This is a genomic window from Lentzea sp. NPDC054927, from assembly GCF_053610285.1.
On sequence record NZ_JBSGXZ010000001.1, the window covers coordinates 560,685 to 676,027 of the forward strand.

Genomic DNA, 115,343 nt, shown 5'->3' on the forward strand with positions numbered 1-115,343 from the left:
AAGGACATCTTCGAGGGCACGATCAACGTGCACTGGAAGGCCGGCGCGAAGGTCAAGACCGCCGCGAAGGCCGGTGACCGCACGGTCCAGGTCCAGTCCGCGAGCACGATCAAGGCCGGCATGCTGGTCAACGTCCGTGCCGCGAACTCGGTGAAGTTCTACGAGCAGCAGTTCGCGAACGGCACGGCGTTTCCGTACCTGAACATGCACATGCGCCAGCAGATCTTCACCGTCACGTCGGTCTCCGGCACCACGGTGACGCTCGACAAACCCCTGGAGTACGACGTTCCGGTCAACTCCACCTCGGACGGTTCACCGGCGATAGACGGGGCGACATACGACTCCAAGGTGTCGCCGCTGGTGGACCCGGTCCTCGGCGTCGGGTTCGAGAACTTCGGCTTCACGCAGTCGATGCCGAACCTCGACCCCGCCGAGGCCGTCAACAACTACGGCAACATGTCGCCGGCCGACGAGATGCACGGCATCGTCTTCAAGTGGGCCGCGAACTCGTGGGTGAAGGGCATCCGCGCGGAGATGACCGGGTCGCACCCGATCGTCACCGAGGAAGCCAAGAACCTGCAGATCGTCGACAACCACCTCGACGGTTCGTGGAACAAGGGCAAGGGCGGCAACGGTTACTTCCGCGGTTCACGCGTGTGGGACTCGCTCTACTCCGGCAACACCTCGCGCAACCTGCGGCACTTCACGTTCCAGTGGTCCGCGTCGGGCAACGTCGTGGTGGGCAACGACTTCGACTCCGATCTGAACCTGCACGGCGGCTGGGAGCGCAACAACCTGTTCGAGCTCAACACCGTGAAGGTCTCGTACGGGCACCGCTCCGGCAACTGCCGCGCGAACTGCGGTGAGGAAGGCGGCGGCGGTCCCGACAACTCCAACTGGTTCCCGATCTGGTGGGGCGCCGGCAAGAAGGCCGTGAAGTGGTCGGGTGCGTCCGGGCCGCGCAACGTCTTCTTCAACAACGAGATGACCAAGCAGCTCTCCACCGGTGGCCCGTACCAGCCGTTCTACGACGACCGGCAGCGCGTCTACCAGTTCGGCTGGAACGGCACCGCCTACAAGCACCTCGACGTCGGCGGCACCGCGATCGCGGACTGGGCGAAGAACGAGCAGCGCGACTACACCGGCGGCCACGGCGTGGACGTGTCCAAATCGGACCCGGCGAAGTCGTTGTTCCTCAAGAACATCCCTGCTCGTTTCGCCGCCGGGTCTGCCGAGGACGACTTCGGCGCACAAGCCACGATCCCGGTGTCCACCGCGGACCAGCTCAAGACCGCACTGGCCAACGCCAAGCCGGGCGACACCATCTCGCTCGCGTCGGGCACCTACCGCGGTGCGTTCGCCACGCAGAAGGCTGGCACGTCGAGCAACCCGATCACCCTGACCGGCCCGTCGTCCGCGGTGCTGATCAACGACGGCCCGTCCGGCACCGCACCCTCCTGCCCGGTGCCGACCGCGGGCTGGGACGCGGGCTACGGCCTGTGGCTGTACAACGCGCCGTACTGGAACATCAAGGGAATCACCGTCGCGGAGTCCAAGAAGGGCATCATCCTCGACAACTCCCACCACGTCACGATCGACGGCGTCACCGTGCGCAAGACCGACGAGGAAGGCGTGCACTTCCGGCGTTCCTCCGCGGACGGCGTGATCAGGAACTCGACGATCACCGACGCGGGCGTCGTGACGAAGGACTACGGCGAGGGCGTCTACATCGGCTCCGCGAACTCCAACTGGAAGTGCCACGGCAACACCGGCGGCGTCGACAGGTCCGACCGCGTCCAGGTGCTCAACAACAAGATCGGCCCGAACGTCTCCGCTGAGCACATCGACGTCAAGGAAGGCACGTCCGGCGGCCTGATCAGCGGCAACACGTTCAACGGCACCGGCATCAGCGGCGCGAACTCCGCCGACTCGTGGATCGACGTGAAGGGCTTCAACTACCGGATCGAGAACAACACCGGCACCTTCGCCTCGCCCGGCACGTTCAAGAACGGCTACGAGACCCACAACCCCAGCACGACGCCGACGTTCAGCAACGGCTGCGGCAACGTGTGGCGCGACAACAAATCCGATCTGGGCAACGTCGGCGAGTACGCGGTCTACGTGTCGTCCACGTCGAAGTGCAAAGCCAACCCGAATGTCGTCCACGCCTCGAACACGGCCACCAAGGCCAAGAAGGGCGTGTCGAACATCCCGGTCACCCCGTAGAAGGCGGGGGTTGCAGGGGTCCCGATCGGTGTACGGCGGCGTCGCCGATCGGGACCCCTGGCTATCAGGCGTTCTGACGCATCGCCCGCACTTCCTCCCGCAGCGCCCGGACCTCCAGGAGCAGCAGGTCGTCGTGCGTCGCGGCACGGGGTGCGGGCAGTTGCTGCACGTCCGACTCCATCGCACTGCACACGACGGCGATGAACAGGTTCAGCATCGTGAAGGTGCCGACCATCAGGTAGCAGAGGAAGAAGATCCACGCGAGCGGCTGGTGCACCATCAGGTCGCGCATCACGTCCGACCAGCCGTCGCCGGTGGTGATCTGGAACAGCGTCAGCAGCGTCGAGCCGAGATCACCGAAGCGCGGGTCGCCGGAGTCGCCGAACAGGTTGCTCGCGATCACGCCGCCGATGTAGAGCAGCAGCATCAGCAGACCGGTCAGCGAGATCAGGCCGGGCACCGACTTCACCAGCGCGGTCACCACCCTGCGCATGCTCGGCACCATCGCCACCAGCCGCAACGCCCGCAGGATCCGCAACGACCGCAGCACGGACAGCGGACCCGCCGCCGGCAGCAGCGCCACGGCGACGATGACGAAGTCGAAGACATTCCACGGGTCGCGGAAGAACCGCCAGCCGAACGCGTACAACCGCGCGGCCAGCTCGGCGACGAAGATGGCCAGCGCCAGGTGGTCGATCGAGCTGAGCAGGTCACCATGCCTCGCGACGATCGCCGGCGAGGTCTCGGCCCCCAGCGTGATCGCGTTGACGACGATCACGCCGATGATCATCCACTGGAACCGTGTGCTCTCGACGACCTCGCCGATGCGGACGCGCAACGTCATGCCTGACTACTCCTTGCCGGGGGGGACAAGGGCTCTATCGGCCGACCAGGCGCCGAGCTGATCACCCGGTCGTGTTGATCAGCTCCAACCGGCTGGCGGTACGGGCGAGGTCTCGTGCGCTGCCGCCGACGATCTCCGGGAGCCGGTGATCACTCACCAGGGTCAGCCGGACGTCCTTGTCCACCAACACGTCCACGACGTTCGCGAACCGTTGCCGGGCCTCGCGATCGCACGTCTCCAGCCTCGGCACGGCGGTGATCACCCAGTCGTCGTAGCACTCGGCCAGCACCAGGTAGTCCTGCGTCGAGGTCGGCTTCTCGCACAGGTCGCCGAAGTGGAACCAGACGCGGTTCCGCTCGATGCCGAGCGCGGTGATGTCGCGGCCGATGACGGTGAGAGTGATCGGCGTGGCCGGCAATGGGACGTCGGTGACGATCTCGCCGGTCTCGAACCGCGATCGCGGCCGGCCGTGCAGGTGCCGGTAGTCGGTGCCGCCGTCCAGTTCCACGGGGTCCATCAGTTCCTTGACCAGCGCGATGCCCGGCAGGAAGTGGTCGTGGTAGAGCGGGTTGGGCAGCAGTCCGTCCGGCGGGTAGTTGGACGTCGCGATGATCATCACGCCGCGTGCTTGGAGCGCCTCCAACAGCCGGATCATCAGCATCGCGTCGCCGATGTCGTGCAGGTGGAACTCGTCGAACGCCAGCACCTGGGTCCGGCCGATCAGCTCACGCACGGCCTTGGCAACGGCACCGCGCTCGTGCAGCCGTTCGGAGATCCGCGTGTGCAGCTCCTGGAAGAACGCGTGGAAATGCACGCGACGTTTGTGCTTCACGGGGAGCGAGTCGAAGAACGCGTCCGCCAGGAAGCTCTTGCCTCGCCCGACCGGTCCGTGCAGGTAGACACCCCGGCGCCGCTCCCCCAGCTCTTCGAGCCGCGCGATCGCGTGCAGTTGTGCCTCGTCGAGCTCGTATCCGCTGCTCGACACGCGTGCGAGCAGACCGCAGCGAAGATCCACTGTTACCCCCGCGCCAGCTTACGATCGACCCCGTGAGCAATGTCGAGGCCGAACCGGCAGAAGTGACGTGCACCTCCGCCCCCGGCGGCGTCGAGGTGCTGGACCCGCGCGAGGTGCCGTTGGGCGGACCGCGGGCGATGTCGGTGCGCCGCACGTTGCCCCAGAAGCAGCGCTCACTGATCGGCGCGTGGTGCTTCTGCGACCACTACGGCCCCGACGACGTGAAGATGGACGTCGCCCCGCACCCGCACACCGGACTGCAGACCGTCAGCTGGCTCTTCACCGGCGAGATCGAGCACCGCGACAGCCACGGCGTGCACGCGTTCGTCCGCCCCGGCGAGCTGAACCTGATGACCGGCGGCCGCGGCATCTGCCACTCCGAGGTGTCCACCACCTCGTCGTCGGTGCTGCACGGTGTGCAGCTGTGGCTGGCCCTGCCCGACGCGCACCGCGACGCCCCGCGCGACTTCCAGCACTACGCCCCGCCGACCGTCGTTCTCGACGATGTCTCGCTCCGCGTCTTCCTCGGTTCGCTGGCCGGATCGACGTCACCTGTGACCACGTTCACACCGCTGCTCGGCGCCGAGATCGTTCTGCCCGCAGGGGCAACGATCACGCTCGACGTGGCCCCCGAATTCGAGCACGGCGTCCTGCTCGACACCGGCGACGTGATCGCCGGCGAGACCGCTCTCGCCCCCGGCGCACTCGGCTACCTCGGCACCGGCCGCACCACGCTGACCCTCTCAACCCGAGACGGCGCACGGGTTGTGCTGCTGGGCGGCGAGCCGTTCGGCGAGGAAATCGTCATGTGGTGGAACTTCGTGGGCCGCACCCACGACGAGATCGCGGCCTATCGAGACGAATGGCAGGCCGAGACCGACAGGTTCGGCCGCGTGGAGGGTTACGACGGAGCGCGCCTACCTGCGCCGCCGCTGCCTGGTGGCCGTCTGCGTCCGCGCGGCAACCCCGCGTGACTGTTGTCAAAAGTCATACTCCGGGACCATTGAAAATCACGTTCTGATCGCTTTTCCTGATCGAGGCATCCACGGAGGTTGCCGGACGTCTAAGGGGGCATGAAGAACGTGACTCGAGTGGGCGCCGACTCTGTCTTTGCGTTCATCGCTCCTTCCGGGCGGCCCATGCCCGTCGAGGTCGAGCTCGGCTACCGCGCCGACGACCCGCACGCCGTGACCATGACGTTCCGGATGGGACGCCAGGAGACGGTGTGGCTGGTCAGCCGCGACCTGCTCGCCGACGGACTCATCACCACCAGCGGCGCCGGCGACGTGCGCCTGCGTCCCCACAACTCCACGACCGCGGTGCTCGAGCTGCAGTCCGACATCTCGCGCGCGGTGTTCCACGTGCGCTCGTCCGAGCTGCAGGAGTTCCTGAACTCCACCTACGACGTGGTCGCCCCCGGTTGCGAGAACGACCACGTCGACTTCGACGCCGAACTGCGCAAGCTGCTCGACTGACCGGCCTCGACCTGCTGGGCTCGGCTAGCTGACGCCGTCGCGGATCGCGCGCGTACGCCGCCGAGCACCCCGAGCTACTGGCCGATTCCCACCGCGAACACGTGCATCGCCGGGTTGTTGGGCACTTGGCTCGGCGCGATGTCCGGCAGGATCACGTACATCACCGTCCTGGCCGGGTCGAGCGGCGCCGTGGCCAGGTACACGTGCACCCGCTGGTCCTGGCGCGAGCTGTTCGGGCCGACGTTGATGTACGGGGTGGCGGCCGCGATCGACGTGCCCGGCGACGGGTTCTGCGACCACCAGTCTGCGAACGAGAGCGAGTAGCTCTGCGTGGTGCCGTCGGTGTAGACGATCGTGCCGGGGGCCGAGGTGCTGCCGAACGCGCTGGAGCCGAGGAAGCCTAGGGAGCGGCCGGAACCGCTGACCGGAATCACTTGGCCGCCGGCGACCACGTTGTTCGGCACGTTCGCCGCGGGCCAGGTGAAGCCGATGCCGCCGACGTTCACCGGTCCGGCGGGCAGGCCCGCCGCGGCCAGGGCTTGAGCCGAGTAGTTCAGGCCGCTGCCGTCGAACGCGCCGGCGGCCGGTTGGTTGTCGTTGCTGGTGCCGATGTTGTTGAACGCGGCCGCTACCGAGCTGTACGGCACCTTGACCGTGCCCTCCGACGTGAACGTGCCGAACGCGGAGGTCGCGGTGAAGCCGAGCGTGTACGGACCTGGCGTCGCGCTGCCCGTGACGTTCCAACGCACGGTGACCGACGAACGCGCCGGGACGCGGTCGAAAGTCGTCGGTGTCGTTGGCGTCGCGGTCCAGCCGTTCGGAGTGGTGATCGTGACCGACAGGCCGCGCACGTCCTCCGCGCTGCCGTTGGTGAACGTCGTCGAGGCAGCACCTGATGTCCCAGGCGCCAGGATCGACGGCACGGTGCTGGTCAGCGTTCCGGTCACGACAATCGGTGCGGAGCCGGCGACGCCGTTCACGGTCGCGGTGATCGTCGCGACGCCGTCCTTCACAGCCCGCACCACACCGTTGGCGTCGACCGAGGCCACGGACGGATTGCTGCTCCGATAAACCACCTGAGCGCGGCTCAGGTCCACAAAGGTCTGATCGTCGTTGACCGCCTCGACGACGCGATCCGCGGTCACGTTGGTGTCCGTTGCCAGCCAACGGTTCTTGCCCCTCAGATCAAAGCTCTCCCCCGGCCGGTACACGACGGCCTCGGGCTTGACCGTCACGTGCTTCACCCGAGGAGTCAGAGCGCCACTCACTCGAACGTCGTTGCGCGCCACGATGTTCGACGCACTCATGCCCACGCGGAGCTGGTAGGTGCCCGCGGCGACCGCCTCGCGCTTGTTCGCGGTGTCCCACTGGGCCAGGTCGCGGACCCGGACAGGCAAGGCGAGGCGCTGGGTCTCGCCGGGGTTGAGCAGGCGGGTCTTCTGGAAGGCCGCGAGCCGTTGCAGTGGAACGTCACCGGTACCCGCACCCGGAGTCGCCGCGTAGAGCTGGGCGACGGTGGTTCCCGCGCGCTGGCCGGTGTTGGTGACGTCGAGGCTCACGGTCACTGTGTCGTTGGGAGACGCGGAAGTGCGGTCCGCCAGCACGTTCGAGAAGCGGAACGTGCTGTAGCTCAGGCCGTGGCCGAACGGGTAGGTCGGCGTGCCGGTGAAGTACTGGTAGGTGCGGCCGAGGCCGCCGGTGCCAGAGGCGTTGAGCCGGTAGTTCTGCATCGGCGGCAACTGCGAGTCGTCGCGGTACCAGGTGAAGTTGAGGTGCCCGTCCGGATTCTGCTTGCCGAACAACACGTTCGCCAGCGCGGCGCCCTGCGATTGGCCGTTGTAGCCGCTGAACAGGATCGAGGGCACCTTCGACTGGTCGAACGTCACCGGGCCCATCGCCTGCACGGCCAACGCCGTGCGAGGGTTGCCCAGAGCCGCGACCTGGTCGATCAGCGAGGTGTAGTTCCCGGGCATGGCGATGTTCGGCCGGTCCTTGCCCTCGCGCGCCACCTCCATGTCCGTGCCGGCGACGATCACGACCAGATCAGCGGCACGGACGGCGGCCTTGGTCGCCTCGCTCAGCACGGCAGGGCCGGTGGCGGTGGTCGAGGTGCCGGCCGCGTCGAAGACGACCGAGGCGCCGGGGAGCGCCGCCTGGATGCCCTGCACGGCGTTGACCGTATGGGTCGGCTTGCCGCTGTACCCGCCGAGCGTGACCTTGCCCGCCAGGTCGCCCAGCACGACCACGCGCGAGGTCCGCGCCGGGTCAGCCGGCAGCACGTTGTTCTGGTTCTTCAGCAGCACCAACGAGTTGTCGGCGACGCGGGTGGCGAGCGCCTGGTTGGCGGAGCTCTCGATCACCGACTTGGTGATCTTCGTGTAGGCGACCCGGTCCGCCGGGTCGAACTCGCCGGTGGCCATGCGCATCGTGAACACGCGGACGAGCGAGGCGTCGAGCACGCCCTCGGACAGGATGCCCGCGTCGATCGCCGCCTGGACGTTGGTGAGCGTCGCGTTGGCGCCCTCGCAGTTCAGCTGCGTCCCGGCGCGCAGCCCGAACGCCAGCGCACCCGCGGCGGCCGGAATCCTGCGGCCAGAAGACGCCTGAGTCCACACGACCTGGCCGCCCTCAACGGAAGACGTCCAGCCCGGCGCCGCCCACAGGTGCCCGGTCGGCGGCGGCTGCCACACCGTCGCGATCGCGTCGCAGTCGGACACCGAGTAGCCGTCGAACCCGTAGGTGCGCTGGGCGAGCTGGTTCACCAGGTAGCCGTGGACCGCGCCGGGTGTGCCGTTGATCGAGTTGTACGACGTCATCAGGCCGCTGGCGTGGTCGTGCTCGATCAGGTTCTGGAACTGCTTGAGGTAGTACTGGCGCAGGTCGGCCTCGGTCGTGGCCGAGTTGCCGGACAGCCGGTCGTTCTCGACGTTGTTCAACGCGTAGTGCTTCAGCGTCGCGGACACCTTGAGGTACGGCGTCATCGCGGTGCCGTCGATCGTGTTGCCCTGGTAGCCGTTGACGAACGCGCCCGCCATCTTCGTGACCAGGTGCGGGTCCTCGCCGAACCCCTCGTCGGTGCGGCCCCAGCGCGGGTCGCGATCCATGTTGACCGTCGGCGCCCAGTAGGTCAGGTCGCCGTACTCGTTGACGTCGGGACCGATGTTGTTCTGGGCGTTGCCGAACAACGACTTGTCGAGGAACCCTCTTGCCTCGTCGGAGATCGCGGTCGTCTCGGCGTGGATCAGGCCGGGATCCCACGACATCGACGCGGCGAAGTTCACCGGGAAGCTCGTCGCCTTCACGTTGTCCACGGAACCCTGGCCACCGCCCAGCGCGTCGCCGCCGAGCCGGTTGATGCCGTGCTGGCCCTCGCTCCAGTACGTGTACTGCTGCACGCCGAGCCGCGGGATGGCCGGGGCGTTGTTGGTGTGCAGCTGGCGCACCTTCTCCGCCAACGTCATGCGCGACACCAGATCCGCCGCGCGTTCGGCGAACGTGTAGCGCGTGTCGCGGTAGATCGGCGTGGCAGCGACGGCGACCGCGGGGGCCGAAGCGACAACACCACCGGCCCCGACCAACGCGGCAACGGCAACAGCCAGGAAGCGACGAGACATGAGGACCTCCGCCAGGACCGAAGGCGAGCCTTGTAACAGCGACGGTTCCGCTGGTTACGGACAGAAGTCAAGAATTTGCGCGAGTTCCGGTACAAACTTTCGCTCAGGTGCTGAGGGACGGCGGAACGCTCACCTTCGACCTGTCCGCCAATCCGAACAGGTCGTGGGCGGCCAACGCCGCGCCACCGTCCTATTCGGAGGGTAAGGCCGGGGCGATCGGGTACACCAGCCCGACCGGACAGGTGATCGCCCGTCAGGGCACGTCGTTCCCCGCCACCGTCGGCACGGTCGACACCGACGGCCGGGCCGATGTCGTGCGCTGGACCGCCAAGCCACCCGCGAGCATCACGGTGACTCCGTCGTCCGGGATCCTGCGCGGGCGGAACACCCAGGCGATCACGGTCGCCGTCGCGGGCGACACGCCCTCCGGCTACCACCCGGTGCCCGTGACCTTCAACGACGGCGCCCTGCCCGGCGGCACGATCACCGTGACGGTGGCCGCGGCCGACGGCAGAGCGACCGTGTGCACGACGCTGGCCGCGACCGACACCGAGTGCGGGTTGCAGCGGCGGGACAACGACGACGGGCGCAGCGAGCCCGTCACCGGTGGCCGGAAGACGCTGAACGACTACCTCTACTTCGCGGTCACGGACGACCTGGTGCCACCTGGTTCGGCGCACACCGCGACGATCACCGTGGACTACCTCGACCAGGGCACCGGGACGTGGAACGTGCAGTACGACGCCACCGGCGAGCCGTACAAGGGCAGCCCGCCGGTGACCGGTACGGGGACCGGGACGTGGAAGACGGTGACGTTCGCGCTGCCGGACGCCGGGTTCGGCAACCGCCAGAACGCCGCCTCGGACTTCCGGCTCTCCACCGGCCCCGGCTTCGTGATCGGCAAGGTCCACGTGGCGATCTCCGGCGGGAACGTCCTGCCCCTACACCTTTGTCCAGGTGACTAAAGTTCCGGTTCGTCAAGTTCTTGCGTGAAACTGTTCACATCTTGCACTCTGGAGTCGGATCGCCGACAAAGGAGTTCGCGATGTCCCTGTCCCGCCGAACACTGCTCAGCACCGCGCTCGCCGCCCCCGCGCTGGGGCTCCTGCCCGCCCCAGCGCGCGCGGCAAGCCCACCCGGCGACGTCGTCGGCAAGATCACCGTCGGATACCAGGGCTGGTTCGCCTGCCGGGGAGACAACTCCCCCATCGACGGCTGGTGGCACTGGAACGACAACTGGAGCCAGCCACCCGCACCGCCGACCAGTTCCGTCGTCGCGTGGCCGGACGTCCGCGACTACACGCGCACGTACCAGACCGCGTTCGCCAACCTCGGCGACGGCCGCCCCGCCACGTTGTTCTCCAACTACGACCGGCAGACCGTCGACGTCCACTTCCAGTGGATGCGCGACAACAACATCGACACCGCCGCCCTGCAACGCTTCAACCCGACCGGCGGCGAGGGCCCGATCCGCGACGCCGTGACCGCGCACGTCCGGCCCGCCGCCGAGGCGACCGGGCGGAAGTTCTACATCATGTACGACGTCACGAACTGGACGAACATGCAGTCGGAGATCAAGACCGACTGGCTGAACAAGATGTCCGCCTACACGTCGTCGCCCGCGTACGCCCGGCAGAACGGCAAGCCCGTCGTCTGCATCTGGGGGTTCGGGTTCAACGACCCCGGCCGTCCGTTCGGGCCGGAGGCCTGCCAGGACGTGGTCAACTGGTTCAAGGCGCGCGGCTGTTACGTGATCGGCGGCGTCCCGACCCATTGGCGGCTGGAGATCGAGGACTCGCGGCAGGGTTTCGCGGGCGTCTACCGGTCGTTCGACATGATCTCGCCCTGGATGGTCGGCCGGATCAGCAACCCTGCGGACACGGATCGCTTCTACACCAACGTGAACACGCCCGACCAGGCCGAGTGCAACGCTCGCGGGATCGACTACCAGCCGTGCGTGCTGCCGGGCGATGTGGGGTCGCGGCAACGACTGCACGGCGACTTCATGTGGCGGCAGTTCTACAACATGGTCCGCCTGGGCGCACAGGGTATCTACATCTCGATGTTCGACGAGTTCAACGAGGGCAACCAGATCTGCAAGACCGCGGAGACCCAGGCCGACGTGCCGGTCGGCTCCGGTTACCTGGCGCTCGACGAGGACGGCACCCGCTGTTCCGCCGACTACTACCTGCGCCTGACCGGGGACGGCGGCCGGATGCTCAAGGGCCAGCTCGCGCTCACCGCGATCAGGCCCACCCAGCCGTGGCTCGGCGGTCCGCCCGCGCCCGACGTCGACCTGGCCGCCGGTCGCCCGACGTCCCAGAGTTCGCAGACCCAGCACTACGGGAGCGGTTTCATCGTCGACAGCGATCCGCACTCCTACTGGGAGAGCGCGAACAACGCCTTCCCGCAATGGGTTCAGGTCGACCTCGGCGCGTCCCAGGCTGTGCGCCGGGCCGTGCTCGCGCTCCCACCGAACCCCGCCTGGAGCCGTCGTACCCAGACCGTGGCGGTGGAGGGCAGCACCGACGGTCAGTCGTTCAGCACGCTGCTTCCCGCGGCCGGGCACGTCTTCGATCCCGCGAGCGGCAACACGGTCGCGCTCTCACTGCCCGGCACGCAGGTCCGCTACCTGCGGCTCTCGTTCACCGGCAACACGGGATGGCCGGCGGGACAGCTGTCCGGGCTGCGGGTGTACACCTGACGGACCCTTGTAAACTGAAACGTGTTCTAGTTATTCTACCCGCATGATCGCCACAGTGGTGTGGGGCACCGGAAACGTCGGCCGTGCCGCGATTCGCGCCGTCGAGGCCCATCCGGGACTGAAACTGACGGCCGTGGTCGTCCACAACCCGGAGAAGGTTAGCCGGGACGCGGGTGACCTCGCCGGACTGGAGCACGAGCTCGGAGTCGCGGCCACCACCGACATCGAGGCGGTGCTGGCCGCGAGCCCGCGCGCCGTCGTCTACGCGGCGTCCGGCGACATCCGCCCGGACGACGCGCTCGCCGACATCACGAGGGCGATCAGGGCGGGCGCGGTCGTCGTCACGCCCTCGCTGTACGCGCTGTACGACCATCGCAGCGCGCCGCCCGAGTTGCGAGAACCGGTTCTAGCCGCCATCAAGGAGGGCGGCGGGTCGCTGTTCGTCTCCGGCGTCGATCCCGGCTGGGGCAACGACGTGCTGCCGTTGATGATCAGCGGGCTGGGCAGCCAGATCGACGCGGTGCGCTGCCAGGAGATCTTCGACTACTCCACCTACGACCAGCCCGACGCGGTGCGGTGGCTGATCGGGTTCGGGCAGCCGCTCGACTACCAGGCACCGATGCTCATGCCGACCGTGCCGACCATGGTGTGGGGCGGGCAGATCCGGCTGATGGCCAGGGCGCTCGGCGTCGAGATCGACGAGATCCGCGAGACCGTCGACCGGCGCGCGCTCGACACCACGGTGACGACCAGGACCATGGGCGAGTTCGAGGCCGGCACACAGGGCGCGATCCGGTTCGAGGTGCAGGGCGTCGTCGGCGGCGAACCGCTCATCGTCATCGAGCACGTCACCCGCATCCACGCCTCCTGCGCGACGGACTGGCCGATGCCGCCGTCGGGCGACGGCGCGCACAAGGTGATCATCGAGGGCAGGCCGCGCATCGAGGTGTCGGTCGAGGCCGTCGACGAGGGCGAGAACCGCTCCGCGGGCGGCAATGCGACCGCGGTCGGCCGGATCGTCAACGCCATCGACTGGCTGGCCAACGCGGAACCCGGACTGTACGACGCGCTCGACGTCCCGTTGCGGCCCGTGGCCGGCAAGCTCGGAAGGAGCAAGGGATGAACATCGACATCCCCGAGGGCAAGGACCCCATCGGGTACGTGTGGGGCGAAATGGTGCCCGGCATCGGCATCTCCGCCGCGAACCTCTCATTGGCCGTGTACCAGCACACGACGCTGGGGCTGCGCGAGTTCGAGGCCGCCCGGCTGCGGATCGCACAGATCAACGGGTGCATGTTCTGCCTCGACTGGCGGACCGAACGCGAGGGCGTGAAGGTCGAGGACGACTTCATCGACGCGGTGACCCAGTGGCGCACCACCGACGCTTTCGACGACCGCGCGCGGCTGGCCGCGGAGTACGCCGAGCGGTACGCACTGGATCACCACGGTCTCGACGAGGAGTTCTGGTCCCGCATGACCGAGCACTACAGCCAGGTCGAGATCGTCGAACTGACCATGAGCATCGGGGCCTGGCTCGTGTTCGGCAGGTTGAACCGGGTGTTCGGCCTCGACGCCATGTGCGTGCTGCCGAAGTTCTGAACCACGACGGGCAGCACAGTCCACATCGGACCGTCAGAGATCGGTAGCGATGATCTTCTCGATGTTCCTCTCGGCCAGCGCCGTGATCGTGACGAACGGGTTCACGACGGTGCTGCCGGGAATCAACGACCCGTCGATCACGTACAGGCCCGGATGTCCGTGCAGGCGACCGTAGTTGTCGGTGGCCTTGTTCAGGATCGCGCCGCCGAGCGGGTGGTAGGTCAGGTGGTCGCCCCAGATCTTGTACACGCCGAAGAGGTCGGTCCGGTAGATCGTCCCCTCCTTTGAGTTGATCTTGTCGAAGATGCTCTTGGCGGCGTTGATCGACACCTCCTTCCACGCGGTCTGCCAGTTGAGGTCGACCTTGCCCGCGGCGGCGTTCCAGGAGAACTGGGCGCGGTTCGGGGTCTTGGTGATCGACAGGTAGAACGACGCGTAGGTCTCGATCCCGGTCGGCAGCGGGGCCACCTCGGCGAACGCGCCGCCGGCCGCCCAGTTGTCGATGCCGAGCGTGGGGATGGACGACTGGAGCTTGCCCGTCGGGTCCCACAGGTGGTTGGCGCGGCCGCACATGACGTTGCCGTTGTCGCCCCAGCCCTTGCCGACCTCGCCGTTCAAGTTCGGCAGCGCGCCGGTGGCCTTGAACTTGACCAGCAGCTTGCTGGTGCCGACGCTGCCCGCCGCGAAGAACACCTTGGCCGCGGTGACCTCCTTGACGGCGATCGGGTCGCCGTTGGTGTTGAGCTGTTCGATGGTGACCTTGTAGCCACCCGTCGCGGGCCTCACGTCGACGACACGGTGCAGCGGCGAGATGGTGACCCGGCCGGTCGCCCGCACCTTGCTCAGATAGGTCTTCTGCAGCGACTTCTTGCCGTAGTTGTTGCCGTAGAGGATCTCCCCCACCAGCGCCGACTTCGGGACGGTCCCCGCAGCCTCCTGCTCCATGTAGTTCCAGTCGTACACGGTCGGCACGAACACGTACGGGAAGTTCGACCGCTGGGCGTGCTTCCGGCCCACTCGTGCGTACTGGTAGGCCTCGGTGCTCTCGAACCACGCCGACCTGATCAGGCTGGCGCCGAGCTCGGCGTTGGCGCGCGGGTAGTAGGTGTTGTACATCTCGTCGGGGTTCACCGTCGGGAGCACGTCGCCGAAGTACTCACGTTTCGGCGTGACCGCCATGCCGCCGTTGACGAGCGAGCCGCCACCGACGCCACGGCCCTGATAGACGGTGATGCCGGCGAACTCCTCGGCGTCCAGGACGCCGGTGTAGCGCGGGATCGCCTTGTCGATCGGGAAACCCAGGAAGTTGCTCAGCGGTTGTTTGGTCTTGGTGCGCAGCCAGAACGACCGCTGGTCCGGCGTCGTGGTGTTCGCGAAGATCTTGCCGTCCGCACCGGGCGTGTCCCAGGCCATCCCCATCTCGACCATGTGGACGTCGACACCGGCCTGGGCGAGACGCAGCGCCGCCACGCTGCCGCCGTACCCGGAGCCGATCACCAACGCGGGGATGACCGCGGCATCGGCGATCGAAGTGGACGCCCGTGCCGCCGCCGAGCCGAGGCCACCGAGTGCCACGGCACCAAGAATAGAACCTGTTCCTGCAATGAAACTACGGCGTGAAGGACCCTCGAAACCGTTGTCACACGTCATTGTGTGGGTCATGTGATCTTCCTCACTGTGGGTACATGAGAACAAGTTATACCTGTGGTTGTGGGACAAGTCACTACCTGGTAGTCCCGGTTCATTCGGGGAGCCCAGTGCTGGTAGTGGACTTGAAGTCCCGGTCCGGGGAGCGCGCGGACAACCCGGACGGCGCGGCGCGAACACACGATCCGGGAATGTTCGGACACGCACGGTCGCCCGGCAATCGAGCGATGCCCGAGGTATCTCAAGGTGCGGACGCGAGATCGAGCGTCCTGGTGATGGGTGCGGGAATGGCCGGCCTGGTCGCGGCGCGCGTTGCGGTTGGCCGGCCATCCGGTGACCGTGCTGGAAGCCCGTGACCGGGTCGGCGGTCGGACCCCGCCGCGCGGTGAACCATCGCCACAAGAGCAGCACTCTCGCACTGGCCGACGGCGTGCTGCACGAACTGGAAGAGCGCGCCGCGCTGGCGCGCAAGGACTCGTCGCCGGACATCTCGCTGGGCGAGGCGTTGCGGGAGATCCTGGCTTCACGCGAGTTGTCCCACGAGGACGAACAGGCGATGCGCTACCGCGATCAGTCCGTTTTGGACGCTCTCGCTGAGGGACTCGACATCCGGCTCGGACACGTAGTCACGCGGATCGAGGACGGTCGCGTGACCACGGACCAGGGCGTGTTCTGCGCGGACAAGGTGCTCGTGACGTTGCCCATCGGCGTACTCAAGGCCGGGTCGGTGGAGTTCGACCCACCGTTGGCTGAAGCCAAGCAGTCGGCGATCGCCCGCCTCGGGTTCGGCACGCTCAACAAGATCGCGCTGCACTACCCCGAAGCGTTCTGGCCCCAGGACCAGTACGTCTTCGGCTACCTGTGCCGGGACACCGACCGCCATCCCACCGTCGTCATCAGCATGTGGAAGTCGCACGGCAAACCGATCCTGGTGATGCAGCTCGGCGCCTCGCTCGGCCGCGAGGTGAAGACCTGGTCCTCAGACGACGTGTCGACCTACGCCACATCGGTCGTCCAGGATCTCTTCGGTGCCCAGGTTCCGGAGCCGTTGAGCGTCTCGCGCACCTCGTGGTCCGCCGATCCCTACGCCCTCGGTTCGTACGCCCTCGGTTCGTACACCCTCGGTTCGTACACCCTCGGTTCGTACACCCTCGGTTCGTACACCCTCGGTTCGTACACCCTCGGTTCGTACACCTGCATCGGCGTCGACCCGTCGTCCAAGGACAGGATCAGCGGCGACTCGGCCCTCTACACCCCGCCGAGCGCTGGCAAGTCCCGCCGCCCAACCCGCAACACCGACCGGATGCTGCGGTTCGTGCGCATGCGGATGTCGCACATCACCTCGGCAGACCTCATCGAACGGTCGCGTGCCTGCGCGAGAGCGTTGATCCGCACGGCGTCCGGATGTTCAGTGCGCTGGTCGACTCCGAACTGGAGACGCTCGCGTCCATGTTCGACGAGATCCCATACAGCGCGGGCGATTCGCTGTTCCACGAGGACGACGCGGCGCACGGCGTGTTCCTGGTCGCCCGTGGCGAGGTCGACTTCGGCGGCATCTACGAACGCGCGGTGCTGGGTCGCGGTGCCCTGCTCGGGCACTACGACATATTCTTCAACGCCCGCACCACGTCGGTGACCGCCATCAGCGACGACGTCGTGGTCTTCTACCTGGACCACTACCGGTACCAGAGTTTTCTCTACGCGTTCCCCGACGTCATGATGCTGATGATCTCGGACCTGGTGACGCGGCGGGAGTAGCTCGAGACCGTGCTGGGTTCGGCGACCCCGCCGCTGGCGCGGAGGGAGACGGCCTAGTGGTCTGGCGAACACCATCGGACCAGCGAAAACCAGGCGCCGGACGGGTGCGGTCGCGGCTAGACTCCCGGCGTCCGAGTGGCCGCGCCCCGCGCACACCCATGATCAGCGGCCGGTTAGGATGAAACTGTGAACATCCGTCCCTTGCCGCTCACCGCCGGGTCGCCGAGGACGTGGTCGAGCCCGCGGAGGCGATCTCGTTGGTGAACCGCGGGCCGGATCTGCTGTCGAACCAGCTCGACCTCACCCCGTTCTCGCTGTCCGAGCTGCGGTCCCTGCACGAGCGGGAGCTGAACGCCGCGATCCGCCGGACCGCCGAGCAGGCCCAGCACGCTGAATCGGGAGACGGCGTCCAAGAACAACGGGCGTGACGGTGGGAAACAGGCGTGAACTCCGCAGGCTCCGCGTACCGGAGCACGTCTTCAACCGAATCTGCGCAGGCCCTGTCGACGCCGAGAGTATGGCGCTGCTGCGACGGGGCCAGTACGGAATTCGCCTGCTGAGGCTCAGAACGCTGCTCGAATCGATCCAGGACAGGATTTCCTGGGCGGACGACGCCGAACTGGCGTGGTCGATACTCGCCGACGCCGAGAGCGCGGCGCCCGCAGAGGTTGAGGATCTGCTGATGCACCCCGCCGTGGGAATCTGGCTGGCACGCACCCTGCAGGCCGTCTGCGCTACGCCCCCCGAGCCGGCGGAAGTCGGTGCGCTGCACGCCGTCGCAGCCGCCGCTGCTGTCCGAAGTGGACTTTCCGGTGCCATCTCGGTGCCCGTGGTGGACGGTGCCGTCACCCTGCCGACGGTCGGACGGTGGAAGCTGGACGGTTCCGCTGGTGATCGGGTCGAACTGCGGTTCCACGCGGGTGAGGTCGCGGTCGGTTCCAGTGCCTCGTTCGCCACCGCGAAGCGCCACCGCACGGAGGCGGCCGGCCTGTCGCTGGACGTCGGGTTCGACGATGTAGACAGGCACCGGGAGTTCCTGTCACCGGTGGCTCCGAACCCGCTCGACGAGGCCACCTTCGGCACCTGGTGCGGGCAACTCGACCAGGCCTGGGACCTCCTGGCGCGCTGGCACGGCGGCTACGCGTCCGAACTCGCGGCCGGACTGACCACCCTGATCCCGCTGGACGCCAGGACGCCCGTGTTCGCCGCATCGTCGACCAACGCGTTCGGTGGCGTCGCCCTGTCCCCCAAGAAGTCCGCGGTCGACCTCGCGGAAGCGATCGTGCACGAGCTTCAGCACTCGAAGCTCAACGCGCTGATGGACCTCCTCCCCCTGCATCAGGCCGACAACGCCTGGTTCTACGCGCCCTGGCGGGACGATCCGCGGCCGCTGGGCGGACTTCTGCACGGGATCTACGCCTTCACCAGCGTGGTCGAGTTCTGGCACGTGCAGCGTGAACTCCTGCCACCAGCGCAGTCCCGGCGAGGTCATTTCACCTTCGCGTACCGCCATCGCCAAGTGCGTCAGGCGATCGACGCAATCGGGGACACTGACGAACTCACCGACCTCGGCAAGCGGTTCCTGGCGGCGTCCTCCGCCAGGCTCGCGATGCTCGATCCCGCCGACGTGCCTGCCGATCTCACCGATGCGATCACCACGCTGCTGGCCGACCACCGCACGACCTGGCGAATCCACCACGTTCACCCGAACCCCGCGGACGTCGCGGAGATCGCGGACGCCTGGACGGCAGGCCGCCCGTGCCCTCACGCCGCGCGCAGCGAGGTGGTGCCGGATCAGCAGGCGGCGGAGTCGCCACGCACGGCGCTGGTCAAACAGCGAGCCCTGGACCCCGATTCGGTCGACGACGACGGGTCCGCGCACGCACTGTTCGCTCGCGGCGACCATGAAGCTGCCGCGCTCGCTTACGAGAGCCGCGTCCAGCTGGACCCGCGGGACCGCGACGCGTGGGTCGGTCTCGGCCTGGCGACAGGCGCCGAGGTTCTTCTCGCGCAACCGGAAACGGTCCAGGCCGTGCACCTGCAGGTGTGCGCACGCACTGGCACCGCCCCTGCACCCGGTGACCTCGCGGCCTGGCTGACCCTGACCTGAGCTCACAGCTCCATGGTGTCGGTGTCGCAGACGGCCCTGGCGTGCTGCCCTGCCAGGACCGTCGCGGGGTGGTCCTCGCCTAGAACCCTGCGGAAACTCGCCATGGTCCGAGTGTGAAGGGCATCAGCCTCGACAGCCGTCCGAGCCTGTCGAAGATCGAGCGACAGGTTCAGCGCGATGGCCAGGGTCGACGGGTGCTCCTCGCCGAGCACGCTCGCCGACCGCTCCACCAGTTCCTCGTCGAGCAGCCTTGATCCGACGTGGTCACCCAGCCCGGCGAGGTCACTTGCGAGGTTAGTGGCCGCCACCAGGGCGAACGGATGATCCCTGCTGAACGTCCCGCGAAGTCCGTACACCGCTAGCTCGTCGAGTTCGCGCGCTCGCTCCACCTGGCGCCGCAGCCGGAGCACCGAAGCCAGGTTCACCGCCGCGATCAGCGTGTACGGGTGGCCGGGCCCGCGAATCTCCTGGAACAGGTCGTAGCCGGTCGAGGCCGCTTCCAGCGCCCCGTCCAGGTCACCCACGTGCCGGAGATCGACGGACAGGCTCGACAACGAGGTCACCGTGTCGATGTGCAGGTTGCCGTGCCGTCGACGATACTTCGCGACGCACTCCCTGGACAGCTCCAATGCGCTGGCGTGCTCGCCGAGCTTGCGCAACGTCACCGCGAGGTTCCGGGCCGCGCCGATCGTGTACGGGTGATCCGCACCGAAAAGCTCCTGCTGACGAGGCAACGTCGTCTGCTGCATACGGCCGGCGGCTTGATGGTCACCGCACTCGCGGAGATCCATGGCGAGCGCGTTCATCGAACGATAGGTCAACAGGTGGTCGTCACCCAGTACGACGGTCCTGCGCTGCAGCGTCTCTGTGTCGAGGGCCTTAGCCTTGAAGAAATCGCCCATCAGCCGGTAGCAGCTCGCGAGGTTGTTCGCGTACCGCAGCGTGGCGGGGTCGTCCGGGCCCAGAATCTCCCGCGACCTGTCGTAGACGGTTTGCTGCAGTGCGAGTTCCTCCGCGAACTTTCCCTGCGTACGCCGGTCCGCAGCCACGGTGTCCAGCATGCTCAGCACGTTCTCGTGGTCCTCGCCGACCGCCTCGCGCAGGACTTCGAGGTTCCGCTCGTTGAGCCGCATGGCTTCATCGATCTTGCCGAGCCTGCGTAGCGCGATCGCGTACAGACGGGTCACCTCGACCGTGTCGAGACTGCTCTCGCCGAGGTTCTGCTGCCACACCTGCACCGCGTACTCGGAGAAGTCCAGCGCGCCGCCATAGTCACCGCTCGCGAGCAGGTAGCGGACCAGGTTGATCGACAGCGCCCGCACCCAGCGGTCTTCGCACTCCACCGCTCGCGACGCCGCCGCGTGTGGTAGCAGTTCGGAGTATCTCGACCAGTTCGTCGAGACCTCGGGGTCGTCGGGATCGCCGTAGGCCAGCAACACGTGCACCGCGTGCCGCAGGTCGTCCTGCTCGGCGGCCTCTAACCGGCTTTTCAGCACCGCCTGCACCAACCGGTGCAACTGCAGGGTGTTGTTCCGATGGTCGATCTTGGCGAGGCTGTACCGGTTGATCTCCCGCACCGCCCGGTTGAGCTTGATCGGGTCCCGGAACGCCTCCGCCAGCGCGTCGGGCACCGGAGCGTTGCGCACACCGCTGAACCAGCGACGCGAGATCGGCTCCGGGCCGAAGAACGCGCAGACCTGGAGCAGCTGCAGCGCTGCCGGATGGGCGTGCCGCAGTCGGGCAAGCGGGACGTTCCACGCGGCCGCGACCGGGATCTCGTAGTCGCTCGGGGAGCTGGCCTCCAGCAGCTCCATGCGGTGCTGGTCGAACAGGTCCAGATACTCGGAGACCGGCATCCCGGTCTGCGAGCGCCAGGCGGCGGCCTGCTCGACCGCGAGCGGCAGGTCGCCGAGCGCTTCCGCGAGCTGGCCTGCGTCGGTGTCAGAGATCGTCGGGTCCCGGCGTTGCAACAGCTCGATGCTCTCCGCACGGGTGAACAGGTCCACCTCGACCTGCCGTGCGACGCTCGCCCAATCGGGGTTGCGCGACGTGACGACAATGTGCCCGTTGCCCGCGGGGAAGAACGGCCGCACGGATTCGGGTTGGTCGGCGTTGTCGAAGACTAGGATCCAGTTGGAGAAGGGCGTCCCGGTGCGCAACGCTTCCAGCACAGCGGGAACCGCGGTGTCGGCCGACCCGGCGGACAGACCCAGTCTCCTGGCTAGTTCCACGAAGCTGGCCCTGGTCTGCGAAGGGTGCTCGGACGGGATCCACCAGACGACGTCGTACTCGCTGGCGTGCTGGTAGATGTACTCGATGACGGTCTGGGACTTCCCGACGCCGCCCATGCCGTGCAGCGCCTCCGGCAGGACAGCCGTAGTACCCGGCTCGAGCAACCGCTGGCGCAGCACTTCCAGCACCTCCCGTCGGCCGACGAAGTTGGGGTTCCGCAGTGGGACCTGGCCCCAGATGGACGGCTGGCCGGTCGTCTCGCGGCGCTGGGCCACCGAGACCGTCAGCGGGATCACGTCACCTTCTCCAGTCGTGCGGTCGGCATGTGCGGCTGGTTCTGATGCCGCTGCCGCCGCCATGGTCCGCAGTGATCGGGAGGAGGCCGATTCCAGTTCGATTCGAGCGTTCGTGAGTCGGCGGGCGCGCCGCGCGTAAGGGCCGGAGAGCGCGCGGAGAACAGCTTCCTGCACCCGCAGGTAAGGCCGGTTCTCCTCCGTCGGTTCTGGATCGGGTACCTCCTCCGGTGCGGAGAGGGCGGCGCGGAAGTCCCGCAGACTCGGGTGCGTGTCACCCGCGTGTTCGCCCAGCACCATGGCGACCCTGACGGTGTCCGCCCGCTTCACGGTCCCGAGCAGCTCGTCGCGCACGCCGTCGTGGAAGTCGTAAGGGATCTGGGGGACGCCCGCCGCAGGCGCCGCGAGACGATCTGCGGGCACGACCTGTTTGAGCAGTCCGCCGAGCATCACCTCGGCGAGAGTGGACAGGCTGGATCCCGGCAACAGCTGTCGCTGCACGAGCGTCATCAGCGGCAAGGACAACGGTGTCGCGGCGAGCAGCCCGGCGAGCGAGAACGCCTCTACCGACGCGTTCGTGCGGAAGCGCAGAACACGGTCGCGGGATGTCAGAGGTCCTGGGCGCCCGTTCGGCGGAGCCGGTGGGTTGTCGTCGCCGGATGTGGAGAGCAGGGTCGCCGTCGTTTCGACCCAGCCGCCGTCGTCGGACGTGAGCAGTTTCGCCCAACCGGCCATCCAGTCCGCGGACAGGCCCAGCACAGGAACGGGCACGGCGTTCTTCAGCTCCTCCGGAGCGATGTCCGCGTCGGGATGAACGGCTTTGACCTTCAGATGCCTGTTCGTCGCACCGGATCTCCTCGCCGACATCCGCACGCGACGGGTGGTGAGCGCGCTCCAGTGCCACAGCCGGTGTTCGAGCACCTGGACGACGGCCACCGGCATCGCCCGGCCCCAGCGCGCCAGAAGTCCTGCCGCGGCACCGTTGTGCCACGCCGCGCCGATCGCGTCGGTGAGCACCAGCACCACCCGCCGACCGGTGGGCTCGATGAGGTGCGACCAGTGCCATGCTTTGCCCGTCGCGCAGACCTCCAGCAGCAGGTCGTCAGGCGAGGACTTGGAGCAGTCGAGCTGGTAGTGCCGCACGTCGCGGAAGGCGCCCTGGCGCCGCAGCAGTCCCAGAAACTCACGCCCCGTCCGGCGCCAGATGTCCATCGAGGGCCCGCTGTCGGTGACGAGCGCGACGTCGAACCGGCGCCACGGCGCGGGTTGCCACTCCGGCAGCCACAGCTTGTCCTGTGCGGCGCGGATGGCCGTGCTCTCCTCGTCGAGGACGGTGCGCCACGGGGACGCCGTCGTGCGCATGAACGGCCGCAGGGCACGTGCTATCCCTCGCGCCTCGGGCAGTGCGGGGAGGGTGGGCCAGGCCAGCGGGACGGCATCGGTCCGCACGACGAACGGGTCGAACTCGGTGCGGCTCAGCGGATCCGGCTCCGGTTCCGCGAGCGGCTCGTTCGCGGGCTCTGTGCCGCTCTTCGTGGTCTCGGCTTCCTCGGCGTCCGCAGATGCCTCGTTCAGCAACGGCGGGGCGACCGGCTCGGCTACCTCCCGTCCGTCCTCCCGCGGCCGGATCTTTCCACTGAGCCACAGGACATCGCGCAGTTCGTGACAGGTCAGGTCGGAGGTACTGATGCCGTCGTCCGAACGCCGCACTCCGGCGAACTCCCCGAGCACAGCGGATGCACGGGCAGCCGGGTCTTCGGCCCGATGCAGGGCGTCCGGGCGGCGCTCGCTCATTCAAGTTCCGCCGACAGAGGATGCCAGATCGCCGTCAGCAGGTCGTTCCAGTCGGCGTCCGGCTGGTACGCCCCGGAAGTCGCGAGCTGGGTCGCGAGGTGCACGGCGTTGAGCAGCTGGTCGGACGCCAGACCGCCGAGCTGTCCGCTGCGCTCCAAGAAGTCCGTGATCAGCCGTGCCAGGTCGACGCCGTCCGCCTCGCCGAAGTGCGCCGCCACCATGTTGCCCAGCTGGTCGAAGTCCGGCGCGTCGACGTGCAGCTTCAGGCAGCGGCGCAGGAACGCCGGCGGGAACTCGCGCTCGCCGTTGCTGGTGATGATGACGATCGGGAACTCGCGGCAGCGCACGACGCCCTCACGCACCACGGCGGAACCACCTCGGTCGGCCGTCAGCACGCGCATCTCGGACTGTCTGGCGGCGAACCGGACGAGCTCCGGGATGTCGTACTCGCCCTCCTCGAAGACGTTGAGCAGGTCGTTGGGCAGGTCGATGTCGCCCTTGTCGAGCTCGTCGATCAGCAGCACCCGCGGGAGGGTGTACGGCAGCAGCGCGGTGCCGAGCGCGCCGAGGTGGATGTAGTCGCCGAGATCGGAGTCGTCGTGCACGCGCGGAGAGCGGTCCGCCGCCGCCTGCACCCGCCCGATGGCGTCGTAGAGGTAAAGACCGTCCTTCAGCGCGGTACGGCTGGTGACCGGCCACCGCAGCACCGGGCCCAGGCCCAGCTCCCTCGACACGAGGTAGGCGAGCGACGACTTTCCGGTGCCAGGATTCCCGGTCACCAGAAGAGGGCGGCGCAGGTAGATCGCCGCGTTCACCATCGACACCTCGCGGGGGTGCGGCTTTCGCCTGATGGCCCGCAACGCACCGACGCGCCGGTCTCCCTCGCCGCCGTCGTCGTTCGGCCGGAAGACCTCGCCGTGGCCTGTGAACTTGCGCCACGGCGGAGGTTCCGGAACGTTGGGCATCGGTGAGGTCGCCACCTCGCCGGTCCCCTGGTAGACCTGCCACCCGGTATTCGCGTTCACGCCACCGACACCCTTTCCGGTGGCGCCGGAAAGGGTGGCACCACGACTCTCACCGGATCGTCCAGCAGAATGGTCAGTTTCTCGCCGACATGGCCGGGAACCGCGCCCTGTTCGAACGCCGTCACCCGCGCCAGGCGAACTCGTTCAAGCAGATCGTGCGGATCGTCGGCACCGTGCAGAAGGCTTTCGGCAACAGCCACGAACTCCACGGAATCGCATCTCTCGCGATGCCAGAGAATGAGCGGAACACCCGCACGCAAACCCGCCGCGACTTCATCGCGTCCGACCATCTCCGCAGATGGTGGGGCACTCAACACCAATGACACCAGCTTCGGCGTGCGGGCGAATGCCGAGGTGAGCTTCCGCAACCCGTCCTCGGTGGCGGGCCTGCTCCACCACGCGGATTCCCGCTGCACCGCACCGGTGTCGCTGAGCTGGGACAGCAATTCGTCCCACCGGTCGTGCCACCACCGGTACCACTTCAGCGTGGCCATTCTCTCCAGGCTGCGCACAACGACCGGGTAACGACAACCCATGGGCTCCGGAATCAGCGAGTCCGTCTCCCACGGCCACTGATCCACGTCGAGGTTGATGATTTCGCTCGGCAGCACGAACTCGATGCGGATGTTGGGCCGAAATCGCGCCCATCCCGCTTCGACCTCCTCCACCAGTTCCGCGACACGTACCTTCACCGACTTGAGGTCGCCGACGACGTCCTCGCCGCGCACCGGCGACCACTCGGTGGACTGGCCGAACTGCCGCCAGTGCGACAGCCGGTACTTCTCGCCCGCCACGCCCTCGCGCTGGACCTGCAGGATCAGGTAGGCATCCGACCTGGGCGGCGGCAACGTCCTGCCGGGTGCCTCCGCTGCCTCGCGGCGCACGGCGACGAGTTCGGCGTACAGTCCCATGTGCATGGCCTGCCGATCGGACCACAGCCGCAGTTCGGCTGCCAGTTCCGGTCGCACCTTTACTGCGAGGTGTTCGACGAACACGAGCGGTTTGGGAATTCCACTCGGATCGGCATTCAGGGTTTCCAGGGCGCGCAGAACATCGACGTAACCCGCATGGCCAGACAAGCTCGGAGCCGTGAGACCCACGACGGCGTGGTAGATCTCGGCGACGTCCGGCAACACGGCTCCGTCCAGAAGCCGGAAGAGTTGGGCGCTTTCCTGCTGCGACCACAGCCTGGGGGCGGTCATCGCGTGCACTACGTCCCGTAGCGCGACCACCTGCTTGGAGCCCTGTTCAATCCGCTCCAGCACCACCACAAGAGTCGTCAATCCGTCCGGATGTTGCCGGCAGACCTCGGCCATGCTGTACAGATGACCGGTGGCGTTGTCGTGTTCTTCGAACGGCAGGTCACCGAGTTCGTCGCACATCATCCGCACGACGAGGTTGCGTCCATCGCGGTGCTTCAGGCTGCCAATCCGCCGCAAGCCTTCTACCAGGGGCCATAAAGCACCGCTATCGGCGCGCTGCTCCGCCCATGGCATGTGCGGCCTCCCGTTCGAGGTCGGTGGTCGAAGTATGACAGTGATCGACGGACGTCACTCGCAACGCTTCGAGAACGACGTACGTTACCCAGATTCGGGACGTTCCTCCGCCAGTCGCCGCACCGCATCAGCCGAATGGCGGACGGGAATCGAATCGCCTTCCAGTTCCCGCAGAACGCGGAGAAGGTCGTCCAGGCCGCCCTCGTAGTCCTGGCACGTTCGCACCAGTTCGAACACGTGCAGGCGGGTGCGCTGGTGGTGTGGCACGGCATCGCCGATCTCCGGACGCAGCCGCGACAACACCGTGCGGCGGCCCGGCTCGTCACGGATGGAAGGCACCTTCAACAGGGCGTTGACCAGGTCCGTCACCCCGTCGCCGGTCGTCGGCGGCGGCGGTGCCGAGTGGAGGTGGACGTCGCCGTTGATGACGCCCGCCTGCACCAGGTCGCCGTGCACCTCACCGGACATGTCGTTGGTGGACTGAGTCGGCTCCTCCGTCATGTGCATCAGGCTGACACAGTTCGCCGAGATCACTGAACGGAAGCGGCGAGCGCGGCCATCACCGCGGCCACCCCGGGCGGGTCGGGCGGCTCGCCGTAGGTCGCGATGTGCACCTCGCGGCGGAATCCGGTGTCCGTGGCGTGGATGTCGGGCCGGCGGTGAGCCTGCAGTGCAAACCCAGGCAGCAGCGCCACACCCGCGCCGGCCGCCACGAGCGCCTGCACGACGACGATCTCGTCGCTGTGCGAGACGACGCGTGGGGTGAAGCCCTCGCGGCGGCACACGGTGTCCAGCTCCTCCTGGCAGCGTTCACACCCGCCGATCCACGCGGAGTCGCGGTGGTTCGCGAGGCTGTCGTCCGGTTGGCGGCTGACCAGGTTGATCGAGTCGTCCCCGATGTGGACGAACCGGAAGCCCTCCTCCACCGGGTCGCCGGCGTGCCGGAAGACCAGGGCGACCTCGATTTCGCCGTGCCGCAGCATCTGCAGCGCCTCGACCGGGTGCTGCTCGAACAGGCTCAGCTCGAGCCCAGGGTGCTTCTCTGCCAGCGCAACGGCGGCGCGAGGCACGATCGTGCTCAACGTGGACGCGTTGGCGGCCAGCCGGACCCGGCCCGCCTGCAGGCCGACCTGTGCGGCGAGCTCGTTGCTCGCGGCGTCCACGCGGCCCACGATCTCGGCGGCGCGGTTGGCGAGCAGGAGTCCTTCCGGCGTCAGGCGAATCCCGCGCCCGATCCGTTGCACGAGCTTGACGCCCGTGGCGGATTCCAGCCTCGACAGGTGATGGCTCACCGAGGGCTGCGAGTAGTGCAGTTGCCTGGCCGCCTCGGTCACCGAGCCGTGCCGGGCGACCGCGGCCAGGACCTTGAGGTGCACGAGGTTCAGCACACATCAACGTTATCAATGTGTCCGCGCTGATGTTGGCATTAGACGTCATACAACAGCTGTTCCATGCTGGTCCGCATGACCAAGGTGACGTGCGACCTCTCGATCTCACTCGACGGCTACGCGGCCGGGCTGGACCAGACGGAGGACCGCCCGTTCGGCGACGACGGCGGCGACGGCTGGGGCAGCAAGCTCCACGCGTGGATGGAAGATCCCGCGGAGTTCAAGCTGCAGATGGACACGCTGAGCCAGAGCAAGGCGTTCATCATGGGGCGCAACATGTTCGGCCCGATCCGCGGCGACTGGGACCGGCGGTGGAACGGGTGGTGGGGCGACAATCCTCCCTACCACGGCCCGGTTTTCGTGCTCACCCATCACCCGCGCGACCCGGAGCCGATGGACGGCGGCACCACGTTCCACTTCGTCACCGACGGCATCGAGGCCGCGTTCAAGCTGGCGCGGGAGGCGGCAGGGGACGGCAACATCTCCATCCACGGCGGGGCTTCCACCATCAACCAGTACCTCGCGGCGGGCCTGATCGACGAGCTGCGGCTGCGGATCGTGCCGATCACGCTCGGCGCCGGCACGCGGCTGTTCGACGGGGTCGGGCAGCTGAACCTCGAGCAGGTCGAGTCGCGGGCGGGGAACTCCTTCACACACGTGACCTATCGCGTGGTAGGCCGAACGGCGTCTTGATCGCTCCACTTCGTCAGGCCAAGGTGAGAGGTGTTCACGTACCTGAACACCTCGGAAGCCGACGGCGTCAGACGAGGAGCACGGATGCGGAAACGCGCGACAGTCGTCCCACTGCTGGCACTACTCAGCCTGATCCTGCCCGCCCCCGCGACAGCGCAACCGACCAACACGGTCGTGTCCGGGCAGGCCAGGTTCCAGATCCTCTCCCCCACCCTCGTGCGAAGCGAGTTCGCCGGGGACGGCAAGTTTGAGAACGCGGCCACTTACAACGTTGTAAATCGGAGCTTCCCCCGGACGGCCTACAGCTCGCGGGTCGAGAACGGCTGGCTCGTCATCACGACCTCGGCGATGACCTTGCGGTACCGCGTGGGTTCTGGCCCCTTCCGCGCGGACAACCTCGAACTCAGGACGGCCGGCACGACCGCGTCCCCGTGGCGGCGGGTGGTCTGTGCGACCGGGCAGCTGTGCGAGGCCGAGGACCAGCAACGGGAGGGCATGCTCGTCGCGGCCGACCATCCAGGTCACACCGGTGCGGGCTTCGTCGCCGGGTTCTCCTACGTCAACAACAGCGTCACGGTCACCATGCGCGCGGCCAGCGCTGGCAAGCACCGGCTCGTCGTGAAGTACGCGAACGGCCAGGGCGGCGACGGCAAGCACGAGAACCGCACCCTCGGCCTCAGCGTCGACGGGCAGGCAGCACGGCAGATCACGTTGCCCGCGACCACGGACTGGGGTGACTGGAGGCAGGCCGAGACCGAGATCGACCTGTCCGCCGGTGAGCACCGGGTCTCGCTGACCCGGCGGGCCGCCGATTCGGGCAATGTCAACGTTGACAGCCTTGCCCTGCTCACCGCCGGCCAGGCCTATCCCGGCGATCGGGCTCTGGACGACTGCCGGTTCGGCACCAGCTGCGAGGCGGAGAACGGCGCGCTCACCGGTGCGGCCAAGATCGCCGACGAACACGCCGGGTACGCCGGCACCGGGTTCGTCGCCGAGCTGGTCGGCGGCACGCGGTTGCGCCAGCCGGTGAGCGGAGTGCCGGCCGCGGGCACCTATCCGGTGGTTCTGCGGTACGCCAACGGGGTTGGGGGCGACGGCAAGCACGAGCCGCGCACGGTCTTCCTCAACGGGCAGGCGGTCACGTTGCCGGTGACGGCGAACTGGGCGACGTGGGCCACCACGACCGCGCAGATCTCGTTGCCCGCGGGCACTTCCGACCTCACCGTCACGTGTCCGGCCACCGGGTGCCACGTCAACCTCGACACCATCGGGATCAACAACTCGACCCAGCACCTGGCGCTCGGCGGCTACCGGCGTTCGCTGGACGGCTACACCGGCACCAACGGGGACCCCCGCCTCTACCCGGGGCTGATGTACCGCGACGGCTGGTACCTGCTGGACGACACGAGTTCTGCCTACACCAACGGCACTCCACGGCCGGACCGCGGCGCACAGCCGTACCAAGACGGTTATGTGTTCGGCTACGGCCAGAACTACAAGACCGCGCTGGGTGATCTGGCGACGTTGACCGGCGGGCCGAAGTTGTTGCCGCGCTGGGCTTACGGCGTCTGGTACTCGGAGTACATCGACCGGACGGCCGCGGACTACCGCGACCGGATCCTGCCCGCGTTCCGCCAGCACGGTGTGCCGCTGGACGTCCTGGTGGTCGACACCGACTTCAAGGCGCGCAACACGTGGAACGGCTGGCAGATGGACCAGGCGAAGTTCCCCGACCCGCAGGGGTTCCTGGACTGGGTGCACAGCGAGGGCATGCACAGCACGCTCAACATCCACCCGAGCATCCAGGGCACCGACCCGGACTTCACGAAGGCGCAGGCGACCGCGAAGGGCAAGCTGGCCAAGGGATCCTGCGCGGACTGCTACGTGTTCGACTGGGCCGACCCGGACCAGCTGCGCGCGTACGTGGAGCTGCACCAGAAGATGCCCACCGACTTCTGGTGGCTCGACTGGTGTTGTGACGGCTCGGGATCGTCGATGCGCGGGGTCACGGCGGACACGTGGATCAACGAGCAGTACGCGAAGATGGGCGCGTTCGCGTTCTCCCGCGGGTTCGGTTCACTCCAGGCCGGTGGCTACAGCGGCTCCGGACCGCTGCAGACCGGACCGTGGGCGGAGAAGCGCACCACGCTGCACTTCACCGGCGACACCTCGTCGACGTGGGGCGCGATGAAGGGGACCATCGGCTACACCTCGGCCGAGGGCGTGTCGACCGGGATGTCCTCGATCAGCCACGACATCGGCGGCCACAACGACACCACCGGAATTCGCGGATCCGAGACCTATCTCGACAACGGCCAGCTGCGGTACACCACCAAGCTGCCGGACGACCTGTACGCGCGGTGGGTGCAGCTGGGCGCGTTCCAGCCGATCACCCGCCTGCACAGCAACCACGGCGACCGCCTGCCGTGGCAGTACGGTCAGGCCGCGCAGGCGTCCGCGACGAAGTTCCTGAACCTGCGGGAACGCCTGGTGCCGTACATCTACACGTTGGCGGAGCAAGCGAACCGGACCGGCGTGCCGGTCGTGCGTCCGGCGTACCTGGAGTACCCGTCCAGCCCGGAGGCGTACTCCACTGTGGACAGCCAGTTCCTGCTCGGGCCGGACGTGCTGGTCGCGCCGATCACCACGCCCGGCGACACCGGCTCGACGCGGGTGTGGTTCCCGCCCGGCCAGTGGACCGACTACTTCACCGGGCAGGTCTACCAGGGCAACACCTGGGCGACCGTGAGCGCGGGCCTGGACACCATGCCGGTGTTCATGCGTGCCGGCGGGATGCTGGTCGAGCGCACCGACAACGTCACCAACGACGTGCGGAACCCGACCGGCTCGCTGACCGTGCACGTGACGGCCGGTGCACGTGGCGAGTTCACGCTGTACGAGGACAAGGGGCGCACGCGCATCCAGCAGTTCGGCGACACGATCGTCGTGCTGTCCACCAAGGTGTCCAAACGCGACTGGAAGTTCGTCGTCCACAAGGCGGACGGGTCCAGCCACGTCGTCAACGCTCACAACACGCCGGCGGTGGTCAGTCTTCGGGCACCCAGGTGAGCAGTCGCACCTTCGCGACGGTGCGGACGTGCTTGCGCATCGCGGCGGCGGCCTTCTTCTGGTCGCCCGCCGCGATGGCCTCGTAGATCGCGGTGTGCTGAGCGAGCGAACGGGACGGGCGGCCGGGCTGGCGCAGCGACTCCGTGCGGCTCTCGGTGATCTGGCCGGCGATCGCCTTCATGAAGTCGGCGAGCAGTGAGCTGTGCGCGGCCGCCGTGACAGCGGCGTGGAAGCGGCGATCCCCTTCCACGCCGTTCTCGCCCTCGGCGATCTCGTCGCGCATGAAGTCCAGGGCCAGCCGGATGTCCTCCAGCTCGGCGTCGGTGCGGCGTTCGGCGGCGAGTTCGGCCAGCTTGGTCTCGAGGGCCTCGCGGGCCTCCAGCACCTCGGGGAGGCGCTTGCGGCGCTCGACGAGCTGCTCGACCGGTTCCACGTCGAGGGTGTCGCGCACCAGGTAGGTGCCGCCGCCGTGCCGGGCCTCGACCAGGCCCTGGACCTCCAGGACCACGATCGCCTGCTTCACCGACGCACGGCTCACACCGAGGTTCGCGGCGAGGTCGCGTTCGGGCGGCAGCTTGTCGCCCGCCTTCAGCCCCGCCTCGCTGACGTGCGCGCGCAGGCGTTCGAGCACCTGCTCGTACAGGCGGGACTTCACCATCGGCCGCAGTGCCTCGGTCATCTGCCCAGGATAACCGGTCAAGTGGCTCAGCCACTAGGCCACCTCTTGACAGCTGGTGGACAGTGGGCGGAAAGTGGCTGAGCCACTCGGCCACTGTGCCAGCCACCAAGGACAATCCCAACGACGGGAGCCCCTGATGTCCGCCGAACTGATCTCGATACTCGTGCTGGTCGTGGTGTTCGTGATCGCCACGACCAGGTCGATCAACATGGGAGCACTGGCGTTCGCCGCGGCCTTCGGGGTCGGCACGCTGGTCGCGGACATGAAGGCCGACGACATCTTCAAAGGCTTCCCCGGCTCGTTGTTCGTCGTGCTGGTCGGCGTGACGTTCCTGTTCGCCATCGCCCGCGCCAACGGCACCACGGACTGGCTGGTGCACGCGGCGATCCGGCTGGTGGGCGGGCGGATCGCGTTGATGCCGTGGGTCATGTTCGCCATCACCGGCGTGCTGACCGCGATCGGTGCGGTGAGCCCGGCCGCCGTCGCCATCGTGGCGCCGATCGCGATGGGGTTCGCCGCCAAGTACAAGATCAACCCACTCCTGATGGGCGTCATGGTCGTGCACGGCGCGCAGGCCGGCGGGTTCTCCCCCATCAGCATCTACGGCACGATCGTGAACGGCATCGTGGCCAAGGAAGGCCTGCCGGGCAACGAGATCGTGCTGTTCCTGGCCAGTCTCGTGGTGAACCTGCTGATCGCGGTCGTGGTGTTCGTGGTGCTGGGCGGCATGAAGCTGGCCCGGCAACCTCTCGACGCGCCCGCACTGGTCCGCACCGGCAGCGGTGGCTCGAGCGAGAACGAACCCGAGGAAGAAGAACGGGTTTCGCTGACAACGCCGCGCATCGCCACCCTCGTCGGACTGGCCGCGCTCGTGGTGGCCGCGCTGGTGTTCGACCTCGACGTCGGCCTCGCCGCGATCACGGTGGCCGTGCTGCTCAGCGTGGTGTGGCCGGAGACGAGCAAGCAGGCGATCACCCAGATCACCTGGCCGACCGTGCTGCTGATCTGCGGCATCCTCACCTACGTCGCCGTGCTGCAGACGATGGGCACGATCAAGTGGGCGGGCGACTCGGTCGCGAGCGTCGGCGCTCCCCTGATCGCCGCGCTGCTGATCTGCTACATCGGCGCGATCGTGTCCGCGTTCGCCTCGTCGGTCGGCATCATGGGCGCGCTCATCCCGCTGGCCGTGCCGTTCCTGCTGCAGGGTGACGTCAGCTCGGTCGGCCTGATCGCGGCCCTCGCGGTGTCCGCGACCGTCGTCGACGTGAGCCCGTTCTCCACCAACGGCGCGCTGGTGCTGGCCGGTGCGCAGGACGTCGATCGCGACAAGTTCTTCAAGCAGCTCATGGTCTATGGCGGAATCATGGTCGCGGCAGCGCCGCCGCTGGTCTGGCTCGCCCTCGTCGTCCCCGGAATCTGGTGAGCCCGATGTTCCCCTTGTCCTCCGATCGCGTCGCACTCCGCTTCGGCGACCGCGTGCTGACCCACACCGAACTGGCCTCCTGCGCCGGAGCCCTGGCGCAGCAGCTGTCCGGGCTGCCGCGGGTGGCGATCTGGGCCACGCCGACCATCGAGACCTGCGTCGCCGTGGTCGCCGCGCTGCTCGCCGGGGTGCCCGCGGTGCCGATCAACCCGAAGGTCGGCGAACGCGAACTCGCGCACATCGTGGCCGACAGCGCTCCAGCGAACGTGCTCGCGGCACCCGGTGCCCAGCTGCCGTCCGGTCTGCAGTCGGTCCCACGCAGGGACGTCACGCTCGACGGAGGCGCCTTCGAGCCGTTCGCCGAGCCCGGCGGCGAAGCGCCCGCGTTGATCGTCTACACCTCGGGCACCACGGGTTCCCCGAAGGGCGTCGTGCTGCCGCGCCGGGCGATCGTGTCCACTTTGGACGCGGTGGCCGAGGCGTGGCAGTGGACCTCCGACGACGTCCTGGTGCACGCGCTCCCGTTGTTCCACGTGCACGGGTTGATCCTCGGTGTGCTCGGCCCGTTGCGCCGCGGTGGCACGCTGTGGCACCTCGGCAAGTTCTCGACGGCCGAGCTCACGCGAGCGTTGGACGGCGACGGCACGATGATGTTCGGCGTGCCGACCATGTACCACCGCATCGCCGAGGAGGTCGGCGAGAACGCGGACCTCAGTGCCGCGCTGGGCAAGGCCCGGCTGCTGGTGTCGGGCTCCGCGGCGTTGCCCGTGCGCGACCACGAACGCATCGCCGCGGCCACCGGTCAACGCGTGGTCGAGCGCTACGGCATGACCGAGACGCTGATGAACACCAGCGTGCGCGCGGACGCCGAACGCCGGCCCGGCGCGGTCGGCGTGCCGTTGCCAGGGGTCGAGGTCCGCCTGGTCGGCGACGACGGCGGTGTGCTGGACGAAACCGGTGCCGTGGGCGAGATCCAGGTGCGCGGGCCGAACCTGTTCACCGAGTACCTCAACCGGCCGGACGCCACCGCCGAGGCCTTCGCGGACGGCTGGTTCCGCACCGGCGACGTCGGCACCCGCGATCCCGACGGCTACTACCGCATCGTCGGGCGCAAGGCGACGGACATCATCAAGAGCGGTGGGTACAAGATCGGCGCGGGCGAGATCGAGAACGCCCTGCTCGAACACCCGGCGGTCGCCGAGGTGGCGGTGACCGGCGAGCCCGACGACGACCTGGGCGAGCGGATCATCGCCTGGGTCGTGCGGGCCGGTGAGGTACCCGCCGACGAGCTGGTCGACCACGTCGCCCGGCTGCTCACCCCGCACAAGCGGCCGCGGGTCGTGCGGTTCGTCGAGTCGTTGCCGCGCAACGACATGGGCAAGGTGATGAAGCGTGCCCTCCGGACGTGAACCGGCCAGGGCGGTGATCGATCTGGTCGCGTCGGGGTTCGCGGAGCTGCCCGACGTTCCGGTGTCGTCCACAGTGGATGGTCCGCTGGGCTGGCACGGGTACGACCTCGCGGTGGCACAGGCGTCTGAGCGCACCGGCGAGCGCGAGTCCGTCGTCTGCGGCGTCGCGGAGATCGGCGGTGTCACGGCCGTGGTGGTGGCGTTCGAGTTCGGCTTCCTCGGCGGTTCCCTGGGAACCCGCACCGGTGCCCGCATCGAGCAGGCGTTCACGCACGCCCGCGAACTGCGCCTGCCGGTGGTGTCCCTGGTCGCGACCGGCGGCAGCCGCATGCAGGAGGGCACCCCGGCCCTGATGCAGCTCCCGCGCATCGCGCGCCAGATCGCGTTGACCCGCGAGGCAGGCCTGCCGCACGTCGCCGTCCTGCGCGACCCCACCACCGGCGGCGGCTGGGCCACGCTCGGCGCGGGCGCGGACGTCGTGCTGGGGCTGCGAGGCGCACAGGTTGGGTTCGCCGGATCACGGGTCCGCCCGCCCGGTTACTCGGTGACGCACCAGTTCGCGGCCGGTCTGGTGGACCAGCTCGTGCCACCGGACGAGCTGCGCGAGCGGCTGGAACGGTGGCTGAAGCTGCTCACCACACCCTCGGACGAACCCGCCCCGGTGCCAACGGCGTTGGGCGCGAAGACGGTTCCGGAGACCGGGTGGGACGCGGTGCTGCGCGCTCGTGCGCCGAGCCGTCCGCGTGCCGAGGTGTACCTGGCCGCGTACTTCGACTGGCACGAACCGATCAACGGAGACCGCGCGGGCGGCGTCGACCCCGGCGTGCTGTGCGGGTTCGGACATCGTGACGGCAGGACCATCGCGTATGCGGCCCAACGCGGCACGGCCACCCGGCCAGCGGGTTTCCGCACGGCCGCGCGCCTGGTCAGGCTGGCCGACCGGCTAGGCATCCCGGTGCTGACGCTCGTGGACACACCGGGTGCCGCCAACGACGCGGCGGCGGAGAAGTCCGGGATCGGCGCGGCCATCGCGGACATGTTCACCGCGATCGCCGCCGCACGTGTGCCGGTGACGACGCTGCTGATCGGCGAGGGCGGATCCGGTGGCGCACTGGCGTTCGCCGCACCGGACCGGATGTGGGTGACGCCCGACAGCTACCTCGCGGTGATCTCGCCCGAGCTGGCGGCGGCGATCCTGAAGCGCGACCCGTCGCAGGTGCGGGCGACCGCGGACCAGTTGCGGCTGCGGCCGCAGGACCTGGTCGAGCTCGGGGTCGCCCAAGGGATCGTCGACGACGTAACGCTGCTCATCCCGCACCGTTGATGTGGTCATGTCCGCGAGAGGCGACCGCCGAGTGACCGCAACGCTGCTCCTCGGCCTGGTGCTGGCCGGCCGCACCGAACCCGTCGTCGTTCCCCGAGCTCAAGCTGAAGGTGGAGTCGGTCAGCGGAGACACCGCGACAGCTAAGCGGCCCGTGGCACGGTGAACACCCGCACGAACGTGTCGAGCAGCTTCTTGCGGCCGCTCAGATCCACCAGCCCGTCCCTGACCATGGTCATGATCCCCCGGTAGGAGGTCGGCGCGTCGTCGGCGAAGTGGGCGGTGATGGTCAGGTCGGGTGTGACCGGGGCGGGGCCGAGGCCGGTGGTGAGTTCGCCTGAGGTGATCACGGCGTGCACCACGACGTCGCGGACGTGGATCTCCCAGCAGGCGGTCAGCCCGGCGGCCTGGGACGGCTGGAAGACGGCGCGCAGGTTCAGCACCATGCCTTCCGGTGAGACCACGTCGCCAGGTTGTGGCTCGCCGAGTTGGGCGGCGCCCCAGCGGGCCAGGGCGAGCACGGCCGGTTCCAGTTCGCGGCCGACCGCGGTCAGGGCGTAGACGACGCCGCGTTGCGGGGCCGGGGCCACCTGGCGTTCCACGATGCCTGCCTGTTCCAGCTCCTTGAGCCGGGTTGCCAGCACATTGGTCGGGATGCCCGCCAGGCCGGTCTGCAGCTCTGTGTAGCGACGCGGCCGGATGACGAGGTTGCGCACGATCAGCAACGCCCACCGCTCGCCCACCAGCTCCAGCGCGCGGGCGAGACCGCAGTACTGGCCGAAGTCACGTCGCTTCACGCACTCAGCGTAGCAAGCTTGCGAACGAGTAGCCAATGGCGTAATCGGAAGCACACTTGCAAAAACGAAGTGAACAGGTTTACCGTCGTTGCCCTCGACCTCGAACGTGAAGGAAGTGCGATGACCGCGCTGCTAGAACGCACCAATACGGCCTCGCGCTGGCCGTTCCTGTCACGTGGTGTCGGCTTCGCGGGCATCTCGGCGGCGATGGTCGTGATCCTCGTGGCGGCTGGGGCGCCGACGCCGTTGCTGCCCATCTACCAGCACCAGTGGGGATTCCAGCCGTGGGTGCTGACGCTGGCGTTCGGCATCTACGCGTTCTCGCTGCTGGTCTCGATCCTGGTGATCGGGTCGCTGTCCGACCACATCGGACGGAGGCCGCTGATGATCGGCGCCCTGGCGATCGACCTGGTGGCCATGCTGATGTTCCTCGCGGCGCCGTCGATCGGCTGGGTCATCGCCGCGCGGATCGTGCAGGGTGTCGCCACCGGCGCGGCGTCGAGCTCGCTCAGCGCGGCCGTGGTCGAGCTCGCGCCTGAGCGGTTCAAGAAGCTCGGCGCCCAGATGACCAGCATGGCGCCGCTCGCGGGGCTGGCGATCGGCGCGCTCTTCGCGGGTGTGCTGGCCGAGTTCGCGACCGACGCGCCGTTCGCGGTGTGGCTCGTGCTCGCCGTGGTGATCGCTGCCCTGACCGTCTTCGCGGTGTTCACGCCGGAGACCGCTACGCGCAAGCCGGGCGCGGTGGCCTCGCTGAACCCGCGCATCTCACTTCCCGGTCAGGTGCGCAGGCTGTACTGGACGACGGTGCCCGGGATCGTCGGCGGGTTCATGACGATGACGCTGTTCATGGGACTGGTGCCCGCGCTGCTGGTGGCGGTGTTCAAGGTGGACAGTCCGATCCTCGGATCGCTGCTAGCGGCGTTCGCCCTCGCGACCGCGACCGCCGGCTCGGCGCTCACGAGCCGGTTTCGCCCGCCGTCACTGAGGATCGCCGGCATGAGCGCGATGATCGTCGGCGCCGTTCTGTTCATCGGCAGCATCGGCGCCACCTCGCTGACGCTGCTCTGGGCCGCCGCGATCATCGGCGGCGGCGGGATCGGCGTCTCGTTCGCCGGCACCACCCGAGGGCTCGTGCCGGAGGTCGCGCCACACGAACGCGCGGGGCTGTTCACCGCGATCTTCTTCGTCGGCTACCTCGCCATGGGCAGCTCGGCGATCATCGCGGGACTGTTCATCGGTGTCGCGGGCGCGGTGTCCACGGCGACGGGTTTCGGTGTCGTCATCGCGGTCGTGGCGCTGATCGGCGTGGTCGCGGCCGCCCGGCTCAACCGGAGCTGACGCGGTCGGCGTGGATGTGCGTGCGCATGCCTTGTGGGTCGAACAGGATGACCAGCTCGACCGCGCCGCCGTCCGCGCTGCCCAGCCAGTGCGGTGACGACGTGTCGAACTCCGCCGCCTCGCCGGCGGACACCGTCAGGTCGAGGTCGTCGAGCACCAGCCGCAGCCGTCCGTTGAGGACGTACAGCCACTCGAACCCGTCGTGGGTCTGCAACGTGGGTTCGAGTGGTTCCGGCGTGGCGGGGATGAGCATCTTGAACGCCTGCACCCCGCCCGGCCGCCGGGACAGCGGCACGAACGTCATGCCGAACCGGTGGATCGGCTTGAGGTGGATGCGGGGATCACCGGTGCGCGGGGCGCCGACGAGGTCGTCCAGCGGCACGTCGTAGGTGCGCGCCAGCGGGAGCAGCAGCTCCAGGGTGGCGCGGCGTTGCCCGCTTTCCAGCCGGGACAGGGTGCTTTCCGAGATTCCGGTCGTCGTCGCGAGGTCGGCGAGCGTGATGCCGCGATGACGCCGCAACGCACGCAGGCGCGGACCTACCCCGTCGAGCACTTCTTCCGTTTCGCGGTTCACGAGCCGCCATCTTGCCAGGGCGGCAAGTTTTCGTGCCAGATCTGCCGCCCTCCGGCCAGGGTGGGAGTCATGAAACGCAAGACAGCGCCCCTCCTCATCGCGCTCCTGCTCGCCATCGGCGGCTGCTCGACGACGCCGGCGATCCACGGCTTTCAGCACGAGTACACCGAGGTCAACGGCGTCCGCATGCATTACGTGACGGGCGGCAGCGGCTCGCCGGTCGTGTTGCTGCACGGCTGGCCGCAGACCTGGTACGGCTGGTGGCCGATCATGCCCGCGCTCGCCGAACGCCACACCGTCTACGCGCTCGACCTGCCGGGCCTCGGCGACAGCACCGGCACGCCCACCGGCTACGACAAGGCCACGCTGGCCCGGTACGTCCACGGGCTGACGGAGAAGCTCGGCCTGCGGAACCCCGCGATCGTCGGGCACGACCTCGGCGCCGCCGTCGCCTTCCAGTACGCCAGCCAGTTCCCGTCCGACACCGCCCGGCTGGGGTACCTCGACCTGCCGTTGCCGGGACCTGGGATCGACGGCGCGACCTACCGGAAACTGAGCTGGCACATCGCTTTCCACTCCCAGCGCGAGGTCCCCGAGGCCGTGGTGGGCGACGACGTGCGCGAGTACCTGAAGCTGTTCTACCCGCAGGTCTCCTTCAACGGCACGGCTTTCGGCGGAACCTCGACGCGGTCACCGTTCTCCGACGAGGAGATCGACGAGTACACGCGGACCTACAGCAAGCCGGAGGTCCTCAAAGGCGGCTTCGAGCTGTACCGCGCTCTCGACCAGGACGTCAGGGACACCGTGGCGGCGTCCCCGGTGCGGGTCCCAACTCTGGTGATGGCCGCCCAGGGGCAGGCTCAGACGATCCAGGGCACAGCGGCACCGCGGATGACGAACATCGTGCGAGCGCTGGACGTGCCGAACGCGGGGCACTGGCTGGTCGAGGAGAACCCTCGGTTCGTCACCGCGGAGCTGCTGCGGTTCCTCAGCGAATGACCGGCACCCGGTCCGCCCACGGCAGCGCGTCCTCGAGCTGGGCCGCCAGCCGGATCAGCAGCGACTCCCCCGCGAGCGGCGCCACGAACTGGACGCCGAGCGGCAGCCCGTCCGCCGTCCAGTGCAGCGGCAACGACAGCGCGGGCCGGCCGGTGATGTTCGCCAGCTGCGTGTAGGGCACCCAGCCGAGGTTGTCGGAGATCATGTCGTCGACGAGCTTGGTGTGCTTGAGGAACCGCGCGGTGCCGGTCTTGAGCAGCACGTCGGTCGCCCGCTGCAACGACACCGGCAGGTCGAACGCGCCGACCTTGGGCGGTGGAGTCGCCAGCGTCGGCGTCAGCAGCAGGTCGTAGGACTCGAAGTACGTGCTCAACCGGCGGGTGTGCTCGTGCCGCCGCTGGACGGCGTCCACGTAGTCGACGCTGCTCGTGGCCCGTCCCAGCGCGGCCATGAGCAGCGTGTCGCGCTCGAAGGCGATGTCCGGCGCGCCCGTCAGCCGCTTGGCGTCGGCGACCTTCCAGGCGAGGTTCACGAACCACGTGAGCAGGAAGTCCTTGGCGAGCGCGGCATCGTCGAACGGCGCCTCTGGCAGTTCCTCGACCTCGTGGCCCAGCTCGGTCAGCACCCGCACCGCCGACTCGACGGCCGCGTACGCCTCGGCGTGCGGTTTCGGGTTGATCGCGGACGGCACCCGGACGCCGATCCGCAGCTTGCCGGGCGCTTCACCGACGCAGGACGCGAACGACGCCGACGGCATGGCGGGCGAGTACGGCCCGGCCAGTTCACCGCCGCAGATGACGTCGAGCATCGCGGCCGTGTCGCGCACGGTCCTCGACACCACGCCCTGCACCGCCGCGCCGTGCATCATCTCGGCGGTCTCCGGGCCGAACGGGGTGAGCCCGCGTCCCGGCTTGAGCCCGACGAGTCCGCAGCACGCGGCCGGGATCCGGGTCGAGCCACCACCGTCGTTCGCACCGGCGCAGGGCACGATCCCGGCAGCGACCGCCGCGGCCGATCCGCCCGACGAACCACCGGGCGTGCGTTCGAGATCCCACGGATTGCGCGCGGGACCCCAGACGGTCGACTCGCTGATCGCCTTCGCACCGAACTCCGGCAGGTTGGTCTTGCCGAAGATCACCAGGCCGGCGTCGATCCAGCGCTGGACGACGGTCGAGTGCTCGGCGACCCGGTGCGCCTGCAGCGACCGCGACCCGTTCGAGGTCGGCAGGCCCGCGTAGTCCTGGCCCAGGTCCTTGATCAGGAACGGCACGCCGGCGAACGGCCCGGTGAGGTCGTCCAGCGACTCGACGGGCACGTCCCGGACGATCGCGTTGAGCTTCGGGTTCACCGCCTCGGCGCGTTCCCTCGCCACCGCGAGAAGTTCTGCCGCGGACACCTGCTTGTCCGCGACGAGCTGCGCCAGCCCGGTGGCGTCGTGCTTCCGGTACTCGTCGAAGTCCACGCGCTCAAGGTAGCCGCTCGACGACCCCGAAGACGGTTTCGCGCACGACGGCGGGGTTCTCCTGCGGGATGAGGTGCCCGGTGTCCTCGACCACGATCATCTTGCCGCGCGGGACGGCGGCCATCAGGTCGGCCGCCCACTGGTTGAGCTTCGGCCGCCACTCGGCCATGCCCCGCTCGACCAGACCCGCCTGCAGGCACACCGTCGGCACGTCCGGCGTGCCCTTGTCCTGCAGGCGACGCATCACGGGCAGCGCGGACGCGATCTGCCGCGCCTCCCGGCTGCCCGCCCGCATCGCCCTGGCGCTCGCGTAGTCGCGGATCATGATCGCCACGTCGGCCTCGGCGATCTCCGGCGAGACGCCGTTGCGGAACGTCAGCTTCCTGATCAGCCCCTTGCCGCCGACGCGGGCCAGCAGCCCCAGCAGCGAGAAGAAGCGGGCCGCGAGCTTGGCGTTCCTGGTCGACATCACCTCGGCGAGGGTCGAGTCGACGAACACCATCCCCGCGACCCGCTCCGGGTGGCGGTCGGCGAACAGCCTGATGATCGGCCCGCCCCAGCTGTGCCCGACGAGCACCACCGGCTTCGTTTCCGGTGCGAGCACGGCGGTCAGGTCGTCCACGATCCGGTCGAGCGTGCGATCGTGCGGGTCCTCGTCGCTGCCGCCGTAGCCCGCGCGGTCGTAGGACAACGTGCGGTAGCGGGCGCTGACCTCGCGCTGGGTGTGGATCCACGACGATCCGGGCGCGCTCATCCCCGCCTCGAACACGACCAGCGGCCCGTCCCCCTCCCCCGCCACCACGGTCCGGAGCTTCCGGCCGTCGGGCAGGGTGACGACCTTCTCGATCAGGCCGGGTCCGGGAACGGGCATCGCGCGGCCTTTCACTGGTTCCAGCAGGGCGGGTGGCGTTCTTCCCAGAGCGCCGCGCTCTCCAGCTGCGCGGCCAGGGCGAGCAGGTCGGCGTCCTGGCGGTGGCGTCCGACGAGATGCACGCCGTGCGGCAGGCCGTCATCGTCCACATGCGACGGAAGGGAAACCGCCGGCACACCAGCGAGGTTCACCCACGGCGTGTGGCAGGACCAGCGCAACATTCGCTCGGCCTCGTCGCCGTCGTAGTACCCGATCGGGACCGGCGCGCCGTTCGTCGTGGGCGTGAGCACGACGTCGTAGTCGTCGACCCCGGCCAGCATCGTGCTGGCGTAGCGGGCGAGCAGGGCCTGAGAGGTGACGATGTCGTTGGCGGACAACGTGTCGTTGATGGAGAGGAGCTGCCGGGAGTACGACGACAGGAGATGTGTGCGGTCCTGCAACATCATCGCCTGCACCGCCGCGCCCACGGAGTACGCGAACCACGTGACGATCGCCTGCCGCACCGGTTCGTCCCACCGGGCCGGGAGCGGGATCTCGCGGACGTCGTGCCCGAGCCCGGTGAGCACCTCCACCGTGCGCCGGACCGCGAGTTCTGCTTGTGGGTCAACGGCCTGGTCGAGTCCGGTGTCCGTCCACATCGCGACCTTGAGCGGCCGTTGGAGCGTCTTGGTGAAGCCTCCGGGGTGGCTCCAGCCGTAGAGATCGCCGGGTGCGGGACGTGCCATCACTTCGAGGAGAAGTGCGGCGTCCTCGACCGTGCGCGCGATCGGGCCTTCGGTGGAGGCGACGAAGAACGACGTGGCGGGTGCCGCGCTGACCAGGCCGCGGCTCGGCTTCACCCCGACGAGATGGCAGGTCGCGGCGGGTGTGCGGATCGAACCCGCGCCGTCGCTGCCGTGCCCGACCGGCAGGAGTCCCGCCGCGACCGCCGATGCCGCGCCACCGCTGGACCCGCTCGAGTAACGGTCCAGCGCGTAGGGCGTCACGGACGGCCGTGGGGTGACGTCGTTCTCGGTGTAGCAGGTGGAACCGAACTCCGGCGTGTTCGTCTTGCCGAGCACGACCGCGCCCGCCTGCCGCAGCAACCCGACGGCCCAGGAGTCCTCCCCCGGCACGAACTCGGCCAGCGCCGCCGAGCCGAACGTCGTGCGGATGCCGGCGGTCGGCGACAGATCCTTGATGCCCAGCGGCAGCCCGAGCAACGCGGACCGCTCTCCGGCGGCCAGTCGTTCGTCCGCGCGACCGGCCTCTGCCAGCGCGGATTCGGCGGTGACGGTCACGAACGCGCCCAGCTCGGCACCGAGCCGATCGATGCGCGCCAGGTAGTGCTCGGTCAGCTCGCGGGAACTGATCTCCTTGGCGTGCAAGGCGCGCACCTGTTGAGCGGCGGTGAGCTCGTGCAGGTCGCTCATGGCGTCACCGGCGTTCCGGTGAGCAGCCGGTGCACCGACCACGTCACCACGTCGAGCTCGTCGGACGTCATCGGCCGGCCGCCGAACATCCGCCGGTGCATCAGCGGGCCCTCCAGCAGGTTGCCGACCAGCGGCAGGTCCGGCACCTCCGCGATCTCACCGCGCCGCACGGCCCTGGCGATCGCGTCCACCACCGGCTGCGACCGCCGCGCGACCAGGGCGCGGAACGTGCGCTCCGCCTCGGGGTCCTGGCGCAGGTCGGCGAGAAAACCGACCAGGCCGTCGTTCCACGGCTGGTCCCAGGCCGCGGCCAGGTCGGTGACGAAGGCCCTGAGGTCGTCGAGGAGCGAGCCCGTGTCGACGTCCGGCACCGGCGGCAGGAACTCGTCGAACACGTCGGCCACCAGCCGCGCCTTGCTGCGCCACCGCCGGTAGACGTCGGTCCGATGGGCGCTCGCCTGCGCCGCGACCTGGGTCAGCGTCAGCGCGTCGTAGCCGCCGGCGGTCAGCAACGACCACGCCGTCGCGAGCAACCGCTGTTCGAGATCCGGGTCCCGCGGACGTCCCGCCACCGTCGGCCTCCATTTCGCAACAGGTTGTTGCGTTAAGGTAGCACGACGATGCTCATCGCGGCTCCAGCACGCAGCTCGCCAGCTCGTTCATCGCGCTGTCGATGCCGATGTCGACGACCTTGCGCAGCAGGTCAGGGCGTCGTTCGGTGCGGCCGACCCGCAGGCTGCCGAGTGGTGGGCGGATCTGCAGGCAGGCGGGGTGGGAGGCGAGGAGTTCTTCCTCCTCGATCCTGCCTTCCTTGCGGCGCAACCACGCCTCGACGACGCCCGGCGCGTGCCGGGCGAACCAGCGCGACAGCACCATCCTCTCGCTGCGGGACGGCGCCATGGGAACCTCGTCGGCCCGCACCGTGCGCAGGACGACGATGTGCGTGGCCTTCTGGGCGATCGCCGACCGCACGGGGACCATTTCGCTCATGCCGGCGTCGACGTAGGGGCGGCCGTCGATCATCACCGGCGGCCCGGCGAGCAGTGGCATCGCGGTGGACGCCCGCAGCGCGGCCTGCAGGCTCGCGATGTCGTGGATCCGGTCGAACAGATCGGCGGATTCGCCGGTCAGGGCGTCCGTGGCCATCGGGTGGAACTCGACCGGACTGTCCAGGATGTCCTGGAAGCCCATCGGCATGACCTCGGTGTAGATGGTGTGCACGAGATGCCTCGTGTCCACGACGGGTTGCCGGCGAAAGGCTCGCATCGGGTTGATCGTGGACCGCATGACGGCCGGGTCCCACCACGCGTGCTTGCTGCTGTCCGCGCGGCCGCACAACAACCACGCGGCGTTCAGCGACCCCGCCGAACTGCCGTAGACGGCGTCGAACATCGGCAGCAGCCCGAGCCGTTCGATCGCGACGGTCATACCGCTCGAGTAGGCACCGCGCGAGCTTCCGCCTTCGATCAGCAACACCAGGCGTGCGTCGTCGGTGCGCTGCCCTGGCGTGGTTCGGTGCTGTTTGCGGTCACGCAGCAGCTGGAGCACGTCGTCAGTCACGGTGTTCAGGCTATAACCGGGCCCGGACCGAGCCCCAAGCCCAGAACGTCGATGCCGACCGGCGTGCGGCGCGTCTCCAGACCCGTGATCCGCCACCGCCGATCGAGCAAAGCCCCGAGCGCCACCCGAACCTCCAGCCGCGCCAGGTGGGCGCCCAGACAGAAGTGGACACCGCGACCGAACGACAGGTGCGGATTGGTGACGAACCTGTCCGTCCGCCGGTCGGCGGGAGGTAGCGCAGCACTTCCTCGACGGCCAGGGCCAGGTCGGCAGGCTTCGGGTGCGGGACGAGGCACAACATCGCGTTGACCAGCAGGGTCTTGCTGGTCTCGTGGCCGTTGATCAGCAGCAACACGCAGAAGTTGATCAGCTCGTCCTCCGCGAGACCGGCTGCCAGCAGGGTCGCGATGATGCCGGCGGGGCGCCTGGACTCCGCGCGGAAGAAGGCGCTCATCTCCGTCAGCGCCTGGTCGAACGCGGTCCGGTCGGCGGTGAACGTGCCGGAGAACGACGTGATCGCCTCCGTCCACTCGACGAAGTCCGGCGACGGGCGCACGCCGAGCAGGCCGGCGATCGTGTGCACCGACAACAGGGAGGCGACGTCGCCGACCAGGTTCAGCTCCTGGGCGGCGGTCAGGTCTGCGACTCTGGCCGTGATCGACGGTTCCAGCGCGGCGACGGCTCGCGGCGTGAACACCTGGCTGACGATCCGCCGCAACGCGTGATGGCGCGGCGGATCGGTCGCCAGCAGGCTGCGCAGCAAGGGGTTGTCGCGATGCGGGACGGGCCGGGTAACGCGAGCGGCAACTCACCGTCGCGCCGCCACAGGCCGACATAGCTGGTCACACGGTCGAGTGAACGTCACGCCGCCGCTCGCCGCTATCGGATTGCCCGCTCCTGCTACCGTGGAGTGGAGATCATCGAAGAGGAGCTCGACGTGCTGGTGGGTGAAGACGACATCTCAGGGTGAGCCCTGGATGTGACAGGCCATCGAACCCGATGGCCGTCCTGTCGTCCCCTTTTCCACTCGCGCCGCGATTGGTCGCGCGCAAGCACATCCCGAGGTCTCACCCATGTCTATCGTCCTGTCGAACCTGTCGTTCGCCTGGCCGGACAACACGCCTGTGTTCGACGGCCTGTCCGCCACCGTGCCGGACGGCCGCACTGGTCTGGTCGCCCCCAACGGCGCCGGCAAGTCGACGCTGCTCAAGCTCGCGGCCGGAGCGCTGACGCCGAACGACGGCAGCGTGTCCGTCGACGGCGTGCTCGGCTATCTCCCGCAGGACCTGCCGCTCACCGCCGAGCTGACCGTGGCCGAGGTGCTCGGCGTCGCGGCGGTGCTGAGCGCGATCAAGGCCGTCGAGTCCGGTGACGTCGGCGAGGAGCACTTCACCACCATCGGCAACGACTGGGACCTCGAGGAACGCACTCGCGCCCAGCTCGACCGGCTCGGGCTCGGCGACCTGGCGCTCGACCGGGCGCTCGGCACGCTGAGCGGCGGCCAGATCGTGTCGCTCGGGCTCGCGGCGCAGTTGCTGAAGCAGCCGGACGTGCTGCTGCTCGACGAACCCACCAACAACCTCGACCTGGAGGCGCGGCACAAGCTGTACGCCGTGCTGGACGACTGGCGCGGGTGCCTGCTCGTGGTGAGCCACGACCGCGCCCTGCTCGACCGGATGGACCGGATCGCCGAGCTCGACGGCGGCGAGATCCGCTTCTACGGCGGCAACTTCAGCGAGTACGAGCAGGCCGTGGAAGCCGAGCGCGAGGTCGCGGAGAAGAACATCCGCAGCGCCGAGCAGGAGGTCAAGCGCGAGAAGCGGGAGATGCAGCAGGCCCGCGAACGCGCCGCCCGCCGCGCGTCGAACGCCCAGCGCAACCTGTCCAGCGCGGGTCTGCCGAAGATCTTCGCGGGCAACATGAAACGCAACGCCGAGGTGTCCGCTGCCAAGGCCGACGGCACGCACGCCGCCCGGCTCAGCGCCGCCAAGACGCGGCTGGACCACGCCGAACGCTCGTTGAAGGACGAGCAGAAGATCAGCCTGGAACTCCCGCAGACCGCCGTCCCCGCCGGCCGCACCTTGTTCGACGGCTCTGGCCTGCGGGTGCGGGACCTGTTCGACGGACTGGACCTGACGATCCGCGGACCGGAACGGATCGCGCTGGCCGCCCCGAACGGCGCGGGCAAGTCGACGCTGCTGCGGGTGATCCACGGTTCGCTGACGCCGGACACCGGTGAGGTGAAACGAGCCGACGGCCGCGTCGCCTACCTGTCGCAGCGGCTCGACCTGCTCGACGACGACCGCACGGTGGCCGAGAACCTGGCCGCGTTCGCCCCGGCGATGCCACCGGCGGACCGGATGAACCTGTTGGCGCGCTTCCTGTTCCGCGGCGCGCGGGCCCACCTGCCGGTCGGCGTCCTGTCCGGCGGCGAACGTCTGCGGGCCACCCTGGCGTGCATCCTGTTCGCCGAACCCGCCCCACAACTGCTGTTGCTCGACGAACCCACCAACAACCTCGACCTGGTCAGCGCCGGGCAACTGGAAAGCGCGCTGAACGCGTACCGGGGCGCGTTCGTCGTCGTCAGCCACGACGAACGGTTCCTGAGCGAGGTGAAGATCGACCGCTGGCTGCGGCTGGACGGCGGCAAGCTGCTGGAGGCCGCACGTGGCTGAAGCAGCCCTGATCGCCCACGAGCTCGTCCGCACCTTCGGAGGCCGGCGCGTGCTCGACGGCGTGTCGCTCACCGCGGCACCCGGCCGGCGCATCGGCCTCATCGGCGAGAACGGCGCCGGCAAGTCGACGCTCCTGCGCCTGCTGGCGGGCGTCGACCAACCCGACCGCGGCACCGTGGAGCGGCCGCCTGACCTGGGTTTTCTGCACCAGGACATGCCGTACGCCGAGTCCGCGACCGTCGCTGACGTCCTGGACGACGCATTGGCCGACGCACGCGAGGACCTCGCCGAGCTGGACCGGCTCGCCGCTGTCATCGACGAGGAGCCAGACCTCTACGCCGAACGACTCGAGCTGGCCGAGCGGCACGAGGCCTGGGACGCGGACCGCCGGGCCGACATCGTCCTCGACGGACTCGGGCTTGGCACTGTCACGAGGGATCGCACGCTCGGTTCGCTGTCCGGTGGCGAGCGCCGCAGGCTCGCGTTGGCGGCGCTGGTGATGCGCAGGCCGTCGGCGTTGTTGCTGGACGAGCCGACCAATCACCTCGACGACGCCGCGGCCGCGTTCCTGGAGGAGCAGTTGCGCGGCCTGCCCGGCACCGTCGTGCTGGCCAGTCACGATCGGGCGTTCCTCGACGCGGTGTGCACGGACCTGATCGACCTCGACCCCGCGGTGGACGGGCCCACCAGGTTCGGCGGCACGTACAGCGAGTACGTCACGCAGAAGCGTGCCGACCGGGAGCGCTGGGAACGTAGGTACGAAGAAGAACAGGAAGAGCTCACCGAGTTGCGGGAGTCGCTCGGCCTGATCGGTAGCCGCATCGCGCCGAACCGGGCGATGCGGGACAGCGACAAGATGGGGTACGGCGTGCGGGCGAACCGCGTGCAGAGCCAGATCTCGCGCCGTGTTCGCAACGCCACGCGCCGGCTCGAAGAACTGGAGCGCCGCAGTGTGCCCGCTCCCCCGCGGCCGCTGAGTTTCCGGCCGCCAGGGCTGACGTCGACCGAGTTCTTGTTGTCAGTGCGCGAACTCAGCGTTCCCGGACGGCTCAGGCTCGACTTCCTGGACGTGCGCGACGGCGACCGGCTGCTCGTGACGGGACCCAACGGCGCCGGCAAGTCGACACTGCTGCTGGTCCTGGCCGGGCAGCTCGAAGCGGCGGGCGTGCGGAGGCATCCCGGGCTGCGGACCGGGCTGCTCGATCAGGACACCCGGTTCGCCAACCCGCGCCTCACCGCGCGGGGCACCTACGGCCGGGCGCTCGGAGCCGAACGCGTCGAGCAGGTGCCGCTGGAGTCGTTGGGTCTGCTGCATCGGTGGGATCTGGGCAAGCCGGTCGGCACGTTGTCGGAGGGCCAGCAGCGGCGACTCAAGCTCGCGTTGCTGGTGGCCGATCCACCGGACCTGCTGCTGCTCGACGAGCCCACCAACCACCTGTCGCCGACGTTGTGCGACGAGCTGGAGGCCGCGCTGGGCCCCGGACCTGGAGCGATCGTGCTCGCCAGCCACGACCGCTGGCTGAGAGCGCGCTGGCGGGGAGCGGAAATCTCGCTTCAGGCAGCCTGAAAACCAGGTTGGCAGCCATGTCGAGACGGGGCCGGCGGCTTCGACACCTCTGTGCAAGGAGAACAAACCGATCTCCACGGAGGACAACCATGACCGGACAGCCGCCCATCGTCGACCTCGCCACCTGGCAGCAGGCACGCGACGAGCTCCTGGTCCGCGAGAAGGCCCACACGCACGAAGGCGACGCTATCGCCGCGGCACGGCGCCGGCTGCCGATGGTCGAGTTCGACGGCAAGGTCGAGGTCGTCGGAGCCGACGGACCGGTGCCGTTCCTGGAGCTGTTCCAGGGGCGCGACGAGCTCGTGGTCTACAAGCACATGTGGTGGGACGGCGCGCCTCACCAGGGGCAGTGTGAGGGCTGCACGCACGTGCCGTGGCACTTCGACAATCCCGCCTACCTCAACGCCCGCGGGGTCTCGTTCGCCTTTCTGACCGTGGGCGCCTGGGAGGAGGTGGCCCCGTTCGTCGAGTTCATGGGCTACACGCAGCCCTGGTACTCGGTGCGCGGGGTGGAGGGGCCGGCCGGCGGGGACATGGGCTACCTCACCAGCTACCTGCGCGATGGTGATCGCGTGTTCCTCACCTACTCGACGACCGGACGTGGTTGTGAGCGGCTCAACGGGTCGCTCGCGCTGCTCGACCAGACCGTGCGCGGCCGGGGCGAGGACTGGGAGGACCACCCCGAGGGCTGGCCGGAAGCGAAGCCCGCCGGGTGGTTCTGGCGGACGGACGCCGAGGGGAACTCGACCTGGGGCGAGACCAGCAGGCCGACGGCGCAGTGGACGCGGCCGGGGGCGACGCCGGAGGAGTCGCTGGCGGCACGGGCACTGCCACTGATCACCTCGTGGCCGTGGCGAGGACGCGGCGCAGTCCGTCGAAGTGCGACAGGACCCGCCGCGCCTCGTCCTGCATCGACCGCATGGCCGGGTCGTCGGGGGCATCGACGGCGAGAGCTTCCTTCCACAGCTGTTCCTCGACGACCCGCCACTCCGGTCTCTCCACGACCTCGACGTCGACGAACCCCGCCTCCGGCAGCTGCGCGGCCAGGTCCATCTCCCGCATCTTCTCCGGCAGCCGTTCGTCCGAGGGATCGACCGGCTCCCAGCAGGTGATCACCAACCGCCCGCCGGGCACCAGCACCCGCCGGCACTCCCGCAACGCGTCCAGTTTCGGTTTCGCGAACTGAATCGCGTCGACGACGAGCACCGCGTCCACACACGCCGCGTGCAGACCCGTGGCGGTCATCGAGCCCACCCGGAAGTCGCCGCCGGTCCGCTGCCGCGCCTGGTCGATCGCGACGGCCGAGAAGTCGACCCCGACGAGCCGGCACCCGGTGCGGCGCACGACCTCCAGGCCGTACCCGCCGCGCCCGCACGCCAGATCCAGCAGCACCTGACCCGGCCGAAGCCCCAGTGCCGCCACGACTTCGGCCAGCGCGGCACCGCCGAGCAGGCTGGTCGACTCGAGGCCAGGAGGGAGGGCGAGCACGCGCTGCACGAGTTCATCGGCCACCGGGGACGCGACGCGATCGGCGTACCAGCGGTCGAAACCCTCAGCACTCGTCATGCCCCGACGATGCCAGGTTGTCCGGTTGAACTCACCGGCAATCCCGGCGCGCTGTACCGTTCGGAACACCCTCCGCGGCGCTTGTACTGGTTTTGATCGACATCTGGACCAAAGTATGACGGCGCGTTAGGCCCAGGTATGACGACCGGGGAGCAGCGGCGTCGTTATTGTCCGTTCCGGTGGTCGTCATCGCCACGTCACCTTTCCGCCGAAGGGACAGCCGCCTCATGAGGGACGTTCTGCAGTCAGCGACAGATGTCCGGTCGCGCGTGACCGGATGGATGGGGAAGCGGTTCCTCGCCCACCTGAGCAAGACCGGGTTCGACCTCGGGTCGTCCTGGTTCGTGCCCTCGCGCGTGCTGGCACCGCTGCGCCGCAACGGCTTGAACCCCGTGCCAGAGCTCGCGCGGATGCAGGCCCACGGGCCGGTGACGCGGCTGCCGCTACCGGTGACGGTGTGGCTGGTGACCGGCTACGAGGCGTCCAAGCAGGTGCTGGTCGACTCCGAGTCGTTCAGCAACGACTTCACCCACTTCAAGGAGATGGGTCTGTTCGCGGACGAGGCGCCGGGCGGGCTCGGGTTCAGCGACCCGCCGGAGCACACGCGGCTGCGCAAGGTGCTGACGCCGGAGTTCACCATGCGGCGGCTCTCGCGGCTCATCCCGCGGATCGAGGCGATCGTCACGGACCAGCTCGACCTGATGTCCATGAAGGACGGTCCGGTCGACCTCGTCGAGGACTTCGCCATGCCCGTGCCGGCGCTCACGATCTGCGAGCTGCTGGGCGTGCCCGCGAGCGAGCGCGAGGAGTTCCAGCGCCGCAGCGTGGCACGGTTCGACCTGGGCGGAGCGGCCACCACCTCGCTGTCCGCGGTGTCGCAGTCCGTCGTCTACTTCCGCGAACTGGTGCGCACCCTGCGCAAGGCCCCCAACGACGGTCTGCTCGGCGAGCTCATCCGCAAGCACGGTGACGAGCTGGACGACGACGAACTGGCCGGTCTGGCGGACGGGCTGCTCACCGGCGGGTTCGAGACGACGGCGAGCATGATCTCGCTCGGCACGCTCGCCATGCTGCGTGACCCAGGTCTGTTCGGTCAGGTGCGCGACGACGACCAGGCCGTGCCCGGCGTGGTCGACGAACTGCTGCGCCACCAGTCCGTCGTGCAGGTGGCGTTCCTCCGCGTCGCCCGCAAGGACATCGACATCGCCGGGACGAAGGTGCGCGCGGGAGACATCGTGGCGTGCTCGCTGTCCCAGGCGAACCGCGACCCGAGCGTCTACTCCTCACCGGACGACATCTGCCCCGAGCGGGCGGCGGGCCAGCACCTCGCGTTCGGTTACGGCGCGCACCGGTGCATCGGGGCCGAGCTGGCGAAGATGGAGCTGCGGATCGCGTACCCGGCACTCGTCCGGCGCTTCCCGGAGATGAGGCTTGCGGTCGAACCGGGCGACCTGTCGTTCCGCAAGCTCTCCATCGTCTACGGGCTGCACTCGCTGCCGGTCCACCTGGGCGAGCACACCAGCCCGATCCTCTGACGGCTCGTCAACCGGCGTCCACCGGGGTGCCGTACTCGTCGTGGCGACGCCACCACTGGTACGGCGCTTCCTGCGGATAACCCTCCGGCGAGTCCTCCCACTCCTCCTGACGGCCGAGCGGCGTCAGGTCGAGCAGGCTCCAGACGTTGCCGGTCTGCTCCGCCGAGCGCGCGTTGGTGAAGTAGGTGCGGTAGACCTCGTCGCCGTCGCGGATGAAGACGTTGAGGCCGAAGTACTCGTCGACGCCGAAGTCCTTCGAGAAGTCGTCCCGCGTCGTGTACCAGGGCACCTCGTCCCAGCCCATGCGGTGGCGGTAACGCTTGATGTCGTCCTGCGGAGCGGGCGAGACCAGCACGAACGTGGTGTCCCGGGCGTTGAGGTGGGCGAGGTGACCGAGGTTGTCGGTGAACATCGCACAACCGCTGCAGCCGCCCTTGGGCCAGTCCGCGACCCCCGGCTCGAAGAAGTGCCGGTAGACGATCAGCTGGCGCCGCCCGTCGAACAGACCGGGCAGGCCCACCTCTCCCTCCGGACCTTCGAAGGCGTACTGCTTCTCGATCCGGACCCACGGCAGCCGGCGGCGCTCGGCCGCCAGCGCGTCCTTCGCGCGGGTGTGCTCCTTCTCCTTGCGCAGAAGCTCCTGGCGGGCCGCGTCCCACTCCTCGGCCGATGCGACAGCTGGCATGTGCGAGCCGTACCCGTAGCGCCGATCGAGCAAACTTCGCCGCTGGTCACTCACGGCTGCCGATGGCGTCGATCGGCTTGGCGCGCAACGACAACCGCGTCGACACGGCGATCGACACCACACCCAGCAACGCGGCTCCGGCGAGCACACCCAAGTGCACCCAGACGCCTCCGGCAGGCAGCGGGACACCCGTGAAGCCGATCGCCAGCATCGTCAACGGCAGTGCGGCGACCAACGACCCCAGCACCGCGGCGAGACCGACGGTCACCAGCGCTTCCGCCCGCATCATCCGCACGACCTGACGGCGTCCGGTGCCGACCAGGCGCAGCAGGGCGAACTCGCGGCGTCGCGCGGCCGTGGACATCACCAGCGTGTTCGACACCGAGATCGCGACGTACCCGAGAATCACGCCGACCGCGACGAGGTTGAGCAGGAACTGGGTCCGCTCGTCACTGCGGTCCTGCGCGGCCACGCCGCCGGTCACGGCCAAGCCGGGATAACGGCTGGTCAGCTCACGCAGGGCGGTTGCGTCGCCGGACTTCACGAGCACGGCGCTGTCCATGCCCGCCGTGGTGTGAGCACGGGCGTCGGCGGCCGACAACACGTGGTCGCCGAACGCGAGGTCGTGGCGGTAGGTCGCGATCACCCGCAGCTTGGCGGGCTGACCGTCGGCGAACCAGAACTCGACGGTGTCGCCGACCTTCTTGTCCTCCCACCTCGCGTGGGCGTCGCTCAACGCCACCGTGCCCGTGGTGAGGTCCTCGAGGTCGCCCGTGACGACGTCGAGGTCGACCGCGCCGCCCGCCGTCGCGTCGAGGCCGTTGGCCGGCCCGCGGTTCACCTCCACGCTGTCACCGGTCTGGCTCGCGGTGATCACCTGCGTGCGCACCAACGACGTCGCTGTCACTCCGGGCATCTTCCGCACGGCCTCAGACACCTCGGCAGGCACGCCCGCCACACCGGTGATGACGTGGTCGGCCGTGATCGAGCGGGTCGTCTCCTGCTGCACGGCCGCGGTGAAGGTGGTCTGGCTGTAGTAGTTGACCACCGCGAACCCGATGGCCAGCATCAACGGCGTCACGGCGGCGGCCAGCCGCCGGGAGTTCTTGAGGAGGTTCGCGGACGCCAGGTAGCCGCTCACCCCGGAGAACCTGCCCAGCGCCGGTGCGATCAGCCGGACCGCGCCGCCGATCACCCTCGGCCCTGCCAGGCTCAGTCCGATGATCAGCACGAGCGTCGCCATCACCGACATCGCCGCGCCGAGCTGACCGCGGAGGAAGAACGGGACCGTGGTCGCCGCGGCTCCGATCGCCATCAGGACGTAACCGATGGCCAGGCGGATCCGGCCGACGTCCTTGCGTTGCACAGCGGCCTCCCCCAGCGCCTCGACGGGGTTGATCGAGGACGGGCGCCGCGACGCGCTCCAGGCCGCCAGCCTGGCCGCGGCGATGCCGATCAGCAGGGACGCGACCAGCGGCAACGGGCTGATCGAGAGCTCGAAGTCGGCCGGCACCACGCCGATGTTCGCGAAGGCGCCGCGCAGCCCGTAACCGACGGCGATGCCCAGCACGCTGCCGATCACGCCGGCGATCACGGACACCACCAGGGTCTCGACGCCGATCAGCTTGCGGACCTGCCTCGGCGTCGCACCGACGGCGCGCAGCAGGGCGAACTCGCGGCGGCGTTGCTCGACGGTCAGCGCGAGCGTGCTGGCCACGACGAAGATCGCGACCAGGACCGCGTAGCCGCCGAACGAACCGGCGATGATCGCCAGGATCGCCTTGGTCTGGCTGACGTCGTCGAACTCGGCGGCGCTGCGGTCGGCACCGGTCGACACCGTGACGTTGTCCGCGGCGAGGACGTCCTCGATCCGATCCGCCACATCACCGCCGGCCAGGACACCGATCGCGCTGAGCTGGTCGGACCGGCCGGCGAGGTCGGCCGCCGTGGCGGAGCTGAAGAACAGCGCCGCCTGGCGGTCGCCCTTCCCCTCGACGACTCCGCTCACGCGGTAGCTCACCGGCGCGGAGCGAGTCATGATCCGCACCTCGCCGCCGACCCCCACGCCGGCTCGCTCAGCCAGCCCCGAGTCGAGCACCACCTCGTCGTTCGTTCGTGGCTCACTCCCCGCCTTCAACGTGAACGGCGCGAGCACGGCCGACTCCCAGTTGTGGCCGAAGGACGGCTTGTCCGCGAGCGCCTGCCCGTCCGGCCCCACCACGACGGCGGGGAACGTCCGCTCGGGCACCGCGGCCTTCACCCCCGGCACCTGGGCGATCTTGGCGACCAGTGCGGAGGAGATGGCCGGCTGTTCGGCCGCCTGCTCGAACGCCAGCACGTCGCCACCTGGCGGCCGCACCGTCCGATCGCCGGTGACGACCACGTCAGCGGCCGCATAGCGCTGGGTCGGCACGCCGCCGCGAAACCCGGACTCCATGAGGATCCCGCAGGCCGCGACGAGCGCGGTCCCGCAGAGGATGGCCACGAAAGCGCCGATGAACCCGCTGGTGCGGGCTTTGACGGTCTGCCAGGCAAGATCCAGCATCGCTTACCACTCCCCCAGGTGCGTCATGCGCTCGGCGACCTTCTCCGGCGTCGGTCCGTGCAGCTCGCCGGCGAGCTTGCCGTCGGCCAGGAACAGCACGCTGTGTGCGGCGGAGGCGGCGACCGGGTCGTGCGTGACCATCAGGACGGTCTGCCCCATTTCGTCCACAACGGACCTCAGGAGCGTCAGGACCTGGTGCGCGGTCCGGGAGTCCAGCGCGCCGGTCGGTTCGTCGGCCAGCACCACCTCCGGCCGGGCGACCAGCGCCCGTGCGATCGCGACCCGCTGCTGCTGACCACCGGACAGCTCGGACGGGTGCCGGTCGAGCAGGTCGGCCAGCCCGACGCGGTCGACGACCTCGCGCAGCCACGCCTGGTCGGCCGAACGACCGGCCAGCCGCAGCGGCAACGTGATGTTCTGCCGCACCGTCAGCGACGGCAGCAGGTTGTAGGCCTGGAAGACGAACCCGATCCGGTCGCGCCGGATCTCGGTCAGCCTGGCCTCCTTCAGCTTGCCCAGGTCGGTCTCGCCGAGCAGCACACGGCCGGACGTCGGCCGGTCCATGCCCGACGCGCAGTGCAGGAAGGTGCTCTTGCCCGAGCCGGAAGGTCCCATCACCGCGGTGAACGTGCCCCGCCGGATGTCGACGGTCACCTCGTTCAGCGCGGTGACGGCGCCGCCACCCGAGCCGTACACCTTCCGCACCGCCTGCAACGACAGCGCGTCTGCCCTCATCACGTTCTCCTTGGCTCGCAACGACTTCTGCGAAGAACGTAATTTCGCAGGCCGCGCAGATCGATCACGCAGGCTGCCCGGACCGAGGTAGAGCCTGCTCCACCCCGAGGGCGGCTTCGTCGGGGCGGACAGATCCGGACCCGCAGATTCGTCGGCCACGACGAGGTGGCCGCCGGGGCGCCGAACCTAGCGTTGCTCGTGACCGGAGTCACGTCGAGGTGGATGAGGCGCGGATGTCCAAGCTGAGCGAGATCAACGACTGGCTGCAGCAGAACCTGCCGAGGCTAGTGGCCGAGTACGAGGTGCCGGGTGCCACCGTGGCCGTCACCGTCGGCGACGAGGTGGTCGAGGCCGCCGCCGGGGTGCTGAACAAGAACACCGGCGTCGAGACGACGACCGACTCGCTGTTCCAGATCGGGTCGATCACCAAGGTCTGGACGACGACGCTCGCGATGCAGCTCGTCGACGAGAACCTGCTCGACCTCGACGCGCCGGTGCGCGACTACCTGCCCGACTTCCGGGTGGCCGACGAGGACGCCGCCGCGCGCATGACCGTGCGGCAGCTGATGTGCCACACGGCGGGCTTCGAGGGTGACCTCTTCACCGACACCGGCCGCGGTGACGACTGCGTGGAGAAGTACGTCGCCACGCTGCACGACACTCCGCAGCTGTTCGCTCCCGGCGAGATGTTCAGCTACAACAACGCCGGTTACTGCGTGCTCGGCCGGATCGTGGAGGTCATGCGCGGCAAGTCGTACGACGACTGCCTGCGCGAGCACCTGTTCGCGCCGCTCGGACTCACCCGTGCCGCGGCCGACGCCTATGAGGCGATCATGTTCCGCGCCGCCGTCGGGCACCTCACCCCGAATCCAGAGGCCGGGCCGCAGGTGGCGCCGGTCTGGGCTCTGGTGCGGTCGAACGCGCCGGCCGGGTCGATGCTCGCGATGTCGGCGGGCGACCTGCTGACGTTCGCGCGGATGCACATGAGCGGCGGCTCCGGCGTGCTCTCACCGGAGAGCGTGGCGGCGATGCAGGAGGTTCAGTCGCACGTGCCGGACCTGGCGCTGATGGGTGACGCGTGGGGGCTGGGCTGGGAGCTGTTCCACTATCCACAGGGGACGGTCATCGGCCACGACGGCGGCACGATCGGGCAGAACGCGTTCCTGCGGCTGGTGCCGGAGCACGGCGTCGCGGTCGCGTTGCTGACCAACGGCGGCAAGACCGTCGACCTGTACCAGGACGTCTTCCGGCACGTGCTGCGCGAGCTCACCGGCGTGGAGCTGCCCGCGATGCCCGAGCCCGCCGCCGAGCCGGAACGGGTGGACGGCAAGCGGTTCGAGGGCGTCTACGTGTCGGCGGTCGGCGAGCGGATCGTCACGCAGGACGCGGACGGCCGGATCTGGATGGAGACCGTGCCGAAGGGGATCATGGCCGAGCTCAGCCCGGAGTCCGCGGGCAAGACCGAGCTGGTGCCGTGGCGCGACGACACGCTCGTCGCCGCGGAGCCGGTGCTCGGCATCCACATGCCGCACGCGTTCGTCGGTGACGACGGCGAGGGTCGCGCGCTGTTCCTGCACACCGGTCGCGCGGACCGGCGGGTCGCCCAGTGACCCCAGACGTGTTGACCGACGTGTTCGCCGAGGCGGACGCGGAAGGATCCGTGCACGCCCGCGAAATCGGGACGGACAACGAGTTCTGCTTCGGTGCGGACGACCAGGTCGTGCTGGCGTCGGTGTTCAAGATCCCGGTCGCCGTCGCGTACGCCGCCGAGGTCGCCGCGGGACGGCTGGATCCGGCCGAGCGGACGCGGGTCACCTCCCGGTACCGGATCGGCGGGATCGGCACCGCGGGGTGTGCCGACGACGTCGAGATGAGCTGGCGCGACCTCGCGTTGTTCATGATGACGATGAGCGACAACGCGGCGACGGACGTGCTCTTCCACCGCGTCGGCCAGGCCGCCGTCGACAAGGTGCTCTCGAACCTCGGCCTGCACCGCACCCGGATCCTGGGCTGCTGCGAGGACCTCTTCGCGTCGATGTCCGTCGACCTGGCCATGACCCCGCTGGAAGCCGAGGAGGCACTCGGGGCTCCCACCTGGGATCTGATCCACAAGATGGCCATTGTGGACCCCCAGCGCACGACTTCCTCGACACCGAGGGAGATCACCGCGCTGCTGGAGGCCGTCTGGACCGATCGCGCCGCCGTTCCCGAGGCGTGCGAACGGGTTCGGTCGATCATGGCCCAGCAGGTCTGGCCGCACCGGCTCAGTTCCGGCTTCCCCGCCGACGTCCAGGTCGCCGCCAAGACCGGCACGCTGCCCAGCGTGCGCAACGAGGCCGGCGTCGTCACCTACCCCGACGGCCGCAGCTACGCGGTCGCCGTGTTCACCCGTGCCAAGTCGCTCGACCTCAGGCAACCCGCCGTCGACGCGGTCATCGGCCGCGCCGGACGCCTCGCCGTCGACCACCTCCGGAGCACGCCATGAAACGCACAGCCGTAGTCGTGTCGATCGCCCTCGTCGCCGCCGGATGCGGAGCCTCCGGGAGTTCCGAGTCGGGCGCTCTGGCCGACGGCAAGACGTTCACCATGTCGATCGGCCAGGATCCGGGCACCCTCGATCCCGCCATCACCGTCCTGTCCTCGGCCCGCTGGGTCGGCCGGTTCCTCTACTCCAGGCTGATCGAGCGCGACGAGAAGGGCGAGGTCGTCGCCGGTCTCGCGGAGAAGTGGGAAGCCAGCACCACGACCGCGACCTTCACCGTGCGCAAGGGCGTCACCTGCTCCGACGGCACGCCGCTCACGGCCGCGGACGTCGCCGCGAACATCACGTTCGTCGGCGACCCGAAGAACAAGTCGCCGCTGGCCGGAGTCCAGGTCTCCCCTGGCACTTCGGCTTCCGCGGATGAGGCGACCCGCACCGTTACGGTGACCAGCGGGGCGCCGGACGCGTTCCTGCTGACCAACGTCGGCACGCTGCCGATCGTGTGCGCCAAGGGCATGAGCGATCGCGCGCTGCTGGCGAAGGGCGAGCAGGGCACCGGCATGTTCACCATGTCCGAGATCGTGCCGAACGACCACTACACGCTCACGCGGCGCAAGGACTTCGCGTGGGGCCCCGGCGACTGGCAGCAGAACCAGCAGGGCCTGCCGGACAAGGTCGTGGTCCGGGTGATCGCGAACGAGACGACGGCGGTGAACCTGTTGCTGTCCGGGCAGCTCACCGCGGCGATGGTCGCTGGTCCCGACCAGGAACGCCTGCTCGCGCAGAAGGTCTCGCACTTCGACTACGCGACGCCGTTGGGCGTGCTGGCGTTCAACCAGTCCGCCGGCCACCCCGGCCAGGACCCCGCGGTGCGCCGCGCGCTCGTGCAGGGACTCGACCTCGCGCAGGTGGGCAAGGTGCTGACCAACGGCAAAGGCAGGCCGTCCAAGAGTTTGGTGACCATCGAGCCCCGGCCCTGCACCGGCGACAACGTCACCCCGAACCTGCCGGGCTTCGACAAGGCCGCCGCGGCTGCCGCTCTGGACACCGCCGGCTGGCGGGCTGGACCTGACGGCACGCGGGCGAAGGACGGCAAGCCGTTGTCGATCAAGCTGCTCCAGCCGACCGTCCTCGGCCCGACGCTCACTGCGGCCGCCGAGCTGATCCAGCAGGCGTGGCAGGGCATCGGCGTCAAGGTGGAGATCCAGCCCGTCGACTCGGCCGGCGTCAACCAGGCGCTGTTCGGCACCGGCGCGTGGGACGTCTCGATGGCACCCCTGACGCTCTCGCTGCCGAGCCAGCTCGTGCCGTTCGCGTCCGGTGCGGTGCCGCCGGAGGGCGTGAACTTCGGCCACATCACCAATTCGACGTTCGAGTCGGAGTCCAAGCTGGGGGCCTCGATGGCGGGCTCGGCGGGGTGCGAGCACTGGGACAGGGCCGAGGCCGCCCTGGTCAAGGACACCAGCCTGGTGCCCTACTTCGACGCGCTGGTGCCGACCTTCGCGAAAGGCGCCCGGTTCACCATGAGCGAGGGCCCCGACCCGTGGTCGATCCGGATGTTCGCGTCATGAGCACCTGGCTGCCGTTCGCCCGGCGCCGGTCGGTGCGGTTCCTGACCTCGCTCTGGGTGCTGGTGACCGCGGCGTTCCTGATGATCCACCTGATCCCCGGCGACCCGGTGCGCGAGTCCCTCGGCCTCACCGCACCACCCGACCTGGTCGCCTCCCGCCGCGCCGCCCTGGGTCTCGACGACCCGTTGCCGGTGCAGTACTGGCACTACCTGACGGGCCTGTTCCGCGGCGAGTTCGGCACGTCCCTGGTCAGCGGTGTCCCGGTCGGCGACCTGATCGGCGACCGGCTCCCCGCGACCGTGCAGCTGGCGGTGCTCGCCTTCCTGGTCGTGATCGTCGTGGCACTGCCGGTGGGAGTCGTGATGGCGGTCCTGACCCGCGGCGGTCGCCGTCGCGGCGGCGAGCTCGCGTTCACGTCGTTCAGCGTCGTGTTCGCGGCGATTCCGGAGTTCCTGCTCGCCGTCGGCTTGGTAAGCCTGTTCGCGGTGCAGCTCGGGCTGCTCCCCGTGGCGGGCAACGACGCCGCCGGCTCGTGGGTGCTGCCGGTGCTCGCCCTGGCGATCGGCCCGGCCGCGGTGCTGGCCAGGATCGTGCGCGTCGAGCTGCTTTCCGTGCTGGGCAACGACTTCGTCCGGACCGCACGGGCCAAGCGGCTGCCGTCGCGGCTGGTGTACGTGCGGCACGCGCTGCCCAACGCGGTGACCGCGACGTTGACGCTGGGCGGCATGATGCTCGCCGCGCTGGTCGCAGGGACCGTGCTGGTGGAGAACGTGTTCGCCTGGCCGGGGCTGGGGTCGACGATCGTGGGGTCGATCCAGCAGAAGGACTACCCGGCGGTGCAGGGGATCGTGCTGGTGTACGGGGCCGGGGTGCTGCTGGTGAACCTGGTGGTCGACGTGGTGCTGGCGCTGCTTGATCCTCGTTCGACGATCAGGGAGGCGTGATGCGAACACTCCGCTACCGCGTCGGACCAACGCCGACCGCCCCTCCCACCTTCTCCGCAGCACTGCCGGAACCCCAGCCGACGATCCGGGAGGCGTGATGCGAGCACTCCGCTCCCCCGTCGGCGCCGCGTCCGCCGTCCTCCTCACCCTCCTCGTGGCACTGGCGTTGTTCGCCCCGCTGCTCTGGGGCGACCGCGCCGCCGCCATCGACACGGACGCGTTGCAGCAGGGACCCTCCGCCGATCACCTCCTCGGCACGGACTCCCTCGGCCGCGACATCTTCTACCGCGTCCTGGTGGCCACCCGCCTCACGCTAGGGCTCGCTCTGCTGGCCACCTTCGTCGGTGTCGTCACGGGTCTGATCCTGGGTTCGCTGCCGTCCGTGCTCCCCAGGTGGGCGGCGCGGATCGTCACGTCGGCCGTGAACATCGCGGTGGCGTTTCCCGGGCTGCTGCTGGCGTTGTTCTTCGCCGTCATCTTCGGCACCGGGACGATCGGGGCGGTGCTGGCCATCGCGTTCGCCATCACGCCGTCGTTCGCGCGGCTCACCCAGACGCTCACCGCGTCGGTCAGCGGTCGTGACTTCATCGCGGCGGCGCGGGTGTGCGGGGTGGGCAGGTTCCGGTTGCTGGTGCGGCACGTGCTGCCGAACATCGCCGAGCCGCTGGTGATCAACGCGACGCTGGCGGCGGGGTCGGCGTTGACGGCGTTCGCCGGGTTGTCGTTCCTGGGCATCGGGGTGCAGGCGCCGTCGTACGACTGGGGACGGCTGCTCGGTGAGGGGCTCAACCGGATCTACGTGACGCCCGCGCCGGCGCTCGGGGCCGCGGTGGCCGTGGTGGTGGCCGGGCTGGCGTTCAACCTGTTCGGGGAGGCCGCCGCGGCCGCCGCTGGTCATCGGCAGCAGGCCGCGCGCAAGGCGCTGCCGCCACAGGAGTCCACTGTGGACGCAGGAGCTGGCGACGACGGGGTGTTGACCGTGCGGAACCTGCGGGTGGCGTTTCCCGGGGCCGCCGGGTGGATCACGCCGGTGCGCGGGGTGTCGTTCACGGTGCGGCAGGGCGAGATGATCGGGGTGGTCGGCGAGTCGGGGTCGGGCAAGAGTCTCACGGCGCTGGCGGTGTCGCGGCTGGTCGAGCATCCCGGGGTGGTGACGGCGGATCGGCTGGAGTTCGGCGGGAAGCCGTTGCTCGGGACGTCTGACCGGGAGCTGGGGACGTCGCTGGCGATGGTGTTCCAGGATCCGATGACGTCGTTCAACCCGACGAGTCGTGTCGGACGACAGCTGGCCGAGGTTTCCGAGGTGCACCACGGGTTGTCGCGCAAGGCCGCGTTCGCGCGGGCGGTGGACCGGCTCAAAGCCGTGCGGATTCCCTCGGCGGCGAAGCGGGCTCGGCAGTATCCGCACGAGTTCTCGGGCGGGATGCGGCAGCGGGCGATGATCGCGATGGGGTTGATGGGCGAGCCGCGGCTGGTGATCGCCGACGAGCCGACCACGGCGCTCGATGTCACCGTGCAGCGGGAGGTGTTGCGGTTGCTGGCGCGGATCAGGGCGGAGCGGTCGGCGGCGGTGTTGCTGATCAGCCACGACATCACCGTGGTCGCGCAGACGTGCGATCGGGTGCTGGTGATGTACGCGGGACGGATCGTCGAGGAGTTGCCGATCGACGAGCTGTTCACGTCAGCCCGGCATCCGTACACGACGGCGTTGCTGGCCGCGGTGCCCGACCTGGAGACGGATCGGGAGGCCCCGCTCGCGGTGATTCCCGGACGGCCACCGGAGCCCGGCGAGATCGAGGCGGGCTGCCCGTTCGCGCCGCGATGCCCGCTGGCGCACGAGAGGTGCCGGCAGGAACCCGAGCTGGAGGAAGTGGCGAGCGGGCATCGGGTGGCGTGCTGGCAGACGCAGCTGGCCACGACCGGGGGCGTTCGATGAGTGAGCTGAGGTTCGAGAGCGTCAGCCTGCACTACGGCAGCCTGCGGGCGGTCGACGACGTCAGCCTGACCGTGCCGTCGGGTCAGGTCGTGGGGCTGGTCGGCGAGTCCGGTTCGGGCAAGTCCACGCTCGCCGCCGCGGCGGTCGGGCTCGTCCCGCCCACCGGCGGCCGCATCCTCCTCGACGATGCCGACGTCCAACGGCTGCGGCCACGACACCGCCGGCTGCAGATGGTGTTCCAGGACCCGTACTCGTCGCTCGACCCGAGGATGCGCATCGGCCAGTCGATCGCGGAAGCCATGCCGAGAGGCACGGATCGCAAAGCAGAGGTCGCGAGGCTGCTCGAACTGGTCAACCTCGACCCCGGCCGCGCCACCTCGCTGCCCTCACGGCTGTCCGGCGGGCAACGGCAGCGGGTCGCGCTCGCCAGGGCGCTCGCCGGGCAGCCGAAGGTGATCATCGCGGACGAGATCACGTCCGCGCTCGACGTGTCCGTGCAGGGCGCCGTGCTGAACCTGGTGCGGGACCTGCAACGGCAGCTCGGGCTGTCGATGCTGTTCATCTCGCACAACCTCGCGGTCGTGCGGTACGTGAGCGACCGCATCGCGGTGATGCAGAACGGCAAGATCGTGGAAGAGGGACCGGCCGAGCAGGTGCTCACCGACCCACAGCACCCGTACACGTGCGAGCTGCTCGATGCCGCACCACAGCGGCACACCAGGCTGGAGGCTTCATGATCGACGACCTGCACGGGCGCAGTGTTGTCGCGGACACGCACAACGACCTGCTCGACGCGATCGCGCATCGGCCCGTCGAGCAGTGGGTACCGCACTTCCGCGAGCAGTGGTTGCCGCAGCTGCGGGCGGGCGGGGTGAACCTGCAGGTGCTGCCGGTGTTCATCGACGACCTCTTCCGGCCGGAAGGCGCGCTGCGGCAGACGCTCCGCATGATCGAGGCCGCCCACCGCATCGCCGAGGGCAACCCGGACACCGTGCGACTCTGCCTCGACGGCACCGACATCGACGCCGCACTCGCGTCCGACCGCATCGCGCTCGTGCTGGCACTGGAGAGCGCGCCAGGAGTCGGTGAGGACGTCGAACTGCTCGAAACCCTGTACCGGCTCGGGGTGCGCATCGCCTCGCTCGCGCACTTCGGCCGCACGGCGCTGGCCGACGGCAGCGGCGAGGACGCCACCGGCAGCAGGCTCACCAGGGCGGGCGTCGCCGCGTTCGCCGAGATGGAGCGTCTCGGCATGATCTTCGACGTCAGCCACCTGAGCGCGGCCGGCGTCGAGCACGTGCTGGAGATGGCGACCCGTCCGGTGATGGCGACGCACTCGTCGGCACGGGCGTTGCGTGACCACCACCGCAACCTGACCGACGCGCAGCTGAAAGGCATCGCGGACAACGGTGGCGTGGTGTGCGTGAACTTCTTCGCGCCGTTCCTGCACGAGTCCGACTTCCGCATCGAGCGGTTGATCGACCACATCGAGCACATCGCTGGCGTCATGGGCGTGCGGCACGTCGGCCTCGGCCCGGACTTCGTCAAAGAGGTCCTCGAGGACGTCACACCGCCGTGCTGTGAAGCCCAGTTCATCGAAGGCGTGCCGACGGACCAGTACCTGCCGGGGTTGGAGGGCCCCGCCGGGTTGCCGCTGGTCACCGAGGCACTGCAGAAGCGCGGCTGGCCGGACGGCGACATCGCCCTGGTGCTGGGCCAGAACGTGCTCGACCTGTTCCGTTCCGAGCTGACGAGGGGATCCGCATCGTGACCACCATCGAGGACCTGTACGGCTTCGCGCTGCCAGAGCAGCCCGCGATCTCGCCGGACGGCGCCGAGATCGTCTACGTGTTGCGCACGACGGACCGCGAGGAAGACCGTGACGAACGGGCGCTGTGGCGGGTTACCGATGGCAAGCCGAAGCAGCTGACCAGAGGGAAGTCCGACCAGGCCCCGGCGTGGTCACCGGACGGCGGCCGCATCGCGTTCCTGCGGGCCCAGGACGGTCTCCCGCAGGTCTGGCTGCTCCCCGCCGACGGGGGTGAGCCCGAGCAGGTGACGTCGTTGCCGCTCGGTGCGGGGGCGCCGGTGTGGAGCGAGGACGGCACGAAGCTCGCGTTCTCCGCGCCCGTCGACATCGCGGACGCCAAGGCACCGGTCGTCACGGATCGCCTCGACTACAAGTCCGACGGCTCCGGCTACCTGCGCTCCGTCCGCGCTCACCTGCACGTGTTCGACCTGGAAAGCCGCGAGGTCAAGCAGATCACGGACGGCGACTGGCACGCCGGCACGCCCGCGTGGTCACCGGACGGCACCAAGCTCGCGTTCCCGGGAGCGCTCGACGAAGACGCCGACCTGACCTTCCGGGTGCCGGTCCACGTCGTCGACGTCACCGGCCGCGGTAAGCCTGAGCTCGTCGGGCTCGTGGAGGGACAGGTCGCGACGGTCACCTGGGCCGCGGACGGGTTGCTCCTCACCGGACGCACCACCGCGGACACCGGGCACCTCAGCCTGCTGCACCTCACGCTCGACGGCGAGGTGCGCAATCTCTCCGCCGCACTGGACCGCAACGTCATGCCGGGCATGTCCGGCTATCCCGGCGGCCTTCCCACCCTCACCGCGGACGGCCGCACGGTGCTGTTCTGCGCACGCGACCGCGGCTGCACCCAGCTGTACGCGGCAGACCTCGAAGGAGGCGAGCCGCGACTCGTTCTCGGTGGCGATTCCCGCGTCGTAGCAGGGCTTTCGGCCAGCAACGGTATCGCGGCGATCGTGCTGGGCACCCCCACGTCGTACGGCGAGGTCGCCACCGTCGACCTCGCGAGCGGCGACGTGACCGTCCACACCGAACACAACAAGACCGAGCTGTTCGTCCGTGAAGAACGCGAGTTCACCATCTCCGACGGCACGGTCGTGCACGGCTGGCTGGTCCGCGACCCCGAACGCACCGGCCCGTTGCCGCTGCTGCTGGACATCCACGGCGGCCCGCACAACGCGTGGAACGGCACCGCCGACCCGGTCCACGTCTACCACCAGGTGCTGGCCGAACAGGGCTGGGCGATCCTGCTCCTCAACCCGCGCGGCAGCGACGGCTACGGCGAGGACTTCTACACGGCCGCACTCGGCGCGTGGGGCAAGGCCGACGCCAAGGACTTCCTGGAACCGCTCGACCAGCTCGTCGCCGAAAAGCTCGCCGACCCGGACAAGCTGACCGTCACCGGCTACAGCTACGGCGGCTACATGACGTGCTACCTGACCAGCCGCGACGACAGGTTCGCCGCCGCGGTCGCCGGTGGCGTGGTCAGCGACCTGAGCAGCGTGGCGGGCACGTCCGACGCCGGCCGCTACCTGACCGAACTGGAACTGGGCGGCCCCGGCGCGCACATCGCGGAACTGTCCCCGCTGACGCTCGTCGACCAGGTCCGCACGCCCACGTTGATCTACCAGGGCGCCGCCGACGACAGGTGCCCGGTCGGTCAGGCCGAGCAGTGGTTCATGGCACTGCGCCAGAACGACGTGCCGGCCAAGCTCGTGCTGTACCCCGAGGAGTCGCACCTGTTCATCCTCAGCGGCAAGCCGTCGCACCGCGAGGACTTCAACCGCCGCGTCGTCGACTGGGTGCGCGAGCACGCGGAGAAGCGCGTGCCGTTGGACGCGAAGCATTGGCAGCGCAGGCTTTCCGCGCTCGCCACGAAGCACGGACTCCCCGGCGCGGCACTCGGCATCCTCAAGGACGGCGAGATCGTCCAGGCGCACCACGGCGTGCTGAACACGGCGACCGGCGTGGAGGTCACCGACGACTCGGTCTTCCAGATCGGCTCGATCGGCAAAGTGTGGACGACGACCGTGGTGATGCGGCTCGTCGACGAGGGCCTGCTCGACCTCGACGCGCCGATCACCGAGGTGCTGCCCGAGTTGAAGCTCGCTGATCCCGTGGTGACGCAGAAGGTGACGATGCGGCACCTGCTCACGCACACCAGCGGCATCGACGGCGACATCTTCACCGACACCGGCCGCGGCGACGACTGCCTGGAGCGCTACACGGAGCTGCTCGTCGAGGCCAAGCAGAACCACCCGCTCGGCGCGACGTTCTCCTACTCCAACTCCGGTTTCGTGCTGGCCGGCCGGGTGATCGAGAAGCTCACCGGCAAGACGTGGGACGCGGCGATGCGCGAGAAGCTCTTCGCCCCGCTCGGTCTCACCCGCACCGGCACCCTGCCGGAGGAGGCGCTGCTGCACCGCGCCGCCGTCGGCCACGTCACCCAGGACGAGAAGAAGCAGCCGGCGCCGGTCTGGATGCTGCCGCGTTCGGTCGGCCCCGCCGGGACGATCTTCTCGACCACCGAGGACGTGCTGGCGTTCGCGAAGATGCACCTCGACGGCGGGCTGGCACCGGACGGCACGCGGGTGTTGTCGGAGGCGTCCGCGCAGGCCATGACCGAGAAGCAGACCGACGTGCCCGACCCGAACACGCTGGGCGACTCGTGGGGCATCGGCTGGATCCGGTTCGGCTGGGACGGGCAGCGGCTGATCGGCCACGACGGCAACACCATCGGGCAGTCCGCGTTCCTGCGCCTGCTGCCGGAGCACGACCTCGCGGTCACGTTGCTGACCAACGGCAACGGCGCGCGCGAGCTGTACCTGGACCTGTACCGGGAGATCTTCGCGGAACTGGCCGGTGTCGCCACGCCTGCACTGCTGGAGCCCGCCGCCGAGCCTCCCGCCGTGGATCCCGCGCGCTACACCGGGCGCTATGAAAGGGCTTCCGCGATCCTCGACATCACCGAGGGCGAGAACGGGCTGCGGCTGAAGATGACGGTCACCGGTTCGCTCGCGGGACTCGTGCCCGATCCGCCGGAGATCGATCTCGTGCCGGTCGACGACTCGCTGTTCCTGTACCGGATGTCGGAGAACGAGAGCTGGGGCTCTCTGGTGTTCTACGCGCTGCCGACCGGTGAGCAGTACGTGCACATGGGTGTCCGCGCCACGCCGAAGGTGTCCTGAAATGACCCTGCTCCACGACATCGAGCGGCTCGTGACCTGCGAGTCGCCGTCCACCGACCTGGCGGCGGTCGCCCGCAGCGCGGACGTCACCGCCGAGGTGGGCACGGCGCTGCTCGGCGCACCGCCGGAACGGATCGTGCTCGACGGCCGCACGCACCTGCGGTGGCGGCTGGGTTCGGGGCCGCGCAAGGTGTTGCTGCTCGGACACCACGACACGGTGTGGCCGATCGGGTCGCTCGCGCGGATTCCGTTCGAGGTGCGGGACGGCGTGCTGCGCGGGCCGGGCTGCTTCGACATGAAGACCGGGCTGGCGATGATCTTCCACGCCGTGGCGTCGCTGGATTCTCCGGACGGCGTCACGGTTCTGGTCACCGGCGACGAGGAGATCGGGTCGCCGTCGTCGCGGGGTTTGATCGCGACGGAGGCGCGCGAGCACGAGGCCGTGCTGGTCACCGAGGGTTCGGCGGACGGTGGCGCGTTGAAGACCGAGCGCAAGGGCACGTCGATGTACGAGGTGACGTTGCACGGACGTGCAGCCCATGCCGGTCTTGAGCCCGAACGCGGTGTCAGCGCGACGATCGAGGCAGCGCACCAGGTTCTGGCCGTGGCGCAGCTCGGTGATGTCGCCGCCGGCACGACCGTCACGCCGACCGTGCTGTCCGCCGGCACGACGACGAACACCGTTGCCGCGCAAGGGAAGTTCATGGTGGACGTGCGCGTGCGGAACCTCGCCGAGCAACTGCGGGTCGACGAGGCGATGCGTGCGCTCCAGCCGGTGCTCGACGGGGCGAAGATCGAGATCGTCGGCGGCCCGAACCGTGCACCGCTGGAGCTCGAGATGTCCGCCGCGCTGTTCGACCTGGCGTCGGGCATCGCCGCGGACATGGGCCTCGGACTGTCCTCGGCCGCGGTCGGCGGGGCGTCCGACGGCAACTTCACCGCGGGCGTGGGGGTGCCGACGCTCGACGGGCTCGGTGCCGTCGGCGGTGGAGCGCACGCGGAGAGTGAGCACGTGCTGGTGGCGGAACTCGTGCCGCGCACCACGCTGCTCGCCGCTTTGGTGAGGGAGCTGACATGACCGTCGTGACACAGGTCGTCGTCCGTCAGCTCGTCGCCATTGATGAACTCGTTGCCACACAACAGTTGTACGAGTCGATCTGGCGGCCGAACGGCAACACTCCGCCGGTCACCGCCGAGCTGTTGCGGGCGATGACCAAGGCGGGCAGCTACGTCGCGGGAGCGTTCGACGGTTCCGACCTGATCGGTGCGTGCATCGGCTTCTGCTCGCCGCCCGCGCTCGGCACGCTGCACAGCCACATCGCCGGGGTCGCGGCGGGAGCGCGGGGACGCAACGTGGGCTACGCGTTGAAGCTCGACCAACGGGCGTGGGCGCTCGAACGCGGACTCAACGAGGTCACCTGGACGTTCGACCCGCTGGTGCGCCGCAACGCCTACTTCAACCTGGGCAAGCTCGGCGCCGACGCGACCGAGTACCTGCCCGACTTCTACGGCCACATGCACGACGACATCAACGGCGGCGGCGAGAGCGACCGGCTGTTGATCAGCTGGCGCGTCTCGGCTCCCGACGTGGTCGCGGCGTGCTCGGGGCGGCCGAGGGTGGTCGCCGCGAGGGGTGCCGTCGCGTTGGGGATCTCCGACGACGGGATGCCGCTGCGGGGCGTCGCCACCGGTCAGACCGTGCTGGTCGCGGTACCGCCGGACATCGAGACGCTGCGGGCCACGAACCCGGCCGCGGCGAGCGAGTGGCGGTACGCGGTGCGGGACGTGCTGGGCGGGCTGCTCGCCGCGGGCGCCCGCGTCACCGGGTTCGACAGGTCCGGGTGGTACGTCGTGGAGAGGAACGAGTCGTGAAGCTGACCGGGGTCGAGCTCCGCTGGGTCGAGATGCCGTTGAAGTCGCCGTTCCGGACTTCGTTCGGCACCCAGACCGTGCGCACGCTGATGCTGCTGCGTGCCGTCACGGACGAGAGCGAGGGCTGGGGCGAGTGCGTCGCGATGGCCGACCCGGTGTACTCGTCCGAGTACCTGGAGGGCTGCGCGGACGTGCTGCGGCGGTTCCTGATCCCGGCCCTGACCGGGCCTGTCGACGGGGTCTCGGTGGCGCCTCGGCTGGCGCGGTTCCGCGGGCACCGGATGGCCAAGGGCGCACTGGAGATGGCCGTGCTCGACGCCGAACTGCGCGCTCGTGGCGTGTCGTTCGGCCGTGAGCTGGGTGCTACCCGTGACCGCGTGCCGTGCGGGGTGTCGGTCGGGATCATGAACTCGATCCCGGAACTGCTGGACGCGGTCGGCGGCTACGTCGACGAGGGGTACGTCCGGATCAAGCTGAAGATCGAGCCCGGCTGGGACGTCGAAGCGGTGCGCGCGGTCCGCGAACGGTTCGCCGACGTCCTGCTGCAGGTCGACGCCAACACGGCCTACACCCTCGCCGACGCCCGGCACCTGGCCCGGCTCGACCCGTTCGACCTGTTGCTGATCGAACAGCCGCTGGACGAGGAGGACATTCTCGCGCACGCCGAACTGGCGAAGGTGGTGAAGACGCCGATCTGTCTGGACGAGTCGATCACCTCGGCCCGTTCGGCGGCCGACGCGATCAAGCTCGGCGCCTGCCAGATCGTCAACATCAAGCCCGGACGCGTCGGCGGCTACCTGGAGGCACGGCGCATCCACGACGTGTGCGCGGCGCACGGGATCGCGGTGTGGTGCGGCGGGATGCTCGAAACGGGCATCGGCCGGGCGGCGAACGTGGCGCTGGCGGCGTTGCCGGGATGCACGTTGCCCGGCGACACTTCGGCTTCGGACCGGTACTACGCGATGGACGTCACCGAGCCGTTCGTGCTGGACGACGGGCATCTCGCGGTGCCGACCGGGCCGGGGCTGGGCGTAACGCCGCTGCCAGACGCGCTGGACGCCGTTACCGTGAAGACGGAGTGGATTCCGGTGTGACCGTGCCGCGTCCTCGCTGGATTCCTCTGTAGACGGTGGGCAGGGTGGTGGTATGAGTCCGCGAACAGGTCTCGCCCGCGTCCTGGACGACCTCGGCACCACGCTGATCGACCTGGTCCGCGGCGATCCGGCCACGGCCGTCGACATCGGTGGCGTGGTGATCCACGACCCGGACGACGACCAGGTGCTGCCGCCGTCCGCGCTGGTGCTGGGCGTCGGCGTGCGGAAACCGGTGGAGATCCTCGACGAACTGGGCAAGCACGGCGCCGCGGGCCTGGTCGTCCGCGGCCCGGTCGAGGTCACCGACGACATCGCGGAAGCCGTCGACCGCTCCGGCGTGGCGCTGCTCGGGCTGGCACCGGGCGCGTCGTGGACCCAGCTGGCCGCGATGCTCCGGTCGTTGCTGGCCGAGGGCGAGGTCGACCCGTCCGAGACGCTGGGCGGCGTGCCGGCCGGGGACCTGTTCGCGCTGGCCAACGCCGTGGCGTCGTTGATCTCCGCGCCGGTGACGATCGAGGACCGCAGCTCGCGCGTCCTCGCGTTCTCCGGCCGCCAGCACGAGGCCGACTCGTCCCGCGTCGAGACGATCCTCGGCAGGCAGGTGCCCGCGCGCTACTCGCAGATGCTGGAGGCGCGCGGCGTCTTCCAGCAGCTCTACCGCAGCGACCAGCCCGTCTACATCGAGGGCCTGCCCGCCGACGACGGCACCCTGTGCCTGCCCAGGGTCGCGGTGGCGGTGCGCGCGGGCGACGAGTTCCTCGGCTCGATCTGGGCCGCGGTCCGCAAACCGCTGGCCGCCGACCGGTCGCAGGCGTTCTGCGACGCGGCCAAGCTCGTGGCGTTGCACATGATGCGCCAACGAGCAGGCGCCGACGTCGAACGCCGACTGCGCGCAGACCTCGTCTCCACCGCCGTGGAAGGCGGGCCGGGCGCGGCGGAGGCGGTGCGGCGGCTCGGCCTCGCGGACCAGTCCTGCGTGGTCCTCGCGCTGGCACTGGCCCACTCACATGGCGACGATCCCGCCGGCCACGCCCGCCTGCTCGCCGAACGGCAACAGATCGCGGACGCGTTCGCCATGCACCTGACCGCTGTCCACCCGCGCGCCGCCGCCGCGCTGATCGGTGACGTCGCCTACGCGATCCTGCCCGCGGAGTCGGAGGACCGGGCGTTGCGCATCGCCACGGACTTCCGCAGCCGCATCGGGAACCACGTGCTCGTGGGCGTCGGTCAGGTGGCGGATGGGCTGACGCTCTCGCGGTCCCGCACGGGCGCCGACCTCGTCCTGCGCGTGTTGCGTGCCGGTCGCGCGCGGCACTCGGTGGCGCGAGTGTCCGATGTGCACAGTGAGGGGTTGTTGCTGGAGCTGTCGGATCTGATCGCCGAGCGCGGTGACACGTTGTCCGGGCCGGTCGCGCGGTTGATCGCGTACGACCGCAAGCACAGCAGCTGTCTGGTGGAGACGCTCAACGCGTGGCTGGACGCGTTCGGGGACGTCGCTGCTGCTTCGGCCGCCGTTTTCGTGCACCCCAACACGTTCCGCTATCGGCTGCGGAGGTTGTCCGAGGTCGGGGAGATCGATCTCGGCGACCCGGACGCGCGGTTCGCGGCGATGCTGCAGTTGCGGTTGTGGCGGCCGGACGACCGTTAGGCGTGATGTTGTCCGCCGGAGACGTTGTCCCCGTTAGGTGCGTGGCGGCTCGCGAGTCGCTGAACAGGTCCCGCACGGAGCGTCATCGAAAGTCGTTCGTCAGGCGATTCGCGCGAACCACAATCCGCTCGTCGAACGTTGCCGTTGACGGACAACACCCATCCGATGTGAGAGCCGCCCACGCCGAACAGATCACCTTGGCGCGGCCGGTTGACCAGCTTGTCGTGCGCCGACGCCCACCCGTGCACCGGCGCCGCAACGCCGCGCCCGCATGGCGAAGGGCTTCCGCGACGCGCGGATCAACGGCCGCGGCGACGGCGGGCCAGTGGAGTTCCGCGGCGACATCAGGCACCTCGGCCTCGGCGACGCCGGCGAACAGGTCGGCCGGCGGGCGCTCCTGGGTGGCCTCGAACTGCGGCTCTACATCGGCAAAGGAGTGGTCCGGCATGGTGTTCCCCTTTGAACGGCCGACCGTGTGGCGGCATGCCGGCCGTCTGGAGCATCGCGTTACGCGCGCTGGAGGTGTTGCTGGGCCAACGCGACGAACGCCGCCGTCGACGGGTGCGCCGCGGGTGCCGGCCACGCCAGGTGCACGGTGATCGGCTCGGCGTCGGTCAGCGGCAGGTAGGTGACGCCGGGGTGCGGGTGGTGATGGACCGTGCCGGCCGCCGTCACGCCGACCGTGGTGCCCGTCGCGATCGACGTCAGCCACTCGACCACGCCGGGCACGTCCACGGTGCGCGGGCGCGCGCCGGACGGCCACAGGTCGGCAGTGGTCGTGGCGGCCGTTTCGCACACGGCGACGCATTCGCTCACCAGGTCGTCGAGCGCGAGAGCGGTGCGGCTCGCCAGCGGATGGTCGTCCGCGATGGCGGCAACACGAGGTTCTTCGATCAACGCCACGTGGTCGATACCGGCCTCGGCGGGTTCGGTGCGCAGGACCGCGATGTCCGCCTCGCCGCGCCGCAGTGCCGCTTCCGGGTCGTCGGCCTGCCGGATGCGCACGAGAACATCGGGGTGTTCGGCCCGCCACGAGCGCAGGAACGGGATGGTGAACCGGCCGAGCGCGGCCCAGGCGAAGGTCAGGCGCAGGGGTTGCGGCTGAACGGCTTCGGCCAGGGCGGTGTCGAGCGAGGTGAGGATGCGGTGGCTGTGCTCCCACAGCCGGTGCCCGGCGTCGGTCAGGGCGACGTGGCGCGTGGTTCGTTCGACCAGGAGCACGCCCAGACGGCGTTCGAGTTGCTCGAGCGTGCGTGAGAGAGCGGGCTGCGTGACGTGCAACGCCTGTGCGGCCGCGGTGATCGACCGGTGGTCTCCGATCGCGGCGAGGGCTCGCAGGTGCCGCAGCTCGACATTCATGACTGCTGATTATAAGTGCTGCACGAACGGCATTTCACAGCGACGAACCGCAGGCCTAGCGTCAACGGCATGAGGATTCTGCTCGTAGGAGCCACCGGCACGCTCGGCACCGCCGTGCACCAGGAACTCGTCGCACGCAAGCACGACGTCGTGACCGTCGCCCGAAGCGGAGGCGACCTGCAGTACGACGTGACCGACCCGGCCCAGGTGGCCGACCTGTTCCAGACCGTCGGCCAGGTCGACGCCGTCGCGAGCGCCGCCGGCAGCGTTCCGTGGCGGCCGATCGAAGAGCTCACGATTCAGGACTACCAGGACGCGGTGACCGGCAAGGTCCTGTCGCAGGTCGCGCTCGTCAAGGAAGGTCTCACGCACGTCACCGGGTCGTTCACGCTGATCACCGGCGTGCTCACGCGCGAACCGGTCGTCACCGGCGCCGCGGCTTCCCTCGCGAACGGCGCGGTGGAGGCGTTCGTGCGCGCCGCCGCCATCGAGATCGCACCGCTGCGCATCAACGCGGTCAGCCCGACGGTCTTCACCGAGTCGCTCGACGTCTACGGCGACTTCTTCCCCGGCATGAAGCCGGTGCCGCTGGCCGACGTGGCGCAGGCCTACGTCCGGTCGATCGAGGGACGGCAGACCGGGCAGATCTACATCCCCTGAACCTCTACGAACCCTGCACTTGCACGCGGCTGAGCAGACGGTCGACCAGGTCAGGCAGCTGCTGCTCCCCCGCGCCCTCCAGCCACAGCACGAGGCCGGTGCGCACGGTGGCCAGGAACGTCGCCGCCATCAACCGGGCGATCTCGGCGTCCGGTTCGCGCAGGACCAGCACGGCGGTCAGGTCGCGTTCGAGCGCGACCTGGTCGCCTGCCTGTCGTGCGAGCAGTGACGGATGCCGGCGCAGCAGCCGCAACTGGGCCATCCACTCGACGTCCGGGACGGGCCAGGTGCGGTACAGCTCCGCCGTCGCCGCGCGCAGGGCCGGCCACGGCTGTTCCCCCGCGGGACGGGCTTCGACCAGGGACACCAGCGCGCTGGTCCGCTCGCGGTCGGCGTCCAGAACGGCGTCTTCCTTGCTGGCGAAGTAGCTGGAGAACGTGCGGCGCGACACCCCCGCCACGTCCGCGATGTCCTCGACCGTCACCCCGTCCACGCCGTGCTCCATCGCCAGCCGCGGAGTAAGTTGCTCATTGCGCAAATTTGCACAACGCGCAAGAATTAGGGTGACGAAGGGGCGGGATGTGAAGATCGAGACTCAGGCGATGGGGCACCGGCAGGTGCTCGAGTCGCTGTCCGGGCTGCTGCTCGCGCTGTTCGTGGCCATGGTCAGCTCCACGGTGGTGTCCACCGCGCTGCCGCGGATCATCGGCTCGCTGAACGGCACGCAGACCCAGTACACGTGGGTGATCACCGCCACCCTGCTCACGGCGACGGCCACGACCCCGATCTGGGGCAGGCTCGCCGACCTGTTCAACAAGAAGACGCTGGTCCAGGCCGCGATCGTGATCTTCGTGATCGGCTCGCTGCTCAGCGGGTTCGCCCAGGACACCGGCCAGCTCATCGCCGCCCGCGCGTTCCAGGGGCTCGGCGTCGGCGGTCTCCAGGCGCTCGTGCAGGTCGTCATCGCCGCGATCATCCCGCCGCGCGAACGCGGCCGCTACAACGGTTACCTCGGCGCGGTCATGGCCGTCGCCACGGTCGGCGGCCCACTGCTCGGCGGCCTCATCGTCGACGTCTCGTGGCTGGGCTGGCGCTGGTGCTTCTGGGTCGCCGTGCCGATCGCCGCGATCGCGTTCGTGGTGCTGCAGGCGACGCTGAAGCTCGAGACCGTCCGCAGGGAGAACGTCAAGATCGACTACCTCGGCGCCGCCCTCATCGCCGCGGGCGTGAGCGTGCTGCTGATCTGGGTCTCGTTCGCCGGCAACTCGTTCGACTGGCTGTCGTGGCAGACCGGGGCCATGGTCGCCGCCGGTGTCGTGCTGCTCGGCGCCGCCGTCGCGGTGGAGCTGAAGGTCGACGAACCCGTTGTGCCGCTGCACATCGTCGTCCAGCGCACGCCCGCGCTCGCCATCATCGCGAGCCTCGCGGTCGGCATGGCGATGTTCGGCGGCGCGGTGTTCCTCGGCCAGTACTTCCAGATCGGCCGCGGCTACTCGCCGACCGAAGCCGGTCTGCTGACCATCCCGCTGATGGCGGGCGTGCTGGTGTCGTCCACCATCTCCGGCCGCATGATCAGCCGCTCGGGGAAGATCAAGCCGTACATCGTCTCCGGCGGGATCATCCTGGTGCTCGGCTTTCTCGGACTGGGGTTCGTCGACCACGCGACCGCGCTGTGGATCGTCGGCATCGCGATGGCCGTGGTGGGCGTCGGCGTCGGCATGACCATGCAGAACCTCGTGCTGGCCGTGCAGAACAGCGTTCCCCTCAGCGAACTCGGCGCCGCCAGCGCCACGGTGACGTTCTTCCGGTCGCTGGGCGGCACGATCGGCGTCTCCGTGCTCGGCGCGGTGCTCGCCAACCGCGTCACCGCCGACCTGTCCGCCGCGCTGCACGTGCCCGCCGGCCAGTCGACCGGCAGCACCAGCGCGTTGAACCTGCAGGCCCTGCCGCCGCAGGTGCAGACCATCGTGCACACCGTCTACGGCGACGCGACGGCGCACATCTTCCTGATCTCCGCGGCGGTCGGCGTCGTCGGCGTGATCGCTGCACTGCTCCTCAAGCCGATCACCCTGCGCACCACGATCGACTTGGAGAAGAAGGAAAAGGACTCAGCGGTCGTGCGTTAGTCGAGGGGGTCTCATCATGAGCGGCACGGACGTCAACGTCTTCGAATCCACAGTGGACTCCTACGGCCCCCGTCCGGAACCGTCCGCGCGCACCGTCCTGGTGGGCGTGGACGGCTCGGACACCGCGATGCGGGCGGCGGCCTACGCGTTCGGCATGGCCCGCCGCCAGCAGGCGCGGCTGGTCGTCACCTTCGTGGCGTGCCACTCGTCGCTGGCCGCGCTGAGCCCGGCGGTGGCGTCGGTGTTCGAGCACGAGGCGACCGTGCGGCTGCACGCCGAGCTGCGCGACCAGATCCGGTCGGCGGCGGAGGAACTGGACGTGCCGGTGACGTTCGTGAAGACGTTCGGCGATCCGTACACGACCCTGCGGGACTCGGCCGACCAGTGCCAGGCCGACATGGTGGTGGTCGGGGCGTCGCAGCAGGCGGGGCACCGGTTCGCGGGGTCCGTCGCGACCCGGCTGATCAGGTCGGGGCACTGGCCGGTGCTCGTGGTGCCCTGACCTGCCCGTTGCAGGATTCCAGCAAGGAACCGGCAAGGCCGCACGGCGATGCTTCGGCCCATGCTCAAGACGAGAACCACACTCACCGCGATCCTCATGGCGACCGCAGCCGTGGTGGCCATGGCCCCCTCGGCGTCCGCCGCCGTCACCAGGACGATCGAGGCGGACGACATCAAGTACGGCGCGAGCTACATGACCGGCACCGTCACCTTCTACAACCGGTCGGTGAACGTCAGCGGCCCCGCGCACTTCGTCGGCTGCCGCACGATCTACGCCATCGCCTACGACATCCAGGAGGGCGGCGGCCTCAAGCGGATCGACATCGGCAGCAGCAGCCCGCAGTGCGACAAGGACCACCTGATCAACATCCCCCTGAGCGCGGACACCGGCGGTGGCGCGGACATGGTGATGCTGGAAATGCGCGACGGGAACGGCAAGGCGCTCGGGCCGTTCGAGGAGTACCACCGATGAGCCGGCTCGTGGCCGCGACGCTTGTCGCGCTCGCCGGTCTGGGCGCGACGCCGGCGGCCCAGGCGGCGCCCACCACTCCGTTCGACCTCGTGGTCGGTGACTCGTACTTCCGCGGCAACGTCACGTGGTACCCCGCGAGCTACATCGTCACCGGCAAGCTGCACACCGAGGGATGCCTGTCGGTGCGCACCACCGGCTACGCCCTGCGCGACGGAGTGCCGCACCAGCTGAACGACGGCAGCACCGGCCCCCGGTGCGACGTGGACACGCAGGTGAAGGCCACCTACTCGTGGGGTGCCGACTTCGTGAGGCTGGCGCTGAACAAAGGCTCCACCGGGGCGAAGCAGCGGGTTGATCGGCCCGCCAGCTGACCCCACACCTCGGATGACCTCCCGGTGCACTCGGCGCCCGGGAGGTCATCGAGGCGTCCCACGAGGACATAGGTCGGAGCACTGCTACCGTATGCCCGGGCGCAGGGATTACTAAACTTAATTTAGTATTTATTCTTGACGCGCTCGAGTGACCCACGCATGCTGTGGCCACTCGACGACGAGAGGTACGGGTATGCCGAGAACCCTGCTGACCGTGGCCACCATCGCTTTGACGCTGCTGGCGCCCACTGCTGCCGCTGCGCCCACCACCCCGACAGAACACGCGGGTATCGACCAGGGCGCGCCCACCTACTACGACTCCGGCATCGCACGCACCCCGTACATGGGGTGGAACTCCTACTTCGCCGTTGGTGCGGCGTCGGAGGAGAAGGTGCTCGGGGTCGCCGACTTCCTCGTCAGCAGCGGGCTGGCGAAAGCCGGCTACAACATCGTGTGGATCGACGGCGGGTGGAACGCCAGCCCGCCGCGGGACGGCAAGGGTTCGCTGCTGCCCGACCCCGCGCGATTCCCGTCCGGGTTCACGAAGCTCGTGGACACGTTGCACGGCAAGGGACTCAAGGCGGGCATCTACACCGACGCCGGTGCGTCGGACGGCAAGAACTGCGCGGCCGGCAGCGGCGGCGGCTACTACGAGGCGGACGCGAAGCAGTTCGCCGGGTGGAAGTTCGACGCCATCAAGATCGATTTCCTGTGCGGGATCGCGCAGAACATGGACCCGGCGGTCGCCTTCACGCAGTTCTCGGCGGCGGTGCAGAAGGCCGGGCGCAAGATGATCCTCAACCTCTGCAACCCGGTCACCGACGAGTGGGGCGTGCCGCACCGGTGGGACCAGACCGCCTACGTGGCCTACACCTACGGGCCGCGTGTGGGTGACTCATGGCGCACCAGCACGGACGTCGCGTTCGGCACGCCGTACGAGGGCATCTGGCGTGACGTGCTGCGGAACATGGACCGGAACCTGTACCGGCCCGGCGCGCAGGGTCCCGGTCACTACAACGACCCGGACTACCTGATCCCGATGCGCAAGACCGAACAGGGCACGTACGAACTGAACGAGGAGGAGTCGACCTCCCAGCTCGTCATGTGGTCGGTGATGGCCTCGCCGCTGATCATCGGTTCGGACCCGCGCACGCTGCCGCCGTCGATGATCGACACGCTGAAGAACCCGGAGATCCTCGCGGTCGACCAGGACCCGCTGGCCATCCAGGGCGTCCGGGTCGCGGGCTCGAACAACGTCGACGTGTACAGCAAGGTGTTGTCCGGCAAGGGCGAACGCGCTGTCGCGGTGCTCAACCGCAACGACCAGCCCGCCGAGTTCACCGTGAACCTCGCGGACGCCGGTCTCAAGGGCACGGTCTCCATCCGCGACCTGCGGGCGCGCGCCGACCGCGGTACCGCCACCGGTTCGCACACCGTCACGGTTCCCGCGCACGGCACCGCGTTCCTGAAGCTGCGCGGCGAAACCGCTGTTCCCGGCACCGACGTCGGTGGCGAGACCTCGGCGAGCCCGGCGCTCGTGCGGTGGGACGACCAGAACATGGCGACGTTCGCCCGCGACAACGCGGGACGGCTCCAGCAGCGGTCCATGGTCAACGGCGAGTGGCGCACGTGGGTCACGCTCGGCGGCCCGAAGAACGGCCAGATCCTCGGGCAGCCGTCGGCGTTCGCGAGCCAGAACGGCCGGATCGACCTGTTCGTCCGCGGCACCGACAACGTGGCCTACCAACGGACTTACGCGAACAACAAGTGGGGCGGCTGGACGTCACTCGGCGGCACCCTGACCGACTCGGTCTCGGTGGCGTTCACCGGACCGGACAGCTGGAGCCTGTTCGGCCGCGGCGCCGACGGTCGCGTGTGGACGCGCGACAAGAACAGCAGCACCTGGACCTCGGTCGGCTCCCCCGGCAACCAGCAGATCTACGGCAGGCCGTCCGCCGCGACGGTGTCCGCGGGCACGTTCGTCACGGTCCGGCTGCAGGACGACTCCGCCTGGTACCGCAGGCGCACCGCGAACGGCTGGTCCGCGTGGACCTCGCTCGGTGGCGTGATCAGCGGCAGCCCGACGGCGGTGGCCAACGGCGACCGGGTCAACGTCTTCGTCCGCGGCAGCGACTACACGCTGTGGCAGCAGGACCTCGTCGACGGCGCGGGCACCTGGTGGTTCAAGCGCGACCAGTTCGTCAGCAACGCAGTCACCGGCGCGGTGGGTGCGGCCGCGGGCACGAACGGGTCGACCTGGGTCGCCGTGCGCGGTCCGGACAACGCCGTGCACGTGTCCAGCCTGACCGCCCCCTGACCCGCCACCGCAGAGGAACTCAAACGATGACGACACGTCGCGATTTCCTGAAGGCCTCCGGTGCGCTCGGTCTGGGCGCACTGGTCCTTCCCACCTTCACCGCGCACGCCGAACCCCAGCGACCGAGCGGAAATCCCCTGAACAGCACCCCCACCACCCTCTGGTACCCCGCGCCCGCCGACGAGGCGAAGATCATCGAGCAGGGCCTGCCCATCGGCAACGGGCGCCTCGGCGCGCTCGTCGGCGGTGGCGTCGAGAAGGACTTCCTGTACCTGACCGACGTCACGATGTGGACCGGCGAGCTCAACGACGCGCTGGAGGGCGACGGCCAGCTGCCGTACGACCCGACGCACTTCGGCACGTTCTCGTTGCTGGCCAAGCTCTACATCGAGGTGCCGGGCCACGCCGGTGCCACCGGATACCGCCGCGTGCTGGACCTGAGCAACGGCATCGTCACCACGAAGTACACGCACGGCGGCAAGCAGTACCGCCGTGAGATCTACTCGAGCCACCCGGACGACGTGGTGATCGTCCGGCTCGTCGGCCCGAACCAGACCGGCACGATCTCCCTGGCCGGCGCCCACGGCGAACCGTCCGTCGGCGACGCACCGCACACCGCCGCGCTGTTCACCGGCTCGTTCGCGAACCGGTTGGCGTACAGCGGTGTCGTGACCGCGTTCAGTCCTGATGGGACGGTCGAGGTCGACGGCGCGACGCTGTCGTTCACCGGCTGCTCGGACCTGGTGATCGTGTTCTCCGGCGGTACGAACTACGTCCCGGACGCGTCCGCCGGGTTCCTCGACCCGCTGGTCGAACCGGCCAAGATCGCACTGGACAAGGCGACGGTCCGCGCCAGGGGCGACTCCCTGCTGCGCACCCACGTCGCCGACTACCGCCAGAAGTACGACCGGCAGAAGGTCGATCTCGGCAGGTCGACGGACGCCCAGCGCGCGCTGGACACGTGGGCACGGCTGCAGAACCGGGCGTCGAGCGGTCAGCCCGACCCGGAGCTGGAGGCGAGCTACCTCCAGTTCGGGCGGTACCTCACGATCACCGGGTCGCGCGACAACCTGCCGATCAACCTCCAGGGTCTGTGGCTGTCGAACAACAATCCCGACTGGTACAGCGACTACCACACCGACATCAACATCCAGATGAACTACTGGCTCGCCGACCGGGCCGCGCTGCCGGACACCTTCGAGGCGTTCGCGAACTACTGCGTGGCGCAGCTGCCGGCGTGGACGAACACCACGCAGTCGGTGTTCCAGGACTCGCGCAACAGGTTCCGCAACACCAACAACCGCGTTGCCGGGTGGGCGGTCGCCTTCTCCACCAACATCTACGGCGGCAGCGGCTGGTGGTGGCACCCCGCCGGCAACGCGTGGCTGTGCATGTCGCTGTTCGAGCACTACGAGTACACGCTCGACCGCGACTACCTGGCCAAGATCTACCCGTTGCTCAAGGGCGCCTGCGAGTTCTGGGAAGCACGCCTGGTCGAGACCCCGCAGGGCCTGGTCGACGACTACGACTGGTCGCCAGAGCACGGCCCGCAGGACGCACGAGGCATCACGTACGCACAGGAACTGGTGCACAACCTGTTCGGCAAGTACCGGACCGCGACCGACGTGCTGCGGCGGGACCAGGAGTACGGCCGCAAGATGTCGGGCCTGCGCGACAGGCTCTACCTCCCGGTCGTCAGCCCGAAGACCGGCATGCTGCAGGAGTGGATGTCGCCGGACGACCTCGGCGAGACCACCCACCGGCACCTGTCGCCGCTGGTCGGCTTCTTCCCCGGTGACCGCATCAACCGCGACGACTCTCCCGCCGCACTGCTGGACGGGGTGAAACAGCACCTGATCACCCGTGGCATGGAGAGCTTCGGCTGGGGTCTCGCGTGGCGGGCGGCGTGCTGGGCGCGGCTGAAGGACGCCGACAGGGCCTACGAGCTGCTGACCAAGGTGATCCGGCCGTCGATCGACCACGCGAACGGCACGGCGCCGAACTTCTTCGACATGTACAGCTTCGGCGACCGTTCGATCTTCCAGATCGACGCGAACCTGGGCGCTCCGGCCGCGATGCTGGAGATGCTGCTGTACGCGCGGCCCGGCGTGATCGAACTGCTGCCCGCGCTGCCGTCGGCGTGGAAGTCCGGCTCTGTCACCGGAATCGGTGCCCGCGGCGGCTTCTCGGTCGACCTGGCGTGGCGCGACGGCAAGGTCACCAGCGTGACCGTGCGCAGCATCGGTGGCACGGAGACCGAGGTGCGGTTCGGGCGTTGGTCGAAGCGGATCAAGCTGAGGAAGGGGCAGTCGGTCACCCTCCGCCCCTGATTCGCCCGGTTCGTGGTCACCGGCGCTCTAAGATCGGCTGGTGACCACGAGCCCTGCCGAAGTCGTGCTGACGAGCCGGAACTCCGCGAAGGTCCAACGCGCGCTCGCCGGGGTCTCGATCGCCGCGTCGGTGGCGGGCGGGGCCGCGCTGGTCTTCTCCGGTCAACCGTGGTGGGCGATCCTGCTGTGGGAGCTGGGCATCCTGGTGACCGTGCTCTTCCTGCTGGCGATCTGGTCCTCCGCCGCGAGCGACGCGCAGGAGACCGCCGCGTTGATCGCCGCCGGAACCAAGGTGCTCGGTGACGTCATCGACAACACCCGGTACGACGAGACCGACACGGTTTACCACCTGCTCACCGTCTGGATCCCGTTGCCGGACGGTGGTTTCCAGGCACGCCACCGGTGCAGCCAGGCGGAGTGCACCTCACTCGAACCGGGCGGACGGCTCACCGTGCTCGTCGACCCCGCGGTTCACACCTGGGCTGTGCTGCACTAGAGAGCGGCGGTCGAGTCCCGCACGATCAACGTCGTCGCCAGCTCTATGTGCAACGCCTCCGGCTGGTGACCGTCGAGCACGCGCATCAGCTGAGTGACGGCGATCCTTCCCATCTCCTGCAACGGTTGCCGCACGGTCGTCAGCCGCGGCCAGGTCGCCTCGGCCAGGTCGATGTCGTCGAACCCGGCCACCGACAGGTCTTCCGGCACGCGCAGGCCCCGTTCCCTGGCGGCCTGCAACGTGCCCACCGCGACCTTGTCGTTGAAGCAGACGATCGCCGTCGGGCGGGGCGTGAGATCCAGAAGTTCAGCGGCCGCCTGCTTGCCCCGCGCGGTCGTGGGTTCGACGTGCCGCAGGCGATCGGGCGTCAGCAGGACACCGGCCTTGGACAGGGCCGCCCGATGTCCGGCCAGGCGCGCGTCGCCCGCCAGCCACTCCTCCGGTCCGGCGATCACGGCGATGTCGCGGTGGCCGAGGCCGATCAGGTGGTCCGCGACCGCGCGTGCCCCGGACGAGTGCGCGGCCGAGACGGCGGCGATGTCCGGTGGCGGTGGCGTGCGCGGGTCGACCACGACGAACGGGAAGCCCTCGAGGGACAGCGCGACCAGCTCGTCGCCCTCCTCCGGCGGCAGGATGAGGATCGCGGCGTCGACGCCGTCCTGGCTCGGCAACGCCCTGAGCGCGTCGCTGTGCTGGCCCGACTCCCCCGCGTCGAGCAGCAGGCGCAGGCCGTGCAGCTTCAGCGTCTCGGCGATCGAGGAGACGATCAGGCCGAAGTAGTCGGTGAGCACGTACGGGCACCGGACGTAGACGGTCCTGAGCCTCGCGGGCGTCTCCTGCCTGCGCCGTTCGACGGCCTGGAGCACCAGGTCACGGGTTCGCGGCGCCACGTTGACGTGATCGTTCAGCACCCGGGACACGGTCGCGATCGACACGCCCGTCTCCGCCGCGATGTCACGGAGACTCGCGCGCTGTTTCACGTGTTCGACCCGGCGTTCCACCTGGTCAATGTACCGGAACTCATCCAGACCATTGACCCTCGACACGACCGGGTGTTTCATCCTGAAAGCTGATGTTTCACAGTGATGAACGGGTGTTACATGAGACGAACCGCGATCGTGGCCCTGGTCCTCGGCCTCACCGCCGTACCGACCGCTGAAGCGTCCAGCGCGCCGGAAGCACGGGTGTGGGTCACCACGCCGGACCGGGCCGAGTTGATGCACGAACGCCCGAGCGTCGCGTTCGGCACCACGCCCTCGACGCATCCGACGATCGTGGTCGACCCGGACCGGAGTTATCAGACCGTCGACGGGTTCGGCGCGTCGATCACCGACTCGTCCGCGGAGGTGCTCGCGGGCCTGTCCCCTGCCGTCCGCTCCGACACCATGCGCAAGCTCTTCGACCCGGTGCGCGGCATCGGGGTCAGCTTCCTGCGCCAGCCCGTCGGCTCGTCCGACTTCACGGCGGCGAAGGAGCACTACACCTACGACGACGTGCCCGCCGGGCAGACCGACTTCGCGCTCAGGCACTTCAGCGTCCGCCACGACGAGGCGAAGATCCTTCCGTTGCTGCGCGAGGCGAAGCGCCTCAACCCGCGGCTGAAGGTCATGGCCACGCCGTGGAGCCCGCCGGCGTGGATGAAGGACAACGACTCGCTCGTCGGCGGCAAGCTCAAGGACGACCCGAAGGTCTACGACGCCTACGCGCGTTACCTCGTGAAGTTCGTGCAGGCGTATGCGAAGGCGGGCGTGCCGATCGACTTCCTGTCGGTGCAGAACGAGCCGCAGAACCGCAAGCCGGATGCCTACCCCGGCACGGACATGCCGGTCGCGGCGCAGCTGAAGGTGATCGAGGCGCTCGGGCCGAAGCTGCGGATCGCCAGCCCTCGCACGAAGATCCTGGGCTACGACCACAACTGGGCCACGCACCCCAACGACGGCGCGGCGGAAGCCGACTACCCGTACCAGATCCTGCGCGACAAGGCCGCGAAGTGGCTCGCCGGCACCGCCTACCACTGCTACTACGGCGACCCGAGCGCGCAGACCGCGCTGCACAACGCCTTCCCGGACAAGGGGATCTGGTTCACCGAGTGCTCGGGTTCCAAGGGTGCCACCGATCCACCGGCCAAGGTATTCAGCGACACGCTGAGGTGGCACGCCCGCAACGTCGTCCTCGGCACCACCCGCAACTGGGCGCGCAGCGCGGTGAACTGGAACATCGCGCTCGACAGCACCGGCGGCCCGCACAACGGCGGCTGCGGCACGTGCACCGGTCTGGTCACCGTGCAGCCGGACGGGTCCGTGGTCACCGACGCCGAGTACTACACCATCGGGCACCTGTCGAAGTTCGTGAAGCCAGGAGCGCGCCGGATCGGCAGCACGTCGTTCGGCACCACCGGCTGGAACGGCCAGATCATGGACGCCGCGTTCCGCAACCCGGACGGTTCCACGGCTCTGGTGGTGCACAACGAGAACGACGACCCGCGCACGTTCGCGGTCAACGTCGGCGACCGCACCTTCGAGTACACGCTGCCCGGCGGCGCCCTTGCGACGTTCACCTGGACCACGCAGCACCGCGGCAAGCTCGACCTCGTGCCGCTGACCGGCGCGACCGCCACCCCTGACGGCGCGCTCGCGATCGACGACGACGCGTCGACCCGGTGGTCCAACAACGCCGCGCAGGCTCCGGGCCAGTACCTCCAGGTGGATCTGGGGCGGCGCAGGGACTTCCGCCGGGTCGCCATCGACAGTGGCGGCAACCTGGGCGACTACGCCCGCAACTGGGAACTCTCGGTCAGCGACGACGGCACGTCCTGGCGCCCTGTCGCCTCCGGCGTGGGTGTCGGCCAGCTGACCACCATCGACGTTCGCCGCACCAGCGCGCGGTACGTCCGCATCACGTCCACCGGTGCCGCGAGCAACTGGTGGAGCATCGCCGATTTCCGGCTCTACAACTGAAAACCAGCTAACGGGCGCCCAAACCCCTGCAAGGAGCGCTTATGTCAATGACGACAAAACGCCTGCGCGGCATCGCCATCGCGGCCGCCGTCGTGACGGCGGGAAGCACCCTGATGTCTCCCGCCGCCACCGCGGCGACCAACGCGAGCGTGTGGCTCACCACCGCCGACCGCTCGAACCTCCTGCGCCAGCAGGGAGACGTGACGTTCGGCTCGGGCGGCAGCGGTCCGACGATCACCGTGAACCCGAACTCCACCTACCAGTCCATGGTCGGCTTCGGCGCGTCGTTCACCGACGCGGCGGCGTGGAACATCTTCAACTCGCCGCGCCGCAACGAGATCATGAGCAACCTGTTCAACAAGAGCAGCGGCATCGGCATGAGCTTCATCCGCCAGCCGATCGGCGCGACCGACTTCTCCCGCAGCTTCTACACCTACAACGACGGCGCGGCGGACCCGACGCTCTCCCGGTTCTCCATCGCGCACGACAACGCCTACATCATCCCGCTCCTGCAGCAGGCCAAGCAGCTCAACCCGCAGCTCGCCGTCATGGCCACGCCGTGGAGCGCGCCGGCCTGGATGAAGAACAACAACAGCCTCATCCAGGGTTCGCTCAACGACAGCCGGATCGGCGTCTACGCCGACTACCTGGTCAAGTTCGCGCAGGCGTACAAGGCCGCGGGCATTCCCATCGACTACATGAGCGTGCAGAACGAGCCGAACTTCGAACCGCCGGGCTACCCCGGCATGAGGATGTCGGCGCAGCAGCAGGTCAACGTCATCAACACCCTGGTGCCCAAGCTGCGCGCGGCCGGTGAGCAGGCCCGTCTGCTCGGCTACGACCACAACTGGGACGACACGAACTACCCGCAGACCGTGAACAACGGCGCGGGCGGCAACGTGATCGGCTCGGCGTGGCACTGCTACGGCGGCAACCCGAGCGGCCAGTCCGTCGTGAAGAACAACCAGCCCGGCAAGGACATCTTCTTCACCGAGTGCTCCGGCACGAAGTCGGGTGACGACGCGGCGACGTTCCGCGACACGTTGCGCTGGCAGGGCATCAACCTCGCGATCGGTGCCACCCGCAACCACGCGCGGTCGGTGGCGATCTGGAACATGGCGCTGGACCAGAACAACGGCCCGGTGATCGGCAGCTGCACCAACTGCACCGGTGTCGTCTCGACCATCGGCGGCAACGTCACGTACAACGCCGAGTACTACGTCCTCGGTCACCTGTCGAAGTTCGTGCAGCCCGGCGCGGTGCGCATCGACTCGACCGGCTACGGCGAGGGCGGCATCCAGAACGTCGCCTTCCGCAACCCGGACGGCCGGATCGTCCTGGTGGCCCTCAACTCCGGCGGCCAGCAGAGCTTCCGCGTCTCCTACGGCGGCCAGACGTTCGGCTACACCCTCCCGGCCGGCGCGATGGCGACGTTCACCTGGCCAGGCACGCTCGACCCCGGCCAGCCCGGCAGGACCGGCGCCATCACGGGTCTGGGCGGCAAGTGCCTGGACGTCACCAACGGCTCGACCACGAACGGCAACCTGCCGCAGCTGTGGACCTGCTTCGGCGGCCCGAACCAGACGTGGACCCTCGCCACTGACGGCACCGTGCGCGGCCTCGGCAAGTGCCTCGACGTGACCGGCAACGGCACCGCGGACGGCACAGCGGTCCAGCTGTGGGACTGCTTCGGCGGTGGGAACCAACGGTGGACCGCGTCGAACGGGACGCTGGTCAACGTGGGCAGCAACAAGTGCCTGGACGTGATCGGCAACAACACGGCCGATGGCGCGAAACTGCAGATCTGGACCTGCACGGGTGGGGCCAACCAGAGGTGGACCGTACCAGCGTGAGCAGAGGAACCGGCCGGTGCCCGAAACGGCGGGCACCGGCTTTTCCGTGTGCTTGAGGTCAGTGCTTGAGGTGGCGCCGTACGGGTAACCGGGCGGCATGACCGATCCCGTGAACCCCGAAGCGCCGCACTCCCCCGGCACACCTGACCTGAGCGATCTCGACACGCCGGAACCCGAGGTGCCGGCCGCCGAGACCACCGACGACGAGAGCGAACCGCCGGACTAACTACGGGAAGTCGCTCCCGCGCGCGGCGACGGCACGAACGCAGCGAAGTCGCGATTCGACACTTCTGCCTGTTCGGTGTGCAGCAGACCCGTCACCCAGTTCACCACCGCGACCGGCGAAGGGTGCGGGTCGCCGTCCATCCGCGCGACCTCCACCAGCTCGCCCAGGCGGTCCTCGACCGCGGCCGACCAGCCGGTCAGCTCGTTCCACTGCAGAGCCACGTAGTGGTCGGGGAAGTCGGGCAACCGTCCGTCCAGCGCCACGTACGCGCCGGCACGCGGCTGCGTCTCCACGAACGAACTGTCGCCGCGCAGCCCCAGCCCTGCGACGACCTCACCCACGTAGCGCCGCACCCGGCGCGCCACCGAGTCGTCGAAGTCCATCTCGAAGTCGAAGTCGATGGTCATGTCGTGGTCCATGCCAGCAGTGCCTCCGTCAGCCGAGCACCCTGTTGTGCGCAGCTCGGATACCCCTGCCGGGTGTCGGCGAAACCCCTCCCAGGACACGCGTACGGTGAGATTTCCGACCGTCTCGTCCCGGCTCGGCCGAGACGGCCGGAAAACCGTCAGACGATCATCCGCCGTAGGGGTTCGCGGCCTTGCGCGCCGCGTAGGTCAGCATCGGCTTGACCTTCGCCCAGTGGCCGTCCTGGCACGCGTACTCGGGCGTGAACCCGACGCAGGTGCCCTCCCAGTTGCCGATCTCCCAGGTGTAGTGCGGGACACCGAGTTCGCCGTAGACCCAGTCGTCGATCGAGCCGCCCGCGGTGTAGAGCAGCTCACCGGGCTGGCCGTATTGCCAGTCCGGACCCGCGAGCTGCGCCATGTCCTTGGCCATCGCCCGCAACGGACCGTCGTTCGGCGACGGCGTGGTCGTGTAGCCCCACGGCAGCAGCACGACGTTGAGAGCGGCGTGCATCGTGATGACCATGCCGCGGGTCTTGGGATCCGCCGGGTCGGTCAGGCCAGGGCCGCGCGTGTCCGGGTAGAGCGCGCGGAAGAACTTCTCCAGCGCCCTGGTCTCGACCTCGGAGTCCGCCTTCGGGCCGCGGTAGACCTGGCTGCACGGGTCGGACGACGTGCCGTTGTCACCCCACTGCGCGTTGAAGTTGCGGTTGACGTCGATGCCGATCTGCGCGTACGGATCCTGCTCGGAGGTCGGGCACTCCTTGGGACCGTTGGTGTAGTTCGCATTCTTGCGCTGCAGCTTCGGCGTGTCACCGCCGGACTGCACGATCTGCACGCCGTCAGGGTTCGCGATCGGCACGACCCAGACCTCTGTCGTGTCCAGCAGCGAGGTGACCTCGCTGTCCTTGCCGTAACCCTGCGTCAGGTGGTCGATCCAGCGCCACGCCATGTCACCGGTGGTGATCTCGCGGGCGTGGATCTGGGCCGACACGAACAGCCGCGGCTTGCGGACGTTCGGGGTCAGCTTGCAGTCGCCGGGACCTTTCTTGGTGATGCAGATGGCCTTGAGGTCGTGGCCACCCGCGCCCTGGGTCTTGCGCCACGAGTCGCCGTAGTCGACGACGGTCGCGAGGCGCGCGTACCGGAACGCCACCTGGTCGAGGTGCGCGTAGTGCGCCTTGATCGTGCGGTAGCCGCCGTAGTACGTCTCGTTGACGCCGTGGCCCTTGGTCGTCGCCGCGATCGTGGACGGCGCCATCACCTGCTCGACGGTGCCGGTGAACCCGGCCGCGGTGAGCTTGGTGTGCACGTCCTTCGAGCCGAGCACGAACAGGTCGTCGCCGTCACGCTGTTCCAGCACGTCGAACCCGCGCGCGAGCAGGTCCTGCGCCTTCTGCCCGAGCGGTGCGGGCACGCGGTAGACGTACGTCTGCCCCTCCTGCACGGGCGCCGGTGGCGGCGGTGCGGCCACCGACGTCCCGACGAGGAAAGCCACGCTGGCGGCGCCCGCCAGTGCGAGGCTCAGCCTTCGCTGCTTCATGTTCGTGAACCCCCTGGAGCTATCGGTTTTACCGATCTTGAACATAGCGATCACCGCGCCACCAGTCGGCACGGGTCGGCTCGCGGAACGCGTTGGTACCGCAGTGCACCTCGCCGAGCCCTTGGTGCAGGAACTCCCAGTCCTCGACCCACTTCAGCCTGACCGGCGTGCGGGCGAGCGCCTGTTCGGCCTTGTTCTTGAACAGGTCCACGCCGTTCACGCGAGGGCCGTGCGGGTCGGGTGCGCCGAACACGCCGCCACCGAGTGAGATGCCGTTGGGAATGCCGGCCGAGTGAGCGGCGAAGACGACGCGTGGGGCGGCGCCCGCCCTCATCCGGTCGCGCAGGTCCGTCACCATCTCGCGGGTGACCCGCCCGGACGCGGTGAGCTGGTCGCTCGCCGCGTCGAGCTGTTGCCAGCTGAACTGCTGGAACAGCACCGGAACGCGGACCAGCTCTCGTTCGGCGAGGCCGGTCTCCCTGGTCAGCACGGCGAGCTGGGTGTCGATGTGCTGCGCCGCGGTCTCGTTCTGCTCCAGGAACACCGGATCGGCGAGCGCCTGGTCGATGGTCGGCTTGTCCTTCTCGTTGGTGCCCTCGAACAGCACCGCGCCGCCGTGTCCGTCCTTTGTGGCCTGACGCAGGACGTCGAGCGCGAGTCGCGGGTCGGCGACCATGAGCGTCCAGCCGCGGGAGTTGCGCGCCGGGACGACGTGCACGGTCTCGTCGGCGTGGCCCACGGCGAGCCAGGCCGTGTCGATGACCACCGGGTCCGCGTACTGCGAGCCGATGAGGGTGGTGAACGTCGGGTCCGGTTTGCGCGCGGCCGTGCTGCCGTAGAGCGGGCGGCCGAGTTCGTGGCCGCGGTAGGGCGGCAGGCTCTCGTAGTTGCCGGTGGAGTTCAGGCTGTCGTCGACGGTGGTGTCGCGCTGGGCCGTGTATTGCTGCACGACGCCGACGTCCGGGCCGCGCAGCGCGCTGAACACCGCTCGTCCGGCGGGGCGCAGGGCCGGCGGGTAGATCTCGCCCTGCCACTCGATGGCCGGCCGGTAGTTGGCGCTGCGCAACAACACGCGCATGACCTGCGGTTTGCCGTCGCGCCCCGGCATGCTCGCCGTCGTCGGCTCGAAGATGTCCTGGACCCACCTGTCGTCGTGGGAGATCCGCGTCAACGCGGACTCGGGCAGGTTCGCCGCCGCCAGCGCGCCGCGCAGCCCGGCGAGGAACTCGTCGTACCCCGCCCGGTACTCGGGACTGACGGGGTTCGACGTCACGACCTGCTTCGGTGCCTTCAGGTCGTTCTGCAGGATCAACGGCGCCACGCGCAGCTGCACCGAGTCCGTGCCGCCGGCCTTCAGCGTGACCGTGACCGTGCCGTTCCAGACGGCCTTGTCCCTGATGAGGTCCTTGCCCTCCAACGCCAGTCTGGCGCCCTTGCGCAGTTCGGCGGCGGTGAGCGAGCCGCTCTCCCCCAGCGAGGTCCAGGTGCCGTCGCGCTCGACCCACAGGCGGGCGTACCTGCCCTCACCGGGGCTCAGCGAGACCGTGCCGTCCTGGCCGACGTTGCCCGGCATCGTGCGCAGCGGCGCGAAGTCCGCCGCGTCCTGAGGTCCGTTGACGACGTCGTCCTGGGCGTCGTTGCACGCCGCGAGCCGTTCGTCGACCGCGATGGCGTGATCCTTCAGGTCCTCCTCGGTGACCTTGCAGCGCTTGGTGTCGTCGTCCAGGTTCGGCAGGAAGATCGCGCCGCGCTGCGATGTCCATCTGGTCTTGCCAGCCTGGTCGGCCCAGTCGACCGTGCCGTTTCTGCTGGTGTCGGCCAGAAGTACCGCACCTGGCGCTGCTGACGCCGACGCTCCGGCGAAGGCCACGCTCGACAACGCCAGCACGCCGGTGATGGCGGCAACGCGAATTCTCACAAGTTCCCCCTCGTGATCATGTGTTGCCACGCTAGGGGGCTGCTCCGTACGGCCGCATCCTCCTTGAGGCGACTACGCATCCGCCTGTGGTTGTGGGCCGATCGGGTGACGTAACGTTCGAATCATGCCGACATCTCCACGTCTCCTGGGGCGCGACGACGAGATCCGTTGTCTCGACGGGGTGATCAACGCCGGTCGCGAAGGACGCGGTGGTGCGATCGTGCTGCGCGGCGAGGCGGGCATCGGCAAGAGCGCGCTGCTGGAGCACGTGCGTCAGGCGCCCGGATTCATGGTGCTGGAGGCGTCCGGGTCGGAGTTCGAGGCCGAGTTCCCGTTCGCGGCATTGCATCAGCTGTGCGTCCCGTTGCTGGATCACCTCGCGGAACTCGCCGCGGGCCGCCGGGCCGCGCTGGAGGTCGCGTTCGGGCTGACCGGCGGATCTCCGGACGTGCTGCAGATCGGACTGGCCACTTTGGACCTGCTCACCGCCGCTGCCGCCGATCAGCCGGTGCTCTGCCTGGTCGACGACGCGCACTGGCTGGACGAGGCGTCGGCGAAGGTCTTCACCTTCCTCGGACGCAGGCTGCCCGCCGATCCGGTCGTGATGGTGTTCGCCGCCCGGCAGGCAGGAGTGCTGGACCAGTTGCCCGCGCTGGTGGTCGAGGGGCTGTCCGACGCCGACGCCCGTGCGCTGCTCGCGGCCGAGCCGGTGGACGACAAGGTGCGGGAACGGCTGCTCGCCGAGGCGCGCGGGAACCCGTTGGCACTGCTGGAGTTGCCCAGGGCGGGCGGGTTCGCGTTGCCGGAGGTGTCGTCGGCGCCCAGCGCGATCGAGGCGAGTTTCCAGCGCCGGGTCGCCGCTCTGCCGGCGGACGCGCGGTCGCTGCTGATCGTGGCCGGCGCCGATCCCACGGGTGAGCCGCGGCTGATGTGGGCGGCCGCGCGGCAACTCGGCATCGACGTGACGACGGCAGGTGCGGTCGCCGAGGCGTCCGGGCTGGTGAGCCTGTCCACTCGGGTGCGGTTCTGTCATCCGCTCGCGCGGTCGGCCGTCTACCTCGCCGCCGACGCCGCCGAGCGGCAGGCCGTGCACCTCGCTCTCGCCGACGCCACCGATGCTCAGGTGGATCCGGATCGGCGGGTGTGGCACCTCGCGCAGGCCGGTACCGGACCCGACGACCGAGTGGCGGCCGAGCTGGAGCGATCCGCCGCGCGGGCCCGGTCACGCGGTGGGGTGGCGGCCGCGGCGGCGTTCCTCGAGCGGGCGGCGACGTTGTCGGTGGAACCACGACTGCGGGCCGAGCGGACGTTGGCGGCGGGTCAGGCGAAGTTCGACGCGGGGGCCGTCGACGTCGCCGCCGAGCTGCTCAGCACGATCCAGGTCGAGTTGCTGGACGCGCCGGAACTGGCGCGGGCCGATCGGCTGCGCGGGCAGGTGGCGTTCGTCCGGAACCCTCAGAACGACGGGCCGGAGTTCGTGTTGAAAGCGGCACGACGGATGAGCGGTGCCGCCGCCCGCGAGTGCGTGCTCGACGCGTTGGAGCTGGGCCTGGTGGTCGGACGGGCCAGCGGCGTCACGGACGTCGTCGTGCGCGAGGCCCGGTCGATGCCACCGTCTCCGGACGTGCTGAACGCGTTGGTGGTGCTGTCGACCGAGGGGCATCGGGCCGCCGTTCCGTTGCTGCGGCAGGCCTTCACCGACGACAGTCTGATGTGGACCGGACATCCGGCGCTGGCCACGATGCTCGCGGGCGAGCTCTGGGACAGCGAGGTGCACCACACCGTCACCGCGTGGCTGATGAGGACGGGACGCGCGGCCGGGTCGCCGTTCGTGCTCCGGCTCGGCCTGGCGCAGACGGCGATCATGGCCGTGCACGCCGGTGACTTCGGTGCCGCGATGTCCGCCATCGCCGAGGAGGAGGCCGTGGCGGACGCGCTCGGGGTCGCTCCCCTGCCGTACCCGCGGTTGCACCTGGCCGCGATGCGCGGACGTCGTGACGAGCTCGCGCAGCACACCGAACACGCCACGCGGGCCGCAGCACGCCTGGCGGGACTGCTGGTGGCCAATGCGCATTGGGCTTCTGCCGTGCTGCACAACGGACTTGGCGACTATCCGGCGGCGTTGGCCGCCGCGCGGCTGGCGGTCGAGCCGGGCGATCTCTACCTCGCCGGTATCGCGTTGCCCGAGCTGGTGGAGGCGGCGGTGCGGTGCGGGGAGGAGAAGTCCGCGGTCGTCGCGCTGGAGGATCTGACCGAACGCACTGCCGCCGCCGGCACCGAGTGGGGCCTCGGGGTGGCGGCGTGCTCACGCGCGCTGGTGTCCGGTTCCGAGGACGACTACCGCGAGGCTCTTGAACACCTCGAGGTCACCACCGCGAAGCCTTACCTGGCACGCGCGCATCTGCTGTACGGCGAATGGTTGCGGCGGTCCGGACGCCGGATCGACGCCAGGGAACAGCTGCGGACGGCGCACGAGTTGTTGTCCGGCATGGGGATGGAGGCATTCGCGGCACGGGCGGCCCAGGAGCTGCAGGCCACCGGTGAGGTCGCCCGCAGCCGGTCCGCACAGGCTGCGGACGACCTCACCTCGCAGGAGCAGCACATCGCTCGCCTGGTGGCCACCGGGGCGACGTCCAAGGAAGTCGCCGCCCGGCTGTTCCTCAGCCCCCGCACGGTTGATGCCCACCTGCGGAACATCTACCGCAAGATGGGCATCAACTCACGCCGGCAGCTCAAGGAGCAGTTCAGCTGATCGGCTGGACCAGGCCAAGCTGCTGAGCGGCCCAGAGGCTGTCCGCGTTGAGCCAGTACTCGGCGATCTTGCCGTCCGCCACGCGCAGGATGTCCGTGCCGTGGAAGGAGATGTCGCCGGCCTCCGCGAACCAGCGGAGCACGTGGTACGGCTCCTGCGAAATCGGCCCGACCTCGACGGTGAACTTCAGGCCGGGCATGTTCTGGTGGGAACCGCGGATCCAGGCGTCGAGCCCCTCGCGTCCGGTGTGGTCCTGCGACGGCCCACCGGTCAGCGGGGCGACATGCCAGACGAAGTCCTCGTGGACGATCGTGTCGACGAGCCCGAACTCACCGTTCCACAGGTCGATCCAGGCGTTCGTGAGGTCGCTCATCACTTGTCTCCGTGCTGGCCGGGGGCAGCGCTGCCCGTGTACTCGCCGAGGTCGGACACGAGCTGGGTCAGCTCGGGGTCGCTGTCGTAGCGCTTCTGGTGCAGGGCCGCGATCTTCGCGCCCATCTCGGGGTCCTCGTCGTCGGTGATGTCGAACGACGCGAACTTGTCCACCAGCGGCAGACCGACGCGGTCGGTGTTGCGGTGCGCCGGGTGGATCAGGTACTCCCAGTACCCCTCGAGATCCTCGATGACGAACGTGGCGCCCCACTCGTACTCGCCGCCGAAGTCACGACCGACCACGAAGGACTTCACGGACGGGATCACGCGGCCCTGGTTGCGCAGGCTCTCCAGCGCCTCCTCGATCTGCTCGGGCGAGGCGTCCTTGCGCAGCGTGAAGCGGTTGCCGTGGTAGATCATCTCAGTTCTCCTTGTGTCCCAGGGCGAGTGCCGCCCCTGCGATGGTGGTGACGACACCGGTCCAGGTGAACGCGGCGGCGATGCCCGCCGACCCGACCAGCGGTGCGATGACGAGTGGTGACAGGAACTGGCCGAGGAAGATCCCGGCGACCAGCCCGCTCAGCACGCGGCCGCGCTGAGCCGGCTCGGCCAGGTCGGCCAGCCGCAGGTTGAGGTTCGGCACGACCAGGCCGACGCCGAAGCCGCCGATGAGGAGCCCTGCCGTGACGATCAGGACGTGGTCCGTCGTGCCGATCACCAGCCAGCCGGCGCCGAGCAACGCGACGCTGGCCGCGGTGATCCTTCCTTTGGTGAGCTTGGGGAACACGAGCGCTCCCGCGACGCTGGTCAGCGTGCTTCCCGCGACCACAAGGCCGATCACCGCCGGGCCCGCGTTCAGGTCCCGGAGCAGGAACGGCAGCTGGGTCGGGGCCATGTAGAACACGAGCGTCGCCACCGAGGCGAGCACGTAGATCCAGATGGCGGCCTTGGGAAACCCGGTTCGGGCGGATTTCTGGACTGTTCTCGGCTCTTCTTTCAGACCTGTCGCCGCGGCCAGCGCGACCAGTGCCGCAACGCTGTAGAGCCAGAACGGAAGCCGCCAGTCGACGCCCGCGAGCACGCCCGCCAGCGGCAGGAAGACCACGCCGCCGAGGCTGGCGAAAGCTTGCTGGAACCCGAGGAACCTGCCTCGTTCCGGTCCGTCGAACCAGTCCGTGATCAAGGCGCTGACCGAGGTCATGACGCCGCCGACGGCGAGACCCAGCAGCGCTCTGGTGCCCAGCAGGACCGGGAGGCTGGTGACGAAGAACCCGGCGGTGCCTGCCGCCGCGTACAGGACGAGGCCTGCGATCAGCAACGGCTTGCGTCCGGCCCGGTCGGCGAGCAGACCCGCGAACGGCGCGCTGATCGCGATGGCGAGCGAGGTGATGGTGAGGGCCAGGCGGACCAGGACGCCCTCGCCGTACACCTCGCCCATCGCGGGCAGGCTCGGGGCGATGATCGCCGCGGCCATGATCGTCAGGGTGGCGGAGGCCAGGACCACCGCCCGGGCCGTTCGCGTTGGCGCAGTTCGTGTTGTCACACGACATACCTTCGTGGCGGGCGGGTGCCGTTCGCGTCGGTAGGAGTTACGTAGATCGGTCACCTACGCAGACCCGGCGGAGCGGGTCGGCGGGCGAGCGACCGCACCGAAAGTCCGTGCTGTTTCCGAGGATGCCTGGCGTTCGGCGCACAACACCGCGATGATCGAAGGGAACGTCCGGAAGGGTCGAGGGGGAGACTCAGATGAACGTGGTGAAGTGCGTGGTGTGGGATCTCGACAACACGTTGTGGCAAGGCACTCTTCTCGAAGACGGTGACGTCGTGATCGCCGAGGAGATGCGCGCCGTCGTGAAAGCGCTGGACGAGCGCGGCATCCTGCAGTCCGTGGCCAGCAAGAACGACCACGACCTCGCGTGGGAGCGGCTCACCAGGCTCGGCATCGCGGACTACCTGCTGTTGCCGGTGATCGGGTGGGGGCCGAAGTCCGCGTCGGTCCGGATGATCGCCGAGAAGCTCGGCTTCGCTTTGAGCACCATCGCTTTCGTGGACGACCAGCCGGCGGAACGGGCCGAGGTCGCCTTCCACCTGCCCGATGTTCGTTGCTACGACGCGGCGGACGCCCTGGGGCTGCTGGACCTGCCGGAGTTCACACCACCGGCGTCCACGGTGGACTCACGTCGGCGCAGGCAGATGTACCAGGCCGGGTTCGAGCGGGACGGTGCCCGTGACGACTTCGCCGGTTCCGACGAGGACTTCCTGCGCACGCTGGAGCTGCGCATGACGATCGGGCCCGCCGGTGAGGAGGAGTTGACCAGGGTCGAGGAGCTCACCCTGCGCACCAGCCAGATGAACGCCACCGGTGTGCACTACTCCGACGCCGTGCTGCGCGCACTGCTCGCCGATCCGCGGCACGAGGTGCTGGTCGTCACGATGTCCGACCGGTTCGGCACGCACGGCGCCGTCGGCATCGTGTTGCTGGAGAAGCATTCTGAGGTGTGGCACCTGAAGTTGCTCGCCACGTCGTGCCGGGTCGTGACGTGGGGTGCGGGCTCGACGATCCTCAGCTGGCTCACCGATCAGGCCGCCCGCGCCGGCGTGCACCTCGTCGCCGACTTCCGCAGGACCGACCGCAACCGGATGATGGAGGTCGCCTACCGGTTCGCGGGTTTCACGGACGAGAACTGCCTGTGCCGCAACGTGATCACGACGCAGGACGTCGAGCACCTGCACCTCGTGCCCGAACGCAGGCCGGCCTCCCCGATCCTCACGGTGACCGCGACGGACATCAGCGCCGTCGTACGAGCGTGATACCGTCCACCACCGGTAGCAGCACGGCTTCCACCTGGGAGTCGTGCTGCACCAACGAGTTCAGCTCGCGGACCGCCTGAGTGCCCTCGTCGGTGTCGGAGGGATCGGCGACCTTGCCGTCCAGCAGCGTGTTGTCGATGACGATCAACCCGCCGTGACGCACCAGCCCCACCGCCTGCTCGTAGTACCGCGGGTAGTTCACCTTGTCCGCGTCGATGAACACCAGGTCGAAACTCTCGTCCCGCAACCCGTCCAGCACCTCGAGAGCCGGACCGATCCGCAGGTCGATCCGGTCGGCCACGCCGGCGCGTTCCCAGTGCGGCCTGCCCACCGTCGCCCACTTCGCGGAGATGTCCACGGTCACCAGGCGCCCGCCGGGTGGCAGTGCCCGCGCCAGGGACACCGTGCTGTACCCGGTGTAGGTGCCGACCTCCAGCACCGAACGCGCGCCGATCAGGCCGGCCAGCAGCGTGAGCAGCCTGCCTTCTTCCTGCGCCACCGGCATGACGGTGCCGCCGGGCAGCCCGGCGGTCTCCGCACGCAGCGCGGCGAGCACCTCGTCCTCAGGTTCCGACACCGACGCGACGTATTGGAGCACCGCCGGTGTCACGATCAACTGGTCTGCCACGTCTCCGCCAGGTGCTGGTCGGCGAGCGCGATGATCCGCAGCCCGCAGTAGTTCTCCAGAGGTCCGCCGAACGTGCCGTCCGGCCGCCGTTCGCGTTCCGCCGCCGCCCGCACCTGCTCCCACGGCCAGTCGAGCCCGAGCAGATCCGCGCAGCGGTGCCCGGAGGCCCCGGTCGCGAGTGACCACGACGGATCGTCCGCGCTGAATGCCATGTGCCCGTCCAAGCATCGCGCCGCCAGCCAGTCGGCGGCATCGGCACGGCCCTGCGCGATGTCGCCGAGCCAATGCCGCGTCCACACCCCGACGTACGTGTACTGCACATCCGCGCGCACGCCGGGCCCACCGCCGTAGCCGCCATCGGGATGGTGCAACGACTTCAGCATCGCGGCGATCTCCGCTGACTCCGCCGCGTCCGGCCGGTCGCGCAGCAACGCCCTGGCACGCGCCGCGTAGAAGAAGCGGTGCACGTCGGCGGTCGACGTCTGCGAGCGCAGCCACGCGACGGTCTCCGGCCGCGAACCCAGCTCCCCCGCGATCGACAACACCCGCAGCGCGCAGAACGTGGCGGGCAGATCGGGCACCAGCGCCGCCGGATCGTCGGACCAGCCGGGCCCGATCTCCCGCTGTGCCACCAGTTCCAGCGCGGCCGGGTCGAGCGGGTCGCCGGTCAGCACGCCGAGCTCGGCCCGGTATCGCGCTTCCTCCAGCGTCACAGCGACCGGCCGCGCGCGTCCAGCAGCACCTGGCCGACCGTGCGCCGTTCGTCGGACTCGCCGAACAACGGCGTCGCGGGCGTGTCCAGGTCCGGGAAGTAGAACGCCGCCGTGGAGCTGCGCAACGCCCCTGTCGGCGGGATCACCCGGTGTTGCGCCGCCTCGATCTTGCCGCCGGTGCGCTGGCTCGCCGTGAGCCCGAACAGCATCAGCAGGTTGCCCGGCGCGGTCCGGCACGGCAGCCACGACCCGTCCGGCGCCCTGATCTCCAGCCGGTCCGCCTCGCCGGACTCGGTGAGCGCGCTGATCGAACTGCGGTCCCGGTGTTCGGGGAACGAGAGCCCGTCCGCGCCCGGCCTCGGCTGGTACAGCGTGAAGGTGACGTTGGTGTTGTCCGGCCCCGGCCCGACGAACGCGCTCACGTCCACCGAGAACGCCTCGGCGAGCCTGCCCAGCAGCCGTTCGAACGTGCCGACCACGCTGGCGCGGTACTCCTCGAACACCGTCTGGACGTGCACGTCCGGCCACACGTTCGCGTGCTCGTACAGGTCGAGGTACTCGGGCCGCACACCACCGGCCCGTGCGGCGGCGACGTCGTCGAAGCGCGCGACGCTGTAGCGGTCGAACACACGGCGGCCGTTGTCGTCGTCGGAGAAGGTCCAGCCGCGGTTCTTGTGGCCGCTGGGACTCTGACTGCCGAGCTTCTTCTCCTGCGGCAGCGCGAAGAACTCGGTCGCGATCCGGTCCGCGTGGTCGGCGACGCGGCGGGTCTCCGCCGCGCCGGCGAGCTCGAACGCGCCGAACGTCGCCGCGCCGGTGAGCGCCGTCTCCGCGAACTCGGCGGCGGATGCTTCGAGGTGGACCAACGGAAGTGTCATGGTGCTCCTCAGAATCGGGCGCGGACGCCGACGGCGGTGAACATGGTCCAGCTGCCGAAGAACTCACCGCGCGCGTCCGCCGTGCGCAGGTCGTCCCACCACAAGGCCTCCTCGGCCGGCGTGATCAGTCCGGCGGTGACGGCCTCGCCCGACCACCTGGTCATCTGCAGCATGCTGTCGAACCTCGCGAGCTCCTCGGTGATGCCCACCCAGCCGGAGCTGACCACGTCCGCGAATCCCAGGCCGCGCAGCAACGACGGCAGCCGGGTCGCGATCCACGGCTGGCGCAACGTGTTGTGCGCCTGGCTGAACACCCGGTTCGTGAGGCCGATGTGCGGCGAGTTGAGCCCGAACGCGGTGGCGTGCGGCTCGGCGGCGATCACCCGGCCACCCGGTCTCACCGCGCGGGCGTAGGACGCCAGCACCGGGAGGACGTCCTCGACGTGGATCAGCACGCGTTCGGAGTGCACGACGTCGAACTCCGCCTCGGCCTCCATCGTCGTGGCGTCGCCGTGCCGGAACTCGACGGCGAGACCTTCGTCGTCCGCCCGGCGGCAGGCCTCGTCGAGCACCGTGTCGCTGCGGTCGAGGCCGACGAGGCGGCCGGTGTGACCCGCGCGCGCCATGCCGAGCAGGCGGGTGCCGACGCCACAGCCGACGTCGAGCACGTCGAGGCCGGGATCGGCCTGTGCGGCGGCGGCCAGCACGTCGGCCTGACGCGCGTGCAGCGCGCTCACATCGTCGAGATAGGTGGCGACGCCGTGCCTTCCGGCGGACCGGTCGAGATCCTGAAAACGATTCGTCGTCATAAATGAACCCCCTCGGCGAGGCTAGCAACGTCATCGTGCCCCCACAAGGCCGTCGCGTTGACATGACCGGACGCAGTTGGTTCACTGCGAGGACGACCACGTTCGAGCCGGGGGATTGCAGTGTGGGCAATGAACAGGTTCAGGTGAAGACGTTCCCGGCGGCCGAGGAGCTGCCGGAAGAACAACGCGCGGAGATCCGCGAGCTGTTCGAGCGGGTGTATTTCCAGTATTTCGACAGCGCGGGCGTCGGTGCGCCGGGAAGAACGCGTTTTCTCGCGTTGCGCGATGACCGGGTGATCGGGTTCGCCGCGTACGCGACGAAAGGCCGCTACGCGTACATCATGAATCTCGCGGTGGATCGTGAGGAACGCGGCAGCGGCGCCGCGATCGCACTGGAACAAACCCGCCGGGCACATCTGCGGAAAGCCGGTCTGCACGGCTACGGCACCTGCACGTGCGACGACCTCACCAGCCAGCGGTTCAAGATCGCACTGGGCTACCGGCCGGTGCACGTCCGCTACGGCTGGCACGAGAACATGCGTGCGCCCGGTCGGCACACGTCCGTGCTGACCGTCGTCGAAGGACCCACGCCGATCACACCCGACGTGGTCCCGGCGATGCACGCCGACCCCGCCAACAACGCGGTCCGCTACCTCGCGAACGACCTCCGCCAGCTCACCGGCCTGCCGGACGACAACACCTATGTCGACGTTCTGACCAGCGCAGAACTCGCCGGTCAGCTCGACGGCGACGACAGGTTCAGCTACGCCGGCATCGACGTCGACTTCACCCGGCAGACCTGGCACCACTGCTTCCAGCTGATCAACGAACGTCACCGGGGCGGTCTGTCCGCCGGCCCCCTGCTGATCGAGGACTGGCCCGACCGCCGTGCCGCGCTGCGCGGCGAGCGGCACCTCCAACCGCACCATGAAGGGCGACCGTGACCACCACCGACGTGGCGATCCTCGATCGAGGCATCCCGTACCTGGAAATGCGCGAGCTCATGGAGAAGCTCGAAGCGCTTGGCGCGAAGACGACGTACGCCGAATATCACGACGTCGTTTTCGAAGCTTCGGACACGCCGTTGCTCCACCAGGGCGCGCCACTGGACGCAAAGGTCGTTCTCGTGCGCTCCCGGTTCTTCAGTCGCATTTCCGAGGTCGCGTCCGTGTTCGACTCGCTGGCGTTGCTGGAGAACGCCGGAGTCGCCGTCGTGAACAATCCTGGCGGTATCCAGAAATCGCACAACAAGGTTCTTTCCGTGGACATTCTGCGCCGCGCCGGGTTGCGCGTTCCGGACACCCGCCTGATCCGCACCCTGGAACAGGGAGCGGATTGTCTGCGCACCTGGACGGACGTTGTGGTGAAACCGGTCCACGGCATTGCGTCGACCGACAACGTGCTTCTTCGCGACATTCCGGAGATGCGCAGTCCGGACACCCCGGGAGAACTCTCACTCGGTCACGAAATCCAGCTCTCGTACCTCCTTCGCGTGCACGAGTCGATGTGCGCCCAGCGGTACGTGCCGAACACCGGGCGGGACGTGCGGGTGATGTACATCGACGGCCGTGTGGTCTCGGCGTACCGGCGCAAGACCTTCCACGCGCCGCCGACCGAGCAGACCAGGAAGAACCCGCAGCACGTCGAGGCCGTCGAGGTGACGCCGGAGCTCGAGAAGACCGTCGTGACGGCGGCGACCACGCTGAACCTCGCGCACGCGTGCGTCGACTTCGTCGAAGGCCATGACGGCGAACTCACGATCGTGGAGGTCAACCCCACGATCTCGTTGTGGCGCCACGTGGACGACGAAGGCATGCACCTCACCGAGCACGGTGTCGGCGCCGCGTTCGCGGACATGCTCGTGGCCAGGCTGGGCTAGGGTGCTGATCATGGCCAACCGCACGCTGCAGGAACGGCAGCAGGACGCCAGGACCAAGCTGGAGCAGGACGAGGACGTGTGGGTGGCGTCCGCGAGCGAGGACGGCACCCCGCACCTGGTGCCGTTCTCGCTGGCGTGGGACGGCGAACGCGTCATCCTCACCACCGAGACCCGCAACCCGACGACGCGCAACGTCCAGCGCTCCGGCCAGGTCCGCCTGGCGCTCGGCCACACTCGCGACGTGGTGCTGATCGACGCCGTGGGCGAGGTGTTTCCGCTGAACGACGCACCCGCCGGCGTCCTGGACACCTTCGCCAAGCGCGCCGACTGGGACCCGCGCGAGATGACCACGGGCGAGTGGGTCGTGCTCGTGCTGCGCCCACAACGCATCCTGGTGTGGCGCGACGTGGCGGAGACCAAGGGGCGCACCGTGATGCGCGACGGCGCCTGGCTCTGACCCGTCACGACTCCTCCGGGATGTCGCGAAGGCCCACGACCGGCGAGAAGATCAGCCACAGGGGCGCGAGCACCATGCCGGCGGCGGCGACGGCCAGCGCGGCGGTGAGCCCCAGCCACTGCCCGAGCACGCCGCCGAGCACCCCACCCGCCGGCATCGCACCCCACGTGAGAAAGCGGACGCTGGCGTTCATCCGGCTCAGCAACGCCTTGGGGCACAACGACTGCCGCAGACTCACCTGCCCGACGTTGTACACCACCCCGCCATATCCGAGCAGCGCCCAGCCCACCGCGAACAGCACCGGCCCGTCCGCCAGCGGCAACAGGAACCCGAACGGCCAGGTGACCACCGCGACCACCCACGTGAGCCGCGCCGTACCGACCACCCGGCCAACGCGCCCCGACGTCAGCGCGCCGAGCACTCCCGCCACCCCGCCGACCGCGAGCACGGCACCCGCACCAGCCGGCGACAGGTGCAGCTCGCGGGTGAGGAACAGCAGCACCACCGCGCCGGCCAGCGATGACGACAGGATCAGGGTGGCGCTGCAGAACGTGACGGCGCGCAACGCCGGATGCCGGAGCACGAACCGCATGCCTTCGGCGATCTGCGCGCGCAACGACACCTCGCCGGCCTGCCGCTCCGCAGACCGCTCATCGAACGGTTGCTCGGCGCGTCCACCGCCGGCCTGCCGCTCCGCCGCACCGGCGACCCGCCGCCCACCGGATCCCCGGCCGATCCTCCGCAGCGCGACCGTGGACACCAAATACGCCAAGGCACTCGCGCCGACCGCCCCCACCCCACCCGCGACCTGCACCAGCGCCCCACCGAGCGCCGGTCCTGTCGCCTGCGCCGTCGCCCGGCTCGCTTCCAGCTTGCCGTTGCCGTCGACCAGCGCCTCGCGGCCGAGCAACAGCGGCACCGCAGACTGGTAGCCCAGGTCGAAGAACACCGAGGCCGCACCCGCCAGCAGGGCCACGATCACCAGGTGCGCCAACGAAAGCACGTCGAACACCAGGGCGAGTGGCACCGAGGCGAGCAGCACGGCGCGGCACACGTTCGCGACGACCACGGCCCGCAGCACGTTCATGCGGTCGAGCCACGCGCCGGCCGGCAAGCCGATCAGCAGGAAGGCCGCGGAACCCGCCGCGGTCAGCAGGCCCATCTGGAACGGGGTCGCGGCGAGCAGCGTGACAGCGAGCAGTGGCACGGTGGTTTGCGACGCCGTGAAAGCGAACTGGCTCGCGGTCTCCCCCGCCCACAGCAGGCGGAACGAGTGGGAGCGCACGGCTGACGTCATCGCACGCCCAGACCTGGCGTGTCCGGCATCGAGATCCGCAGGCCCGCCACACCGTCCGCGTGGAACGGGTCGTCGCGCACCAGCAGCGAGCTGTCCAGGTCGAGGTCGTCCACCAGTGGTGCGAGCTGCGCGGACGCCCCGATCGACACGGCCGTCTCGGCGTTGCAGCCGAGACCGACGCGCAGCCCGAGCGATCGGGCGAGCGAGATGGCGTCCTTGGTCGCGGTCAGCCCGCCCCAGTTCTGCGGTTTGAGCACCACTCCGTCGTAACGAGCGGGCGCCGCACGCAGAAGTGAGACGTTCGTGCAGAACTCGTCCGAGTACAGCAAAAGCCCGGTTTCCCCGCGCAGCCGCCGGTAGTCGTCGTCCGTCGAGCCCGCCACGAGTGGTTCCTCCACAGAGGACACCGAACACGCCTTCAGCACCGGCAGCAACGAGGTGATGGCGGGCCACCTCCACGACGCGTTCGCATCCACCCGCAGCACCGCGCCGGGAAACGAGGCACGCACCGCCTCCAGCCGTTGTGCCGACTCCGCAACGGGTTCCGCCCCGACCTTGACCTTGAGTGCCGCGGCTTCCGCTTCCGCGGCGAAGTCGAGCCACCGCCGCAGTTCCGCGCCGCCGACCAAAGGGATCGTGAAGAACGACATGTGTTGTACCGCGCCGTCCAGGCCCCACATCCGCCACACCGGCACGCCGGTGCGCTTGCCCTGCTGGTCGAGCAACGCCATCTCCAGGCCGGCCTGGGCAGCGGGTGACAGCGAGCCACCCGAGCGGTAGGCCGCGGCGATCGTCTCGGCGGTCTCGGTGCCCAGCGGGGACGGCGCCGCCTCACCGATGCCCTCGCCCACCCGCACGATCGTGGTGCGGAAGTCGTGCACCCGCACGTAGGCGTTGGCGAACACGGCCCGCCAGGACAACGTGATCGTCTCCGCCTCGATCATCGGTAGTGCTCGCTCACCTGCGCCACCGCGTCCGCGAACCACGCGCGGTCCATGCCCACGCCGCTGCTGCTGAGCAGTCGCACGTCGTGGCCGGGCAACGCCACCACCGCGTCGAACGGGCCGTAGCGCTCGTCGATGTACGCCAGACCTCCGGAGACGTGGCAAGGGTGTTCTTCCGGCACGGGTGGCAGTTCCAGCCGACCGGCACCGGAGCGTTGCACGATCAGCCGAAGCTCGTGGCCCCGGTCAGGTCCGCCGGTGTAGACGCACTCGGTCTCCGCTCCGAACACGGCCACGCTGTCCACGGTGAAGCCGCCGAGCGCCGCGGGCACCTCCGCCTGATGACCCCACCGTCCCTCGTGGGCGTCCTCGTCCGACCACCTGCGCAGACGCCACAACCCGATCGGCACGTCGATCATCGGGGCGTCGGAACTGCGGGCCCAGTAGCTCAGGGCGGCGAACGGCGTGTCCGCGATCGCCTTGGCCGCCACCGGATCGACCGGGGCGAGCGAGGAGAAGATCGCCAGCACCTCGTCGTCGCTGAACTCGCCCTCCAGCGCGGACCACTCGATCATCGTGCGGGCCATCCGCACCGAAGCGGCGGCGTTGCCGAGGTGGTCCGTGCCGAACCACAGCACGTACCTGTCGTCCAGCGGCACGGCGCGGGTGCTGCTCCGCCACAGACAGGGGTGGTCCAGCGCCGGAAACGCCCAGTCGTAGAGGAACTGCTTGAGCCTGCCCCGCCGCCCGTCGCCGGCGATCTCCGCGCGGAACGCCGCCGGGTTGTTCGTCGTCCAGCCCGCGTGCCCGGCAACTTCCCCGGCGCGACCGGGCCGCGACTCGCGGCGCACCGTCGTCGCCCGCCACGCCAGCCCCGCCGGCAGCGAGAAGGGTTGCCACACCACGAAGTTGCACCACTCCTGCGCCTCGGCGGCTGGCAGAGGCACAGGAGGGTACGGCTCGGCGGCGACCTGCCAGGTCCAGGTCACGAGGCCGGCACCGGGGTGCGTTCGGCGAAGCTGGTGAAGTCCAGCACGTTCGACATGTGGTGCATCAGCCGCACGCCCTGCCAGCGCTTGTTGTAGGTCATGTAACTCACCTTGCCCGGTGGCGCGACGTAGTAGGCCTGATGAGCCGCGTGTCGGGCGATCGCCTGGTACACCAGCTGTTCCGCGTGGCCGTCGACGTCACGGACGGCGTCGACGAGCAGGCTCAGCACCTCGTCGCGCAGGCCGAGTGCGGTGGGCAGGGTCGCGCGCGGATCGAGCAACGTCGACGCGAACGCGTACGGGTGCAGGAAGTCGCTGGCCCAGCCCGCCCACACGATCGGCGCGCGTCCCGCGTAGAGGATCTCCACCAGTGCGGGCAGGTCCTTCTCCACGATCTCCACGGAGATCCGCGGGCTCACCGCCTCGAGTCCTTCCGCCAGGTATTCGGCGGCACGCACGCGGGAGATGTTCGTGCCGTGCGTGACGATCACGATCCGGCAGCCCTTGGTCTCGGCCTCGCCCGCCCACGCCGAACGGAACTCCGCCCGTGCCGCCGCGAGGTCCCGCACCGGTGCGACGGCGGCGAGTCCGGGCAACGCGGGCGCCGGGAACGGCGGCGTGTGTTCGAGTCCTTCACCGTCGAGCACCTCGCGCACGTATCGCTCGTGGTCGAAGCACAACGACAGCATCCGTCGCATGTGGACGTCCGAGAAGGCGTTGGCGGGCAGGCCGTCCGGCCCGAACTCCCCACTGCCCAGGTACTCCGAGTCCGGCCGCAGGTGCTGCGTCACGAAGCCGAGCGGGTTGATGCTCCACTCCGCGGGCAGCTTCTCCAGCACGGTCTGGTCCAGCTCACCCAGCCGGTCCACCGACTCCGGCTGGCACACCGAGAAGTCGCAGCGCCCTTCGAGCAGGTCGCGTTCGCGTTCCATCCGGTCGTCCACCGACCGCATCACCAGCACCTCGGGGCCGTCGTGGTGGCCACCCTCGGTGAAGCGGTGGAACGTCAGCTCCCGTGCCTCGCGGTCCCAGCTCCCCAGCCGGTACGGACCGGTGCCGTTGACCTGCTCGTCGAGTGCCGTCTCCCCGCGCCGCACGAAGTCCGCCGCCGTCGCGGGATCGCCGTCCCACTCGCCCCGCGCGGCGCACCACGCCCGGCTCACCACCAGCGACCAGTGCACGAGCAGGTTGTTCAGCGGTCCGAACGGCCGGGCCAGGTCGAGCACGACGTCGTTGCCGGACAACGAGATCCGGCGGATCATCGCCGCGGTGTTGTGCTCGTCCAGCTCGCTGATCGGGGCGCCGAGCAACGCGTCGGCGAGCAGTGCGGCCGGTCCGTCCGCCGTGATCACCGCGCGGCGCAACGAGTACACGACGTCGTCCGCGGTCAGCTCGCTGCCGTCGTGGAACAGGACACCGCCGCGGATCGGGATGGTGAGCCGCACCCCGTCGGCGTGCTCCGACCGCACCGGCAACGCCGCGGCGAGCAGCGGGAACACCTCCTCCTGCGCGGTGATGCCGAGCAGGCCCTGGTACATGTTCAGCACCGGGTGCCGCGAGCCCGTCTCGAACGCCTTGTGCGGGTCCAGCGTCGCCGGGTCGTCGAACGCGTCGATCACCAACGAGGTCATCACGCGCCTCCCGCGCAGTCGCACACGCAGCGGAACCCGATCTCGAAGTGGCGGTCCAGCGCGAGGTCCCGGCCGCGAAACGCCACGGAGACCTGCTCCGGCAACGAGGTCCAGGTGCCGCCCTTGATCACCACGTAGGACCGCTGGTCGTAGATCACGTCGATGGCGTCGCGGTCGGTGCCGTACGGGCTGAACACCGGGCCGTCGTAGGAGGAAGCCGTCCACTCCCAGACGTTGCCGGAGAGGTCGCGCACGCCGAACGGGCTCACGTTGCCGTTCATCCCGACCGGGCGGGTCGTGACCGAGGGCGGACTGTCCGCGAGCTCCAGCAGATCCGTGCGCCACGCGTCGACGGCGTCCCAGCCGGACAGCCGCGGCGGTGTCCACGAGTGCGTGCGGCCCGCGTCGAACTCGTCACCCCACGGGTAAGCGCGCCGGTCGTCGCCCTCGCCGGCGCGCTGCCACTCGGTCTCGGTCGGCAGTCGCTTGCCCAGCGAGCGCGCGTAGGCGTACGCGTCGAACCAGTCGACGCCGGCGACCGGGTGGTCGGGGCCGCTGCGCAGGTCGAGCACCGTGTTGCGGACGTGCACCTTGCCCGGTGGTTCCTGCGGGTGGCAGTACGCGTGGTCACGGGCGGCCGCGGAGACGGCGAAGAGGTCGTAGTCCTGATTGCGCACCGGCAGGACGTCCATGTGCAGATCGCCGCAGCGCCGTTCGGCGAGCGGGTCGTTCCAGTCGAACACCAGCCGCTCCGCCACCAGCGCGGGTGGCGGACCACCACGCACGACGCCGCCGGGCACGAGCAGCATGCCGGTGTGGTCGTGCGTGCCGCGGTGCGCGCTGTCGACGGCGGCGAGCGCGGGATAGTCCTCGGGGTCGGCGCCCTCGGCGAACAGCTCGTCCTCGATGCGCCGCAACACCTCCCGGTCGCCGCTGCCCGCGATCGCCGTGATGGCGCGCAGCACGACGGCGTGCCCGATGCCCACGGGCTTGCCCGCGAAGCCGCGCATCCGTTCGCTCGCCCGGCCGACGATGACGAACAGGTCGGCCAGCACCTCCTCCAGCCGCAGCTCACCGGCCAGCGTGATCGCCTCGAACGCGACGAAGTCCTCGTAGTCGTGGGTCAGCCAGCCGACCGCGTCCCGCACGTTCTCGTCGCCGGGCGCGCGTGCCACCACCGCCCGCAACAACGTCTGCCGCACCCACGGCGACGGGTGCATCGCCGCCGCACCGCAGATCTCCTCGACGTCGCCGTCCGGGCTCGCCAGCACGGCCTTGCCCAGTGCCGCGAGCTGGTTCTGCCACGCGTCCACCGAGCCGGGCCCGGCGAACGACAGCGGGTCGAGCAGCAGGTCACGCCAGTTCGTCATGTCGCTCCCCCAGGTCCGGTGCCGGAGGGGCGGAGACCCCGGTCGGGGCCCCCACCCCTGTCGATCAACTAACTCCGGGCGCAGGTCACCACTTGGAGACGACCGACAGCACCGGACGGGTCTTGCGCGCCTTGCGGGCCTTCTTGAACTGCTCCGAGTACATAGCAATCCCCTTTGCTAGGTTTTTACTTTTCGCGTCGACGCACCTTTGACGTTATCGACAGCGACCAGGGCTTTCAACGGTTTCGAAGTAATTTTCTCAACCCGTTTTTCCAGCACTTTTTCCGGGCATGCCAAAATGGCGAGCAGAACGCTCACCGCAGTGACGTGCTGTGCAGTTCTAGCGGGTCGCGACCACGTGACCAGCCAACGCGAGGCGACAGATCTCCGAACTTCCTTCAATTATTTCCATCAATTTCGCGTCGCGATACGCACGAGCGACCACGGAACCGTCCCTGGCTCCCGCCGAGGCGAGCACCTGCACCGCCGTGGCCGCCGCCCGCGCCGCGTGACCGGCGCTGACGTGCTTCGCGAGCAGCGTCGCGGTGACCATGTCCGGCGAACGCGCGTCCCACGCACCGCTGGCGTGCTCGCACATCCTGGTCGCCACCTGCTCGGCGACCAGCAGGTCGGCGAGGTGCCCCGCGACCAGCTGGTGATCGGAGAGCGGACGCCCGAACTGTTCACGGGTGCGCGCGTGCTGTGCCGCGGCGGCCAGACAGGCCCGCAGGATCCCGGCACATCCCCAGGCCACGGACAACCGCCCGTACGCCAGCGCGGCCGTGACCAGGAACGACAGCGGCTGACCGCCCCCGCCCAGCACGTTCGTGCCCGGCACCCGCACCCCGTCCAGCACGACGTCCGCATGCCCGGCGGCACGGCACCCGAGCGGGTCCGGCACGGGTTCGATCCGCACACCCGGCGCGTCCGCGGGGACGACGACCGCGGCCGCACCACCCGGATGACCACCGAACACGACGAGCAGGTCCGCGTACGCGGCGCCGGTGACCCAGACCTTCCGCCCGGTGACCACGACCTCGTCGCCGTCGGGTCCGAACTCCGTGGCCATCGCCGCGAGATCACTGCCCGCCTGCGGCTCGCTGAACGCGACAGCGGCGACGTCACCGCTGGTCAGACGGCCCAGGAGGGTGTGCCGCTGAGCCTTTCCGCCGAACCGTTGCACGGTCCACGCGGCCATGCCCTGCGAGGTCATCAGGCTCCTCACCGAGCCGCACAACGTGCCCGTGTGTGCCGTCAGTTCGCCGTTCTCCGCACTGCTCAGCCCCAGCCCGCCGTGCTCGCCGGGCACCTGGGCGCACAACAGCCCGTGCGCGCTCAGCTCGCGAGGCAGGTGCTCCGGGAGCCTGCCCGCCGCGTCCCACTCCCCCGCGCGGTCACCGACCAGCTCGTCGACCAGTGCTTTCGGGTCAGCCATCTCCCGCCCCGCGCAGCCTCGTGATCAGGCCGGACATGCTCGCGACCGTGCGGAAGTTCTCCAGCTGCAGGTCGGAGCCGCCGATCTCGACGCCGAACGTCTGCTCGATGTGCACGATCAGCTCCATGGCGAACAACGACGTCACCAGCCCTGCCGCGAAGAGGTCCTGGTCCTCGGTGACCGCGGTTCTCCCCCGTGCCGACAGGTAGGCGAGCAGCACGTCCGCCGGAGCGGGAGCTTGCGCGTCAGTCGTCACGTCATCGCCTTTCCGTAGTCGTAGAACCCACGCCCGCTCTTGCGGCCGAGCTCGCCGGCACGCACCTTCTCAAGCAACAGGCCAGCCGGGCGACAGCCCTCGTCACCCGTGCGTTCGTGCAGCTCAGAGAGTGAGTCGACGAGGTTGTCGAGCCCGATGAGGTCGGCCGTCCGCAACGGACCCGCTGGATGCCCGAGACACCCCTGCATCAACGCGTCGATGTCGTCGGCACCGGCGGTACCCGCCTCGAGGACGCGCACCGCGTCGTTGATCATCGGATGCAGCAGTCTGCTGGTGACGAACCCCGGCCCGTCCGCGACCACGATCGCGCGTCTGCCGACGGCGCCGAGCACCGCCAGCACCGCGTCCAGCGCGGCCTGCCCGGTGCGCGGCCCCCTGACCACCTCGACCATCGCGATCAGGTAGGCCGGGTTCATGAAGTGGGCTCCGACCAGCAGTTCCGGTCTGCCGAGCGCACCGGCGAGCTCGTCGACCGGGATGCCGGACGTGTTGGTGACCAGCGGTCGGCCCGCGCCGCTCAGTTCACCCAGCACGGCGCGCTTGACCTCGGGCGACTCGGTGACCGCCTCGATGACCAGCACCGGCTCGCCGATGCCCGCGAGGTCGTGACCGGTGGTCAGCGCACCCCGGTCGACGTCAGGTGCCGCGCCGAGCAGCCGCGCGTGCCGGAGCTGACGCTCCACCCGAGTCCCGGCATCGGCGATCACGGCCTGATCCACGTCGATCAGGTGCACCGGAACACCACGAGAAAGAAACAAAGCGGAAATATCGATGCCCATTGTCCCGGCACCGACCACCGCTATGCCACAGCTGTACAACTCCCCAGTAACGGCCGCCACCAAACCCCCAACCGTTGGAATGGCTGCCACGCATCGCACATTGACAACGGAATCTATTCCCCAGTTCCACCCCCGTAGCCCAACGTACACGCGCCGTAGCAGAGGGTCAACCCTGTTGCCGTACCACAAAGAATCAGTTCACTGTGGATATTCGGAGTGCGAACCCCAGTGCGTCGACCTGCTGGTCACCGTCGAAACAACGTGCGAAGGCCTACGGTCATCCACGCGAGCACCAGCGCGCCGTACAGCACGATCGCGACACCGGTGAACATCGCCGACGGCACCCGAACCGCGAGGGCGCTCGTCCCGGTCACCAAAGTGCCGAGCGGGAACACGAAACTCCACCACGTCAGCGCGAACGGCAACCCGCGCCGGGCCGTCCGCACCGTGACCGTCGCCGCGATCGCCACCCACAGCAGGGCGAATCCCCACGTGATCGTGCCGTACAGAACACCGAACGCACCCTGTCCCGGCAGCACGGGCACCCCGGCGAGCAGGTTCGCGGCCGTGATCGACTGCCCGAGCGGCCCGAGCACGATCCACAGCGTCGGCACGGTCGACGCCGCACCCAGCCCGTGCTGGACGAGCCGCTGCCAGATCTGCGGCACGATCACCATCGTCGCGAACAGGCTGACGCCGAACAGCGCGTAGCAACCGAGCACCATGGCCTGCCGGGCGGGCCCGTCCAGGTGCTGAGCCAGCAACGCACCGGACGCGGCCGAGACCATCGGCGGCACAACGGGCATCAGCCAGCCGCCGAACGCACGTTCACCGCTGCCGATCATCCTGAGCGGCACCAGCACCGAGGTCGCCAGCCCGAGCAGCGTTCCGACCGTCCACAGTGTCCAGTCGAGGGCCAGCGCGGCCGGCAGTCCGATCCAGTCGCGGCCGAGCAGCAACGCACCGGTGCCGACGGTCATCAACGCCATCGGTGGCGCACCCCAGAACTGGGCCATCACGGGATCCGCGAGCTGCTCGCGCACCGTCGTCCAGGTCCAGCGCCGCAAGGCCGCACCGACGAGGAACACCAGCAGTGCGGCGTCGAGCGCCCACACGAACGTGGCGGGAGTGTGCAGGCCGGGCATGGAGGCACCGGCGGTGGCGACGATCCCGGTACCCATCACGGAGGCGAACAGGTTCGGGCCGAAGGGTGCCGCTCGTCGCACCTCGAGGGCACGGTGTGGTTGAGGTGCGAGAGCGGTCACGACACAACAATCCTCGCGCCCCACGCACCTCGGTAGGCGCCAATGTCCGATGAACACATAGGCTGCCCCTATGCCTCTGCCGTCCAGGGTCACCGACCTGACCAGCTTCGACCTGCTGCTGAGCGTGGCCGAGCTGGGCAGCATCGGCCGGGCGGCGAAAGCCCACGGCATGTCCCAGCCCTCGGCCAGCGAACGCCTCCGCACCCTGGAGGCCCGCGTCGGCGTCGCCCTGCTCGAACGCACCTCACGCGGCGCCCGGCTCACCACCGCCGGTCAGCTCGTGGCGGGGTGGGCCGCCCCGGTCCTCGCGCGGGCGGCCGACCTCGACGCCGGCCTCACCAGCCTGCGCGCGGACCGCAAGAGCCACCTCAAGGTCGCCGCGAGCCTCACCGTCGCCGAGTACCTGCTGCCCGCGTGGCTGATCGCGTTGCGGACCGTCAGCCCGGACACCGCGACCGTGCTGACGGCGGGCAACTCGGTGCACGTCGCCGAGCAGGTGCTGGCCGACAAGGCCGATCTGGGGTTCATCGAGTCGACCGACGTGCCCGCGGGCCTGGCCAGCCGCGTGGTCGCCAACGACGAACTGGTGCTGGTTGTCGCGCCGGGCCACCCCTGGGCCAAGCGCCGCCGCGTCGCCGCCGCGAAGGCCGCCGCGACCCCGCTGGTCAGCAGGGAACCGGGCTCGGGCACCCGCCAGGCCTGGGAACACGCGCTCGGAACGGCAGGCATCACCGAGTCCGCCGGGCCGTTGCTGGAGATGTCGTCGACGACGGCCATCAAGGCGGCCGCGATCGGTGGCATCGGCCCGGCCGTGCTCAGCGTGCACGCCGTGGCGGCCGACCTGGCGACCCGCACGCTGATCCACGTCGAGGTCAGCGACCTGGACCTGCACCGCGCGCTGCGAGCGGTGTGGCCGTCCGGCAGGACACCCCGAGGGCCCGCCTCCGACCTGTTGACCATCGCGACGCGTAGTCTCACCCATCGTGCCGACCGGCGGTAGCAAACAGGTTCGCGCCGCGCGCAAGCGCAAGAAGCGCATGGCCCGCGTCACCCACGACCTCACCGACCCGCAGTGGGACGCGCTCAAGACGTCCTGGGGCGGCTGCGCGTACTGCGGCAGCGCGGAAGGCTCACTGCAGAAGGACTGCATCCAGGCCATCTCGCGCGGTGGCCGGTACACGCTCGGCAACGTCGTACCGGCGTGCGGTTCGTGCAACGCCAGCAAGTGCAACGCCGAGGTGACGGGCTGGCTGCGGCGCAAGAAGCTGGACGAACGCTCGTTCCTGGTGCGGCACTACGAGATCTCCACCGAGCTCACGGCCCGGTTCGCTTAGATGGTGCCGGATCTGATCGCGAACGCCACAGCGTGCGTGCGGTTGCGCAGCTGGAACCGGATGAGCACGTTCTGCACCATGCTCTTCACCGTTCGCTCCGAATAGGACAGTTTCTTCGCGACCTCAGCGGTGGTCCAGCCGTCGGCGAACAACCTCAGCATGTCGATCTCGCGCTCGGCCATCCCGCACATGCCGAGGCGGAGCGGCACCGAGGCACGGCCCTCGTGCGCGGCCAGCACCGTCGCCACCAGACTCTCGCAGGTGAGATCCGCCCGCGGCAGGACGGCGACCACGCGGTGTTCGAGCGCGCGCGGGAGTTCGTGGGCGCGCACGTCGTCAGTCACGAGCACGGCGCACGCGGTCGTTCGTCGGGCGATCAGTTGCAGCTCGGCGGCCAGCCCGGCTCCGTCGGCGGCGACCAGCACGACCTCGGCCTGGCTCAGCGCGTGCTCGGCGACGACCTGGAGCTCGGGCCGCAGCCGCAGGTAGCCGGCGAGGCCCCA

General features: G+C 69.3%; 97 protein-coding genes and 2 pseudogenes (2 of these 99 cut by a window edge). 53 read left to right on the top strand and 46 right to left on the bottom strand.

What is annotated here, in order from left to right:
- On the top strand, positions 1 to 2,226 hold the 3' portion of the coding sequence (locus ACWGE0_RS02655; protein ID WP_452259133.1) for a right-handed parallel beta-helix repeat-containing protein. It extends 396 nt beyond the left edge of the window; 2,226 of the gene's 2,622 nt are visible here — the last part of the coding sequence; the start codon falls outside the window, past its left edge; it ends in the stop codon at positions 2,224 to 2,226.
- A 64-nt stretch (positions 2,227 to 2,290) separates the two neighbouring features.
- On the opposite strand, the gene ACWGE0_RS02660 is transcribed toward ACWGE0_RS02655, so the two are convergent.
- Together ACWGE0_RS02660 and zapE are read right to left on the bottom strand one after the other, a co-directional pair.
- On the bottom strand, positions 2,291 to 3,070 hold the full coding sequence (locus tag ACWGE0_RS02660; protein ID WP_452259134.1) for an ion transporter: 780 nt from the start codon (positions 3,068 to 3,070) through the stop codon (positions 2,291 to 2,293).
- 61 nt (positions 3,071 to 3,131) lie between these two features.
- Positions 3,132 to 4,055 carry a cell division protein ZapE gene (zapE, locus tag ACWGE0_RS02665; RefSeq protein ID WP_452259135.1) on the bottom strand — a complete coding sequence of 308 codons (924 nt, stop codon included), beginning with the start codon at positions 4,053 to 4,055 and terminating at the stop codon, positions 3,132 to 3,134.
- Between the two features lie 62 nt (positions 4,056 to 4,117).
- On the opposite strand from zapE, the gene ACWGE0_RS02670 reads away from it, so the two are divergent.
- Together ACWGE0_RS02670 and ACWGE0_RS02675 are read left to right on the top strand one after the other, a co-directional pair.
- Complete coding sequence (locus tag ACWGE0_RS02670; protein ID WP_452259136.1) at positions 4,118 to 5,059, top strand: pirin family protein; 942 nt, start codon at positions 4,118 to 4,120, stop codon at positions 5,057 to 5,059.
- A 99-nt stretch (positions 5,060 to 5,158) separates the two neighbouring features.
- On the top strand, positions 5,159 to 5,560 hold the full coding sequence (locus ACWGE0_RS02675) for an SsgA family sporulation/cell division regulator (protein WP_452259137.1): 402 nt from the start codon (positions 5,159 to 5,161) through the stop codon (positions 5,558 to 5,560).
- Positions 5,561 to 5,634: 74 nt separating this feature from the next.
- Here ACWGE0_RS02675 and ACWGE0_RS02680 read toward each other — a convergent pair whose 3' ends face one another.
- Positions 5,635 to 9,174 (bottom strand): glycoside hydrolase family 3 C-terminal domain-containing protein, encoded by a 3,540-nt coding sequence (locus ACWGE0_RS02680; RefSeq protein ID WP_452259138.1) that lies wholly within the window; start codon positions 9,172 to 9,174, stop codon positions 5,635 to 5,637.
- Positions 9,175 to 9,281: 107 nt separating this feature from the next.
- Between ACWGE0_RS02680 and ACWGE0_RS02685 the strand changes: the two genes are divergently transcribed.
- The 4 genes from ACWGE0_RS02685 (at position 9,282) to ACWGE0_RS02700 (ending at position 13,477) form a co-directional block, all read left to right on the top strand.
- Entirely contained in the window at positions 9,282 to 10,139 is an 858-nt protein-coding gene (locus tag ACWGE0_RS02685; RefSeq protein ID WP_452259139.1) for a hypothetical protein, read from the top strand.
- A gap of 80 nt (positions 10,140 to 10,219) precedes the next feature.
- Positions 10,220 to 11,878 carry a discoidin domain-containing protein gene (locus ACWGE0_RS02690; RefSeq protein ID WP_452259140.1) on the top strand — a complete coding sequence of 553 codons (1,659 nt, stop codon included), beginning with the start codon at positions 10,220 to 10,222 and terminating at the stop codon, positions 11,876 to 11,878.
- Positions 11,879 to 11,921: 43 nt separating this feature from the next.
- The gene (locus ACWGE0_RS02695; protein ID WP_452259141.1) at positions 11,922 to 13,001 is read left to right on the top strand and encodes an NAD(P)H-dependent amine dehydrogenase family protein; all 1,080 of its coding nucleotides are present in this window, start codon (positions 11,922 to 11,924) and stop codon (positions 12,999 to 13,001) included.
- Entirely contained in the window at positions 12,998 to 13,477 is a 480-nt protein-coding gene (locus ACWGE0_RS02700) for a carboxymuconolactone decarboxylase family protein (RefSeq protein WP_452259142.1), read from the top strand. The genes ACWGE0_RS02695 and ACWGE0_RS02700 overlap by 4 nt, the downstream gene beginning before the upstream one ends.
- Positions 13,478 to 13,510: 33 nt before the next feature.
- On the opposite strand, the gene ACWGE0_RS02705 is transcribed toward ACWGE0_RS02700, so the two are convergent.
- Entirely contained in the window at positions 13,511 to 15,052 is a 1,542-nt protein-coding gene (locus ACWGE0_RS02705) for a GMC oxidoreductase (RefSeq protein ID WP_452259143.1), read from the bottom strand.
- A 424-nt stretch (positions 15,053 to 15,476) separates the two neighbouring features.
- Here ACWGE0_RS02705 and ACWGE0_RS02710 point away from each other — a divergent pair, with 424 nt between their 5' ends.
- From ACWGE0_RS02710 to ACWGE0_RS02725, 4 genes are all read left to right on the top strand, one after another.
- Positions 15,477 to 16,760, top strand: a complete 1,284-nt coding sequence (locus tag ACWGE0_RS02710) for a flavin monoamine oxidase family protein (RefSeq protein ID WP_452259144.1) — start codon at positions 15,477 to 15,479, stop codon at positions 16,758 to 16,760.
- Entirely contained in the window at positions 16,646 to 16,882 is a 237-nt protein-coding gene (locus ACWGE0_RS02715; protein ID WP_452259328.1) for a hypothetical protein, read from the top strand. The genes ACWGE0_RS02710 and ACWGE0_RS02715 overlap by 115 nt, the downstream gene beginning before the upstream one ends.
- Before the next feature lie 230 nt (positions 16,883 to 17,112).
- Positions 17,113 to 17,310 carry a hypothetical protein gene (locus tag ACWGE0_RS02720; RefSeq protein ID WP_452259145.1) on the top strand — a complete coding sequence of 66 codons (198 nt, stop codon included), beginning with the start codon at positions 17,113 to 17,115 and terminating at the stop codon, positions 17,308 to 17,310.
- Positions 17,311 to 17,399: 89 nt separating this feature from the next.
- Positions 17,400 to 18,992 carry an aKG-HExxH-type peptide beta-hydroxylase gene (locus ACWGE0_RS02725; protein WP_452259146.1) on the top strand — a complete coding sequence of 531 codons (1,593 nt, stop codon included), beginning with the start codon at positions 17,400 to 17,402 and terminating at the stop codon, positions 18,990 to 18,992.
- Between the two features lie 2 nt (positions 18,993 to 18,994).
- Here ACWGE0_RS02725 and fxsT read toward each other — a convergent pair whose 3' ends face one another.
- The 5 genes from fxsT to ACWGE0_RS02750 form a co-directional block, all read right to left on the bottom strand.
- Positions 18,995 to 23,311: an FxSxx-COOH system tetratricopeptide repeat protein gene (gene fxsT / locus ACWGE0_RS02730; protein ID WP_452259147.1), complete on the bottom strand. Its 4,317-nt coding sequence runs from the start codon at positions 23,309 to 23,311 to the stop codon at positions 18,995 to 18,997.
- Positions 23,308 to 24,336, bottom strand: coding sequence for an AAA family ATPase (locus ACWGE0_RS02735; RefSeq protein ID WP_452259148.1), 1,029 nt, complete (start codon positions 24,334 to 24,336; stop codon positions 23,308 to 23,310). The genes fxsT and ACWGE0_RS02735 overlap by 4 nt, the downstream gene beginning before the upstream one ends.
- Positions 24,333 to 25,832 carry a VMAP-C domain-containing protein gene (locus tag ACWGE0_RS02740; RefSeq protein WP_452259149.1) on the bottom strand — a complete coding sequence of 500 codons (1,500 nt, stop codon included), beginning with the start codon at positions 25,830 to 25,832 and terminating at the stop codon, positions 24,333 to 24,335. Before ACWGE0_RS02740 ends, ACWGE0_RS02735 begins: the two co-directional genes overlap by 4 nt.
- An 84-nt stretch (positions 25,833 to 25,916) precedes the next feature.
- Entirely contained in the window at positions 25,917 to 26,333 is a 417-nt protein-coding gene (locus ACWGE0_RS02745) for an effector-associated domain 2-containing protein (protein WP_452259150.1), read from the bottom strand.
- Between the two features lie 29 nt (positions 26,334 to 26,362).
- Entirely contained in the window at positions 26,363 to 27,220 is an 858-nt protein-coding gene (locus ACWGE0_RS02750) for a LysR family transcriptional regulator (protein WP_452259151.1), read from the bottom strand.
- A 75-nt stretch (positions 27,221 to 27,295) separates the two neighbouring features.
- On the opposite strand from ACWGE0_RS02750, the gene ACWGE0_RS02755 reads away from it, so the two are divergent.
- Both ACWGE0_RS02755 and ACWGE0_RS02760 read left to right on the top strand, forming a co-directional pair.
- Positions 27,296 to 27,913, top strand: coding sequence for a dihydrofolate reductase family protein (locus tag ACWGE0_RS02755; protein ID WP_452259152.1), 618 nt, complete (start codon positions 27,296 to 27,298; stop codon positions 27,911 to 27,913).
- An 84-nt stretch (positions 27,914 to 27,997) separates the two neighbouring features.
- A complete protein-coding gene (locus ACWGE0_RS02760; protein WP_452259153.1) occupies positions 27,998 to 30,982 on the top strand; it encodes a TIM-barrel domain-containing protein in 2,985 nt (994 codons plus the stop codon).
- Here the strand turns inward: ACWGE0_RS02760 and ACWGE0_RS02765 are convergent.
- A complete protein-coding gene (locus ACWGE0_RS02765) occupies positions 30,960 to 31,661 on the bottom strand; it encodes a FadR/GntR family transcriptional regulator (protein ID WP_452259154.1) in 702 nt (233 codons plus the stop codon). The genes ACWGE0_RS02760 and ACWGE0_RS02765 overlap by 23 nt on opposite strands.
- Positions 31,662 to 31,797: 136 nt before the next feature.
- On the opposite strand from ACWGE0_RS02765, the gene ACWGE0_RS02770 reads away from it, so the two are divergent.
- Genes ACWGE0_RS02770 through ACWGE0_RS02780 form a run of 3 tightly spaced genes read left to right on the top strand, consistent with a single transcriptional unit; the run spans position 31,798 to position 35,817 of the window.
- Positions 31,798 to 33,084 (top strand): SLC13 family permease, encoded by a 1,287-nt coding sequence (locus ACWGE0_RS02770; RefSeq protein ID WP_452259155.1) that lies wholly within the window; start codon positions 31,798 to 31,800, stop codon positions 33,082 to 33,084.
- Between the two features lie 5 nt (positions 33,085 to 33,089).
- On the top strand, positions 33,090 to 34,493 hold the full coding sequence (locus tag ACWGE0_RS02775) for an acyl-CoA synthetase (RefSeq protein ID WP_452259156.1): 1,404 nt from the start codon (positions 33,090 to 33,092) through the stop codon (positions 34,491 to 34,493).
- Positions 34,477 to 35,817 carry a carboxyl transferase domain-containing protein gene (locus tag ACWGE0_RS02780; RefSeq protein WP_452259157.1) on the top strand — a complete coding sequence of 447 codons (1,341 nt, stop codon included), beginning with the start codon at positions 34,477 to 34,479 and terminating at the stop codon, positions 35,815 to 35,817. Before ACWGE0_RS02775 ends, ACWGE0_RS02780 begins: the two co-directional genes overlap by 17 nt.
- Before the next feature lie 141 nt (positions 35,818 to 35,958).
- Here the strand turns inward: ACWGE0_RS02780 and ACWGE0_RS02785 are convergent, their stop codons facing one another.
- A complete protein-coding gene (locus tag ACWGE0_RS02785; protein WP_452259158.1) occupies positions 35,959 to 36,612 on the bottom strand; it encodes a winged helix-turn-helix transcriptional regulator in 654 nt (217 codons plus the stop codon).
- Positions 36,613 to 36,732: 120 nt separating this feature from the next.
- Here ACWGE0_RS02785 and ACWGE0_RS02790 point away from each other — a divergent pair, with 120 nt between their 5' ends.
- Positions 36,733 to 37,950, top strand: coding sequence for an MFS transporter (locus ACWGE0_RS02790; RefSeq protein ID WP_452259159.1), 1,218 nt, complete (start codon positions 36,733 to 36,735; stop codon positions 37,948 to 37,950).
- Here ACWGE0_RS02790 and ACWGE0_RS02795 read toward each other — a convergent pair.
- Positions 37,937 to 38,524 carry a helix-turn-helix domain-containing protein gene (locus tag ACWGE0_RS02795; RefSeq protein ID WP_452259160.1) on the bottom strand — a complete coding sequence of 196 codons (588 nt, stop codon included), beginning with the start codon at positions 38,522 to 38,524 and terminating at the stop codon, positions 37,937 to 37,939. The genes ACWGE0_RS02790 and ACWGE0_RS02795 overlap by 14 nt on opposite strands.
- 69 nt (positions 38,525 to 38,593) lie before the next feature.
- On the opposite strand from ACWGE0_RS02795, the gene ACWGE0_RS02800 reads away from it, so the two are divergent.
- The gene (locus ACWGE0_RS02800) at positions 38,594 to 39,523 is read left to right on the top strand and encodes an alpha/beta fold hydrolase (protein ID WP_452259161.1); all 930 of its coding nucleotides are present in this window, start codon (positions 38,594 to 38,596) and stop codon (positions 39,521 to 39,523) included.
- On the opposite strand, the gene ACWGE0_RS02805 is transcribed toward ACWGE0_RS02800, so the two are convergent.
- The 6 genes from ACWGE0_RS02805 to ACWGE0_RS02830 are packed head-to-tail and all read right to left on the bottom strand — an operon-like array spanning position 39,513 to position 45,664.
- Positions 39,513 to 40,985, bottom strand: a complete 1,473-nt coding sequence (locus ACWGE0_RS02805) for an amidase (protein ID WP_452259162.1) — start codon at positions 40,983 to 40,985, stop codon at positions 39,513 to 39,515. The two genes, ACWGE0_RS02800 and ACWGE0_RS02805, sit on opposite strands and share 11 nt — an antisense overlap.
- A 4-nt stretch (positions 40,986 to 40,989) precedes the next feature.
- Positions 40,990 to 41,856, bottom strand: coding sequence for an alpha/beta fold hydrolase (locus ACWGE0_RS02810; protein ID WP_452259163.1), 867 nt, complete (start codon positions 41,854 to 41,856; stop codon positions 40,990 to 40,992).
- An 11-nt stretch (positions 41,857 to 41,867) separates the two neighbouring features.
- Positions 41,868 to 43,268: an amidase gene (locus ACWGE0_RS02815; protein ID WP_452259164.1), complete on the bottom strand. Its 1,401-nt coding sequence runs from the start codon at positions 43,266 to 43,268 to the stop codon at positions 41,868 to 41,870.
- Positions 43,265 to 43,840, bottom strand: a complete 576-nt coding sequence (locus ACWGE0_RS02820) for a TetR/AcrR family transcriptional regulator (RefSeq protein ID WP_452259165.1) — start codon at positions 43,838 to 43,840, stop codon at positions 43,265 to 43,267. Before ACWGE0_RS02820 ends, ACWGE0_RS02815 begins: the two co-directional genes overlap by 4 nt.
- 52 nt (positions 43,841 to 43,892) lie before the next feature.
- Complete coding sequence (locus ACWGE0_RS02825) at positions 43,893 to 44,828, bottom strand: patatin-like phospholipase family protein (RefSeq protein ID WP_452259166.1); 936 nt, start codon at positions 44,826 to 44,828, stop codon at positions 43,893 to 43,895.
- A 5-nt stretch (positions 44,829 to 44,833) separates the two neighbouring features.
- On the bottom strand, positions 44,834 to 45,664 hold the full coding sequence (locus ACWGE0_RS02830; RefSeq protein ID WP_452259329.1) for a cytochrome P450: 831 nt from the start codon (positions 45,662 to 45,664) through the stop codon (positions 44,834 to 44,836).
- A 237-nt stretch (positions 45,665 to 45,901) separates the two neighbouring features.
- Between ACWGE0_RS02830 and ACWGE0_RS02835 the strand changes: the two genes are divergently transcribed.
- The 3 genes and pseudogenes from ACWGE0_RS02835 to ACWGE0_RS02845 all read left to right on the top strand — a co-directional run bounded on the left by ACWGE0_RS02835 (position 45,902) and on the right by ACWGE0_RS02845 (position 49,907).
- Positions 45,902 to 47,503, top strand: a complete 1,602-nt coding sequence (locus ACWGE0_RS02835; protein WP_452259167.1) for an ABC-F family ATP-binding cassette domain-containing protein — start codon at positions 45,902 to 45,904, stop codon at positions 47,501 to 47,503.
- Complete coding sequence (locus ACWGE0_RS02840; RefSeq protein WP_452259168.1) at positions 47,496 to 49,070, top strand: ABC-F family ATP-binding cassette domain-containing protein; 1,575 nt, start codon at positions 47,496 to 47,498, stop codon at positions 49,068 to 49,070. The genes ACWGE0_RS02835 and ACWGE0_RS02840 overlap by 8 nt, the downstream gene beginning before the upstream one ends.
- Positions 49,071 to 49,159: 89 nt before the next feature.
- A pseudogene (locus tag ACWGE0_RS02845) lies at positions 49,160 to 49,907 on the top strand (DUF899 family protein).
- On the opposite strand, the gene ACWGE0_RS02850 reads toward ACWGE0_RS02845, so the two are convergent.
- Complete coding sequence (locus ACWGE0_RS02850) at positions 49,908 to 50,636, bottom strand: class I SAM-dependent methyltransferase (RefSeq protein WP_452259169.1); 729 nt, start codon at positions 50,634 to 50,636, stop codon at positions 49,908 to 49,910.
- Positions 50,637 to 50,863: 227 nt separating this feature from the next.
- On the opposite strand from ACWGE0_RS02850, the gene ACWGE0_RS02855 reads away from it, so the two are divergent.
- Positions 50,864 to 52,171 carry a cytochrome P450 gene (locus ACWGE0_RS02855; protein WP_452259170.1) on the top strand — a complete coding sequence of 436 codons (1,308 nt, stop codon included), beginning with the start codon at positions 50,864 to 50,866 and terminating at the stop codon, positions 52,169 to 52,171.
- Positions 52,172 to 52,178: 7 nt separating this feature from the next.
- Here the strand turns inward: ACWGE0_RS02855 and ACWGE0_RS02860 are convergent, their stop codons facing one another.
- Genes ACWGE0_RS02860 through ACWGE0_RS02870 form a run of 3 tightly spaced genes read right to left on the bottom strand, consistent with a single transcriptional unit; the run spans position 52,179 to position 56,136 of the window.
- The gene (locus ACWGE0_RS02860) at positions 52,179 to 52,856 is read right to left on the bottom strand and encodes a DUF899 domain-containing protein (protein WP_452259171.1); all 678 of its coding nucleotides are present in this window, start codon (positions 52,854 to 52,856) and stop codon (positions 52,179 to 52,181) included.
- 46 nt (positions 52,857 to 52,902) lie between these two features.
- Positions 52,903 to 55,401, bottom strand: a complete 2,499-nt coding sequence (locus ACWGE0_RS02865; RefSeq protein ID WP_452259172.1) for an FtsX-like permease family protein — start codon at positions 55,399 to 55,401, stop codon at positions 52,903 to 52,905.
- 3 nt (positions 55,402 to 55,404) lie between these two features.
- Positions 55,405 to 56,136 (bottom strand): ABC transporter ATP-binding protein, encoded by a 732-nt coding sequence (locus tag ACWGE0_RS02870; protein ID WP_452259173.1) that lies wholly within the window; start codon positions 56,134 to 56,136, stop codon positions 55,405 to 55,407.
- Between the two features lie 233 nt (positions 56,137 to 56,369).
- Here ACWGE0_RS02870 and ACWGE0_RS02875 point away from each other — a divergent pair, with 233 nt between their 5' ends.
- The 13 genes and pseudogenes from ACWGE0_RS02875 (at position 56,370) to ACWGE0_RS02935 (ending at position 73,150) form a co-directional block, all read left to right on the top strand.
- Positions 56,370 to 57,746 (top strand): serine hydrolase domain-containing protein, encoded by a 1,377-nt coding sequence (locus ACWGE0_RS02875; protein WP_452259174.1) that lies wholly within the window; start codon positions 56,370 to 56,372, stop codon positions 57,744 to 57,746.
- Complete coding sequence (locus ACWGE0_RS02880) at positions 57,743 to 58,621, top strand: serine hydrolase (protein ID WP_452259175.1); 879 nt, start codon at positions 57,743 to 57,745, stop codon at positions 58,619 to 58,621. Before ACWGE0_RS02875 ends, ACWGE0_RS02880 begins: the two co-directional genes overlap by 4 nt.
- Positions 58,618 to 60,189 (top strand): ABC transporter substrate-binding protein, encoded by a 1,572-nt coding sequence (locus ACWGE0_RS02885; protein WP_452259176.1) that lies wholly within the window; start codon positions 58,618 to 58,620, stop codon positions 60,187 to 60,189. The genes ACWGE0_RS02880 and ACWGE0_RS02885 overlap by 4 nt, the downstream gene beginning before the upstream one ends.
- Positions 60,186 to 61,133 carry an ABC transporter permease gene (locus ACWGE0_RS02890; RefSeq protein ID WP_452259177.1) on the top strand — a complete coding sequence of 316 codons (948 nt, stop codon included), beginning with the start codon at positions 60,186 to 60,188 and terminating at the stop codon, positions 61,131 to 61,133. The genes ACWGE0_RS02885 and ACWGE0_RS02890 overlap by 4 nt, the downstream gene beginning before the upstream one ends.
- A 97-nt stretch (positions 61,134 to 61,230) precedes the next feature.
- On the top strand, positions 61,231 to 63,069 hold the full coding sequence (locus ACWGE0_RS02895; RefSeq protein ID WP_452259178.1) for a dipeptide/oligopeptide/nickel ABC transporter permease/ATP-binding protein: 1,839 nt from the start codon (positions 61,231 to 61,233) through the stop codon (positions 63,067 to 63,069).
- Positions 63,066 to 63,794: pseudogene (locus ACWGE0_RS02900) on the top strand (ABC transporter ATP-binding protein); the annotation flags it as partial. The gene ACWGE0_RS02895 and the pseudogene ACWGE0_RS02900, both read left to right, overlap by 4 nt.
- 8 nt (positions 63,795 to 63,802) lie before the next feature.
- A complete protein-coding gene (locus tag ACWGE0_RS02905) occupies positions 63,803 to 64,840 on the top strand; it encodes a dipeptidase (RefSeq protein WP_452259179.1) in 1,038 nt (345 codons plus the stop codon).
- Positions 64,837 to 68,073, top strand: coding sequence for a serine hydrolase (locus tag ACWGE0_RS02910; protein WP_452259180.1), 3,237 nt, complete (start codon positions 64,837 to 64,839; stop codon positions 68,071 to 68,073). Before ACWGE0_RS02905 ends, ACWGE0_RS02910 begins: the two co-directional genes overlap by 4 nt.
- 1 nt (position 68,074) lies before the next feature.
- Positions 68,075 to 69,151 (top strand): M20 family metallopeptidase, encoded by a 1,077-nt coding sequence (locus tag ACWGE0_RS02915; protein WP_452259181.1) that lies wholly within the window; start codon positions 68,075 to 68,077, stop codon positions 69,149 to 69,151.
- Entirely contained in the window at positions 69,148 to 69,945 is a 798-nt protein-coding gene (locus tag ACWGE0_RS02920; protein ID WP_452259182.1) for a GNAT family N-acetyltransferase, read from the top strand. The genes ACWGE0_RS02915 and ACWGE0_RS02920 overlap by 4 nt, the downstream gene beginning before the upstream one ends.
- Positions 69,942 to 71,039, top strand: coding sequence for an o-succinylbenzoate synthase (menC, locus tag ACWGE0_RS02925; RefSeq protein ID WP_452259183.1), 1,098 nt, complete (start codon positions 69,942 to 69,944; stop codon positions 71,037 to 71,039). Before ACWGE0_RS02920 ends, menC begins: the two co-directional genes overlap by 4 nt.
- 52 nt (positions 71,040 to 71,091) lie before the next feature.
- Entirely contained in the window at positions 71,092 to 72,687 is a 1,596-nt protein-coding gene (locus ACWGE0_RS02930) for a PucR family transcriptional regulator (protein ID WP_452259184.1), read from the top strand.
- Positions 72,688 to 72,958: 271 nt separating this feature from the next.
- Complete coding sequence (locus ACWGE0_RS02935; RefSeq protein WP_452259185.1) at positions 72,959 to 73,150, top strand: hypothetical protein; 192 nt, start codon at positions 72,959 to 72,961, stop codon at positions 73,148 to 73,150.
- Positions 73,151 to 73,194: 44 nt separating this feature from the next.
- Here ACWGE0_RS02935 and ACWGE0_RS02940 read toward each other — a convergent pair whose 3' ends face one another.
- On the bottom strand, positions 73,195 to 74,046 hold the full coding sequence (locus ACWGE0_RS02940) for a LysR family transcriptional regulator (protein ID WP_452259186.1): 852 nt from the start codon (positions 74,044 to 74,046) through the stop codon (positions 73,195 to 73,197).
- A 69-nt stretch (positions 74,047 to 74,115) separates the two neighbouring features.
- Between ACWGE0_RS02940 and ACWGE0_RS02945 the strand changes: the two genes are divergently transcribed.
- Positions 74,116 to 74,706, top strand: a complete 591-nt coding sequence (locus ACWGE0_RS02945; RefSeq protein WP_452259187.1) for a short chain dehydrogenase — start codon at positions 74,116 to 74,118, stop codon at positions 74,704 to 74,706.
- A 4-nt stretch (positions 74,707 to 74,710) separates the two neighbouring features.
- On the opposite strand, the gene ACWGE0_RS02950 is transcribed toward ACWGE0_RS02945, so the two are convergent.
- Complete coding sequence (locus tag ACWGE0_RS02950; protein WP_452259188.1) at positions 74,711 to 75,211, bottom strand: TetR/AcrR family transcriptional regulator; 501 nt, start codon at positions 75,209 to 75,211, stop codon at positions 74,711 to 74,713.
- A gap of 97 nt (positions 75,212 to 75,308) precedes the next feature.
- Between ACWGE0_RS02950 and ACWGE0_RS02955 the strand changes: the two genes are divergently transcribed.
- The 7 genes from ACWGE0_RS02955 to ACWGE0_RS02985 all read left to right on the top strand — a co-directional run bounded on the left by ACWGE0_RS02955 (position 75,309) and on the right by ACWGE0_RS02985 (position 83,319).
- Positions 75,309 to 76,832, top strand: a complete 1,524-nt coding sequence (locus tag ACWGE0_RS02955) for an MDR family MFS transporter (RefSeq protein WP_452259330.1) — start codon at positions 75,309 to 75,311, stop codon at positions 76,830 to 76,832.
- Positions 76,833 to 76,848: 16 nt separating this feature from the next.
- Positions 76,849 to 77,334 (top strand): universal stress protein, encoded by a 486-nt coding sequence (locus ACWGE0_RS02960; protein WP_452259189.1) that lies wholly within the window; start codon positions 76,849 to 76,851, stop codon positions 77,332 to 77,334.
- 60 nt (positions 77,335 to 77,394) lie between these two features.
- Complete coding sequence (locus ACWGE0_RS02965) at positions 77,395 to 77,805, top strand: hypothetical protein (protein ID WP_452259190.1); 411 nt, start codon at positions 77,395 to 77,397, stop codon at positions 77,803 to 77,805.
- The gene (locus tag ACWGE0_RS02970) at positions 77,802 to 78,176 is read left to right on the top strand and encodes a hypothetical protein (RefSeq protein ID WP_452259191.1); all 375 of its coding nucleotides are present in this window, start codon (positions 77,802 to 77,804) and stop codon (positions 78,174 to 78,176) included. The genes ACWGE0_RS02965 and ACWGE0_RS02970 overlap by 4 nt, the downstream gene beginning before the upstream one ends.
- 193 nt (positions 78,177 to 78,369) lie before the next feature.
- A complete protein-coding gene (locus tag ACWGE0_RS02975) occupies positions 78,370 to 80,493 on the top strand; it encodes a hypothetical protein (protein WP_452259192.1) in 2,124 nt (707 codons plus the stop codon).
- 26 nt (positions 80,494 to 80,519) lie between these two features.
- Positions 80,520 to 82,823: a glycosyl hydrolase family 95 catalytic domain-containing protein gene (locus tag ACWGE0_RS02980; RefSeq protein WP_452259193.1), complete on the top strand. Its 2,304-nt coding sequence runs from the start codon at positions 80,520 to 80,522 to the stop codon at positions 82,821 to 82,823.
- A gap of 40 nt (positions 82,824 to 82,863) precedes the next feature.
- Positions 82,864 to 83,319 (top strand): hypothetical protein, encoded by a 456-nt coding sequence (locus tag ACWGE0_RS02985; RefSeq protein ID WP_452259194.1) that lies wholly within the window; start codon positions 82,864 to 82,866, stop codon positions 83,317 to 83,319.
- Here the strand turns inward: ACWGE0_RS02985 and ACWGE0_RS02990 are convergent.
- Entirely contained in the window at positions 83,316 to 84,320 is a 1,005-nt protein-coding gene (locus ACWGE0_RS02990; RefSeq protein WP_452259195.1) for a LacI family DNA-binding transcriptional regulator, read from the bottom strand. The two genes, ACWGE0_RS02985 and ACWGE0_RS02990, sit on opposite strands and share 4 nt — an antisense overlap.
- A gap of 99 nt (positions 84,321 to 84,419) precedes the next feature.
- Between ACWGE0_RS02990 and ACWGE0_RS02995 the strand changes: the two genes are divergently transcribed.
- From ACWGE0_RS02995 to ACWGE0_RS03005, 3 genes are all read left to right on the top strand, one after another.
- A complete protein-coding gene (locus ACWGE0_RS02995; RefSeq protein WP_452259196.1) occupies positions 84,420 to 86,276 on the top strand; it encodes a discoidin domain-containing protein in 1,857 nt (618 codons plus the stop codon).
- Positions 86,277 to 86,323: 47 nt separating this feature from the next.
- Positions 86,324 to 88,129, top strand: coding sequence for a ricin-type beta-trefoil lectin domain protein (locus ACWGE0_RS03000; protein ID WP_452259197.1), 1,806 nt, complete (start codon positions 86,324 to 86,326; stop codon positions 88,127 to 88,129).
- A 97-nt stretch (positions 88,130 to 88,226) separates the two neighbouring features.
- Entirely contained in the window at positions 88,227 to 88,355 is a 129-nt protein-coding gene (locus ACWGE0_RS03005) for a hypothetical protein (RefSeq protein ID WP_452259198.1), read from the top strand.
- Here ACWGE0_RS03005 and ACWGE0_RS03010 read toward each other — a convergent pair.
- From ACWGE0_RS03010 to ACWGE0_RS03020, 3 genes are all read right to left on the bottom strand, one after another.
- On the bottom strand, positions 88,352 to 88,762 hold the full coding sequence (locus ACWGE0_RS03010; protein ID WP_452259199.1) for a DUF6292 family protein: 411 nt from the start codon (positions 88,760 to 88,762) through the stop codon (positions 88,352 to 88,354). The two genes, ACWGE0_RS03005 and ACWGE0_RS03010, sit on opposite strands and share 4 nt — an antisense overlap.
- Before the next feature lie 166 nt (positions 88,763 to 88,928).
- Positions 88,929 to 90,302 carry a M14 family zinc carboxypeptidase gene (locus tag ACWGE0_RS03015; RefSeq protein ID WP_452259200.1) on the bottom strand — a complete coding sequence of 458 codons (1,374 nt, stop codon included), beginning with the start codon at positions 90,300 to 90,302 and terminating at the stop codon, positions 88,929 to 88,931.
- Between the two features lie 28 nt (positions 90,303 to 90,330).
- Entirely contained in the window at positions 90,331 to 92,220 is a 1,890-nt protein-coding gene (locus ACWGE0_RS03020; RefSeq protein WP_452259201.1) for a protein-arginine deiminase family protein, read from the bottom strand.
- Positions 92,221 to 92,344: 124 nt separating this feature from the next.
- Between ACWGE0_RS03020 and ACWGE0_RS03025 the strand changes: the two genes are divergently transcribed.
- Entirely contained in the window at positions 92,345 to 94,972 is a 2,628-nt protein-coding gene (locus ACWGE0_RS03025) for an ATP-binding protein (RefSeq protein WP_452259202.1), read from the top strand.
- On the opposite strand, the gene ACWGE0_RS03030 is transcribed toward ACWGE0_RS03025, so the two are convergent.
- From ACWGE0_RS03030 to ACWGE0_RS03040, 3 genes are read right to left on the bottom strand one after another with little or no spacing between them, the layout of a single operon-like run.
- Positions 94,965 to 95,345: an ester cyclase gene (locus ACWGE0_RS03030; RefSeq protein WP_452259203.1), complete on the bottom strand. Its 381-nt coding sequence runs from the start codon at positions 95,343 to 95,345 to the stop codon at positions 94,965 to 94,967. The two genes, ACWGE0_RS03025 and ACWGE0_RS03030, sit on opposite strands and share 8 nt — an antisense overlap.
- Complete coding sequence (locus ACWGE0_RS03035) at positions 95,345 to 95,764, bottom strand: Dabb family protein (RefSeq protein WP_360029718.1); 420 nt, start codon at positions 95,762 to 95,764, stop codon at positions 95,345 to 95,347. Before ACWGE0_RS03035 ends, ACWGE0_RS03030 begins: the two co-directional genes overlap by 1 nt.
- 1 nt (position 95,765) lies before the next feature.
- On the bottom strand, positions 95,766 to 96,887 hold the full coding sequence (locus ACWGE0_RS03040; protein ID WP_452259204.1) for an MFS transporter: 1,122 nt from the start codon (positions 96,885 to 96,887) through the stop codon (positions 95,766 to 95,768).
- Between the two features lie 203 nt (positions 96,888 to 97,090).
- Here ACWGE0_RS03040 and ACWGE0_RS03045 point away from each other — a divergent pair, with 203 nt between their 5' ends.
- The gene (locus tag ACWGE0_RS03045) at positions 97,091 to 98,155 is read left to right on the top strand and encodes an HAD-IIIC family phosphatase (protein WP_452259205.1); all 1,065 of its coding nucleotides are present in this window, start codon (positions 97,091 to 97,093) and stop codon (positions 98,153 to 98,155) included.
- Here ACWGE0_RS03045 and ACWGE0_RS03050 read toward each other — a convergent pair.
- Genes ACWGE0_RS03050 through ACWGE0_RS03065 form a run of 4 tightly spaced genes read right to left on the bottom strand, consistent with a single transcriptional unit; the run spans position 98,133 to position 101,183 of the window.
- Complete coding sequence (locus tag ACWGE0_RS03050) at positions 98,133 to 98,783, bottom strand: O-methyltransferase (RefSeq protein WP_452259206.1); 651 nt, start codon at positions 98,781 to 98,783, stop codon at positions 98,133 to 98,135. The two genes, ACWGE0_RS03045 and ACWGE0_RS03050, sit on opposite strands and share 23 nt — an antisense overlap.
- Entirely contained in the window at positions 98,768 to 99,496 is a 729-nt protein-coding gene (locus ACWGE0_RS03055) for a hypothetical protein (protein ID WP_452259207.1), read from the bottom strand. Before ACWGE0_RS03055 ends, ACWGE0_RS03050 begins: the two co-directional genes overlap by 16 nt.
- Positions 99,493 to 100,374 carry a 2OG-Fe(II) oxygenase family protein gene (locus tag ACWGE0_RS03060; RefSeq protein ID WP_452259208.1) on the bottom strand — a complete coding sequence of 294 codons (882 nt, stop codon included), beginning with the start codon at positions 100,372 to 100,374 and terminating at the stop codon, positions 99,493 to 99,495. Before ACWGE0_RS03060 ends, ACWGE0_RS03055 begins: the two co-directional genes overlap by 4 nt.
- A gap of 8 nt (positions 100,375 to 100,382) precedes the next feature.
- Positions 100,383 to 101,183: a methyltransferase domain-containing protein gene (locus ACWGE0_RS03065; protein ID WP_452259209.1), complete on the bottom strand. Its 801-nt coding sequence runs from the start codon at positions 101,181 to 101,183 to the stop codon at positions 100,383 to 100,385.
- A gap of 122 nt (positions 101,184 to 101,305) precedes the next feature.
- Here ACWGE0_RS03065 and ACWGE0_RS03070 point away from each other — a divergent pair, with 122 nt between their 5' ends.
- The 3 genes from ACWGE0_RS03070 to ACWGE0_RS03080 are packed head-to-tail and all read left to right on the top strand — an operon-like array spanning position 101,306 to position 103,519.
- The gene (locus ACWGE0_RS03070) at positions 101,306 to 102,127 is read left to right on the top strand and encodes a GNAT family N-acetyltransferase (protein ID WP_452259210.1); all 822 of its coding nucleotides are present in this window, start codon (positions 101,306 to 101,308) and stop codon (positions 102,125 to 102,127) included.
- Positions 102,124 to 103,062, top strand: coding sequence for an ATP-grasp domain-containing protein (locus ACWGE0_RS03075; RefSeq protein ID WP_452259211.1), 939 nt, complete (start codon positions 102,124 to 102,126; stop codon positions 103,060 to 103,062). The genes ACWGE0_RS03070 and ACWGE0_RS03075 overlap by 4 nt, the downstream gene beginning before the upstream one ends.
- 10 nt (positions 103,063 to 103,072) lie before the next feature.
- Positions 103,073 to 103,519, top strand: a complete 447-nt coding sequence (locus tag ACWGE0_RS03080; RefSeq protein ID WP_452259212.1) for a pyridoxamine 5'-phosphate oxidase family protein — start codon at positions 103,073 to 103,075, stop codon at positions 103,517 to 103,519.
- A gap of 4 nt (positions 103,520 to 103,523) precedes the next feature.
- Here ACWGE0_RS03080 and ACWGE0_RS03085 read toward each other — a convergent pair whose 3' ends face one another.
- From ACWGE0_RS03085 to ACWGE0_RS03130, 10 genes are all read right to left on the bottom strand, one after another.
- Positions 103,524 to 104,816: an MFS transporter gene (locus ACWGE0_RS03085; protein WP_452259213.1), complete on the bottom strand. Its 1,293-nt coding sequence runs from the start codon at positions 104,814 to 104,816 to the stop codon at positions 103,524 to 103,526.
- On the bottom strand, positions 104,813 to 105,760 hold the full coding sequence (locus ACWGE0_RS03090; protein ID WP_452259214.1) for a mandelate racemase/muconate lactonizing enzyme family protein: 948 nt from the start codon (positions 105,758 to 105,760) through the stop codon (positions 104,813 to 104,815). The genes ACWGE0_RS03085 and ACWGE0_RS03090 overlap by 4 nt, the downstream gene beginning before the upstream one ends.
- Complete coding sequence (locus ACWGE0_RS03095) at positions 105,757 to 106,707, bottom strand: hypothetical protein (RefSeq protein ID WP_452259215.1); 951 nt, start codon at positions 106,705 to 106,707, stop codon at positions 105,757 to 105,759. The genes ACWGE0_RS03090 and ACWGE0_RS03095 overlap by 4 nt, the downstream gene beginning before the upstream one ends.
- Before the next feature lie 38 nt (positions 106,708 to 106,745).
- Positions 106,746 to 108,380 carry an ABC transporter substrate-binding protein gene (locus ACWGE0_RS03100; protein ID WP_452259216.1) on the bottom strand — a complete coding sequence of 545 codons (1,635 nt, stop codon included), beginning with the start codon at positions 108,378 to 108,380 and terminating at the stop codon, positions 106,746 to 106,748.
- Entirely contained in the window at positions 108,380 to 109,750 is a 1,371-nt protein-coding gene (locus ACWGE0_RS03105; protein WP_452259217.1) for an SUMF1/EgtB/PvdO family nonheme iron enzyme, read from the bottom strand. The genes ACWGE0_RS03100 and ACWGE0_RS03105 overlap by 1 nt, the downstream gene beginning before the upstream one ends.
- A gap of 177 nt (positions 109,751 to 109,927) precedes the next feature.
- On the bottom strand, positions 109,928 to 110,068 hold the full coding sequence (locus tag ACWGE0_RS03110; RefSeq protein WP_452259218.1) for a hypothetical protein: 141 nt from the start codon (positions 110,066 to 110,068) through the stop codon (positions 109,928 to 109,930).
- 22 nt (positions 110,069 to 110,090) lie between these two features.
- A complete protein-coding gene (locus ACWGE0_RS03115; protein WP_452259219.1) occupies positions 110,091 to 111,185 on the bottom strand; it encodes an acyl-CoA dehydrogenase family protein in 1,095 nt (364 codons plus the stop codon).
- Complete coding sequence (locus tag ACWGE0_RS03120; RefSeq protein ID WP_452259220.1) at positions 111,178 to 111,441, bottom strand: acyl carrier protein; 264 nt, start codon at positions 111,439 to 111,441, stop codon at positions 111,178 to 111,180. The genes ACWGE0_RS03115 and ACWGE0_RS03120 overlap by 8 nt, the downstream gene beginning before the upstream one ends.
- Positions 111,438 to 112,340: a 3-hydroxyacyl-CoA dehydrogenase family protein gene (locus ACWGE0_RS03125; RefSeq protein ID WP_452259221.1), complete on the bottom strand. Its 903-nt coding sequence runs from the start codon at positions 112,338 to 112,340 to the stop codon at positions 111,438 to 111,440. Before ACWGE0_RS03125 ends, ACWGE0_RS03120 begins: the two co-directional genes overlap by 4 nt.
- Before the next feature lie 146 nt (positions 112,341 to 112,486).
- Positions 112,487 to 113,506 (bottom strand): TDT family transporter, encoded by a 1,020-nt coding sequence (locus ACWGE0_RS03130; protein ID WP_452259222.1) that lies wholly within the window; start codon positions 113,504 to 113,506, stop codon positions 112,487 to 112,489.
- 70 nt (positions 113,507 to 113,576) lie between these two features.
- Between ACWGE0_RS03130 and ACWGE0_RS03135 the strand changes: the two genes are divergently transcribed.
- Positions 113,577 to 114,506: a LysR family transcriptional regulator gene (locus ACWGE0_RS03135; protein ID WP_452259223.1), complete on the top strand. Its 930-nt coding sequence runs from the start codon at positions 113,577 to 113,579 to the stop codon at positions 114,504 to 114,506.
- Positions 114,490 to 114,840, top strand: a complete 351-nt coding sequence (locus ACWGE0_RS03140) for an HNH endonuclease (protein ID WP_452259224.1) — start codon at positions 114,490 to 114,492, stop codon at positions 114,838 to 114,840. The genes ACWGE0_RS03135 and ACWGE0_RS03140 overlap by 17 nt, the downstream gene beginning before the upstream one ends.
- Here the strand turns inward: ACWGE0_RS03140 and ACWGE0_RS03145 are convergent.
- Positions 114,837 to 115,343, bottom strand: partial view of a response regulator transcription factor gene (locus tag ACWGE0_RS03145; RefSeq protein ID WP_452259225.1) — the 3' portion only. The gene runs 48 nt beyond the window's last position; only the last 507 of its 555 coding nucleotides appear in the window; the start codon falls outside the window, past its right edge; it ends in the stop codon at positions 114,837 to 114,839. The genes ACWGE0_RS03140 and ACWGE0_RS03145 overlap by 4 nt on opposite strands.

What these genes read in the sequence shown, in the direction of transcription:
- ACWGE0_RS02660 (WP_452259134.1), bottom strand. Translation starts at nt 3,070, where the DNA reads ATGACGTTGCGCGTCCGCATCGGCGAGGTCGTCGAGAGCACACGGTTC.
- ACWGE0_RS02675 (WP_452259137.1), top strand. Translation starts at nt 5,159, where the DNA reads ATGAAGAACGTGACTCGAGTGGGCGCCGACTCTGTCTTTGCGTTCATC.
- ACWGE0_RS02680 (WP_452259138.1), bottom strand. Translation starts at nt 9,174, where the DNA reads ATGTCTCGTCGCTTCCTGGCTGTTGCCGTTGCCGCGTTGGTCGGGGCC.
- ACWGE0_RS02690 (WP_452259140.1), top strand. Translation starts at nt 10,220, where the DNA reads ATGTCCCTGTCCCGCCGAACACTGCTCAGCACCGCGCTCGCCGCCCCC.
- ACWGE0_RS02695 (WP_452259141.1), top strand. Translation starts at nt 11,922, where the DNA reads ATGATCGCCACAGTGGTGTGGGGCACCGGAAACGTCGGCCGTGCCGCG.
- ACWGE0_RS02700 (WP_452259142.1), top strand. Translation starts at nt 12,998, where the DNA reads ATGAACATCGACATCCCCGAGGGCAAGGACCCCATCGGGTACGTGTGG.
- ACWGE0_RS02725 (WP_452259146.1), top strand. Translation starts at nt 17,400, where the DNA reads ATGGCGCTGCTGCGACGGGGCCAGTACGGAATTCGCCTGCTGAGGCTC.
- fxsT (WP_452259147.1), bottom strand. Translation starts at nt 23,311, where the DNA reads ATGAGCGAGCGCCGCCCGGACGCCCTGCATCGGGCCGAAGACCCGGCT.
- ACWGE0_RS02740 (WP_452259149.1), bottom strand. Translation starts at nt 25,832, where the DNA reads ATGCCATGGGCGGAGCAGCGCGCCGATAGCGGTGCTTTATGGCCCCTG.
- ACWGE0_RS02745 (WP_452259150.1), bottom strand. Translation starts at nt 26,333, where the DNA reads ATGACGGAGGAGCCGACTCAGTCCACCAACGACATGTCCGGTGAGGTG.
- ACWGE0_RS02755 (WP_452259152.1), top strand. Translation starts at nt 27,296, where the DNA reads ATGACCAAGGTGACGTGCGACCTCTCGATCTCACTCGACGGCTACGCG.
- ACWGE0_RS02760 (WP_452259153.1), top strand. Translation starts at nt 27,998, where the DNA reads ATGCGGAAACGCGCGACAGTCGTCCCACTGCTGGCACTACTCAGCCTG.
- ACWGE0_RS02765 (WP_452259154.1), bottom strand. Translation starts at nt 31,661, where the DNA reads ATGACCGAGGCACTGCGGCCGATGGTGAAGTCCCGCCTGTACGAGCAG.
- ACWGE0_RS02770 (WP_452259155.1), top strand. Translation starts at nt 31,798, where the DNA reads ATGTCCGCCGAACTGATCTCGATACTCGTGCTGGTCGTGGTGTTCGTG.
- ACWGE0_RS02775 (WP_452259156.1), top strand. Translation starts at nt 33,090, where the DNA reads ATGTTCCCCTTGTCCTCCGATCGCGTCGCACTCCGCTTCGGCGACCGC.
- ACWGE0_RS02790 (WP_452259159.1), top strand. Translation starts at nt 36,733, where the DNA reads ATGACCGCGCTGCTAGAACGCACCAATACGGCCTCGCGCTGGCCGTTC.
- ACWGE0_RS02800 (WP_452259161.1), top strand. Translation starts at nt 38,594, where the DNA reads ATGAAACGCAAGACAGCGCCCCTCCTCATCGCGCTCCTGCTCGCCATC.
- ACWGE0_RS02810 (WP_452259163.1), bottom strand. Translation starts at nt 41,856, where the DNA reads ATGCCCGTTCCCGGACCCGGCCTGATCGAGAAGGTCGTCACCCTGCCC.
- ACWGE0_RS02815 (WP_452259164.1), bottom strand. Translation starts at nt 43,268, where the DNA reads ATGAGCGACCTGCACGAGCTCACCGCCGCTCAACAGGTGCGCGCCTTG.
- ACWGE0_RS02830 (WP_452259329.1), bottom strand. Translation starts at nt 45,664, where the DNA reads ATGTCGGCCTGTGGCGGCGCGACGGTGAGTTGCCGCTCGCGTTACCCG.
- ACWGE0_RS02835 (WP_452259167.1), top strand. Translation starts at nt 45,902, where the DNA reads ATGTCTATCGTCCTGTCGAACCTGTCGTTCGCCTGGCCGGACAACACG.
- ACWGE0_RS02850 (WP_452259169.1), bottom strand. Translation starts at nt 50,636, where the DNA reads ATGACGAGTGCTGAGGGTTTCGACCGCTGGTACGCCGATCGCGTCGCG.
- ACWGE0_RS02855 (WP_452259170.1), top strand. Translation starts at nt 50,864, where the DNA reads ATGAGGGACGTTCTGCAGTCAGCGACAGATGTCCGGTCGCGCGTGACC.
- ACWGE0_RS02860 (WP_452259171.1), bottom strand. Translation starts at nt 52,856, where the DNA reads ATGCCAGCTGTCGCATCGGCCGAGGAGTGGGACGCGGCCCGCCAGGAG.
- ACWGE0_RS02865 (WP_452259172.1), bottom strand. Translation starts at nt 55,401, where the DNA reads ATGCTGGATCTTGCCTGGCAGACCGTCAAAGCCCGCACCAGCGGGTTC.
- ACWGE0_RS02870 (WP_452259173.1), bottom strand. Translation starts at nt 56,136, where the DNA reads ATGAGGGCAGACGCGCTGTCGTTGCAGGCGGTGCGGAAGGTGTACGGC.
- ACWGE0_RS02875 (WP_452259174.1), top strand. Translation starts at nt 56,370, where the DNA reads ATGTCCAAGCTGAGCGAGATCAACGACTGGCTGCAGCAGAACCTGCCG.
- ACWGE0_RS02885 (WP_452259176.1), top strand. Translation starts at nt 58,618, where the DNA reads ATGAAACGCACAGCCGTAGTCGTGTCGATCGCCCTCGTCGCCGCCGGA.
- ACWGE0_RS02890 (WP_452259177.1), top strand. Translation starts at nt 60,186, where the DNA reads ATGAGCACCTGGCTGCCGTTCGCCCGGCGCCGGTCGGTGCGGTTCCTG.
- ACWGE0_RS02895 (WP_452259178.1), top strand. Translation starts at nt 61,231, where the DNA reads ATGCGAGCACTCCGCTCCCCCGTCGGCGCCGCGTCCGCCGTCCTCCTC.
- ACWGE0_RS02905 (WP_452259179.1), top strand. Translation starts at nt 63,803, where the DNA reads ATGATCGACGACCTGCACGGGCGCAGTGTTGTCGCGGACACGCACAAC.
- ACWGE0_RS02915 (WP_452259181.1), top strand. Translation starts at nt 68,075, where the DNA reads ATGACCCTGCTCCACGACATCGAGCGGCTCGTGACCTGCGAGTCGCCG.
- ACWGE0_RS02920 (WP_452259182.1), top strand. Translation starts at nt 69,148, where the DNA reads ATGACCGTCGTGACACAGGTCGTCGTCCGTCAGCTCGTCGCCATTGAT.
- ACWGE0_RS02930 (WP_452259184.1), top strand. Translation starts at nt 71,092, where the DNA reads ATGAGTCCGCGAACAGGTCTCGCCCGCGTCCTGGACGACCTCGGCACC.
- ACWGE0_RS02935 (WP_452259185.1), top strand. Translation starts at nt 72,959, where the DNA reads ATGGCGAAGGGCTTCCGCGACGCGCGGATCAACGGCCGCGGCGACGGC.
- ACWGE0_RS02940 (WP_452259186.1), bottom strand. Translation starts at nt 74,046, where the DNA reads ATGAATGTCGAGCTGCGGCACCTGCGAGCCCTCGCCGCGATCGGAGAC.
- ACWGE0_RS02945 (WP_452259187.1), top strand. Translation starts at nt 74,116, where the DNA reads ATGAGGATTCTGCTCGTAGGAGCCACCGGCACGCTCGGCACCGCCGTG.
- ACWGE0_RS02950 (WP_452259188.1), bottom strand. Translation starts at nt 75,211, where the DNA reads ATGGAGCACGGCGTGGACGGGGTGACGGTCGAGGACATCGCGGACGTG.
- ACWGE0_RS02955 (WP_452259330.1), top strand. Translation starts at nt 75,309, where the DNA reads ATGGGGCACCGGCAGGTGCTCGAGTCGCTGTCCGGGCTGCTGCTCGCG.
- ACWGE0_RS02960 (WP_452259189.1), top strand. Translation starts at nt 76,849, where the DNA reads ATGAGCGGCACGGACGTCAACGTCTTCGAATCCACAGTGGACTCCTAC.
- ACWGE0_RS02965 (WP_452259190.1), top strand. Translation starts at nt 77,395, where the DNA reads ATGCTCAAGACGAGAACCACACTCACCGCGATCCTCATGGCGACCGCA.
- ACWGE0_RS02970 (WP_452259191.1), top strand. Translation starts at nt 77,802, where the DNA reads ATGAGCCGGCTCGTGGCCGCGACGCTTGTCGCGCTCGCCGGTCTGGGC.
- ACWGE0_RS02975 (WP_452259192.1), top strand. Translation starts at nt 78,370, where the DNA reads ATGCCGAGAACCCTGCTGACCGTGGCCACCATCGCTTTGACGCTGCTG.
- ACWGE0_RS02980 (WP_452259193.1), top strand. Translation starts at nt 80,520, where the DNA reads ATGACGACACGTCGCGATTTCCTGAAGGCCTCCGGTGCGCTCGGTCTG.
- ACWGE0_RS02995 (WP_452259196.1), top strand. Translation starts at nt 84,420, where the DNA reads ATGAGACGAACCGCGATCGTGGCCCTGGTCCTCGGCCTCACCGCCGTA.
- ACWGE0_RS03000 (WP_452259197.1), top strand. Translation starts at nt 86,324, where the DNA reads ATGACGACAAAACGCCTGCGCGGCATCGCCATCGCGGCCGCCGTCGTG.
- ACWGE0_RS03005 (WP_452259198.1), top strand. Translation starts at nt 88,227, where the DNA reads ATGACCGATCCCGTGAACCCCGAAGCGCCGCACTCCCCCGGCACACCT.
- ACWGE0_RS03010 (WP_452259199.1), bottom strand. Translation starts at nt 88,762, where the DNA reads ATGACCATCGACTTCGACTTCGAGATGGACTTCGACGACTCGGTGGCG.
- ACWGE0_RS03015 (WP_452259200.1), bottom strand. Translation starts at nt 90,302, where the DNA reads ATGAAGCAGCGAAGGCTGAGCCTCGCACTGGCGGGCGCCGCCAGCGTG.
- ACWGE0_RS03025 (WP_452259202.1), top strand. Translation starts at nt 92,345, where the DNA reads ATGCCGACATCTCCACGTCTCCTGGGGCGCGACGACGAGATCCGTTGT.
- ACWGE0_RS03030 (WP_452259203.1), bottom strand. Translation starts at nt 95,345, where the DNA reads ATGAGCGACCTCACGAACGCCTGGATCGACCTGTGGAACGGTGAGTTC.
- ACWGE0_RS03035 (WP_360029718.1), bottom strand. Translation starts at nt 95,764, where the DNA reads ATGATCTACCACGGCAACCGCTTCACGCTGCGCAAGGACGCCTCGCCC.
- ACWGE0_RS03045 (WP_452259205.1), top strand. Translation starts at nt 97,091, where the DNA reads ATGAACGTGGTGAAGTGCGTGGTGTGGGATCTCGACAACACGTTGTGG.
- ACWGE0_RS03060 (WP_452259208.1), bottom strand. Translation starts at nt 100,374, where the DNA reads ATGACACTTCCGTTGGTCCACCTCGAAGCATCCGCCGCCGAGTTCGCG.
- ACWGE0_RS03065 (WP_452259209.1), bottom strand. Translation starts at nt 101,183, where the DNA reads ATGACGACGAATCGTTTTCAGGATCTCGACCGGTCCGCCGGAAGGCAC.
- ACWGE0_RS03080 (WP_452259212.1), top strand. Translation starts at nt 103,073, where the DNA reads ATGGCCAACCGCACGCTGCAGGAACGGCAGCAGGACGCCAGGACCAAG.
- ACWGE0_RS03085 (WP_452259213.1), bottom strand. Translation starts at nt 104,816, where the DNA reads ATGACGTCAGCCGTGCGCTCCCACTCGTTCCGCCTGCTGTGGGCGGGG.
- ACWGE0_RS03090 (WP_452259214.1), bottom strand. Translation starts at nt 105,760, where the DNA reads ATGATCGAGGCGGAGACGATCACGTTGTCCTGGCGGGCCGTGTTCGCC.
- ACWGE0_RS03100 (WP_452259216.1), bottom strand. Translation starts at nt 108,380, where the DNA reads ATGACCTCGTTGGTGATCGACGCGTTCGACGACCCGGCGACGCTGGAC.
- ACWGE0_RS03105 (WP_452259217.1), bottom strand. Translation starts at nt 109,750, where the DNA reads ATGACGAACTGGCGTGACCTGCTGCTCGACCCGCTGTCGTTCGCCGGG.
- ACWGE0_RS03115 (WP_452259219.1), bottom strand. Translation starts at nt 111,185, where the DNA reads ATGGCTGACCCGAAAGCACTGGTCGACGAGCTGGTCGGTGACCGCGCG.
- ACWGE0_RS03135 (WP_452259223.1), top strand. Translation starts at nt 113,577, where the DNA reads ATGCCTCTGCCGTCCAGGGTCACCGACCTGACCAGCTTCGACCTGCTG.